Genomic DNA, 115,343 nt, shown 5'->3' with positions numbered 1-115,343 from the left:
GGATATACAATTAGTTATTTATCACAGCAGCCAGAGTTTGATGAGCAATTAACAGTATTAGAACAAGTCTTCCATGGTGATACACCTTTAATTCGTCTTCTTCGTGACTATGAAAAGGCGCTATTACATATCGAAAAAGATCCAAGCAATGAAAAAGTACAGGAACAATTATTTGCAGTGCAACAACGTATGGATGCGATGAGTGCGTGGGAAGCAAATGCGAATGCAAAATCGTTATTAACGAAATTAGGAATTACTGATTTCACAGCAACTGTTGGAAATTTATCAGGTGGGCAGAAAAAACGTATTGCGATGGCGCAGTGTTTTATTGAAACACCGGATCTATTAATTTTAGATGAGCCTACGAACCATCTTGACCATGAAACAGTTGAGTGGTTAGAGGAATATTTAGCAAGGTACACAGGTGCAGTATTACTTGTAACCCATGATCGTTATTTCTTAGATCGTGTGACGAATCGTATTTTCGAATTAGATAATGGAAAACTGTATAGTTATGAAGGGAATTACAGTACGTTTTTAGAAGCGAAAGCACTTCGTGAAGAACAAGAACTTGCGCAAGAATCAAAACGTCAAAACTTATATCGCCGCGAATTAGCATGGATTCGCCGTGGTGCAAAAGCTCGTTCGACTAAGCAAAAGGCACGTATTCAACGTTTTGATGAGCTAAAAGGTCAAGAAGGCCCAGCTGCCAAACAGTCTGTTGATATTGCACTTAGCGGTAGCCGCCTAGGGAAAAAAGTACTTGAGTTAAAAGATGTAACGAAAAAATTTGGTAATAAAACGGTGTTAAACAACTTTAATCATATCGTGAAACCAGGCGATCGTATCGGAATTATTGGAGCGAATGGAAGCGGGAAATCTTCGCTATTAAATATGCTTGCAGGTAAAATATCTCCTGATAGTGGTGAAATTGAAGTTGGGCAAACAGTAAAAATCGCTTACTATACGCAAGAAAATGAAGAAATGAATTTAAATCAACGTATGATTGAATACATTAAAGAAATCGCGGAAGTTATTCATACGACAGATGGAAAAGTAATTGGTGCGTCTCAAATGTTAGAACGTTTCTTATTCCCGCCGCATTCACATGGTACACCGCTTGGCAAATTATCTGGCGGTGAAAGAAGACGTTTATACTTATTACGTATACTAATGGGAGAACCGAACGTACTATTACTGGATGAGCCTACGAATGATCTAGATACACAAACATTAACTGTATTAGAAGATTATTTAGAAGATTTTCCAGGTGTCGTTTTAACTGTATCGCATGACCGTTACTTCTTAGATAAAGTAGTAGATGAATTGTTCATCTTTACGGGAGAAGGAGAAGTACGTGAATTTTTAGGTAGCTATACTGATTACTTAGAAATGGAAAAAACGAGAGAACTTATTGAGAAAGCGGAAGTGCAGAAAGAGAAAAAAGTAGTAGAAGAAGCACCGAAACAACAACGTAAGCGTAAACTTTCATATAACGAGCAGCGCGAATGGGAAACTATTGAAGATACAATTGCGGAACTTGAAGAAAAGCTAGAATCAATTGGAGAAGAGCTTGCGAATGTTGGTTCTGATTTCACAAAAGCACAAGAATTATCTGAAGCACAGCAAAAAACAGAAGAAGAGCTAGAAAAAACGATGGAAAGATGGAGTGAACTATCCGACATTGTTGAAGGATTAAAATAAAAACAAGCTGCATATATTGAAAAGTAAAGAGAAAAACTTTACACTATTGGTAGAACCTATTTTAGGAGGGAAAAAATGAGAACATCTAATCCAATGTTGAAAAAAGAGGCATTCCGTAAAGAGGGAGCAAGCGCTTCTGCAATGACTATTGGCGGAACAGTAGGCAAAACGTTTATTATGCTTATCTTGCTACTTGCAACGTCTGTCTATTCATACATACAGATGATGGAGGGTACGATGAAGATGCCAGTATTAATTGGTGCTTTAATCGTTGCGGCAATCATCGCATTTGCGTCTATGTTCTTCCCACGTATTTCACCTTTTGGTGCACCAATCTATGCGGCAGTAGAAGGGGTTGTGTTAGGTAGTATTTCAGCGGTTTATACAATGAAATTTGGCGATTCAATCGTTTTAAATGCTGTTTTACTAACAATCTCAATTCTATTTGCAATGTTAGTGTTATATGCAACACGTGTAGTAAAAGTAACGGATAAATTCCGTACAGGCGTGATGGCAGCAACACTTGGAATTATGGTTATGTATTTAGTAGTATTTCTACTAAACATGTTTGGTGTAACGGTTCCGTACATTCACCAAGGCGGTACGATTGGTATTATTATTAGTGCAGTTGTTATCGTAGTTGCTGCATTAAACTTATTACTAGATTTCGATTTAATCGAAAATGGTGTACGTAGTCAAGCTCCGAAATATATGGAGTGGTACACTGCAATGGGACTAATGCTTACATTAGTTTGGTTATACTTAGAAATTCTTCGTTTCGTTTCTTACTTTACGAAAAATGACTAATAAAAAATCCTGCATGAAAAATGCAGGATTTTTTGTTTTTCAAAGATAAATTGATGATGTGGTATAATATGGATGTTGGTAACCTTAAATTGAAGGGGATGGAATATGATGAAAGAGAAGAAAGGGATTATGAAAAAACTATTTTCTAAAAGTTTTTTCATAGAACTAGATGATGCTTTAACGTATCCATCGGGAGAAGTTATTACTTCAGCTATTGAAAGTTATGCAGCTGAATGTAATGAACAACTGAAATTTGAGAGTAAAGTAAAACCGATAACTTTTTACTTAGAAGAAGTATTGTATCGTGCGGAAATAAAGATGGCCCGTGGAGGATATTACATTTCATGCAGTGAAGTATAAATTTTGAAACCTTACATGTTTAAAATATGTAAGGTTTCTTTTTTTCTTTTATAGCATAAAAAATAATCTTTTTTACTTTAAAATATATTATTTTACGCTTTTTACCCTTCATACATTTTTATTTACAATGAAGAAAAATATGTGAGGTGGTATAACTTATGATGAATCGAGTTGTATTAATCGGTAGATTGACAAAGGAGCCAGAATTATACTACACAAAGCAAGGCGTCGCGTATGCACGAGTATGTGTTGCGGTGAATAGAGGATTTCGAAATAGTTTAGGTGAACAACAAGTAGATTTTATTAATTGTGTGATATGGCGAAAATCGGCTGAGAATGTAACTGAATATTGTAAGAAAGGGTCTCTTGTTGGAATTACCGGACGTATTCATACGAGGAATTACGAGGATGATCAAGGAAAGAGAATATATATAACGGAAGTCGTGATTGAGAGCATTACATTTTTGGAGAGAAGGCGCGAAGGTGCATCGCAATAAGAGGGTCTAGTAACATAGCCCTCTATCACTTTTGATTAATACCTTCCCAAACAACATCTAATTGTTGATTGAGAATATTTTTCGCATTGATTTCATTTCCATGTAGTAGCGAATACGACATTAGTGTATAAAAATAAGTGCTCATAACAGTAGAAGTGATAATATTTATATCCCATTGACTGTTTAATTTTCCTGCCTCTTTCGCTTCTGTAATAATTGAAGACAAACCTTCTTGTAGCTGTTGTATACTTTTTAATTCATTTTCTACTAAGTAGTTTGACTTTATAATCTCAAAGACGGCATGCTTCATTAAATCACCATGTCCAGTAAATCGATCCAGTAAATCGCCTAAAACAAGTTTGATTCTTTCTTTTGGATGTTCCACATTTTCGTAAGTTTTTAAACTTTCATTCCATAGCTCAATTTGAGAATCACCTAAAAATAATAATATGTTCTCCTTTTTCGGAAAGTAGTTGAAGAAAGTGCCCTTCGCTATCCCACATGCAGTAGTAATATCTTGAACCGTTACATTTTCGTACCCGCGTTCTTGGAAGAGTTGTACTGCTTTTAGGAATATAAGTTCTTTTAATTCTTTTTTTCTCGTTTCTCTCAGCATATAATCTACTCCTAACACAAACAATTATATCTGTTTAATAGATAATCTCAAATAAAATCTTACTTCATGATTAAGTTTAATGTAATTGAAAGAAGGATAGAGAATGCTGTTTCTTATTTTTATTATAAATGAAAGTTGTATAGTTCATGTGCTTGCCTTTCAGAAATCCATTTTGGAATACGTTTCATTACTTTATTTCTTACTATAGTTAAAGGTTTACTTTCTATTTGCGCCATTTTTCCAACTTTCCATGCAGTGTTTGAGATTTTTTCAATTCTATCTCGTCGTTTTTGTTCAAATTCTGTAAATGCTTGACGATAATAAGCATTATTTTTGATACATTCAGCCAGAATAATCGCATCTTCAATTGCTTGACAAGCACCTTGACCTAAATTTGGAGTAAGTGCATGGGCAGCATCCCCAATAAATACGATGCGTTTGTCAAAAAACTGTTTCATTGGCGTAATGTCTATAATATCACGATGAATCATATCAACATCCGATGCGTTTTGTAAAATAGATGGGATTGGATTATGGTAAGTTTTGAAATGATTATATAAATCTGTTGTTGTGTAAGCTTTGTATTTTGGATCTCTAGCTTTAGCATTTATGAGCGCATACCAGTATACTTCGTTGTTAGGAAGAGGGACGATACCAAATCTACCGTTTGTTCCCCAAGTTTCAATAAAATCATTTGTTAAAGAAAGATTCTTAGTAGGAGTTACGCCGCGCCAACACGTATATCCTGCATAACGATAATTATCGCCTTGTGTTACTTGTTTTCGAACGACAGAATGAATACCATCAGCCGCAATGAGTATATTACCGAGTGCTTCACTGCCATCTTGAAATACTATCTTTAAGGCGTTTTCTTCATTCTGTTCTATTTTTACGCATTCTTTTCCCCACTTGACAGTATCTTCTTTTAGTTCAGAAAGTAGTAATTGGTGTAAATCTTTTCTATGAATGGAGTACATTTTTGGATAGCAAGTTGGAATAATTAACTTATTGAAAGTAGTACCTTTTTCGGATACAAGGTTAAAACCGTCACTTTCGTTGCCGAATTTTTTGATTTTCTCAGAAATGCCGTATAGTTCCAGTGCTTGCATCGCGTTTGGGGCAATGATAATACCTGCACCAGCAACAGTAGGTTCAGTATTTTTGTCATATACTTTTACATCTAATCCTATTTTTTGTAAGGAAATTGCTGCACATAGACCAGCAATACCGCCACCAATAATTATGACATTGTTCATTTGTTATCACTCCACCTTTGAATGACTTTGTTCATAAAATGACCAAGGTCATTTTATGAGTTAAGGTTAATCCCTTTTTATGTAATTGTCAATTATACTTTTAACTATAGTTATGGAACGATTAGGTGAAAATAAAATGAATGAAACTGCTAAGAAATGTAGAAAAGTAAAGAGTAAAATTAAGCATTCGAGTAGGAGTATAGCGTGATAACATGTTACAATACAGCTAAGAACATGCAATAAAGGAGAGTTTTTTACGTGAAGATTAAAGCAATTGAACCGACGCCAAGTCCAAATACAATGAAAGTTATTTTAAATGAAGTATTACCATCAGGAGCACGTAATAATTATACAAATGAAAATAAAGAACAAGCACCAATGCAAGTGCAAGAAATTTTGAAAATTGAAGGCATTAAAGGTGTATATCATGTAGCTGACTTTTTAGCAGTGGAGCGAAATGCGAAGTATGACTGGAAAGTTTTATTACAACAAGTTCGTGCTGTTTTCGGTGAAGAAGTAGTAGAAGAAAGTGAAGAACAACAACTTGCTCATTTTGGGGAAGTGAAAGTGTTTGTTCAAATGTTCTTTACAATTCCAATGCAAGTAAAGTTAACAGATGGAACGACTGAAGAGCGTGTTGGCTTACCTGATCGTTTTAAAGAATCAATTATGAAAGTTCAAATGTCTGCACCAAACGTTGTAAAAGAGCGTAAATGGGTGGAACAAAGTACACGTTACGGTAACTTTGAAGAAATCGGGAAAGAAGTAGTAGAAGAGATTGTTGCTGCTTATTCAGAAGAACGTGTAAATGAAACGGTCAAAGAATTATTAAATCAGGCAGGTGCTGTTGAAGTAACGATTCAAAAGCGTGAGCCATATAAAGTAACAGAAGAGATGATGAAGGATGCTGACTGGAAAAAACGTTTCGCAGCATTAGAACAAATGGATCCTACTGAAGAAGATATGCCAGTGTTGAAGATGGCGTTAGATGATGAAAAAGTTTCGATTCGCCGTTTAGCAACAGCGTATTTAGGTATGGTAAAAGGTGATGAAGTATTGCCGTTATTATATAAAGCGCTATTAGATCGTTCAGTAAGTGTTCGCCGTACAGCGGGCGATTGTTTATCAGATGTAGGTGATCCGGCAGCGATGTTTGTTATGATTAAATCTCTGAAAGATTCAAGTAAATTAGTACGCTGGCGTGCAGCAATGTTCTTATTTGAACTTGGAGATGAAAGTGCGATTCCAGCATTAAAAGCAGCGCAAGATGATCCAGAGTTTGAAGTAGCGATGCAAGCTCGTCTAGCATTAGAGCGTATTGAAGGCGGCGAAGAAGCAAAAGGTTCTGTATGGAAACAAATGACGGAGTCTCGTAAAGGGGAATAATGTATGATTGTTTTCTATGATAGTTGGTGTCCGATGTGTACGGCGGTTGCAGATCGTACGAAAAAATTAGATAAAAAAGGTAAGGTGAAATTTGTTTCATTTCGAGATAAAGAGGTAGTTGAGAAGTATGAACTTTCTCAAGAACTACAAAGTAAGATGGAACAAAGATTGTATATTTTTAAAAATAATAAGTGGTATGACGGCATTCGTAGCATACATGTATTAGCAAAGTCCATTCCATCTTATTGGTTTGCGGTGCCTTTTATAAAGCTATCTATCGTACTTGGATTTGGAAGTAAAGTATATGATTATATCGCTAACAATAGAAAACTTGTCCCAGTTGGACATTGCCGCGAAGGGATTTGTGAAATCCTTACAAAAAAATAAAATCATCGTTATCTTTCTTTTGCACCTATTAATAGAGCGTGATATGATGAATTTGGAATGAAAGTTGAAGGAGAGATTACAAGATGTCAAATGCTTATGAAGAATACATGCGCCAAATGGTAATCCCAATGCGTCAAGAATTAGTGCGCTCTGGGTTTGAAGAGTTAACTACAGAAGAAGCTGTAACAAAATTTATGGAAAACACAACGGGTACAACTTTAGTAGTTGTAAACTCTGTTTGTGGTTGCGCAGCTGGTTTAGCACGTCCATCAGCAGGTCAAGCAGTTGTTCGTGCTGAAAAACAACCTGATCATCTTGTAACTGTATTTGCAGGTCAAGATAAAGATGCTACTGCAAAAATGCGTGAATACTTCGGAGAAATTCCTCCATCTTCACCATCTATGGCATTATTAAAAGGAAAAGAAGTTGTTCACTTCATTCACCGTCATGAAATTGAAGGTGCAACTATGGACGAAATTATTACGAACTTAGAACAAGCTTTCGAAAAGAATTGCTAAAGAAGGGGGAGAGTAAATCTCCCTCTTTTCTTTATATAGAGGTGAAACAATGATCGTAACAACAGCAGGAAGAACGAACAAAGAAATGACAGATTATGCAAACAAGGTAGCAGCAGAATTAAATACTTCTTTCGTTAAACGTAATGACATATCAGTACATAAACTGCATGAGCAGTATGAACAAGATGTACTTGTTGTAGGAAAAAATCGATTAGCTATTTATCCGAAAGGTACGGAAGAGTCATTTTTCTTTCATCCAAACTCAGCGATGTTTCGTGTGAAAAGATTAATGCGCGGAGAACACGACCCGTTTGTACAAGCCACGCAATTAGAGAGTGGAATGACAGTGTTAGATTGTACGCTCGGTATGGCATCAGATAGTATTGTAGCGAGTTATGTTGTTGGTGAAAGCGGGAAAATAACCGGACTTGAAGGCAATGAGTATATGGCTTATATTATGGAAAATGGTTTGAAAACATGGTCTTCATCCGTTTCTGAAATTGATAAAGCAATGCAACGAATCGATGTGAAGCAAACAGAGCATTACGCATTTTTAAAACAATGTGGAGACAATAGCTATGATGTTGTGTATCTTGATCCAATGTTTGAAGAAACTGTTATAGAATCAGATGGAATTAAAGGATTAAAACACTTCGCTTTGTATCATGATATTACTGACGAAACAATTGCGGAGGCAAAACGAGTGGCGAGAAAACGTGTCGTTTTAAAAGATCATTTTCGTAGTTCTAGATTTGAAAAACACAATTTTCACGTATACAAAAGAAAAAGTGCTAAGTTTCACTTTGGTGTAATTGACTCTTGCTAATTGTTTGAAAAGATGTATAATAAGCAATAATTAATTAAATATACTGTCTGTGATGAAGAGAGTAGTCTTTTTTAGAAGGAAAGCGAGCTAGGGATGGTGTGAGCCTAGTGCGGAAGAAAAAGATGAAGCGCACTTCGGAGATGCTTCTTGAACGAATAGTAGAGTAAGCCGAGGCCCCCTGTCCTCGTTATAAACGGGAAAGTGGTTCGTAATGAACAACAAGGGTGGTACCACGGGTTCAAACTCGTCTCTTTTTTAGAGACGAGTTTTTTGTGTTTTAAAAAATAAGGAGGTTGTAGTATGGATTATAAAACGCAGTTTGCAGAAAGTTTATATAATATTTTTACGAATGAATTAACGCAAAAGCAAATTTTAGATTTAATTGAAACACCGAAACAAGATGAATTCGGAGATGCTGCATTTCCATGTTTTTCACTTGCGAAGCAATATAAAAAATCACCAGCTATTATCGCAAAGGAAGTTGCAGAGAAATTAAGTGATCCGTTTTTTGCGAAAGTAGAGGCTGTTGGTCCTTACGTAAATGTATTTTTTAATCGTGATACAGTAAGTGATGCAGTATTAAAAACGATTTTAGCGGAGAAAGAAGAGTACGGTAAAAATCATTTTGGATGTGAAAAAACGGTCGTTATCGATTATTCCTCTCCTAATATCGCGAAACCTTTTTCAATGGGGCATTTACGTTCTACAATGATTGGAAATTCATTGAAACATATCGCTGAAAAATGTGGCTATGAAGTTGTAGGGATTAATTATATTGGAGACTGGGGAACACAGTTTGGAAAGTTAATTACCGCTTATAAAAAATGGGGCAATGAAGCAGTAGTGAAAGAGGATCCAATACGTGAACTATTTAAATTATATGTTCAATTTCATGAAGAGGTAAAAGACGACGGAGAACTAGAAGAAGATGGACGTGCTTGGTTTAAGAAATTAGAAGAAGGTGATGAAGAAGCAGTTGAACTTTGGAATTGGTTCCGTCACGAATCCTTAAAAGAATTTTCTCGTATTTATGAACTTCTCGGTGTTGAATTTACTAATTTTCAAGGAGAAGCTTTTTATAATAATTTAATGGAAGACTTTATTGGGATTTTAGAGGAACATGATTTACTTGAAGAGTCAGAAGGTGCATTAATCGTTAATTTAGAAGAAGAGGGCATGCCGCCTTGCTTAATTAGAAAATCAGATGGTGCGACGATTTACGCAACGCGTGACTTAACGGCAGCTCTATATCGTCAAAACACATTTGGTTTTGATAAAGCGTTATACGTAGTTGGCCCAGAACAAAGTTTACACTTCAATCAATTCTTCACTGTATTAAAAAAGCTCGGCTACAATTGGGTTGATGGCATGGAACATGTACCGTTTGGTTTCATTTTAAAAGATGGTAAGAAAATGTCGACACGTAAAGGAAGAGTTATTTTACTAGAAGAAGTACTTGAGGAAGCAATCGAACTTGCAAAACAAAATATTGAAGAGAAAAATCCAAACTTAAAACAAAAAGAAGAAGTAGCAAAGCAAGTCGGTGTAGGCGCAGTTATCTTCCACGATTTAAAAAATGAGCGTATGCATAATATTGAATTCTCATTAGAAAATATGCTGAAATTTGAAGGGGAAACAGGCCCGTACGTACAATACACACATGCACGTGCTTGCTCTATTTTAAGAAAAGAAAGTGTAGAATTTGAAACGTGTACGTTTACCTTAAAAGATGATTATAGTTGGAATATCGTAAAATTACTAAACAAATTCCCAGAAGTAATTGAAGCAGCATGTAACAAAAATGAGCCATCGGTTATTTCGAAATACGTATTAGATGTGGCACAATTGTTTAATAAATATTATGGAAATGTGCGTATATTAGATGAAAACGCCGAAAAAGACAGTAGACTGGCATTAGTGTATGCTGTGACGGTTGTATTAAAAGAGGGGTTACGTTTACTTGGGGTGGAGGCACCTGAGGAGATGTAACATAAAAAGGTGTATGTATCATTACAGATATGTATGCCTTTTTTATTTTGTATAGGAACGGTGTAAGCAGTATTTTCCCATTATCAAAACTATATTTGGAGGATTGTTTAAAGCGTAGGAATGTTTTTGTTAAATGGAGAATTGTAATAGGTGTATATTAAAGGAGGCGTTAAACTTGGAAACGTACGATTGGAACAGTAAACTAGCGCATTTAAAGAATACGAGAGATCTATATTACAATGACGATTATGTAAGCTTTTTAGTAAATACAGTTTGGAGAATCACTAAGCCAGTACATATCGTTGATTACGGTTGTGGATATGGTTATTTAGGCTTAATATTAATGCCCTTACTTCCAAAGGGATCAAAGTATACAGGCATTGATAGCGGGGGAACATTATTAGCTGAAGCGAGAGAATTGTTTCGTTTACTTCCGTATGACTCACAATTTCTTGAAGGAGATGCTACAGAAATTCAATTGAACAATACATACGATATAGCAATTTGTCATGCTTTCTTGTTACATATGAGTTCACCAAAAACGACGCTACAAAAAATGATTCATTCAGTTAAAAAGGGTGGGAAAATAATCTGTTTTGAACCACATTGGATATCAAATATGTCTTCATACTTTTTAGATGGGGAGAATCAATCGGAAATTATTAGGTTAGGCACTTTGCAGAAGTTATTTGAAAGTGACACACAGAGAAGCGGAAAAGAAGGAAATATTGGTATGAAAATACCGATATATTTAAGTGAATTAGGCGTGGAAAATATTGAATGTAGAGTAAGTGATAAAGTGAACTTTTTAGATTCTAATATGCACCATAATGGTAAAGCGAAGTTGTATCATTCATTAAAGGAAGAGGGGATTGCGGGGAATCCAGGTGATAAACAGCAATTTATAGGACGTTTAATAGACAGAGGATTAACATATGATGATGCGCTAGCTCAATATGAAGCTGAACTACGATTTTTTAAAGCATTTCATATACATTCTTCATTAGTGTACGCTCCGAATATGAGAATTACATTTGGTGAAATAGTATGTTAAAAGGTAGTAATACGATGAAAAATGTCGCTGAATGTCGATAAGTCGATATTCGATATATAATCGCTGATATATTTTAAGAATCGGTCGATATATTTGAATTATCGCCGATATAATTTCATGTACTGATTACAGCTATATAAAAATAAGATCCACATGTTACGTTATTCCATATAATCAAACAAAATACAGAGAAAAACAATCATTTCTACTATATTTTGTTATAAATTTGAATAATATTAATTAATACCATCCATTATAGGAGATTTTAGTTGAATACATACAATATGATGTGTAAAATCTAAGCAAGTAGCAGTATAAATAAATATTCGAGGTGAATACATGCTAGATTTTAAGCAGTTAGATGCTTGTTTGAAAGAAAAGATATTTATAGATGGATTACAGGAAATAAATAATGAAATTTCATATATAAAAGAAAAGAATACTTTATCTTATGTGAAGAATTGGCTTGTTAATATTCCTTCACATAAGGAGTTTGATATATTAATTCGCCTTACTGATGAAGGGCTTATGCACCAATACAGTTCATTCCTCATTCGCTACGCCTATAAAAAATTCCCAAATATGAGAACACTCTCTTTATATTGTGATGAGTTAATTGATGAGCGGAAAATTCTTGAAGCAGAACAGCTGTTAAAAGATTCATTAGAAGAGGTAAATAAAGAAGAAATTGAAGTTGATCTTTTGGCGAAAACATATTTTACGTTAGTACGATGTTTGTTGGAAATGAAACGAAATGAAGAAGCTCTTTATTATATGAAAAAGGCAGAGGAGTACAGTGAACGTGCCGTATTTGATAAATGGGGCTACGTCTATATGCATACAGGTGAATGGGAGAGAGCAGAAGAACAATTTATAGCTGGTATGCAGCATAAAGATTGCGAAGAGTTATCTACCTATTTATTATCACAGTTATATGCGAATAAAGGAGAACAAAAACGTGCATTGCAGCTAATTGATGATGCGATTGTAAAGTTCCCGCAAGTACCATATTTTCATTTTGAAAAGGTAAAATATTTATTAGATTTAGGAAAGTATGAAGAAATGTTAGCGGTAATAGATAACATAAATAATCAGCTTCCTTATCATGCGTATAAAGCTTATTTTGTACATTTACGTGCAGAAGCGCTTTACAAAATGAATAAACTTGTAGATTTACAACAGTTATTACAAGAAGAAAAAAGTTTAAAAGGGTCTTTATATCATAATTTAGCAAAAAATCCAGATGGAAAAAAGGTTCACTTACCAATAGTTCCAATTGTACAAAAGGATAATTATTGCGTACCAACAAGTTTAGAAATGATGTTGCAAATTTGGGGAGAAAAACGGACACAAGATGAAATAGCAGAGTTTATTTTTGATATGACAGGCTCGAAGTTTTCAGATACTGTTTCTTATTTAGAAGAATTAGGTTATGAATATCGTTATTTTAAAGGGAATGTAGAAAATTATAAGAGACTGTTAAATCAGGGGATCCCCGTATTATTAAGTATAGATATTGAGCATGCTTCACATGTACAAGTACTAGCTGGATATGATGATACGTTACAAGCCTTTTATGTTCAAGATCCGAACTTTATAGAGCCAGTTATTGTGGAATATAGTAAGTTACAAGAAAAATATCGTTATACAGGTTGTTTAGCAATTACGTTTGTTCCGCAAGAAAAGAAGGAACAATTATCATTTTTAAATGAAGAAGAAAATGATTATTTCAAATCTATTTTTTCTTTAACGGATCATTTAGATGAACAAGATAAAGCTGGGATTCATGACTTAGTACAGTTTTTAAAAGAGACGAGTGATAATCCGAATACATGGTTATATACGATTAAGCATTTAGATGTTGAAGTAGATAAAGAATTTATTATATCTTGTATTGAAAAGTTAATGGAGAAGTTTCCTAACTCAGATTTTGTTAAATTACATGCTGCACAGTGCTTTATTCGCCTTGAAGAGTTAGAAAAAGCTGGGTACATGCTTGCGAGTGTTGAGAAGAAAAATAATCGTGCATTATATCATTTAATAAACGGAAGGTATGCTTTTGAGCAGGAAAGTTATATAGAAGCAATTTCAAGTTTTCGTTCCTCGTTACAATTAGACGCGGATCAGCCGATTGCTTGGAGTTTTCTCGCTTTATCGTATATGTATATCGATCAGTCTGAAAAGGCGTTGCAGTTTTCTCAAGTAGCTTTAGAGCGTAGCCCGGAACGATTCACTTTAACGAATCACGGATTAATATTAATAGATTTAGAAAGATATGAAGAAGCGTATGAAATCTTTAATGATTTGTTAAAAGAATACAAAAATGAAGCACATGTATGGTATGAGCGAGCGAGATGTGCGCATCATTTAGGGAAATTATATTTAGCAATAAAAGGGCTTAAAATAGCAATTCATTTGGATAGTAATGCACCTTATATTTATACAAAACTTGCGGAAATATACGAATCTGATTTGAAGGATGAAGAAAGTACGAAAGAAGTTTTATTAAAAGGTATTGAGAAGTGTGATGATAAGTCACCTCTATACGTAAAACTTGGTGATTACCATTTCCAAAATGATAGTCTGGAAGAAGCAGAAACATTGTATACTCGTGCTTTGGAAGAAAATCATGATGATGTTTATTCTCATTTCGGACTTACACAAGTTTATATGGCAAGAGAACAATACAAGGAAGCAAAAGAATATATTCTCGGTATTGAAAAACAAATTGAAAAGAGCCAAGATTTTCTTATGAATGCGGGAATGGTTTTATGGGATGCTGAGGTTGAACTTGGTGGAAGTGAAGAAGGATTTAAAGTAGCATTGTCTAAGTTAGAGAGTGGTATAAAGCAGAGCGAATATAATGTAGCAAGTGCGTTAGATGAATATGTGAATCGAATTAAAGGAACCGTATTTGTACAACGAGGAATAGCATTCTTAAGAACGATACACAAAGAAAGAAATGAAGTAAGTGAGTACGGTTGTTATACAGGTATTTTATATGAATCTATTGGACAGTACGGCCAAGCGATGAAAAGATATAATAAGGCGATAGAACAAAAAGAAACGGCATTACCGTATTACCGAATTGGTGAAACACTTATGGCATTAGGACAATTGACGGAAGCAAAACAAGCGTATGAAACATGTTTAGAGCTTGATGGGAATTTCGTTGGTGTACATTTACAGCTTGCGGAAATATACGAAAAAGAAGAAAACCGTTTTAAAGAACAAAGTCATATGGTTCAGGCGATGAAAGAAGAACCATTGCACATTAATATGGAATATTTGGCACAACTTTCAGTAGAAATGAATCTTCAGGAAGAATTGCTGACTGAGCTAGAAAAATTAGCGAACGAAGTACCTGAAATATGGCGATTAGATGCGATTGCATACGTGTATGGAGCGATGGATGAAATAGATAAAGAACAAGCGCAGATTGAAGAGGCACTAAGATTAGATGGCGAGCATACAGAAGTTTTATATCATTATGCAAAAGTATTAGTGAAAAATAGAAATGCAAAAGCAATTGAAATTGCAATGAAGGTTATACAAAAAGATATAAATAATGAACGTATATTTGATGTATATGTAAAAGCGATAGAACAACATAAGAAATGGTCTAACATACGAGATTTTCTTCATACACTAAAAGTGAAAAAAGCTGAAAGAAGTATGGCATTTATGTATGCAGCATCTGCGGTGACGGAAAGATGGATTGAACGTCAACAAAATGAACAGCCGAAGAAATCCATAATTACAAGAGCTTTTTATCGCATGAAAAACCGTGCGAAAGAAATTTCGATTATTACTACAATCATTGATTTATATGAAATCTCATTAAAGTTAAATCAAAAAAATAGTATGGCAGCGCAGCGATTTGCACTATTTTACGAGAATGTGGCGATGTATAAAGAGGCGATAGATGTACTGCAAACATCATTAGAAAGTAAATGGGATTACGATGTAGCGAAGCAACTTGTAAATCTTTTCATAGAGTGTGATGAAGAGGATATGATAAGGGATGCGTCGGAATTAACGAAGCAAATGGTTCGAGAGTTACCAGATGATTACGATACTCTTCTTCTGCATGCGCAAGTATTGTTTAAAGCAGGGGAAGAAAGAAAAGCAGAAAAGATTACCTTACAATTAACGGAGCAAACACCATTTGTAAGTAGAGCGTTTCTTGCTTTAGGAGAAATATATCAAAGTCAAGAGAGGTTTGAAGAGGCAATTCATGTATTAGAAAATGCCTCGATACATCATCCGAATGAAACAGCAATTCTTCTTTCTTTAGCATCTTCTTATCATGGTGCCGGCCAAACAATAAAGGCAGAGAAAATAGCAAATGAAATATTAACAATGGATGAGAGTGATTTGTTAGCAAGATATGATCGTGTTTGCTATTTAGCACAGTTAAACAGAATGGAAGAGGCGAAGGTAGAACTTGAAATTGTACTTCGTGAGGATGAGTCAGGATTTTTCGCTGAACTTATCGAGGATGATGAAAATTTAGCAGTATTGCGAGAATTTGAAAACTAATTGTATAAGAATAGCGAAAAAGGATATAAATAAAATATATTTTGAATTAGTTGACAATTTATCGATTAGTGGCATAAAATAACTTTTAACAAAGTATACAAATCTGAAGACGAGAAAGAGTAAAATAGTGTACTGTTCCCCAGAGAGCCGGTATGTTGCTGAAAGCCGGTGTACAGATGTTATTTGAAAATCATTTCCGAGGAGCCGAGGCTGAAAGAGAGTAAGCTCGGACGGGTGTCTACCGTTACAAGGAACACGTATGATCGTACGTTGCTAAGTGCTATTAGTGAAGAACTAATAGAATTAGGGTGGTATCGCGGGTAAACCCGTCCCTACTTTATAGGGACGGGTTTTTTGTGTGCTTTAAAACATTCAAAAGGAGTGATTGTAGATGAAGAAAGTAGATGTAAAAGAGTCAGCTGTAGGGAGAGAAACACGTATTCGCAAACAGTGGAACGAGCAAAGCATTTTCGAGCAATCAATTCAGAATCGAGAAGGCGCACAATCTTTTGTGTTTTATGAAGGACCACCGACGGCGAATGGATTACCGCATGTAGGTCATGCACTTGGACGAACAATTAAAGATGTAGTAGCAAGATATAAAACGATGGCTGGTTATAAAGTATTAAGAAAAGCGGGATGGGATACGCACGGCTTACCTGTAGAATTAGGTGTTGAGAAGCAACTCGGTATTTCTGGTAAACATGAAATCGAGGAGTACGGAATTGAACCATTTATTAAAAAGTGTAAAGAGAGTGTATTCACATATGAGAAGCAGTGGCGTGAATTCACTGAAAGCATCGGTTACTGGGTAGATATGGATGATCCATACGTTACGTTAGAGAATCCATATATCGAAAGTGTATGGCATATTTTAGGGACGATTCATGAAAAAGGATTATTGTATAAAGGGCATAGAGTTTCACCATATTGCCCAAGCTGTCAAACTTCACTAAGTTCACATGAGGTTGCCCAAGGGTATAAAACAGTAAAAGATTTAAGTGCAACCGTTAAGTTTAAAGTGAAAGATAGTGAAAATGAATATTTCCTAGGTTGGACGACAACACCTTGGACACTTCCAGCAAATGTTGCACTCGCTGTACATCCAAATATGGAATACGTGAAAGCAAAACAAGAAGGTCATGTATACATTGTTGCGAAAGAACGTGTACAAGATGTATTAAAAGAAAACTATGAAGTATTATCTGTTCATAAAGGAGAAGAATTATTAAATATTTCTTATACAGCACCGTTTCCAATGAAAGAAGTTACAAATGGTTACCGCGTAATCGGAGCAGATTTCGTAACGGCAGATAGTGGTACAGGACTCGTTCATATCGCTCCAGCATACGGAGAGGACGATTATAGAGTCGTGCAAAGTGAAGGATTGTCATTTTTGCATGTTGTAGATGAGAAAGGCGAGTATACAGAAGCAGTACCATTTTTGAAAGGGAAGTTTGTAAAAGATTGTGACGTAGATATCGTTCGTTATTTAGCGAAGGAAGGTTTACTATACCATAAAGAAAAGTATGAACATAGTTACCCGCATTGCTGGCGCTGTGATTCACCACTTCTTTATTATGCAGGAGAGAGTTGGTTAATCCGAACGACTGCAATTAAAGATACATTTTTACAAAATAATGATTCTGTTACTTGGTATCCAGATCATATGAAACATGGACGCTTTGGTAAGTTTTTAGAAAATATGGTGGACTGGAATATTAGCCGAAATAGATATTGGGGAACACCATTAAACGTATGGGAATGTGAAAGTTGCGATCATCAATTTGCACCGAAAAGCATTGCTGATTTAAGAAAGCATAGTACGAAAGAAACACCTGAAGATTTAGAATTGCATAAGCCCTATGTAGATGAAGTGCAAGTTAGCTGCGAAAAATGCGGAAGTGCGATGAATCGTACACCAGAAGTAATTGATGTTTGGTTTGATAGTGGCTCGATGTGTTAATTTGAAATAAAGTCACGATGTTTATAAAAAAGACGCGAAGTTTTGACTAAAGTCGCGACGTTTATAAAAAAGATACGACGCTTTATCACTTCAAGTAAAAAACAACCAACATTAAAACCGAATATATTTAAAATATAAACACTGGTTATTCGTTACAAGATATACAATTTTACGAATATTGAGTTGAATTAGTGTGTATATAGAGTTATTATAAAAAAGTGGTATTTTACAATTTACTCCATAACATGTAAGAAAGGAGAGACTAAGTATGGGGAAAACCTAATTTTTATTATATTAACAAAATGTGTAACTGATAGATAAAGAGTATGCTACTAATTATTTAATTCAGATTTATAAGTATATAAAGGGAGAATTCTCCCCCTTTCAATTAAAGATTACGAATATTTTTGAATCTTAAATTCCTTATAAGTTGATATCAAAGAACTAATAGAGAAAAACAGGAATAAACAAGGAAAAGTCCAAGTTTTATAACCTACGATACTAATAACGAAAGCGGTTACTGAAGCTAAAAAGAGTGCCAAATATGCGCTGAAAGAAAACCATTTACTAATTTTTTTATTTATTTTCATTAATCTGCTCCATTCTTCGAAATTTTCAATACATAAACATATTATACTATTATAAATTATTTTCTAACAAGGGGATGCTTATATGAATAAAAAAATAGCTAAAAAAATAATGTTAATTTGTATGACCATGACTTTAATGATGTCCTGTACATTACTTACTTTCCCAGGAGAAAAGGCTGAGGCTTCGATGGTAAATCATACATTATATAAAACAGAAGAAGAAATTGTCTACGCAGATCCGAATGATGAAAGTGCTGCATACTCATTTTATCTTTCAATAATAGCCTTTATACCTCAACTATCAGCAATAAAAACATTAGATTATGTATTGAAAGCTGCTAGTTTTGGAATTTCATATAAATCTTTTGTTGACTATGGTAAAAACCCGAATAGATTTAAAATAGTAAAAAGAACATACAAAGCTGATACAACTACTATGAATTATTGGGGATATTTTTATGTTGATCTGTACAATTTGGATACTGGTCAATTTGTTTCTTCTAGAATGTACACTATTGCAAAAATGCAATAAATAATTTTAATTTTATTGCATTTTTGCAATTTATCTTCCGGCTCAAGAAATGTAAAGCGCATAGTCCGATGAGTATGTAGAAGGTGATTGCCTTCAAATAAATTTTACAATCAAAAGATACTATAGTATATCGGTTATAAATTAAGTATCCGATATACTGTAGTTTTGAGCGAATTCTAGTGTGGCGCCAGAAACAGAACTTTTTATGTAGCTTTCGGACTTGTACCATTGAAAAGCCACAAAAAGAGGGAAGTTGTAAATTCGTAGTACGAAAATTAAGATTCAAAAACTTAAAACAAGATTGTAATACCATACGAATTCCTTATTTATTGGAGAATAATACAATTCAAAAACAAAAGAAACAAGAGTTGAAACTAATTCTAGCATTATATAGTCTATACGGACTTATTCGTTGCAATCAATAAAACACAATTAATAGGTCTATTATAAATTAATAGCTATTTTTCTTAATAAAAATACCACTGAATGAACTATATTTTGACTTTCAGTGGCATTTTTGAATTATTAATTATGTGTGGAGTAACAAGTCTTTCTTTATCTAGTCTAAACATTTACAACATTATATATAATTATAATTGTCGTTTTTAGAAAGGAAATGCGAAATGAACAAGAAACTAATTTTATTTATAAGCTGTTTACTTTCTTTAGGTATATTTCTTTCATTCACACGAATTTCAAAAGCAGAAGAAATATTAAAGGAACACATTATTACAAAAGATGAAGCGAAGCAGAAGGCTAATACTTATATAAAAAGTATTAGTAAACGAACTTATCCGAATTGGAATGATGCTCAAATAGGGGCGAGTAATACCCTCTATGACTTGGATGGAAATATAACTGGATACGTATTTTAAATAGAAAAAAAGAATGAAGAACTTGGGTATATTATTGCAGATGGAAAGAGTGGTGGCCCTTCTATTATAGAATCTGCGAGAACAGGGTCTAGTCCTTATAAGAATGTAGAAGAGGGAAAAGCGATTTATACTGGTCCCCTTCAACATTTTAAAAAGGAAAATGATAAAATAATTGACCTTCATTCCAAGCAAGTTATAGATGCTATAAAAAGAACAACGGAAGAGGGGAAAAAGCAAAGGGAGATTCAGCCATATTCAAACAATGTTCCTAAGGTAGCAAAAGCTTTTGGAGAGCCTCAATTTAAAGATAAATATATCAAGGATGTTCCAGATTATCAGTGGTATCATGGTTGTTCACCTACGGCTATTGCCAACTTAGTATCTTATTGGTCGCAATATTATAATAATTTATTCCGAGATAATGAAACATCTGATCAATTAATTGACAATTTAGCAGACGCGATTGGAACTGACAAGGGGACAGGAGCAGACACAAACGGGGTAAAATATGCTACATGGCCACAAAAAATGGCACCAGGTATCAAACAATACTGGAAAACACGCGGGTACGATGTAGAAACCCAGTATGATACTAATCCAACTTATGAAAAATTCCAAAAAGAAATAGACGAAGATAGACCTATTATAGTCAACTTTACTAATAACCTGTATTTCAATGACCATACCGTAACTGGAGTAGGTTATATGCAAGCTTACATTCCAGAATTGAACGAAACTTATAAAGATATAACAGTACATGATACATGGGATAGTACACCGATAGATGTAACCCTAAGTTTTGATGAAGTTGCGAAATCTATATCAGATTATATAATTGTTAACCCAAGTAAAATAGATAGAAAATTGTTTAATTTTAAAAAGAAAATGGAACAAGTTCATTATAATTGGGAGAATGATGGTCCTTTAAAAAATTATACTGATAATTTTACAGCCTCTTTTGATCAAACACCAAATTTTCTATATAGTAATCCCTATTTTATTCAGACTCTTGCAGATGATGGTGTTCGAGTAGATGTCAATGGAAAGCGTGTTATTGATCGATGGTCTGGTTCTACTGGTCAAATCGACCGAGCAATTATAAGAAATGGGGAAGAAATAAAGTCAATAAAGACAGAATATCATGAAAATACCGGGAGAGCAGCTGTTTTTTCTAATGTTGTTCAGTTTGGGGAATGGATAGCTTACTATTATCCTAATAAAAATCTAGAAGGTTTTCCTATTGATTCCAAAACAAAAATGGGGACTCCATTGAGTAATATGGCAACTTTAGAGGAAAACTTTGGGATAGGAGCACCAACCCAGAAAGTGCCTTCAGATAATTTTACAGCCAGGTACACGACAATTCAACGTATGCAAGCAGGAGAATATATTATTAGAGGGCTTGCAAATGATGGATTACGAGTATTAATTGATGGTAAAGTTGTTATAGATCGATGGACACCAACTTCATATAAAGAAGAAACACGAAAAATAACTATTAATGATGGAACTGGAAATTCAGTATTGGGAAATTCTACTGAGAAAGATATACATCTTATAGAGATACAGTATCTTGATGTGAGTAAAGAAAGCAAACTTAAATTAGATATAAAACAGGTTAAAGACATAGATCGATTTGCGGACGTACCATGGATGGCAGAATACTATAATGGTGCTGATTTCAAAGGTGATGCCGTTATTGTTGGAGGAAAAGATTCATTATTAGAAAAAATTGATAAAGTTGATTTCAATTGGGGAAATGTCTCACCTCAACCGGGTATACAAGCTAACAATTTTTCAGCTAGATTCAAATTATACAAAACAGACTTAGACCGATGGGGTACTTATTTATTTGAAGTAAAAGCAAAAGGTAAAGTACGTGTATATAACAATGATCAGCTAATAATGGATTTATGGAATTCTAATGATGGTAAGTTACACTCAGTAGAAGTGCCCATAAATATCTCTATGAATGTAACCATTGAATATCAAAAGAATGAGAAAAATGCTGATTTGCATTTCAATATAAAAAACGTGGGTAACAATAGTTGGGTACAACAAAATGGAAAATGGTATTTTTATAATAAAGAGGGCCATATTGTTAAAGGTCTACAAACTATTAATGAATACAAATACTACTTTAATGAGAACGGGATTATGCTAACCGGTTTACAATCTATTAATGGAAAAACATATTACTTTAACGAAAATGGTACTATGGTTACAGGTTGGAAAGAAGTAGATAACAAATGGTATTATTTTAATGAAAATGGTATTAAAGTTCCTAATGTATTTTTAGATGTCCCAGAAAGTCATTGGGCGTATGAACAAATATCATATATGGCAGGAAATAAAATTATAAATGGATATGGGAATGGCTATTTTGGTGCAAATGATAATCTTACACGTGAACAATTAGCAGCCGTCCTATATAAGTCTTTATTACTGCCGGATACAAGTGATAATCCTTATACAGATATTAATGATAGTCCATTCAAAAAAGAAATTTTATCTTTGACGAAGAGCGGTATTTTTTCAGTAAATGGGGAAAAGACATTTAATCCAAAAAGGACTGCGACAAGGGCTGAAATTGCTGTCGTGTTAACAAAAGCATTTAATTTAAAAATCAAAGCTAATTATGAATTCAATGATATGAAAGGTCATTGGGCAAATGAATCTGTAAAAGCTTTATATAGTAATGGGATTGCAAGTGGTACAGGAAATAAAAATTTCAGTCCAGCAGCAAATGTTTCAAGAGCAGAAATGGCTGTATTTTTATATAGAGCAATCAACTTAAATCCAAATTTTATACCAAATCCTATTTAAACTTAAATAAGATGTCTTTAATACGAAGTTATACAGGTTTCATAGCAGTTTGTTTTGAAATTGATTTATAATTTTGTGTGTGAAAAAATTATATCAACATCATTTATATTTTCTCTAATCAAAGTTATAGGTTTTGAAAAACTAACTAATTTAATCAAAAAATGCACCCTAATTGATAGTTACATAATTGACAATTAGAGGTGCATTTTTTATAGTCTATTTTTAAAATACAAGAACTAAGCATGCTGGAGCAGAAGCTTTTTTAGGAGCTCCACAAGTAGCAGGGGCCAATCCCGGGGAGACAAGTATCTTTTCAGGATATTTTAAGAAGCTTCCAAGAGGAAATGACTACAGTTTAATAATTAAAGATTTTGCTAAGAATACTTCAGATCAAGCAATATTATCCATTAAAATAGAGGAGTAGCATAATCATTTAGAGTTAAATTCTATATTACATTGTTTTACTCTTCATTGATTATAGAATTATAAATAATTTTCAATCGAACTTTTTTATAAAAATTGCATACTACTTCACAAAGAAGGACTCCGTTTTGAACAATCTTTTTTCAAAATGGAGTCCTAATGTCTCTTATTAAATAAGGATTTGTGAAACATCTTTGATTAAAATTTAATCCAAACCAACATAATGATTGTATAATCGTTAATTTAGCATTGCATAAAACACTAACAATTTTTAATTTGATAATATTATCTCTTCTCAAATTTAGCCAATTTCTTAGTTTTAATAAGAAAATTTATATACTTAAAGTAAAGGGCTTAATTTCAATTAAGGGGGAGGATAATTTGGAGGTGTATAACTCAGCTGCTCCTGCACAAACAAATAATGAAGAGTTACCATTCGATATTTCTTGGATGACCGATTGGATTGTAGATTGGTTTGGTTCTTTATTTAATGGCGGCAGTGATGTAATTAAAGATGGGGGAGATAAAATAGATGGTGCAGTCCATGCGAGTGTGCCTGCATTCTTTGATGTTATTTTCCTTATACTTTCTGTAGTAATTTTAATATCATTATTAGTTTTTGGGGCTTCTTTATGGTTTAAACATATAAAGTGGAAAAAAAGATCTATATATTTTGGAGTAGGTTCATTTATCCTCATACTTTTAATAAGGATTCTACCAGTGTTAATGTTGACAACACGCTCTTTTGATTTTCAAACCTTTATGAGTAATATGGTGGGTTTAATTACTTCTATAATTTTAGGAACAGCTGTATTAATGTTTTTGATATCTTTAGCATTAGGTATGCTTTATAAGAAATTTGAACATCCCAAATATGGAAAATGGAGTTCAAGTTTGAGATATAGTTCCATTTTTATATTTGTAATGACATTGCTAGTACCGGCCTTACTGCGTCATTTATAATTTCGGTTTATAAAAGGAGAAGGAGGAGTGCAAGTAAGTTCTATAATATTTTTGTGTAATGTGCTAGTGCTCATTCTCCTGTCGATTTCAAGGTCAAATCTAATAGATTAAAAAATATATGGTACGAAGTTTTGGCGAAGGGGGAGAGGGACTAGTGACTACTTTTGTTGTAATGGTAAGTATATTCTTAATTCTGTTCGTAATTGGTCCAAAAGCAACTAAGAAAAAAGAAGAAAGAGACAGAATTAAAAAGGAACATGAAGAGAAAATGGAGGTTTTAGAGGAAGAAAAAATTGATTTGGATATTAATGGAACTAAAGTACGGTTACACAAGAAGCCTAAGTTAAAAAGTAGTATATATAAAATAAAGGGTGACAGATAAATTCATAATAGGATAATCAGTTTCAAATTTATTTACAAAGCTTTAGTACAATCAGAAAGGATGATTTGATGGGAGCTGAAGTTAAATACCGATGGACAACTAGCATTTTTAATTACAAAGGTAAAGGAGAAGAATGGACAACAGGTTATTTAGAAACTAAGGAAGCAGCAAGAAGTGACCTTATAGCTGAGGGCACATCAGGGTTTATATTATTGGATAACCCTGATAGTGAAGGAGATATTCAAGAAGTAGAATTCATAAAAATCATTAAAGACGAAAAAGGGAATGCTATTGTTTCAGAAGTAATAAGTGATGAAACAGCTGGAAAACTATATTTCGATAAGGCTTTTGAAGTATGGAAAGAGGATTTTTAGATAATATCATTTATTGATTAAATTTTGTCCAAAAATCATTTTATGTGTAATAAAGTCATTTTAAATAAAAGCAATAAGTTCCTATCATATTTTCGTAACAGGAATTTATTGCTTTTTTATGTTGATTTATACATTACGTATTGCTTCTGTTAGTAAGTAATTGTATCTTTATAAAATATTTAATCGCATTATATTAATATTAAACTAAATTAAATATTGGTATCTGTTCTCATTGAATATATCAGAAAATATTGGTAAAAAACAGTCTTTTTTTTACATTCAATTGACTTTAATATTTAAAGGGTCATATGAACTTTAAGTTTATGTTGATTAATCCTCTTCATTACAAGGGGACGTTGTTTGAAGGAATCGTTAAAAAGGAGTGGTGTTTATAAAGAAAATATTATTATTTGTATGCGCTTTAGTGTTATTTATCATGTTTGGATGTACTAAAAAAGTATCTAATAATTATGTTATCTCAGAGGGAAGTTGCCAGAAAAATTGGGCGGTTTGTACGTTATTTCCTGAACATGTAATCAAAATTGCAGGTTCTAAAACTGTGAAAGTAGCTGTTTTAGATAGTGGGATTAATCAGGACATAAAGGGACTTAAAGGCCAGGTAAAGAAAAGTTATAATGCGCTTAATAATACTTTTGAGACAGAGGCTATATTAGATCATGGAACTATGATTGCAAGTATCATTGCTTCTACAAAAAGTAGAAATAATGTGGTGGGAATTAATCCTGCTGTTGAATTGTATGATGTTCAAGTTTTAAATGAAAAGGGTAGTGGAAAAATAGCGGATATAATATCAGGGATAAACTGGAGTGTTGAACAAGGTGTTGATATTATCAATTTAAGTTTTGGCTTTTCTAAAGATGACCCTAAGCTAAGGGAAGCGATAAGAAATGCATCAAATAAAGGGATAATAATTATTGCTGCTACAGGAAATACCATTGGCTTATCTACTGATTACCCTGCTAAATACCCTGAAGTATTATCTATTTCTGCTATTGATAAGGATATGAAATTATATGCTTATGCCGGCCAAGGCAAGGTTGATTTTGTGGCACCAGGCGTAGATGTACCTGTATTAAACATACATGGAGAGGTTGAAATGCAAAGCGGGACTTCTTATGCAACAGCTTATACAACAGGGATTGTTTCTATATTGCTTCAAAATGGGAGTAAAGACATAGAAAAGGATCTACGCTTTGGAGCAATAAAATTAGGTGCGAAAGAAAAATTTGGGATGGGATTAGTACAAATAAAAGAATAAGGTGGAGAATTTAATGAAAAAATATTTTATCTTCAGTATAATTACAGCGCTTTTCATTACATATGTTCCTACAGGGTTTGTATATGCAGCGCAAGAAAATGATTCTGCATTAAAAGAAATTGTAAATGTTACCGAAAACACTGAAACTAGTAAAATAGATACCGAAGTTAAAGTTGATGTAAAGGAAGATTTAGGGATAGAATCATCCGAACAAATTGAAATAACTGAAAATGTTGTTGATAATGTAGACACTTTTGAATCAATATTAGATACTGATCAAGTACAAATGGAAAGTACATTGGAATATAATATTGAAACAAGTGAAATGAGTGCTAAAGCAATACTAAATGATGAGAATGGAAATGAAATAGAGAAGAATTTTTCAATTCTTGTGACTGATGTAGAAGGTGAAGATTTAAAAGCTATTTTTGTGGATCAAGAAACTGGTGAGCAATATTCTATTGATACACAAGAAATAACTGCATCTGCTCTTCCTTTGGTTCCCGTTCTTGTTGCATTCATAGTTAAAAGCGGTCTAAAAGCAGCTATAAAAAAATATGGCCCAACTGCTATTAGAACTCTAATGAAAAACTCTGAACCTCTTGCTAAAGTAGTTGCAAGCAGATTAGGATACGCAGAAACAAAATTTTTCTCTCATGGTGCAAGAGTATATTTTAACAAAAAAGGAAAACCTAAATATATAACTAGAGACAAAGATGGTCACAATGGTGGAGCTTTTAAAGGTGCTGATACAGTAAAAGCTCTTGCAAATAAGAAAACTAGATCTGGAACTTATGATTTAGAATTAAGAAGAATCGGAGCTTAATAACTAATTATGGATAAATTTAAAAAATTCGAAGTGGATTTTACAAATACTGAAGAAACTCCCTTTTTTCAAGTAACTTCGAATCATAGAATTAGATTCGATATGGATTTATTTGTAAATAATAACACTCGATTATTAAAAAATATCTTGGATAATTTATTCAATCAAAACGAAAAAATAAATTCTTCTTTTATCTGTGGATATATTATAAATGGTAAAAGAATTCATGAAAAAACAGGTTTAGGTAAATTTACTAAAATTAGAAATTGGAAAGAAACATTAATAAAAAACGATAATTTTACAAGTTCAACAATTTTTGCATCTATAAAAAATTTAAATTATCAGGATGTATATAAATACTGTCAAAATGTATCACAAGGGTATCCATCAGCATATATCTCATTTTATAATGACAATTATTTATTATATATAAATCAGGATGTACTTGATATAATTTCATTTAATGAGAAGTTAATAGAACAATTAAAAACTAAATATGCAATGGAATATGATAAATACTATGAGTAATTGATATATTTTAAAGGAATATATCTATGAGATTATAGAGAATTCCAAAAAAGACCAACTCCTTATTATTAAGGGATGGTCTTTTTCAATTTTTTCTCCCATACTGAAGTATTTAATTACTTTGAGTGTTATTATTTATCCGTACATATGCAATGTTCTCAACTAATTGAAAGTCATTTTCTATTAGTTGGGTAATAAATTCATTTGAATTATTTTGCTTATCAATTTCCTTTAATAATACAAAATCACCTGATTTTTTTCTTTCCTTAATTGGTAGGTTCCTATTTTCAAGTATAACGTTTAGGATACCTAATTCGATGTTAGAAAATGTTTGCTGCTTTGTTAATTTATTTGCTAGATGAAATGCAATTAATTGTTGAAACTTTCTAATTTCATAAGAGCGATTATAATACGTATATCTATTTGCATGTTCGTTAAGTACATGCAATAGATAATCAAATTCCATAGAAGATAAGGCGGAAATATCTTCAACTGGGAGTTTAGGTTTCTTTTTTCTTCCGAATGGTACTTTGATACGATTCATTTTTACACTTCCTTATTAGTATTTATCTCTTCCCACTCACTTTTTTCTAAGTAAATCATTTTAATTTGACGTCTAAGTAATTGTGAAATGGTTTTAGTAACTATGGAATCATTTAATGGATTATATAAAGTCTCAACTTGTTGGGGATTTTCCATTACGAATATAATATGGTGCTTTGATCCAGTGGCATGAACTATTTCTCCTAAACTATTTGCAATAAGGGGATTATCTTTCTTTATATGAGCGATACAGTTGGGTAGGAATGTTTCTAATAATTTGCTTGTTTCCCAAGTGATTTCTGGTAAAACAATATCTTTTGCAGTTTCCTTAGCTTTAGGGTCGCGATAAATTTGAATGTTTCTGCGTCTTTGATTAGCAGTTGGTTCTTCTTTTTGTTTTTCTAATTCGTCTAAACGCTGATTGAATGCTGCGATGGTATCAAGTAAACTTTGTAACAATGTTTGATTAAGCTCACTGGAATCTTCATTTTCATTATTTTTGATATTCGGTTGGATCGTTGATATTTCCTGCTCCAGCTGAAGTATCTTAACTAATGCAATTTCAATTAGTGTCGCTGCATATACAGAGCTTTTTATTTTATACTGTACCGTTGTAAGCTCTTCAAGAATACTTGGAATCTTGGATAATGGTATTCGCTCAGCAAGATTTATAAAGGCATTATTATAAATGGCCACTTTAAACATGTCAGTTTTTTGAGATAGATTGAATATCATGAGGTCTCTGTAGTAACCAATTAAATCGCTTAAAAAGAAATCTGCTTGTTTTCTCTCTAGGATAGTTTGCAAGGAATCCAAAGTGCTGGTTAAATCTTTCTCAGTTATATAATGTATTAGTTTTTCAATATCCTGAATTGCTACCTTACCAACGACTGTTGCAACATGCTCTATTGTTACATTATTTGTTGCGTATGCGATTACTTGGTCCATTATGCTAAGAGCATTTCTTAAACCGCCTTCAGCTAATTGGGATATTAAATGTAATGCTTCGTCTGTAATACGAATCCCTTGATCATGGGAGATGAATTTTAACCTGTCAATCATTGCTTGAAGAGGTATATTTCGAAATTCGAATTGTTGGCATCTAGAAATGATAGTTTTAGGAACTTTTTGTGGATCTGTTGTAGCCAGTATGAAAATAACGTGTGCTGGTGGCTCTTCTAATGTCTTTAATAGAGCATTAAATGCTGAATTTGAAAGCATATGCACTTCATCGATAATATACACTTTATATTTCCCTGTAACCGGTGCTAAATGTACCTGATCTCGTATCTGCCGTATTTCTTCTACTCCATTATTGCTTGCAGCATCAAATTCTAGAATGTCCGCGAATTTATTATTATTGATATCACTACAGTTGGCGCACTTTTGACAAGGCTCACCATTACTTAATGGAGCTAAGCAGTTAACACCTTTTCCTATTATTTTGGCAACAGTTGTTTTACCAGTACCTCGTGGTCCAGAGAGTAGGTAGGCATGAGCTACTTTTTCTAGTTTAATCGCATTCATGATGGTCGTTTTAATATGATCTTGCCCCACTAAATCATTAAAGCTATTTGGTCTATACGCACGGTATAGTGCAACATAATTACTCATTAATATTCCTCCCATAAATATCAAATTTTATTAAATGGCAATCCTTTTAAATGCAAAAAAGCAGCCAAATGAGTAGAGTTACTGTTCACATTTTCATGTGTTAACTCAACCCAAAGGGCTGCTTTTAATTTAAAGAAGAAAAAACAAAAAGTAAAAAATTATAAGAATATTATAACTCTTGATCTAACAAAAAGGAAGATTAAAAACTTTATGAATCGATTTGACACTCATAATTCCACATATTACTATTTAGAGGAGTTATCAGAAAATTCTATTGTGAGAGGGGATTAAAAATGGGTGAATTAGTTTCGATTACAAAAAAGGACGGAAAAGAATCAATAGATTTATTTAAACATTATAGTGAGTGTTTTGAGGAAGGAGATTCTATAGGTCAAGATAAGATATCTGATGAATTATTTACAAAAGTGAAAGATGCTGTTACTCAGTATTGGTTAGAATCTATGGACTCATTACCTGATGTTGTTGATTTGTACATTATTATTTCTTTAATAGAAAGTGATTCACCGAAACACAAGAAAATAGTTACACGTTTTTTCAATGACTGTAAAATTTTCTTAACAGCGAAGGAAAAGAAACAGGGTAAACGAGGGAAAATCGATCGCTTGTTAAAAGAATATAGTAAACCACAGATGAAAGAAAGGCTTCAAAAGAATTTAAAAGTCGCTGGTGAAATTGAGATAGCTCAATTACAAGCAGCGTATGATCAAACAGATAATCAACAGAAGAAAATTAAAGATGTACAAGAAGTAATTGAGAAGTACGGAATGCATTTCACAATTTTTATCACTGCTTATATAAAAACTCAAGGAACAGATGATATGCATGAATTGTACTTAGAAGCTGCTCCATTCAGATACATTAACATTCTTGCAGAATTAGCAATATTTCATCAGGAGAGATATCCTAGTCAAGAAAAGGCTGAAGAGATTTCATTTAAAGAGGAGTGGAATAAACTTCAAAGTAAGTTAAACGAGTATGAAAAAAAGCTTAATAAACAAGAAAAAATGTTAAATAAATACAAAATGGAAAATGAATATTTGAAAAAACAAAAAATCTCATCAGATGCTAAGGCATCAAGAGTTGTTAAACAAACAGAGAGGTCAGTAAATGAATTGATGACTGAGTTGGCAACTGAGGAGGAAATCAAGTCCGAACAACATAAAAAAGAAATAGAGTATTTAAATAAAACGATTGAACAAATGGCTCAAGAAATTATTCAATTGCAGAAAGAAGAAGAGCCGGAAGGAGATGTGCATAAGAATGATTTGTCAGGAAAGAAAGTGGCTGTAATTGGTGGGAATAAAGAAAGATACTATAGAGAGTGCGTTGAAAAGTACAATGCAGAAATTATATTTGTAGCAGAAGATCAGCATAGAAAAATAGATAGTGCGGTCAAAAAAGCCGATGTAGTCTTTTACTTAACAGAATTATTAAGTCACATTTATCATGAATTAATTATTCCGGCCGCATCTCGTTATAATACCCCAATTCGTTTTGTAAATAGTAAGGGTATTTCAGCATTTGAAAGTGCGTTAAAAAGATATGCAAATGAGTAAAATGTAAAGTGAACCGTATATTTAAGTATGATATAATACTTGTAATATATTTTTGAATTTTCTTTCGTTTATTAAAGATTATGTCCTTCGGGTAAAAGAACGCTGTACATCGTACATGCAATTCTTTTCCGGAGGGCTATTTTTATTTGTACAAAAGTATGAAAGAGAGGGAAAACTTTTGAAGATGTCAGAAAAACAAAGTGTATTTCTACCAGAAGGCTACTTTGAAATGAAGACAATACCTCAAGCGGAAATAGCTGATATTTACACTTCTAAGGAATTAATAACTGATAATGAACTTGATTCATTTTATTTTAGAGCGTTAGAAGAGAAGGGCATTTATCTAAACGAGAAACAAATTGAGGCTGTTCGAACAATTGGTAAAGAATAAGCGATTGAAGGATGAAAACGGAAGACTATAAGAAAAACAGTATGAACATGAACAAATATAATAAAATAAGGCTCTTACTTTGTAGTCTTATCTACGAAGTAAAAGCCTTGTCTTTTTTACTCATTTTTTATTTTAGTTTTGATGAAAAGGCACAGAAATTCTACTACAGATTATAGGATTAACAAATTCTTTAAATTTCTGTGTACTACGTACAAGCCCTCTACTTTTGGTATGTGCCTCTAATTCAGCACAAATTTTATTGTATCCGGAGTCATTCTTTCTAAAGCATGCGCAGAATATTAACGATCATTGATTTTGAGTTTTTAAAACTTATTTATTATAACTGTAAAATGTGGTTTGAATTTTACTTCGATTTTTTTCTTTTCTTCTGCACCTAGAATGTATAGTGTATCATTACGAGTATATATTTCTTTCACCAATTCCATCTTGGTTTCTATGATACGTTTGTCTTCGTATAGCATTATTAATTCAACTGTTGCATCATAATAGAACATATTCATAACCAGTTCAAATCCAAGTTTATCAATTTTACTATATCGATACGCACCCGCACCTGGAATATAGTAATCTTCTGGTTCACTTTCGAAAATTTCTAATAACTCATACTTATCATGTTTAATATCCAATATTCCTCAACCTTTTTGTCATAGATTACTTACTATGCTATTCATTCTATTCTTTTTTCTTAGCGGGAACAACTGTGATAACATCACCTTTATCATTTATAACAACGTAGCCTTCGTCTCTAACGTATTTCCAAGTACCAGGATTGTCTCCTGGTTTGCGAGTGCCCGTTTTTATAATATCTTCAACTACATTTGGAGTCATTCCCCGAGGATCAACTTTTTTTAATTCTTCCATGTATTTATCTGATCCGAATGTATACCCTTTTCTTTCAGCTCGCTCACGTGCTCGTTTTGTAAGCTCCGCTCGAACTTGAACTGTATCAGGTGCCATTCTTTCAAGTGCATGTTCAGAGTACTTGCGCCCATCAATGACGCCGCCACCTCTTGGCATACTCCATCCAATCTCTTCCGTTACATTTGATACTTTTCCTAAATCCTTTGCTTTTTGTTCTAATTCTCCATATTTACCAAACACACGGCCAACAACTTTAGGAGAGCCACCTACTAGTGTAGAAACTGTTCCCCAAACATAATCATCTGGACCATATTCTCTCTCTGTGAAAAATTCTCTTCCGTTATAAAGTTGCAGCCCTTGTTTAATTTGCCCAACAACTGGCATAAAATCAAGTGACATGGACCCAAGTTCATTCGTACGCTTCTGTTCTTCCAGATATTCTTTCATTTTTTCAGGCGGTACACCAAAATCCTTAAGACGATTTGTTAAACCGTCCATGTTTCCGACATTTTTAGCTATGTTAGATGTATCAATTTTATATCCCGTAATTTTATTAGCAGAATCTAAAAGGTGGTTTGTAGCATCGATACCTGACATGATATCCGTGTGAAGAGTTGGAAATGCTTGTTGCGCTTCTTTAATGTGTGTAGAAACACTTCTTGTTAAGTCTTCGACCATCAAAGCTTGCTTATGTAAAGATTTAGCTGCTGTATCTACTGATTTAGCAAATTTATCTACACTTTTATTAAAAGTGTGTAAATCTTTAGCCATTGATTTGTATGCAGGTATTCTCCCCTTAAAATCTTCATGCCAATCCTTTATCTCTGTAGCAGTATCTTTTAAACCGTTAGCTTGTTTTTTAATCTCTTCTTGTGGTAAGGAATTCAAGAATTTTTCTATCGGTTCAATATATGCTTCTTCTACTTCTACTGGAAAACCATTATACATATTAAGTGACGCTGCAATTACATCCATGTATTCTGCACTGTATTCTGCTAATTGTTTTTTAGTTTCTGGTAACAGATTCTTGGCAGCCTGTACATTGTTAATAATATCCCCAGAGTCCTTATTGGCTTTATCTAAAACCATAATACTATCTTTTAATAGCATAAACTTATGGATTTTACTAAAATCATCCTCCATCATTTGTAAGTTCGTGAGGATAGATTGATATTTTACTTGGACATTTGGATCAGCTTCTTTTGCATTTATGTTATCAACTAAGCTTTTTATATGAGATCCTTTTAAAGTCGTTAGGAACAGATTCAAACTTTGTGTCAATTCGCTAGATTCTAGTATAGCCGTATCGATATTATTTGCTTGATTAGCATCAGCTAAGCGTTTTGAGTGTTTTTGTATTAATTCTAGTCCGAATTTTAAATCGTTTACATCTTGACGAATCGCATCCATTTTATTGGATAAAGATTGATCAAACACAACTACAAATAGTTTTTTTACAACGTATGTCTTCCCGTTATAATTTACTCTAAACCATAAGGGATCATCTTCTCCCACTACTTCAAGAACTTCATCGTCCCCAACTTGAATAGGATTATGTCCTCTTAAAACCGTTCTAGAACTGTAAATGTTATGATCAAAAGAATTAATTTTTACCCAGCCTTTGACCATCTTTCCTGTTCTGTCGAATTGAAACTGTTTACCTTTATAAGTTACATCACCTTTTTGAATTGCCCCTTCATCGTTTGCGAAGTACCAATGTGTAGCCTGCGAGAACCAGCCTTTTTGGGCTGCACCAGTTGTTCTATTAAAATAATAGTCCTTCCCGTCAACGGTATTCCATCCCACTGATAGATTACCATTTTCATCGAAAAGATATGTATCATCTCCTGAACGCAACAATCCAGTATGTTTCACGCCTGGTTTGTCATAATAGTATTTCTTTTCTCCATCTACAACCCAGCCAACCGCGTCATTATTTTTTATACCTGTTGTTGCCATAATAGTCCTATATAGGAACATAGAAAATTGCTCTCTTGTAACAATTCCATTTGGATTAAAATTTCCGTCACCTGTACCACTCGTTATTTTGTTACCAGCTAATATTTTGACATATTCGTTGGCCCAGTGACCTTTCATATCCGTAAATTCAACATTTCCTTGTGGTTTTAAGTCAAATGTTTTGACAAGCACAGTTGCCATTTCAGCACGTGTCATATTATTTTTCGGATTAAATTTTTTCTCAGCATTTACACTGAAAATACCACGTGCTGTTAGTGCCAAAATTTCCTTTTTGAAATTGCTGTCACCAATATCACCAAATGGATTATTTGTACTATCTTGTGGTTTTAAATATCGATACAAGAAAGCAGCGAGATGTTCGCGAGTAATAGGATCCGCTGCACCGAAATAGCCATTTCCGTATCCTGTTATAATCTTATTCTCCACCATATACATCATTTCTTTATACGCCCAGTGGGTTTTAGGAACGTCAATAAAAGATGATGAATTCGCTTGACCATTTTGTTCTGCATATGCTGTTCCTGCTGTACTGAATAATAAAACACATACTATAGAACTTAGAAAAAATTGCTTAATTTTGTTCACAATAGACCTCCTATTTAATTATTAAAGATATAATTTCAAAAACAGCACTCATTTTACCATTGATTTCATTTTATATCAATATATTGATATAATAATGTTTTATCTAATGTAGAGGGAACTACACCACTATCAAGAAAAAAGGGGGCATTTATTTTGATTAGAAAAAATTGCTCAATTTAAATCTGTTGAAAAGTACATTCATTCTATTCAACAATCGGGTCAGATAATTGTGGGAAATGGGGAAAACGAGTTAGCGACAGTGATTACCCTTGAAAAATATCTGAATATTCATTATTATTTAATTGATAATATTTTTATGTTGCTGAAACTAATACACAAGACCTTTCGGGTTATAAGAATTATTGTAAGCCTCTTACAATAGCACTTATTTCTTCGGAAGGTCTTTTTGTGTTAACAAAATTTAAGGAGTGGTGATGATGACAAGGGTCATATCTTGGAGCGAAGTTATGCAAAAGCAACATATCGTAGGGACAATACTGAAAAATGGATTGGTAAATAAAAAGGTTAGTCATGCGTATCTATTTAATGGGGAAGCAGGAACTTTAAAAAAAGAGACAGCTTTATTATTTATTAAAAGCCTATTTTGTTTAGAAAATTCAGAGAGAATACCATGTAATGATTGCCGAAATTGTGATCGCATAAATAACAACATTCATCCTGACGTAGTTATTATTTCACCAGAAGAGGGTGGGAGTATTAAAAAGGAGCAAATTCAGCAGTTACACAAGGAGATCTCATACACATCTACTGAACTCTCAAGAAAGATTTATCTTATTGATCGAGTTGAAATGCTAACAACTAGTGCTGCAAATAGTTTATTAAAATTTTTAGAAGAACCAGATGGAAATACAACGGCCATTCTTGTTACAGAAAATATACAAAAGGTTCTTGGTACGATTCAATCTAGATGCCAAATTTTAAACTTTCTAGATACATCTAGGGGAGAATACGAAGAAGAATTATCTGCAGCAAACCTTTCTCAGGATATAGTAAAGCTTTTAACTCGTATGACAAATAATATAGATAAAGCTATGTCACTAGCAAAAGAGCAGTGGTTTATAGATCTACATTCGCAAGTAGCCTGCTTGATGAAGAATTTGATGGAACCTGCAGTCTATATAGAAATAATAAAGTTATTAAAATTAATAGATTCAAAAGAAAAAGAGCCAATTCTATTTAAATTTATAAACATATGGTTTAAGGATGTACTTTATGCTTTAACGAAAAAGAAGGATTTTATATCTTTTCAAAGTCAAATCAATATATTAGAGCTACATGCTGAAAAACTAGGTGTAAAAGGAATTGCTGATGCAATAGAACTTTTAGAAAAAGGTTATATAAGAAGACAAGCGAATGTTTCGTTAAATCTTGTTCTGCAAGAAATGTTCATTAAGTTGCAAAAAAATGTATATATGGTTGCTTTGTAAGGGGGAAAATCTATGTGGATAGAACAGTTAAAAAGGATAATGAAAAGAAACCCACATATGAAATCAGACGCTTCATACACGGCTCTAGGCTATTCTAAGAAAGGATTTGGGGCATGTGGACACTGGAAAACTTGTTCTTTAGGCAAAGGAGATTGCTATTTAGAACAGGTGGATCCTGAAGTACCATTGTATTGCGCTTGTTATCAGCGGAATCATGCAGATTGTAATACACAAAATGTCTTATCTAAATCATGTACCGAAGAATTATTAGAACAGGAAGAAAAAATTAGCAAAGAGATGAATTTGAATAATGACGAATCAGGACAGTTAACTTTATTTTAATCAGCTGCTTCATTAAAGATTATTCATGCAATAAATAACATAAATTGAAAGGGGGCTAACCCTTTGTTGCAATATGCACAAGGGGGAGATCCCTTTGTGTTTTTTATTGTAATTTTGGGTAAGAAAAAATGAACAGAAACTCTTTAGATGAAATTAAAATAATAAAGCAAAGAATGAAAGAAGTTTATTTAAACTATAAGACTCACATGGTTGCAATGAGTGGAGGAAAAGATTCATCGCTTGTAATGCAATTGTTATGCGAAACATTAGAAGATATGGAACCAGAGGAACGTATTCACACCGTTCATATAATTTGTGCTGATACGGGTGTTGAGACACCAGAAATGACTGCTTATCAATATAGATGTTTAGAACAAATTAAGAGATATGCGGCAGGTGAATTTCATAATAAGGGGAAAATGCCATTTGTGGTTCATATGGTGAAACCACAAATGAAAAGTAGATTTTTTTATAAATTACTAGGTCGCGGTACTTCTATTCCGTTAGGAAATGTAAGAAATAGATGGTGCACGAGCCATTTGAAACTTCTGCCGATGCAGAATAAATTGAAAGAAATTTTAAATGAAATTCCTATGGATATAGCAAACGACGAATTTGATGTTTTGCTTTATACTGGTGTAAGGAATGAAGAGAGTGCGCGTCGCAGAAGAAGTATTGCTGCAATTGAAGATGATGCAACATCATACTTTGCTGAACATCCGGATATGCCTAGAATAAAGTATTTCCATCCAATAAAGTTTTTAACATCTGATGAAGTATTTTTTGAGTTAATGGATAGAGGAACATTAAGTTATGGTATTGATGTAGAAGAGATGACAATTCAATATGGTGAAGAAATGCTTGAGTGTGGTATTAAAACGAGTGCAAATGATATTGGTTCTGCCTGTTCAATGAATGGTGCGAGAAGTGGTTGTTGGTTATGCGGAGTTGTATCTGAAGATAAGATGCTAAAACGGTTGATTGCGGAAGGAAAAAACAGTTATCAATTCTTGTTAGACTGGAAAACACTTGTTGTTAAAATGCGTAATGATTGTAGATATCGTAGCATAAAACCTAGACCTGTATACAATAAAATTTTAAAAAGTGATAACCTTAATAATAGTGAATTAGACATTTTTCAACTTTGTGATGAAGAATATCAAGATATGCATTACTACGAGATTTTTAATCGTGCTAGTGATGAAGGATATATACCTGGTGGAATATCTTTTGAAGGGCGTTATATATTACTGGAATATTTACTTTATGCACAAGAGAAATCACAATATACATTGATTGAGGAAGAAGAGATAGAAGCCATTCTAGATGCCTGGTACGAAACAGAAGGTATTCGCGTATCAAGAAATGAAATTGTCCCCAAAGACTTTAATTATGATGGGGAGTTAGTGCTCTTACCTGATATGAAAGTGAATAAGCAAAAAACAAGAAATACAAACCCTATTTTTTATGTGGATGTAGATTCTCCTTTTGAAGAAGGAAAATTATTTTCCTTTTTAAAAGAAAGGCAGCGTATAACAAGAAAAAGTTACTTTTGTTTCCCGTCTTGCTATGACAATAGTGATTTTAAAATAGTTTGGAATAAATTGAAATTTATAATATGTTCTTCGGATATAAGAACAATGGAAGAGGCACAGAAAGTTATATTTAATTGGTTAGGCTGGACTGAAGAACCTGGTACTATGAATAAAAAGTATTATAATCTAGGCATAAATCAGTTGTTGCTTAGTGCAATTCGTGAAGGAATTAGTACAAATCAAAGAAATAAACAAATCGTTAATTGTCCCGCTGCAGATGTACAGATACAAGAAGAGGAATGCGGTCAAATATCTCTGTTCATTTAGAAAACAACAATACTTTTTTATCATCGATAAACCAAATGTGTTTATCGATTTTTTTATTTTCTTAGATTTCTGGATAGAAAATCTCATAATCCATATGAGGGAGACTATTTCTATAAGCTGATATCAGTTGGGGTATTTATAGAAATAGTAACTGGATAGTAAAAGCCTATTATGCTTATAAGGAGGGTTAAGAGTGTATTTATGTTTGGCAGAAAAACCGGATGTAGCAAAGAAAATTGTAGCTGCTTTTCCAAAATATAAAAAGCATGATTTGTATTACGAGATAATGCCCTGCAATGAATTTCCTAATGGTGCATATGTAGCCTATTGTATGGGTCACCTTTTGACTTTTGATGAAGAAAAAATGGGGACTAACACTCCATGGAGTTTGTCAGGATTACCTATAATGCCTAAAAATTATATTTATAAACCAATTAAAGGAAGAGAAAAACATGTTAGAACAATAAAAAACTGGCTAATGATCCTAAAGTTACAATGTTTATTAATTGTTGTGATTCAGCTAGAGAAGGTATGAGAATATTTACTGAAATAATAAAATACGTAACAAATAGAAACCTTCCAACAAAATGCTTGTGGATTTCTTCTTTAACGCCAGCATCAATTAAAAAAGGAATGCAAGAATTAGTTCCTTATAAATCCAAAGAGAATTTATATCATAGTGCTTATGCGCGAGCAATAGCTGATTTCTTAGTAGGTATAAATTTATCAAGGTCTGTATCTCTAAGAATGCAATCAGAATTTGCAAGTAGAAATTCTGAAAATGGGGATTTAAGTGGTTTGAAAAGGGATGTATTTTCGATTGGAGGTGTCAATCTCCAACGCTACGTCTTGTTTACGATCGTATTAAACAAATAGAAGCACATGTACCAGAACCTTTTTGGACTTTATCTGGGACTTTTGAAATGGACGGTAAAGAATATACAGGAAGATGGTTTAAAAAAGACAAGAATCGTTTTGATAGTGAAGAAGAAATAGAGGAACTTTCAATTCGATTAGTTGAAGAACCAGCTGTTATAAAGGAAGTGAAAAAGGAACGTAAGGCATTTAAGCCACCACAGTTTTTTGATTTAACCAGACTTCAATCTACTGCTAATAAATTATTTAAAATGGATCCTAAGGAAACTCTTCATCATGCAGAAAACTTGTATTTAGCTGGTTTGTTGTCTTATCCCCGCGCAGATAACCCGTATATTACGGCAGCTGAAGCACCAATCCTTTCAGCAGTTTTAGAAAAATTAAAATATACCGAGTCAGATTCTAAATATTTACCTGCTCCAATACGTAGTATTGATTTGTCCTCACGGTATATAAATGAGAAAAAGGTCTCAGATCATCACGGAATTATAGTATTAGACGTTCCTAAGGATTTTTCTAAATTAAATCCTGGTGAAAAAGCAATATATGATTTGGTGGTGAAACGAGTAATTGCCGCGCATCACGAAGATGCATTGTATGATTTTACTTCAATTATCACAGTTGTAGATGAAACTGAAACATTTTTAACCAAAGGGAAATAAGAAGTGAGTTTAGGTTGGAAGATGTTATACCAGAAAGAACAAGTATCTGATGAGAAAGATGATCAAGAAGAGGAAAATGAAGAAGTAGCTCATTTACCGGATGTAAAAGAAGGAGATATAGGGACGATTGTTGATACGGAAATCAACAAAGGAATGACAAAAGCACCACCATATTTGACATCTGGAACACTAGTTGAATTAATGGAAAATTGCGGTTCACTTATGGAAGAGAAAGAAATGCAAAAAATCCTTAAAAAAACAAGTGGAATAGGTACAGTTGCTACGCGTGATGGTATTATCCATACACTATATGATCGTGGATATTTAGTTAATAAGAATAATAAGGTACTTTTATTAGAGAAGGACCGGATGTTAATGGATGCACTTGGTGACAAGATGATTGTTTGTTCACCTGAATTAACTGCAAAATGGGAAAATGTTTTAGAGGCAATCTCAGATGGCCGAATTGATTATAAGCAATTTATAGCTAAGGCTGAAAAATTAGTTGTGAAGCTATTAAATGATATTGAACAAATCTCTAAATCGTGGAATTTAGATTCCTCAATTAAAAAAATTGAAGAGGCTAAAAGGAAAGAGGAGGAGAAGAAGTTACTGGGTTCATATTTAAAGTGCGGTAGTCAAGTGGTTCTAAAAAAAGATTTTTATGGCTGCACAGCATATAGTACGACAGGCTGTGATTTTCAAATTAAGGAGAAGATATTAGGAAAGAAAATATCTAGTGCACAAGTGAAAAAACTATTAAAAGATGGAAAAACAAACACGATTAAGGGATTCAAGAAAGGGGAGGATCTTTTCGATGCTGTGTTGTCATATAACGTAGCAGCTAATAAGTTAGAGTTTAAAAAGCCTGAAATTAAAGAAAAGGTGGAAAAGAAGGAAAGAACCATTCAAATTTCAATTTTTAATCAACAGTAAAACGTTGAATCTGTTTTCATTGCAGGAAGAAATGAGGATTTAAAGTGGGGAAAGCATTATTTAATGTAATTGGAATAACACTGGGGTTCTGTGTATTTATTACTGCGTGTTCAAAATCAGATACTACGTCTTCTAAATCTAATGAACCAAAAAGTGCAGTAGTTGAAAAGGAAATCAGCAAAAAAGTACTTCAAAAGTCTGTTTTTTGACCTTTCAAAGTATTGAAACGAGTGATTTTTGAAGGGGGATTGGTACTTAAATGGATAAAAAATTTATGCTACTTGAAAGGAAGGTGGTTGTTTTTAATAGATGGGGAATTTTATGTATTCAAACATATAATTTCAAATAAATTTTAATTGTTATTGCATCAGAACCAATAGTATATTGTAAATGAAATTTATTAATTTATGTCTAAAATGTGTCTGAATATTCTTTTCTTATGATGTTTTGTAACATAATATATTATATTTCACAAAAATATTTTCTTTTCGGAAAATACTTTGAAATGTTATTCGAAGTTTACTGCTAAATAGAAACTAAACAGCTAGCAATAGATTTTTGGAAGGACTTTTACATCTTTAACATTAAAATATTTATATGTTTTTATTTTCATGTAGATATATATATTATTTTTAAATATTTAATCAAATATTTTTGAAATTATCCTTGGAAAATATTAAATAATTTAGGGGATTTTATTATTAAAACCAACTAAAAACAGAATATTTAAATAATTTGTTTTTTGTTAACTTTTGCAAAGTGATATGCTAAAGTTTATTTTATGTGATAGGTATTTGTTTGAAATTGGAAAAAACATTTTTTACTTTACTCAAAATCAAAACCGCTACTACTCTTTTTTGATAATTTTCTTACTTTTCACATCGGAGAAGTTTGGCATGAATGTTGTGAAGTTTACACATCGCAATTGTAAAGTGATAAAAAAATATACATGAAGAAACTTATTTTGTATATTCAATTCTTTCTATAGGATTGTTAATAGAATGAACACTTCTATATAAGTATATAGTAATTAAATTGAATGAGGAGTGATCGAAATGAAATTTATTAAACTAATAATTGTGGTCTCAATGATATTTGTTATTTTTTCTCCAGCAAAGCTGATTAATGCGGAAGAGGAAGAAAACTATTATACAGTTCTATTAGAGGAACATGAGGAATGGGAGAAAGCAAGGAAGATAATACAAGAGAATAATATTGAAATTGTATACTCAGTAGAAGAAATTAATGTGTTTCAAGTGAAAGCAACACAGGAAAAGATGAATAGAATTGGTTATAAGTCTTTTATTAATACCTATAATGAATCATTAAGGTTTTCTAATGTTAGTAATAAAGCAAATAAAATTGAAACTTTAGAGAATCCAATGCTGTGGGAAAATCAATGGGACATGAAAAAGGTTACAAATGATGGAAAAAGTTATGATGTATTTTCTGGAAGTAAAAATGTAACGGTAGGTATCATTGACTCTGGAGTAGATAGTAATCATCCAGATTTAAAAGGAAATATAGTTCCAGGTTCAAAAAATCTAGTTCCTAATGGGGGATTTAGAGGGAAGGAGAAATCTGAAACAGGAGATATTAATTATTTTGAGGATAAGACAGGACACGGAACATTTACAGCTGGACAAATTGCTGCAAATGGGAATATTAAAGGTATAGCACCAAATATAGGTATAAAATCGTATAGAGTATTTGGTGAAGGGCTAGGAGAAAGCATTTGGATTATAAAAGGAATAATACAGGCTGCAAAAGATGATGTAGATGTTATAAATCTGAGTTTAGGACAATACTTGGTAGATGGAAAAGTCTTTTTAAATAGTAGTGAATCCAAAAAAGATCTTGCGGAGATAAAAGCATATAAAAGAGCTATAAAATTTGCTCGTAATGAAGGTAGCGTGGTTGTCGCAGCAGCTGGTAACGACTCTCTAAATGTCAATGATAGCAGACAAATGAATGAGATATATAAGAAGAAAAATACTCTACATGAAGTGTCTTATACTGGGAAAGTTCTTGATGTTCCAGCTGCTTTACCTAATGTTGTGACTGTTTCATCGGTTGGATTAGAAAATGAACTTTCAGTATTTTCAAACTACGGAGAGGGTTTTATTGATATTGCTGCACCTGGAGGGGATTTGAAATTATTTAATGAGCTAGGTATTGAACAATATTATAGTAGTGGAGCTTTTAAGAAGGAACAAGTTGTAGGTACAGCTCCTGGTGGGGGTTATTCATTCAGTGTAGGTAACTCTGTAGCTGCTCCGAAAGTATCAGGTGCGTTAGCACTCATTATTGATAAAAAGAATTATAAAAACCAACCTAATAAATCAACTAACTTTCTTTATCAACATGGTGTGAATGGTTATGAAGAAAAATATTCCTTTTTCGGGCATGGCACTCTGGATGTATATAAGGCAGTAACCCACTAACAGGGTCGTTGTTAAAAAATATTGCTTGGTGATTTTAATGATAGAAAAAATTTGTTTTCTTATGAAGATTTATTAATTGAAAATAGAGATAATTCGTTCGCAACTAAAAAACCAGCATGATTCCGCATGAGAATTTTGAAACATAAATTATACTAGGGGTTTATAGATGAAAAAAATAAGATATGTTGAACAAATGGAGCATAGTGAATGCGGATTATCGTGTATTGCTATGATATTAGATTTCTATAATCATTATGTTTCCTTGAGTGATTTAAGGAATGAATTTGGTTCGGTTAGTGTAGGGCATTCTTTTCAAGATTTACTTTATATAGCGCAAAAAAAGAAAATGAATGGAAAAGCCTATCAGGTAGATACATTAAGTTTAAAAGAGCTAAAGTTGCCATTGATCTTGCATTGGGAAGGGAAGCATTATGTTGTTTTAGAAAAAATAACTAAAAATAAATGGCATATTATTGACCCTTCAGGTGGTAGAAAAATTTTAAACTATAAAGAATTCAATAGTAGTTATTCTGGATATGCTTTACATATTTCTCCGAGTAATACATTTCTCGAGAAGAAGAAAGAGAAAAACAATATTTTTCTCAAGCATTTATTAAGTCAAAAGAAGTTACTAGCTGTTGTAATAATGGTGACTGTATTCATTCAAGTTATCGCCATAACAATCCCGTTACTAACTAAGTGGTATACAGATCAGGTCATAATGAAATCAGATTTAAAATTTTATTTTGCTACAGGTATAGGTATATTGACAATTTTTATCATGTATATGTTGATTTCTATCTTAAGAGGATGGACGATTTCAAAGCTCAATACGCGATTAGATTCTTCAATTATGAATAAATTTATGGAAGTTCTTTTCAGGTTGCCGTATCCACTTTTTGAGAATAAGTCTAATGGAGATCTATTATTTAGAGCAAATTCTAACACATTAATTAGGCAAATTCTTTCTACAACTATAGTTTCAGTTTTTATAGATTTGTTACTAGTAGTAACATTTACAGTAATTATGATGCAATATTCTCCATCTTTAACAATGTATATGCTCTTCATTTCTTTCTTATTAATTACTGTTTTAGTAATTAATGCGAGAGTTGTAAGAAAGTTATCTGATGATAATGTATCGAATCAAGTTAAAGTCCAATCAATTTTATTTGAAAATCTTAATGGAATTTCTGATATAAAAATGTTAGGACTAGAGAAGCAAATACATAAGGAATGGCAGAATAAGTTTAATAACCAGTTGAAGACAACAGAAAAATTAAATATTTGGACAAGTATTATCCAATCATTATCTAATTCAGTTCAATTTATTATACCGTTATTTATTTTGTGGTTAGGTAGTACTTTCATCTTTGAAGGGGAAATCACGATGGGGACGTTGCTAGCATTCAATTCTATTTCAGCATCTTTTATTACTCCAATCGTATCTTTGAGTCAAACATTTACAGAAATTGTTAAAGTTCGCTCGTATTTTCTGAGAATAATAGATGTGATGAAAACAAAAACAGAGTTTGAAGGATCTGAAAAAAATAAATTATCAGGTAAGATAAAAATGGAAAATGTTTCATTTAAATACAGTGTATTTGGTAAGGAAGTTCTCAAGAAAATCTCACTGTCAATTAATCCTGGTGAAACAGTTGCAATTGTTGGGGAGTCAGGTTCAGGAAAGAGTACACTTGCAAAATTGTTATTGGGATTTTATGTTCCGACTAATGGGGATATTTTATATGATGATACCTCTATCACAGATTATAACTTACCTTTTTTAAGGAAACAAATAGGAGCAATATTACAAGATTCTAAATTATTTAATCGCTCTATATATGAAAATTTAGCTATGATGCAGAAAGATGTAGATATAAATGACGTAGTTCAGGCTGCAGAGAAAGCAAATATTTTACGATATATAATGGAACTGCCAATGGGTTTTGAGACAATTGTCTCAGAAGCAGGGGGCAATTTATCTGGAGGACAACGTCAACGAATTCTTATAGCAAGGGCTTTAGTGAAATCTCCGCCAGTATTAATATTAGATGAGGCAACGAGTTCGCTAGATAATATTTCAGAAAAAATTATCGATCAAAATTTAGCGGAACTATCTTGTACACGGATAATCATTGCTCATAGATTAAGTACAATCGTGAATGCCGATAAGATAGTTGTACTGAATGATGGGGAAATTGTAGAACAAGGGACTCATCATGAATTACTTCAAAAAAGAGGGTACTACAATAAATTGTATAGCCTTCAAAATGAAGAAGTAAATAATTAAAGATATCATGAACACAAAGAAAAATTCTTAAAGGAGGTGATGCAAAATTCTTTAATCAGTTAGGGGGGAAGCTAAATATTATCTTAAAATCTGATTATACATTTTTCAGATTTAACAATTGAAAGATGCTTCATAAGTAAGAAAATCACCCGAAAATAAAGCTGATTTATACTAATCAATTAATCTAAGGAGGAGTAAGAACTTGACAAATGAAGAAATTATTGTAGCATGGAAAAATCCAAAAGTAAGAGGTAAGAACATGCCATCTCACCCATCAGGAGTAGGATTCCAAGAATTATCAATTAATGAAATGGCGCAAGTAACAGGTGGAGCAGTTGAACAAAGAGCAACACCAGCAACACCAGCAACGCCTTGGCTTATTAAAGCATCATATGTTGTATCAGGCGCAGGTGTTTCGTTTGTTGCAAGTTATATCACAGTTAATTAATTCGTTGTAAAAAAATGTTGGTTTGATCGTCTCATTTAGTGGGTAGTTCAATCGAAGAATACCCGATAAGTGGATGATATTATCCGAAAATAAAAGTTGATTTTATACTAAGGAGGAGTAAGAACATGACAAATGAAGAAATCATTGTAGCATGGAAAAATCCAAAAGTAAGAGGTAAGAACATGCCATCTCACCCATCAGGAGTAGGATTCCAAGAATTATCAATTAATGAAATGGCGCAAGTAACAGGTGGAGCAGTTGAACAAAGAGCAACACCAACATTAGCAACACCATTAACTCCACATACACCGTATGCAACATATGTTGTATCAGGTGGCGTAGTATCGGCAATTAGCGGTATTTTTTCAAACAATAAAACATGCCTAGGTTAATTAATACTGAAAATAAAAAAATGGAGGAATAAAAACATGACAAACGAAGAAATCATTGTAGCGTGGAAAAATCCAAAAGTAAGAGGTAAGAACATGCCATCTCACCCATCAGGAGTAGGATTCCAAGAATTATCAATTAATGAAATGGCGCAAGTAACAGGTGGAGCAGTTGAACAAAGAGCAACACCAACATTAGCAACACCATTAACTCCACATACACCGTATGCAACATATGTTGTATCAGGTGGCGTAGTATCGGCAATTAGCGGTATCTTTTCAAACAATAAAACATGCCTAGGTTAATTAATACTGAAAATAAAAAAATGGAGGAATAAAAACATGACAAACGAAGAAATCATTGTAGCATGGAAAAACCCGAAAGTAAGAGGTAAGAACATGCCATCTCACCCATCAGGAGTAGGATTCCAAGAATTATCAATTAATGAAATGGCGCAAGTAACAGGTGGAGCAGTTGAACAAAGAGCAACACCAGCAACACCAGCAACGCCTTGGCTTATTAAAGCATCATATGTTGTATCAGGCGCAGGTGTTTCATTTGTTGCAAGTTATATCACAGTTAACTAATTCGCTGTAAAAAATGTTAGTTAGGTCGTCTCATTTAGTGGGCAGGTCAGTCGAAGGACTGCCCACTTAGGTGAGGTGATATAAATTATAGGTGCTGCTGGAAGTTGCTTATAATTTATCATATCAAACTTTTCAAAAATTGCACTTAAATTATATATATTTTTTAAAATCATTTAATTTATCATAGTACATTGATGTCAGGAGAGATAAGTAATGATTAAGAATGTGAACTTGAAAGAAGCAATTAAAGGGTTAACTGTAAGTGAGAGGTATGATACATTAAAAAACTCTGGGGTGAATTTAAATCTAAATATAAGCGCGTTAGAGGAATGGCGAAATAGAAAAAATTTATTAGCAGATGAAGACTTTACTGAAATGCTTACTGTTTTAGAGTATGATCCTGTATATTTTTCACACGCAATAAATGAGAATATTGAGGAGCATATAGATATTTACAAATCTAAAATTCTTGGAGAGAATTGGTTTATAGTCTTAAATGATATTTTGGATGAATTAGATAATCAAATTGAATATAAGAAAGAAATGAATCATAGTTACTTACTTAGACCATTCTTACTTTATGCAGAAAAAGAAATGAATAAATATATTGTGAATCGAAAAGACCCGTTACCAGTTGAGCCGCAAGTTATTCAACAAATAATGGAAAATTTAGCGAGTAAATTGTTTGCTGTATCAGTTAAAAGCTTTGTTTTGGAGTTAAATATTTCAAAGTTAAAGGATGAGCTTGCTGGAGAAACACCAGATGAAAGATTCCATTCATTTATCCGACTAATGGGTGAAAAAACTAGACTGGTTGATTTTTATAACGAGTATATTGTGCTTTCAAGGATTTTAGTAAATATAACAATACTGTTTGTTAATAATATTATTGAATTATTTGATAGATTACAAGAAAGCAAGTTAGACATTGTAAAAAATTTAGGTGTTCAAGAAGAGTTTAAAATTAGCAATATTTCTATTGGAGAAGGAGATACTCACCAACAAGGAAGATCTGTTATTGTATTAACTTTTGTTTCGGGAAAAAAGGTTGTGTATAAACCTAAGAATTTAAAGGTTGTTAGTGCATATAATTCTTTAATAGATTGGATTAATGATAAAAATAATATTTTAAAAATGCCTAGTTACAATACATTGATTTATGATGATTTTGTAATTGAAGAGTTTGTTGAAAAAAGAGATTGTAAATCTATAGAAGAAGTTAAAAAATATTATATTCGATATGGTCAAATATTAGGGATAATGTATATATTAAATGGTAATGATTTTCATATGGAAAATTTAATTGCGTCTGGTGAATACCCAATTATTGTGGATTTAGAAACGCTGTTACAAAATATAATTAACTTTAAAAATAAACCTTCGGCAGATTTAATCACTACGAAAAAAATGCTGAACTTAGTGAATAGTACTTTATTGTTACCTGAGAAACTTCTCAAAGGAGATATAACAGATGAAGGTATTGATATGAGTGCTTTAGCGGGGAAAGAGCAACATTTAGAAAGAAGGGAGTACCAACTTAAAAATCTGTTTACTGACAATATGGTCTTTGATCTTGAAAAAGTAAAAATTGAGGGAGCTAATAATATTCCTAAACTTAATGGGGAAAATGTTGATTATAGTACATATATAGATGAGATTGTAGTAGGTTTTGAGAACATATGTAATATATTTATTCAATATAGAGATGAATTATTACATAGTGGTATATTGGAAGAGTTTAAGGATGTAAAAGTTAGGCATGTACTGAGAAATACAGTTGTGTATGCGAAAATGTTAGCAAATACGTATCATCCAGACTATTTAAGAGATTCATTAAATCGTGAACAAGTGCTAGAAAATATTTGGGTACATCCTTTTGAAAGAAAAGAATTTATAAAAAGTGAAATGGAAGATATTCTAAATAATGATATACCAATATTCTTTAGTTACGCTTCTTCAAAAGACATCATTGACAGTAATGGTAAGCTACATAAAAATGTTATGGAGATAAGTGGTTATGAGAGATTCATTACTAAATTGAAAGAGTTGAATCCTTTTTTAATTGAGCAACAGGTTTCTGTAATAAATATAAAAACAGGTAGATATGGAGATAAGAAGTTTGAGAGAAATTATAGTGTGTGGGATGTAGCTACAGAAAAAAAAGATAATCAGATAGATTTTCTTCAAGAAGCAATGAACATTGGGGATAAAATATTAAAGCATGCAATAATTTGTGATGAGACCAAAACGATTTCATGGCTAACAATAAATAATCATCATGACAAAAATTGGGGGATAGGTCCGATATCAGGAGAGTTTTATGATGGTTTAGCTGGTATATCACTGTTTTATCACTATCTATATAAAAAAAGTCACAACATAGAATATAAAAAAATTAGGGATTACGCATTTAATATGGCAAAAGTTAAAGCATTAAGTTTAAAATATGACTCTGGTTTAACGGGATATGCTTCTCTTTTATATACTGCGCATAAAATTGTTCAAGATGAACCGAGAAAACAATATAAAGATGTTATAAATGAAGTGTTTAAATATATAGATGAATCTAAAGTTGTCACAGCAAAATATAACTGGTTACATGGGACGGCTAGTATTATACATGTATTATTAAATTTATATGAGGATTCTAGAGACATGGCTTACTTAACAAAATGCATTCAATATGGTAAGTATTTAGTAAAGCAAATTAAAGAAAATAAGGATACGTTAGCTCCTGGATTTTCTCAAGGGATAAGCTCTTTAATTATGGTGTTAGTACGTTTGAGTAAAAAATGTGAAGTCGAAGAATTCTTAGAATTAGCATTGGAATTGATGGAAATGGAACGAAATAAAGTTGGAAATTTAAGTGAAAGTAATTGGCAAAATGGATTAGTAGGTATCGGGTTAAGTCGTATTAAATTAAAAGGGTTAGATAGTAATCTTCAAGTAGATCATGATATAGAATTAGTTCTTGATGGGGTGATGAATAGTCTCTATTCAAAAGATGATACATTAAGTTGTGGGAATTCAGGGACAGGAGAATTATTTTTAAGTCTGTTTGAGCAGACAAAGAAAAAAGAATATTTAGATATGGCAAAAGCTATTTGCGGAAAAATGATAGAAGAAAGTAGAATTTCTTTTGAGTATCAAACAAAATCTCTTCCAGGATTAGAATTAATAGGATTATATTCAGGATTAGCGGGTATTGGTTATCAATTTTTAAGGATTTTAGATGTTGAAGATATTGCTTCGATAGCAACGTTAGATTAATTTATTAGTAGTAGTGGGTAATATAAAAAGGATTGACTAATATTCAATAAGATACACATTTAAATACTAGCTTATCTATAAAGTTGTTAAAAATCAGTAGAAATTAATATGAGGTGTTTAAAAATGAAACATGTCCTCGCATACGTTGGATCAAGGAACCCAGATTCAAAAACAAGGAAACATATAGAAAGGCTTCTTCAATCTTTATCTAAGAAATATAAAGAAGAAATTTCTCACGAGTTACTTACACCTAATGATATTCAATTATCACCATCGACGGGATGTAAAAATTGTTTTAAAACGGGAAAGTGTTCACTTGATAAAGTTCCAAAAGATGAAGGAGAACTTTTAAAACGGAAGTTGTTGGAGGCAGACTTTATTATTTTAGCTAGCCCCGTTTATTCACATAACGTTTCATCAGACATGAAAATGGTAATAGATAGACTATCATATTGGGCACACCTTTTTAAATTGGTAGGAAAGTCAGGCATTGTATTAGCAGCAGCTGAGAGTAATGGTGTAAATTTTGTAGCAGATTATTTAGAAAAAGTAGCATATGTATTAGGACTGCATGTAGTCGATAAAATTGGTTTAATGGGACATCAGGAATTAACGGATAATCAATTGGATTTTCTTACAGAAAGCATATATAACCATGTAATGGGAATTGAAAACCCATATGCTGATGAAAAGATAGAAGCAACGTTCCAAGCTTTAAAGCGATCATTTTTGGGGTATCCTCAAGACCATGCTGAATATGTATATTGGAAGGAAAGTGGAATGTTTGCTGCTTCTAGCTACCAAGAATATTTGGATAATGTATTAAGTCTTAGACAGGAACAAATAGCTAAAAAGATTAACGAATATTCTCATTGTTAAATGAGGGTATCCCATATTAGCACATCCTAATTTCCTATTAATTAGGATGTGCTTTTTAGTAAGGAGAATTTGTATGAGTACATACTTGAAAAGACCACTAAATAGTACAATTCTAGTTTTATTTTTCTTTCTATTGTTTGCAAAAGTATCACCAATTTTACAAGGATACATACTACCTATATTTTTAACTGGTTCAGTCTTTTTATCTAGTATTATTATTCACGAACTTGGTCATGTTGTTTTTGGGCTATTAGCAGGATTACGATTTGAATTTTTTGTTGTAGGACCAATTAAAGTGATAAGAAGAGAAAAAAGGGTGCGAGTTGTTGAGAATAAGAGTTGGTCACTTTATGGCGGTGTAGCATGTATGGTACATACTGAGTATAGAAATATTAATGATTTAAAAAAATCTCATTTTTGGTTTGTTTTAGGTGGGATGTTGAATAACTTAATATTTTCTATTCTGGCGTTACTATTTTATTTTTATACAGACTATAATTGGTTGATAGTATTTGCCATAGTGAATTTCATGTCGGCTGCTCTATCAGTAATTCCTACTAAGGGTAGTGAATTAATTTCTGATGGATTAAGATTAAAAAAACTAAATCAAGGTGAAGATGAGTTTCGAGGGTATTTGATTTCTGTACAAATTGGTACAGAGCTTTTTATAAAAGAGTCAGCTAGTGAATGGGATATAGAGTTAATTAAACAAGCCGAAATGACTTTAGAGTGTAGCCCAGAGTTAGACACAAATATTCACATAATACAGGCTTTAATTTATTATTATTTAATTGAAAAGCATTGGGAGAGAGGAAAGAAATACGCAAGTCCTTATTTATCAAAAAACACAAGTCAAAATAAACTTATAAGTCAAGATATGTTTGATGCTAACTATTTAATTCTTCTTATGTTAGGGAAAGATTTAGATAATCATACTCATATTAAAAATATAATATCTCGAGTTTCAGATAAAAATCAACTCTCATATTATAAAGCCCAGATTGTATTATATTATATTTTAGGTGAAAAGGAAGAAGCGTTTTTAATTCTTGAAAAAGCATTAATACATGTAAAGGAAAATGAAGAATATGCCCTAGGGAGGGGGTATGAACAAAGTGTTTTGGGTCTAGTAAGAGAATTTATTTTAAAAAATTCTGGTTCTGGTGCAAATACTTAGGAAAGATATAAAGAGGCGAAAAGGTTCCTAGTGGAATCTTTTCGCCTCTTTATATCTTTTATTCTATTTTTGCACCAGAACATATTATACTTTCTGTTTAATATCTCTTTTATTTTTAATGGATTTACCAAAGGATTTGTCCCTTGTCAAATATGTGAAGGACGATAGCTAAACGGTAGGTGGAGGGTAACTTTCGGCTTGGCAAGTAGTTCATATCTGTATTAATCGTTCTTTGTATTTACAATTTCAACGCTCATTGAACTAAACCATATATGACCAGTACCTTTTAAAACCACCCCTACTGATAATGCTTCTATACTTTTAGGTACATCTACTATCACACTACACTCTTTCCACTGATTTGTTACATTTAAAGGATCAGAATGTATATGATAAAATTCCCAAAGATCCTCTCCTGCCTGCTCGGCCCTAATCCATAAACCTGTATATTCTTTAACTAATTTTGTCATTACCATCCCTGCAAATTTAACTTTCTTACCTAGATAAAGATTTTTATCCAAAAAATGAAATGCTGTTCCATATCCATCATGGTTTTCTAGAGAATATAAGTTTTTAGAAGCTTCGTTTGAGTATTTTACATCAAAATCATTATATAAAATATAATTAGCTGGATTTCGTCCACCTAATATCCATTCTTTCACTTTTTTCACCTTCATTAATATACCACCTTATAATTCATTTAATTTTACTAATTAGTTAATTTAAATTATATTAATAAATACTATGTTTTTTTTGATAATTTTTGCTAAATTTTATATTTAAATATAAGTGGTATAATCGCATTTCCATTAACTTAAGGGATTCTGGTGCAAAAATTTCAAAATAACTGTAAGTAATCTCTAAATATTGGATATACGGATATTACTAATCTAACGAAGGTACGTGATTGGTATGGAAAAGGAAGCATTATCAACCTGATATTCTTTTGTTAACGGAAAGATGGTACCTGCGGGGTTCTGTTGCAAAGTTTTTAAAACTAAGCTAAACTTTTGCAAAACAGAGTAAGGGGAATCATAATTGAGATGTTTTAAAGGAAAACAATTCAAAAAAGATATTATTTTAGTAGCCGTTGATTGTCGTTTTTCTTTAAGTTATCGTGATGTTTCTGAAATTTTGAAAGAACGCGGTATTTCAGTTCATCCGACAACTATTATGCGCTGATTTCATGAATATGGGCACTAGATCTATCAAATTTGGAAGAAGAAAAATAAAAGAATGCCACTATCTTGGAAATTGGATGAGACGTATATAAAGGTCAAAGGAGAATGGTGTTACCTGTATCGTGAAATTGATGAGGAAGGGAACACATTAGATATTCAACTTCGTAAAAAACGAGATCATCGGGCTGCATATGCATTTATGAAAAGATTAGTGAAAATTTCTCTTGCAATAAGGAAAATAGCTTTATAACTTTTTTCTGGAGTATCAATTGCTGTTGTTAGGTTTCGTATAGCTGCTTCTGAAAGATCTTGCTCAGCATATAGAAAATCTAAATTATGTCTAATTTTAAGCCCTAACATAGTGTTGTGTTGTTTGTAACGATATATAAGCCCTTAATAAAATATTGTTCCACATATTCATATTGTTTAAGTGATGTACAGGTTAATCCAAGGATATTATTACAAGCTGCTATATTAAATTCATATCCTGTTTCAGGTTCGAAGAATTATAAAGCGCGGTTTGCATACTTCACTGCTTCTAAAGGTTGCCTTACCTGATAGTAAAAGGCTGCTACTTTATAATAGAATTCAGCTTTCTCCATCTCATCAGAGATATTTGTGGTTAATTGTTTTGCTTTATCGAAATACTCACCAGCTTTTTTATATTCTCAATTTCTGTGTTATAAATTTCCTTAAAGAAGTTGTAATAGTAATTCAAAGGTTCTTCACTTGGTTTATTAAAATCTTCAATTTTATCAATCTTATTTTTTATTTCTCCGAATAAATTAGTTGATTTTTCATGATCAAGTTCACGAATAGAGTCATGCCAGTTATTTAAAAGCTCTGTAATTTCACTTAATGTTACCGTTGCTGCTCCCATATAAAACCCTCCTATTATATATTGTTCGATTTCTCATTATTGTATCAGAATTGTAAAAATTCGGGTGACTAAAAATGTTTCTCAACAAAATTCTATTGACTTCTTCAGAACAAATTATTGTTTTCGAGTTTTTCAGACTGTAACACCCATAAATAAATTTGAAAAAATTTCTCATAAAGATAATTAAGCTCCTAAGGAAAAGGAAGAGCAGAATAGTTAAATGCGACCTAATTTTGAAATTGTTTTACGAGGCTTATTGTTGATTAAGCCTGTGTTTTTTAGAATTGAGAATAGATTGAAATTGTTTTACGGTTGCTTAGTTTCGTAGGATTATTTGTATATATTTAAAGTGAAGGACAAGTTACCGATAGTAGCCTGTTATGTAAAGAGTTATTTTTATCCAGATAATTATAGGGGGGACCTGTAGAAAAGTGGATTTAGTTTTGTTTGCAATTCTCATGATAGTATAGCAATAATTTTTAATCTAGGAATTCTGTTTTGGGGAAGAGTAAGGAGAAATTACAAAAAGCAACATTTGCATAATACTAATCTTAAGAAAAGGGAGAAATGACTTTTGTCTATTTTTGATAGATTATTATTTTTTTATGTTTTAAGCATGGTTGCTTTATTATTCTGTGATGTTTTGGGAATTAATGTGTTTTTTAGTTTTTCTACAATGATAATAAATATGGTTTGTTCATGTTATCTATATATTCATTATGTGAAAAGAAGGAATAGAGAAGTCCATTATGTTATTTAAAAGTAACTGGTAGAAATTTGTGAACATGCTTAGTAGTCAATTCTGAGAATAATAATTGTGGGGGAAAAAGATGAAATGGGGAATAGAAGCAATAAAAAGTTATGAATTAAATTGTAATGGTTTAGAACGTTTTACTTTTTTAGGGGAAGAATACCAAAGTACCAATTGGAGTTACTTATCCCTCTCTCATCTTCAAAATTTCCTGGAAACATCAGGTTTGGATAGAGATATGATTTTAGAACTGCTGCCAATTAATTTTAAAGGCATTGTATGGAATTCTCTCGAAAGCGAGGACTTGGAATTTCTAAATACTTTAACAAACCCTAATAGATGTTTGGAAATTTTAGATAGGTATAACTTAATGGATTCTGCAGCAGCTTATACACCAAGCATGGAATATAAACTGAGATGGTTAAAAGAGCGCTGGGTGAAAGGATATTATGTTTTCGCCAACTGTTAAGATAAGACTTGAATAATAGAAAGGAGGATACAATTGAGAGGACCAACTCATGTAGCAGCAGGAGCAGCCTTCGCTTTAATTGCACATAATTATGCGGGAATTGGGGATGACCCATATTTATTAACGGCCACATCAATAATTGGAGCATTAATACCAGATATTTGTCATCAAGGATCTACTTTAGGAAGAAAAATACCTTTATTATCTTGGGGTATCAATAAAACTTTTGGTCACCGAACAATAACACATAGTCTATTCTTTTTGTTTGGTATAACGGCACTTCTTAAGTACCTAGTTCCCCAGTACCCCATAATATATATAGGAATGTTTATTGGAGTATTAAGTCATTTAGTGTTAGATGCCCTTACTCCAAGTGGGATTCAATTGCTTTATCCTTTGAAAATGAAAATAAGATTTCCGATATATACAAGAACAGGAAGTATGATTGAATATATATTTTTCTTTTCACTAATTGTAATTGACATAACTTTAATTGGAGGTTCTTTTAAAATTACATGAAACATAGGGAAGAAAAAAAGCACTCGAACAGCTATTTAATGTTCAAGTGCTTTTTTTATGTAGAGTCTAGATTTTAATTAATGATGAGATAACTTTATATCTTATTTATACAAATTATGATATGGTACAATATGTTAATTAAATACAATTTTTTTCTAAGGGGATGGGGCATAGTGAAAGCAAAGAAACTAGTAACGTTTGCGATACCGTTCATGCTATTGGCAGGTTGTGGTACCGATAAAACAGACGCAAAGCCAAAAGAAAAAGTAGAATCTAAATCAGAAACGAAAGAAAAGCTGTCAAAAGAGAAGTATCCAACTCGAATGACTGGTTTATCTTCTGAGTTAGTGCAGAAAATTACAGTAATAACTGAGATAGCTATGGATAAAACTAAAAAGGAAACTGACTTAAAGAAAGAAATTCTAAAAGAAGAGTCTGAGTTGCAAAAGATTATCGCTAAGTTTAAGAAGATAGACCCACCAAAAGAGTTTGAAGACGCTCATAAAGAGATTTTAAAAGCAGTAGACTGTTATAGTGAAGCCTATGCACTTCAAGTAGAAATTATGAAGGGTAAAGGAAAAGTAACAGACGAAGATAGAGAAAAGTCTAAAAAGTCAATGGACTTGATTAATGAGGGTAACAAGTACTGGCATAAAGGATTCGACCCTATTGAATCCCATAATGAGAAGGAAGCAAAAGCCTTAGGTTTCGATGTAGATACGAAGACCGACTCTAAGTCGTCAACTACTTCTGATAATGGTAACGTACAAATATCCGCAGACGGTAACGAGTTAATCGGTTCTTGGGGTAGTTACAAAGGTTCTGAGTTTCGTAAGGGTTTAGACTTTAGACAAGATAAGTCATTCACGGCTTATGATGACACTGGTAACTCTTCTTATGAAGATAACCATATGACAGGAACATGGTTATACAATAAAGACAGTAATAAAGTAACTTTGATTCCTACTGAATTTGTTAAAGACGGTAAGAAGATAGATGCTAGACAAATGAATGCGGTAGTAGATTATACTGTTGAGTTCTTGAGAGCAGGTTCTTTAAGAATGGTAGATAGTAAAGGTAACAAATTAGAAGTAGAGAGACAGAAGTAAAATTGAAATAAAGTCGAACTGTTTATAAAAAAGCTGAACCACTAGATTCCTTTGTATAAAAGGAATCTTTTTTGTGCTTATTTTTAATTTCGATATTCTTATAAATTAATACTTTTGTTACAGGTAATGAGGAAAAAGATGAAAGAGGTGTTGATTTAAAATAAAGTTTATTTCCAATCAACAATATAACTAATATGTATCGGAGAGAAAATCAATAGATTTAAAAAATTAGTGGTTAAATTACAAAATCAAAATGTGTGAATATGAAAATGATTTGTAATAAATGTAAAAAAATAAAAAATTCGGAAAAATGATTTAATGTTTGTAATTTTTTGTCTTATAATAGTTCTTAGGTTTATTGTGATTATTTTTAATATTTAAATAATCATGCAAAACAAATATTGTTTGGGAGGTTTTTAGATTGGGGAAAAGAGTTGTTGTAAGAGTTCTAGCAGTACTTTCTGTACTTGCGCTATTCCTAAATGTTTTTTTACCAAGGGTTAGTGCAGAGGTAATGACGCACGAGAAATATTCAATGAACTGGAGTTATAGTAATAGTTTAGGCAAGTACATTCGAACTGAAATGATTAAAAATTCAAGCGGTCAAATTGCTTATTGCTTAACTCTTGGACTAAAATCACCAAATGGTGAAGATCTTCCTGAAATGGGGAAAACAGATAATGTAGTATATAGGGTCCTATTAAACGGTTTCCCGCAAAAAAGTGTTCAGCAGTTAGGAGTAGCTAATCAGAATGAAGCGCATTACGCAACTCAGCTTGCAGTTTGGAATGCATTAGGTCAACTTGATGTAAATGAACTGAAACATGAAAATAAAAATGTTGAAAAAGCAGCTAAGGCAATTATCAATGCTGCTAACAATAGCGGCGATACACAAGATATCTATATGAATGTTATCCCAGCTGAAAAGCAAAAAGCAGAATTAAAAGGTGAGTTCTTCGAAACGAATCTATATACAGTACAAACAAATGCTAAGAGTGGTTCTTATAAAGTAGTAGCGAAAAATGCACCTAATGGAGTAAAAATTGTTAGTGAAAATGGTGAAGTGAAAGATCAACTTTCAGTTGGAGAGAAATTCCGTATCCAAATTCCTAAAAATACAAAAACAGGTGAATTTAATTTAAGTGTTGCTGCAAACTTAACAAAAGTTCAAGCAATTGCTTATCGCGGTACGGATACTGTTCAGAATGCTACAGTATTACTAGAAAGAAATGAAGAAAAGCTTAGTAGTGACCTTGCAGTAAATTGGGAAGCAGCTGGTTCCTTAAAAATTAAAAAAGTCGGAGAAAGTGGAGAAGTATTAGCTGGTGCGGTATTCGAGGTTTTTAATGCGAATAATGAATCAGTTGGAAAAATTACGACTGGTGCTGATGGTACTGCAGAATTAAATAACCTACCAATTGGTACGTATACTGTAAAAGAAATAAAAGCGCCAACAGGCTATGTTTTAGGTGATAAACCACAAACTATTGAGGTTAAGACAGGAGAAACTGGGGCTGTTCAAATAGTAAACAACAAGGCAAAGGGAAACATTGAAATAAAAAAATTTAGTGATTCAGGTAAAGTGCTACCTAATGTTGAATTCACTGTTTTTACTGAAGATGGAAAAGAAGTGAAAAAGGCAGTAACAAATGAAAACGGAATTGCAAAGGTTGAAGGCCTTACATTTGGTAAGTATTATTTCTTGGAGACAAAAACACCAAATGGATATATCGGAAATAAAACAAAGTATCCTTTTGAAATTAAAGAGCACAATAAAATACTTACTTTTACAGTAGAAAACACCGAAGTAAAAGGTAGTGTAAAACTACTAAAAGTAGATAATGAAGATATTAGTAAAAAATTAGAAGGTGCAGTGTTCGAGTTAAAAGATGCAAGTGGAAAAGTAATTGGCGAATATAAGACAGATAAAAATGGTGAGATTAACGTTAAAGATCTAGCGTATGGTAAGTATTCATTTGTAGAAAAGACTTCTCCAAACGGTTACGTTCTTGTTACAGAACCAATTGTGTTCGAAATAAAGGAACATGGAAAAATTATTGAGCTATTAGCAGTCAATCATCTAATCAAAGGTGATCTGGAAATTACAAAGGTAGATGTTGCGGATGGAAACAATAAGCTTCCAAATGCAGAATTTACGATTTATAACGAAGCAGGAAAAGAAGTAGTAAAAGGTAAAACAGATGATAAAGGTATCGCTAAATTTGAAAAGCTACCATTTGGAAAATACACATATAAAGAAACTATTGCACCAAACGGTTACTTTTTAAATGAAGAGACGTTTTCTTTTGAAATCAAAGAGAATGGTCAAATAATTAAACATATCGTCAAAGATGAGAAGATTCCTTCAATTAAAACAACAGCATCTGATAAAAAAGATGGTACAAAAGAAATGCACACGTCTAAGTCTGTAACAATCCAAGATAAAGTGGAATACAAAGACCTACAAGTGGGTAAAGAGTACACTTTAAAAGGTAAATTAATGGATAAAAAGACTAATAAACCATTAGTTGTAAATGGTAAAGAAATAACTGCTGAAACTAAGTTTACACCAAAAGAAGCAAACGGATCTATCACACTAGATTTCACTTTTGATGCAACTGGTTTAGAAGAAAAGGAAGTAGTAGTATTCGAAGAGTTACTGAAAGACGGAAAAGTTGTTACTACACATGCTGATATCAATGATAAAGGTCAAACAGTTAAGTTCGTTAAGCCGTCAGTAAAAACAACTGCTACAAACAAAGCTGATGGTGGAAAAGAGATTCATTCAAAGGATTCTATCACAATCCAGGATAAAGTGGAGTACACTAACTTAGTTGTTGGTAAAGAGTACACTGTAAAAGGAAAATTAATGAACAAAGCTATTAACGAACCATTATTAATTGATGGTAAAGAAGTAACAGCTGAGACTAAGTTTATTGCAAAAGAAAAGAACGGTTTTGTAACTTTAGACTTTACTTTTGTTGGTGCTGAACAGCAAGGAAGAGAAGTAGTTGTGTTTGAAGACTTATTACATGAAGGTCAAGTAATTGCAACTCACGCTGATATTAACGATGTAGGTCAAACAGTTCGATTTGTAGAGCCTTCAATTAAAACGACAGCTACAAATAAAGCTGATGGTTCTAAAGAGTTAGACGCTTCTAAAACAGTAACTATCCAAGATAAAGTGGAATACAAAGACTTAATCGTGGGTAAAGAATACGTAGTAAAAGGCAAACTAATGGATAAAGCAACAAAAAAACCATTATTAGTTGATGGTAAAGAAGTAACAGTAGAATCTAAGTTTACTGCAAAAGAAAAAAATGGTTCTATCACACTCGATTTCACATTCGATGCTTCTGCATTACAAGGTAAAGAAGTGGTAGTGTTTGAAGAATTGTATCAAGATAATGTCTTGGTAGCTATTCACGTTGACATCGAAGATAAGGGACAAACGGTGAAATTTAAAGAAGTGAAACCGGAGCAACCAAAACCAGAACAGCCGCATCAAGATAAAAATACTCCAACTTCAGAACAACCAAAAGAGCAAGTAAAAGAACAACCACAACCTAAGAAAGAAGCTCAGTCTAAAATTGGATGGTTACCGCAAACAGGTGCGGACCTTACAAGTTGGATCTCTATGGCTGCGGGTGCATTACTGTTAATTGTTGGTGGAGTTATTTTCTTAAAACGTAAAAACGCATAAAAATTAAAAAATAAGCACATCTGTTTTATAGGATGTGCTTATTTTTAAGTTAGTATTTTTGTAGATTTGAAATACAGTCGCGATGCTTTTCCTCTTCAGGTAATCATATCTAAAGGGGTATTTTTATTGCAGGAGTAAAATTATGTTGTTTGGATGTATATCCTCCTGTAATCCATCGATTTATTTAATTTGCCCTGAAAATGAAGGTTGTAAGTGACGTTACGTCACCTATTATAGTTAGGTTATATTATACAAAGAAAGAGGAGTGATGAATGAAGAAAAAAGACATGAATTGGAAGGGTCAACACCCTTGGGAATTAAAAGAATTTCTATTAATGATGATACACGAATTTGTATTTGTTATAGGATGCATAAAAACCTTAGTAAAGCCTATTTATTCTCAGTGGTTTGATAATGAATTATATTCAGGAACTTTAATAGGATTAACAATAGAGATTGTTATAGTTTCATGTCTGTATTTCATGATCCTTCGTCCAAAGAAACATGGTTCTGCTAAAAATTATGGGATAATAGAAGTTTGTTGTAGGTAGGTGAAGTATCCAATGCCACTTAATACATACTTTTAAATCGTTCTTTTTTTACTTTAGATAGTGAACTATATTCAAAATTAACTATTGGGGAGCAGGGGTGCTGGGGTGAATGTAATTGCGTGGTTAATCGTTGCATGTGAAATAGGGTTTTGGATTGTTATCACTTTAGGTTTATTCACAAGATATATCCTTAAAAGAAGTAAATTAGGATTGTTTTTCCTAGCTTTGACACCTGTCATTGATTTAATTTTATTGGTTGCTACGGGTGTAGACTTGTATCGTGGTGCGACAGCTACAAAAGTGCATGCAATTGCAGCTGTGTATATTGGAATCTCTATCGCATACGGTAGAAGTATGATTGAATGGGCTGATATACGCTTTCAATATTATGTGATGAAACAAGGATCGAAACCGGTTAAAAGATTTGGCATCGATTATGCGAAACACTACTTTAAAAGTTGGGGACAACATGTACTTGCTTTTCTAATAGGTGCTGGAATTTTATTGATCCTAATCTATTTAATTAACGATTTTTCCCGAACAGAAGTGTTGGCTGGGTTTCTAAAATTATGGACACTTGTGTTAGGTATTGATTTTGTAATTGCCATAAGCAATTTTATTTGGCCCAAAAGGGCAAAAGGGTAATAATATAAAATACCGCAAACAGGCGCGATTGTTTAAGAGCATCGGTAGTAAATGATCAAACTTTATTATAAACACTGCATAGTATTTCACAAAGGCTTAACCCGTTTTGATCAATCTTTTTTTCAAAACGGGTTCTTATCGTTTAACTTAAAATACGGTTTTGGGGGATATTTCTGATCAAACTTTATTCCAAACCAACACGATGCCATTTGCGCAATATCATTATCCGTTTGAAAATAAAGAGTTATTTGAAGAACAGTTTCCAGCAGATGTAATTGCAGAAGGAATTGATCAAACACGCGGTTGGTTTTATAGTTTATTAGCTGTATCAGCACTATATACAGGAAAAGTACCGTATAAACGAGTGTTATCACTAGGGCATGTTCTAGACGAAGAAGGACAGAAAATGTCTAAAAGTAAAGGGAATGCACTAGATCCAGTTGATTTAGTAGGGAAGTTTGGTGCAGATGCTTTAAGATGGGCTCTACTTGTTGATAGTGCTCCGTGGAATGCGAAACGTTTTTCTGAAAGAACAGTACTGGAAGCGAAATCTAAATTTGTAGATACGTTAGTCAATGTGTATAGCTTCTACGTTTTATATGCAAATTTAGATGAGTATAATCCGAATGAAACATATGACGTAAAGCGGACGAAATTGGATGAATGGGTATTATCAAGATTGCATAGCACAACGAAAAAAGTGAGAACAGCACTTGATGATTATCAATTTACGAATGCAGCTCGTGAAATTGCGGCACTTGTAGATGAAGTAAGTAACTGGTACGTAAGACGATCACGTAATCGTTTCTGGGAATCTGGTATGAATGCGGAAAAAGCAGCTGCGTATGAAACACTTCATGACGTGCTTGTGACAATTAGTAAATTAATCGCACCGTTTACACCGTTTGTCGCTGAAGATATTCATTTGAATTTAACTGGAAGTAGCGTTCATTTAGAGGATTATCCAGTTGTAAATGAATCATTACTTCAGCCGAAATTAGAAGCGGAAATGGATGCTGTTTTACAAGTTGTTGAACTTGGAAGAAGTAACCGTAATCAGCATTCTTTAAAAGTAAAACAGCCGTTAGCGGAACTTGTGCTACTTGAGCATAATGAAAATGATATGGACTGGGAATCTTATCGTGATATCGTCATGGATGAGTTAAATGTGAAGGCGTTCCATGTTGAACTCGATGAAACGAAATATACATCCTATCAATTAAAACTGAATTTTAAAAAGGCTGGGCCGAAGTTCGGTAAAAATGTGAATGCAGTAAATGGCTGGTTAAAACAATTATCACAAGACGAGGTACAAAACTTTGTCTCTACAGAAAGAGCGGTTTACGAAGCAGCCTCAGGAGAAGAAGTAGCTGTAACGACTGAAGATGTATTAGTAGAGAAAGTTGCAAAATCAGGATTCTCTAATACGACTAACGGACAATATACAGTTATGTTAGATACGAATGTAACGGAAGAATTGTTACAAGAAGGAGTAGCACGTGAGTTTATTCGCGCCGTTCAAGAATATCGTAAGCAGTTGAATTTACCAGTAAATTTACGAGTGGATGTTATTCTTGATACAGAGGAAGAGCTACAGCAAACGTTAACGAATCATAAAGAGTTGTTGGAAGAAAACTTACTCGTTAAACAATTTACATTTGGTCACTTAACGAATGAAGACGATGAACTTTCTTTAGGTGAGACAAAAGTCCGTATTAAATTAAGTGCTGCTCAGTAAAGAAAAAAGGAAGTTGGAATGATTCCAACTTCCTTTTTGTATGCTGGAAATGTATCCGGTTATTTTCCGCATAATCCATTCGATAGGACCTCTAGCACATATTTTACCAAAAACAATACTGTAGAAATATATTTCTACAGTATTGTTTTCACTTTACACATAAATATTGAGAAACTTTCACTCGCCTTAAATGGAAAGGTAATAGAATTGTTTATAGAGAATTAAACGTAGATTCAATTTTTATCCATCCATTTTGTAAAGAATGATTGCCTAGTGGGAATGGGGAAAGGTTGAGCTACTTTATTAGGGGGAGTGGTTCTATGTTTAATAAAAAAATGGTCGCAATGGCGATGACTGTGCCATTAGTAATGGGGACGCTTTCTACTGTTTCTGCAGTAGAGACAAAGAAACAAGTAAAGGTGGAAGCTTATTCGCCACAGAAAAAAGCTATTGAATATTTAAAAGGGAATGCCAATCAGTACGGATTAAAGCCAGACCTTTCAGACTTGCAATATATTTCTACAACAGAAACGCCTGTAGCTTCATATGTTAGGTTCCAACAAGTTGTGAATGGTGCACCTGTATTTTTAAATCAAATTACAGTAACTCTAAACGGAGAGGGAAAGGGTGTACTTGCTGTTTCTGATTATCAACCTATTAAAGCTGTGAAGCAAGTAACGGAAAAAATTAGTGAAAAAGATGCAATACAAAAATCAATGGCGTATGTTGGAGAAGCAAGTGAGCAAAACTTATGGGCTCCTACAGAGAAAGAATTTGGATACATTATTGAAGAGGGAATTGCTCGTCCAGTATATAAAGTGGTTGTCCATTCTAATAATCCATTTGGTGCATGGGAAACATTTATTGATGCGGAAAATGGAAAGTTAATTAAAAAAGTTGATATAAACCGAAAAGTAGAAGGAACAGGAAAAGTATTTTTACCTAACCCTGTCGTATCAAGTGGGAGTTTAGCAGGATTAAAAGATAATAACGATGCAGATTCAACAGCGCTAACGAATCAATTAAAAACTGTTACGTTAAAAGGTTTAGATGGGACAGGATTTTTAATTGGAGAGTATGTAACGATATCTTCAAAAGCAAGAACAAAATCTACAAACTTACAATTTAACTATACACGCGCAAATGATAGCTTTGAAGATGTGATGTCGTATTATCATATCGATACTTTACAACGTTACATTCAAAGTCTAGGTTTTCAAAATATTAATAATCGCTCCATTAAAGTGAATGTGAATGGAACGACGGCGGACAACTCATTTTATTCTCCGACAACGAAAGCTTTAACTTTTGGTACTGGCGGAGTAGATGATGCAGAAGATGCGGGTATTATCGCACATGAATATGGGCATTCAATTCAAGATAATCAAGTCCCTGGCTTCGGTAGTTCTGCAGAAGGCGGAGCGATGGGAGAAGGATTTGGTGACTTCTTAGGTGCTACTTATGAAGATGCTGTATCGACTACAGGTTACGGAAAAGCGTGTGTTGGAGAGTGGGATGCAGCGGCTTATTCTAGTTCAGATCCAACGTGCCTACGCCGATTAGATACGAATAAAGTGTATCCGAAAGATATGAAAAATCAAGTACATGCTGACGGTGAAATTTGGTCACAAGGACAATATGAGATGGCACAAGCTTTTGGCCGTGATGTTGCAACAAAAATTATTTTACAATCACATTGGTCATTAACACCAAACTCTAAATTTAGCGATGGAGCAAAAGCAATTAAGCAAGCAGATGCTCTTTTATACGGCGGACAACACGCTGCTGATATTGATCGTATTTGGGCAGCGAGAGGAATTAGTACGAATTAATATAAAAAGTCGTGGCATTAATAAGCCACGACTTTTTAATTTGCTTTAGAACTGGTACTAGTAAAGTAAGCTATATGAATGTTAGTGTGAATTTATTCGCATTTCATTTATTTTTTTGTCTTTAAAAACAAAATGCTCTTTAAATTTTCTAGACTCCACTTTTTGACCATTTCTCATAGAGCGGAAAGGGTGTTCTTGCCATGTAATAATTACATCAACCTCATCTGCTTTTGTAGCAACTGGAAAATTAGCATGTTCAAACCCAGTTTTTCCACTTGCTAAACGACTTTCCTTTAGAGAGAAGAGTTCATATTTTGTTTTTGTTTTTGGCTCGTTGCGGAACACTTCGACATGTACGTTATATACTTCACTGTTTCCAACATTTTTTACTGAAAATTGATATGTTTGAAATTCATCTTTTTTAGCTTGAAGCTTTTTTTTGTTTGCTTTTTTCGGTTCAGCAATATTCACTTGCCATTGATCAGAGTTTTGGGAGATTGGTAAAGATTTTGGTGAATAAGCATACGTTTCATTTACTACAATTAGGCATAACAAAAGGAGAAAGAAACTAATTGCTTTTTTCATATAAACACCTCACTATAAAATTTTTATTAATATGCGTAAATAAAACCGAAAATATGTAATAAAATGGAAATAGGTGATAATTTGATTCAAATGAATTTGAAAAAACTTGAAGAGGTAATAAATGGAGAAGGATTACACGAATCGTTTCATCATTTAGAAATACATGGTGTCTGCATAGACTCCAAAAACATTAAAGAAGGAAATCTATTCGTTCCAATCATTAGGGTCAAAGATGGACATGATTATGTGAAAGAGGCAATGGATAATGGAGCTGTCGCTTCCTTATGGAAAAAGTCTTACGGTACTCCGCCAAAAGGGGTTCCAATTATATTTGTAGATGAAACTTTGTTTGCTTTGCAACAATTGGCACAATTTTATCGAAGAGAGATAAATGTAAAAGTAATTGGAATTACCGGTAGTAATGGCAAAACTACGGTAAAAGATATAATAGAAGGTATTTTAAGTTCAACTTATAGAGTGCATAAAACAAAAGGTAATTTTAATAGTCAAATCGGGTTACCGTTAACAATTTTAGAAATGAAACGAAATACTGAGTTTTTAATACTTGAAATGGGAATGAGTGAAAAAGGATGTCGTATTATTGAAAGGTTCACGTGGAATGGCTTTAGAGGAAATGGTCCAAAAGTGGATGTGAAAAATCAAAATTTATTTAAAAATGCTTGCATTTTACAAGGTGAAGAGATAGAATACTCTGTAAATATAAAAAGTGATGATCAGGAAAAGTACATGATGCAAAGATCTACAGAGAGCAATCGGTTGCTGAGAAGATTGCGATACCGCATGATAGAAAGACACCTGTGAGTGTTGCTTTGAACGTGATAATTAGTAAAAGCAAACGGTACCTACCGTTATCAGGACTAAGATGGTCATTATGACAATTTGGGTGGTACCGCGGAAAAATCCGTCCCTATTTATAGGGGCGGATTTTTGTATTCTTTGAAAGGGGGTGAGTGACCGTGGATGATGACGATGACAACAACAATAACGTAAATAAATATAAAATTACTGGAGGGAAATGTAATGGGGCAAATCATGAAACGTTCACTCACAAAAGAATGTACGGAGAAAAGCGGAAAGGTTGTATCACTTCAAGGCTGGGTAAAAAAGATTCGTCATCTAGGTAATGTTAGTTTTTTATTATTACGGGACAGAACAGGAGTCATTCAATGTGTATTAGAAAACGAATTCGCTGGATTCAAAGTCGATGTAGAAAGTGTTGTTCACGTAATTGGTGAAATAGTTGAAACGTCAAAAACAGAATTAGGCGTAGAAGTACTTGCTCACGAAGTGAAAATTTTAAATGGAGCAGAACCTCTTCCGTTTGAAATAAATAAAAAGAAGTTACAAGTTGGTTTAGATCAACTACTTAATGAGCGGGTATTATCATTAAGACATGAGCGAACCACGGCGATATTTAAAGTGAAATCTACACTCGTTCAGAGCTTTAGTGAATTACTTATAGAGAACGATTTCACACGTATATTTACTCCGAAAATTGTTTCACAAGGGGCAGAAGGAGGAGCGAATGTTTTTAAGCTTCCATACTTCCAAAAAGAAGCTTATTTAGCACAATCACCACAGTTTTATAAACAAATGATGGTAGCTGGGGGACTCGAACGTGTTTTTGAAATTGCACCTGTTTATAGGGCGGAACATCACAATTCTTCCCGTCATTTAAATGAATATATATCGTTAGACGTAGAGCTTGGCTTTATTCATGATTTTCATGAAGTGATGCAATTAGAAACAGATGTTTTACGATATATGTTTCAACAAGTAGCAAAAAACTGTGAGAAAGAACTACAACTATTACAAATAGAAGTACCTGTTATTACTGAAATACCGAAAATCACATTGTTAGAAGCACAAGAGATCTTGAAAAGTAAGTATTGTAAAGAATCTCCTGTAGGGGATTTAGATACAGAAGGTGAAAAGTTACTAGGGAAATATGTGAAGGAAACATATAAGAGTGAATTTGTTTTTATTACACATTATCCGAAAGAAGCGAGACCGATGTATACGATGCCGAATAACGAGAATTCTTCTATTACTGACTCGTTTGACTTATTATATAAAGGATTAGAAATAACATCAGGAGCACAGCGAATTCATAATTATGAAATGTTACTAGATTCTTTTAAAGAAAAAGGATTACATCCCGATAAATTTCAATCGTATTTAAATACATTCCGATACGGTTGTCCCCCGCACGGTGGTTTTGGAATTGGCTTAGAGAGAATTGTATATAAACTTTTAGAATTATCGAATGTGAGAGAAGCGAGTGCTTTTCCGAGAGATTGTACGCGTCTTATACCGTAACATTAGCACCCTTCTATAGTATAGAAGGGTGCTTTGCATTTCAATAAAAGTGAAAGAGAATAATAATATTTTTTGTGTGAAAATATGTAAATTATATTAAGAACATTTTATAATGAATTGAGAAAAAGAAAATTCATAAGTTATAATGAAATATGAATATAAAAAAAGTTCATATAATAATGTATGGAAGGGTATGAAACATGTTATATCAAACTCAAGCAACACAACAAACACCAGCTTATATAATTTATCTTCTAGATGTAAGCGCATCAATGAACCAAATGATGGATGCAGGCGGAGAAGAAAAAAGAAGAATTGATATTGTAACGGATGCTCTTTCTTTAGCGATTCGCCAAATGGTATTTCGTTCAACAAAAGGTAGTCGCTTGCTTCCAAGATATAAGTTATCTATTTTAGCATATAGCGATCATGTTTTTGATTTATTGGGTGGTGTGAAAACAATAGACGAGGTAGCAAGACTGCGCCCACTAGAAAAAATCCAAACGCATCGTTTAACTGATACAGCAAAAGCTTTCTCTGTAGTAGAGAAGTTATTGCAAAAGGAATTGCCAAATTTACAAGACGGACCAGCTCCTGTTGTTTGTCATATGACAGATGGTGCTTCAACTGGTGAAGATCCAGAATTAATTGTGCGAAGAATTATGAATATGTCTGTACCTGATGGAAATGTACTAATTGAAAATATTTTTATCTCAGATGAAATCATGCAAGAACAAATTACTAATATAAAGAAGTGGGAAGGCATTATGCCAAATACAGAGATTACAGATGAATATGGTGCAAAGTTGCAAAGACTTTCATCGCTTATCCCTCAAAGCTATCGTGAGATGATGACGGAACATGGATTTCATATTGCAGATGGTGCGGTGATGATGTTTCCTGGGACAAATGCGGATTTAGTATCACTTGGATTTCAAATGTCTGCTGCAACGCCGGTTCGATAGAAGGGGGAAGTATGGTGAAATATATCCTATCGCAAAAGAAAGAAACGGTATTGCAAGAAAAGAAAACTAAGCATTTTACTTATCAATATAGCTATGTTAGAGCAAAGGAAACGCAGGATTTAAATGAGAGTGGACAGGACTTCCTAGTATTTCAAGATAATGGAACTAGTTTCATATTTGTGTTATGTGATGGTGTAGGGCTGTCTTTTCATGGTGAAATTGCTGCAGAATTTCTAGGTATGAAGTTATTAAACTTGTTTGAAACGTATCAAGAAAGCGGACGGGATATTGCTGCATTATTAAATGATCAGTTGGAAAATTGGGTAGAAGAAGCTTCAGAAGAAGTGAGTGCATTTCGATTGCCAGAAAAAACACCATGGTTACTTCGCGATGTATTGGAGGAAAAGCGAAAACAAGGTAGTGAAGCGATGTTTATTGGCGGGAAAATAGAACTTATTCCAAATCAAGATAAAGCACACATAGCGATAGTTACACATGGTGATTCATTTGTACAATTGTTTCAAGATAAGGAGAATTGTTCGAATGTAATGAAGTTTGAGAGAAATATAGAGAAAAGATGGTCTACACAGCGTGGCATTATTGGCGGGGAATTGGCGGTTTTTTCAAAGACATTATCTAGACAAGAAGCTAATCGGATAGTTATTCACTCAGACGGACTTGCACCACTTAAGCAGTATAATTTTGAGGAAGTGTTAAAAGAAATCGAGAGGGCACAAAACTCTCCGACAAGTGATGATATTTCATTTTTAGATGTTTCTTGGTAACAAACACGATGGAAAAAGGTGAATAAACGTGGAAGAGATTATTGTGACATACATAAAACAGTCAAATGAAGAAATTGATATTGCAATTCCAAATGACGTAAAAGCGGTACAAATTATTGAAGCAATTTTACATCATGAAAAAATAGATGAAGCATTGAGCAGTACCTATGAAATTAGAGTGGCAAAAGATAAAGAAGAATGGCATTCTATTCGAAATGATGAAACGTTGCGCGATAATGATGTGTGGGATGGACAATATGTAATGCTATATAAAAAAGGATCGATTATCCCTTCCTTTGAAATGCTACCGGCAGAAGAAGTTTATAATGAACCGATTAAACAAGATATATCTACTAGTGAAGAAGATTATGTATGGAAAATTATTGAGTAATAGTTTTTGAATGGGGAAGGAGAAATGTTTTGTGCAAAAATCACCGTATTTTCAACGCTCTCCGCGTGTGAAAGTAGATATACCAACAGGAGATGTTATTATTCATGATCCGCCGAATATACCGGAGGAGCCGAAGTTTTCAATTGAAACAATGTTACTGCCAGCAATGATGACGGTTTTAACATTGGTATTATATTTTGTAATGATGAAATTTATGAAGATGAATTCAAGTTATATGCCATTAATGATGGTTTCAAGTATTCCAATGTTGGGATCATATGTAATTACAACGATGGGGCATTTCCGTAAAAAGAAAGAACATCGTCAAATGGTTGAACAATTACAAACAAGGTACTTAGAGCAAATTCAAAAGCATCGAGTGGAATTAGATACGTTAAAGGTTGAACAAGCAAAATATTTAATTACACAAAATCCAAGCCCGTTAAAAAGTGTACAAAGAATTGAAAATCGGGAAAGTAATTTATGGGAGCGTACACCTGAAAGCCCAGACTTTTTAGATATTCGTATTGGTACAGGAGAAAGACCATTTCTTGTAGAATTAAAGGTTCCTGAACAGAAAGGTTATGAAGAAAATCCATTAGTTACAGAAGCGCAAAATGTGAAAAGGGATTTCAATACGATACCAAATGGACACATTTCAATTTCTTTGAAAAAAAACGATGTAATTGGTGTAGTCGGAAATAAAGAAGATAGACTAAACTTTATTCGAATTGTAACGACACAAATTATGACGCATCATGCACCAAATGAAGTGAAAATAGCAGCATTTTATCATGAGAAGGAGAAAAAGCAGTGGGATTGGATGAGGTGGCTTCCTCACGTATGGGATGAACAGAGAAGTATGCGCTTTTTATCTGAAAATCAACAAGATGCACAGAAACTAGCTGAAGTACTATTTACCCCACTTAACATGCGTAGAATCTATAATTCTTCTGCGCAAGCGGATGCAAAAGTTCCTTTAATTCCGATGTATGTCTTTTTCTTATCAGCGAGAGAATTTTTAGAAGATGACCCTTTAACTCCAATGTTACTTAGAGAAGGTGAAAGTGTAGGAGCTTCTACATTTATTTTTGCGGAACAAAAGGAACGGCTACCGATGGAATGTGATCTTGTTATAAGTTTAAATGGAGAAAATGGTGAGTTAGTCGAAACGTTTTCAAGTTCAGCTGAGAATAGTGGGACAACGCGTGCTAGTTTTAAAGTAGATCGACTTTCATTCGAACGATGTGAACTAGGAGCGCGAAGCATTGCTCCAATTCGGATGAAAAGCTCTACAGCAGCCAACATTCCGAAAGTATTAACATTTTTAGACTTGTTTCAAGCTAAAAACATGGAAGAGTTACAAGTGCTAGAGCGCTGGAAAGAAAATCGATATCCGACTTCATTACCAGTTCCAATTGGTGTAAGAGAAGGAAGTAAACCTGTTTTTCTAAATATTCACGATAAAATAGAGAAAAAAGGGCATGGGCCGCACGGTCTAATGGCTGGTACAACTGGATCAGGAAAAAGTGAAGTGATTCAGTCTATAATAGCAGCGTTAGCAGCAACCTATCACCCTCATGAGATGGCATTTATGCTTATCGATTATAAAGGTGGTGGAATGTCAAACACCTTTGCGGGATTACCGCATATTATTGCATCTATTACGAACTTAGAGGATCCAAACTTAATTGAGCGTGCCAGAATTTCATTAAAAGCAGAATTAGAACGAAGACAAAAATTATTTATTCAGGCTGGAAATGTTCAGCATCTAGATGAATATTACGAAACAAGCTGGCGTGAAAAAGAACCTTTACCACATTTATTTATTGTTATTGATGAGTTTGCTCAAATGAAAAAGGAACAACCTGAATTTATGGACGAGCTAATTAGTGTTGCTGCCATAGGAAGAACTTTAGGGGTTCACTTATTATTAGCAACTCAAAAACCTTCAGGGGTTGTAAATGACAAGATTTGGAGTAACTCACGTTTTCGAATTTGTTTGCGTGTACAAGATGACGCGGATAGTCGTGAAATGTTAAAAATTCCAGATGCATCAAAAATCAATGTACCAGGACGAGGGTATCTCCAAGTTGGTAGCAATGAAGTATTGGAATTATTCCAATCTGCATGGAGCGGAGCACCTTATAATCCAGATGAAGAGAAAGTGCTTGATATTGTTGATTTTACAGAAGTGAAGCTTTCCGGTGAAAGAATAAAAGTGAAAAAGCGCCCCAAACCAATGACAAATAGTCCAAAACAATTACAAGCTTTTATTCAATATGTACAAAGCGTATCAGAAAAAGAAAATATTAAAGCATTACCAGGACCATGGCTGGATCCATTACCAGAAAAATTATTGTTAAAAGAATTTTATGCTATGGAAAATTGGACAATTGCTGATTGGAATAAACCGAAAGAATATTTACAAGTAACAGTAGGATTAATTGATGATGTTGCAAATCAAGCGCAATATCCCCTGAAGTTAGATTTACAAGAAGGGCATTTAAATATTTATGGTATGCCAGGTACAGGGAAAACGACGATGTTACAAACGATTATTATGTCCTTAGCTGTATCTCACACACCAGAAGAAGTGAATTTCTATGTTATTGATTTTGGTCGAATGTTCTTAGATTTTAGAGATTTACCTCATATAGGCGGGATTATACAAGAGGGCGAAAATGAGAAAATGAAACGTCTATTCGGATTTTTAAAGCAGGAAATCACGAATAGAAAAGAGAGTTTTTCTAATATTGGTGCAAAGTCATTCTCTATGTATAACCGAATGGTAGAAAAGAAAATACCAGCTATAGTAGTAATGGTAGATGGTTATATAAGATTCAAAAATGAATTCGAGAAAGAAAATGAAGTATTAGAATTATTATTGCGTGAATCAAGTACATACGGAGTTTATTTCTATTTCTCTCTGAATCAAACAATTGATATGTTCGATCGTGTTCGTAATAATATACCGATGGCACTTACATTTGAATTGCAAGATGGAACAGAATACCATAACTTAGTAGGCAGACCTAAATTCCCGTTAATTGAAGTTCCTGTTGGCCGTGGATTAATGAAAGGGCAACCGCCGGAATTATTCCAAGCAGCATTGCCATTTATCGGGGAAAGTGAACTTGAGTATTCTCAACAATTAAAAACAATTATTCAAAAAATGAATGGAGAATGGAATGGTGAAAAAGCAAAAGCTATTCCAATGGTGCCTAAAGAAATATTTGTAGAGCATATGCTTGGGAAATTAGAAACAGCCCAAATTTCAGCAGGTATAGAAACAGAGGATATTCGTTTACAAAGCTTTTCTTTAGATGAAATGAGTCATATATTTATTGGAGGAAGAATAGAAGGTGGAAAAACATCGCTATTACAAACACTTCTGTTCACTACTACATACCAATACTCGCCAGAAAAAGTTGATCTATACTTAGTGGATCTTGGTGAAAGACCTACAGGTATATTAGCTCTTGGAGATTTACCTCATGTGAAGAAGAAAGTTACAGATGCTATACAATTAAAAGAAATGTTAGATGAACTGTTAGAGTTAATAAATAATCGAGAAGCAGTAATGCCTTCTTTAGATCCAAACGTAACAGCGGAGTTTCCATATAAGAGAATAATGATTGCAATTGATGATATTGATCAAATGTTAACTGTATTATCTACTGATTATGAGGCGAAAAATAAAATGGAACTAATAGTCCAAAACTGTAAAAATAAAGGGATTCACTTTATGACTGCAGCTACTACATCTAGCCTAAATAGTTATTCTCATGAAAAATGGTTCGCAGAAATTAGAAAGAGAAGTATTGGATATTTACTGGGAACGACACAAAATAACGATGTGTATTTCTTTAATATGAAGCTACCACATACTGAAATGGATCAAGAATTATTAAGCGGGGATGGATATTGCATACGTAGAAAGCCAATAAAAATAAAATGTGCATATACACCATTACATTTACTTCGCACGATGATAGATAAAATTAGTGTGAAATGGGCTGAATTAAAAGTGAAATAATATTAAAATAGGGTTAAATTACTAGAAAATAGAATTTTTTTGTAATTTAGCTCTTTAAAAATTGTATGAATATAGTTTATAATCTAATTGTTGTATCATTTATGATTTGAAAGGGGAAATTATTACAATGGCAGAAATTAAAATCACACCAGAAGAACTTGAAAGAATCGCAGGAAACTTTAAAAACGCAGCAGGAGAAGCACAAAGTCAAATTAATAGACTTGAAGGCGATATTAATAGTTTAGAAGGACAATGGGCTGGGGCAACACAAGCGAAATTCCGTGGAGAATTTATCCAATCTAAACAAGCAATGCAACAATACATTCCAATTTTAGAAGGTATTTCAACAGATTTAAAACGTATCGCTGATAAATTCCGTAACACAGATAACGCATACTAAGAATAGAACAATTGCAAAAGACCAGGAGCTATTGTTCCTGGTCTTTTTTTGAAAAATTGTTATACGAGAGTAAGGGGATAAAATGGGATTCCGACCAGAAGTAGGAGAAAAAATTAATCTTAATAAAGATGTTTATCGTTTTGAGAAACACCCAGCTGTAATTGGTATTGAGATGCCCTATGGTCAAGAGGGAAGACAAGGAACAGTTTATCAATTACAACAGGAAAATGGTGTAGAACGAATTGCATTAAAAGTTTTTAAGGAACGCTATCGTGAGGAAAAACATCAACTAGCATTTTTAAAACCACTTTCTTCCCTAGTGGGTCTGAAAGTATGTTCACGTTATATCGTTACTAAAGAAGAACATACATCTGCTATCAAAAAATCAGAAGATCTTGCAAATAGTATTGTAATGCCTTGGATTGAAGGGCCAACTTGGGCTGATATTTTACAAGAACAACGAATGTTATCAAAAGAACAATGTTTCTTTATTGCAGAAGCATTTCTTACAACGCTTAAAATGATGGAGGAAAATGAAGTTGCTCATAATGATTTATCGTCTAGCAACGTACTTGTACCTTTTTTAAGTGAAAATGCAATTGAAGGCCAACACAATATCGAACTTGTTGATGTTGAGCAAATGTATGGCCCAAAAACGAAAAGACCTTCATTATTGCCAGCAGGTTCAGCAGGTTACGCACCAAAGTATTTGACAAGTGGAGTATGGCAAAAAGAAGCCGATCGGTTTGCTGGTGCTATTTTATTAGGAGAAATATTAAGTTGGTGTAGTGAAGAAGTTCGAAATAAAAAATGGACTGATGCAAGTTACTTTAAAACGGAAGAAATGCAGACAGAATGTGAAAGATATACGTTACTTCAGCAAGTATTACATAATCAATGGAACGGGGAAATTGCAAAATTATTTAAGCAGGCATGGAGTAGTAATTCTTTCGCAGAATGCCCAAGCTTTGCACAGTGGTACGATGTATTTAATAGCGCGAGAGAAAGAATAAAAATTGATGCGGAAAGGCAGTCAGCAGAAGAACACTCTCTTTTTGTATCAAAATGTTTGGAAATTGCAAGATTATTAGAAGAGAGAGGATTTAAACAAGCGGCATTATATGAATATAAAATAATTTTCAATTCACTCAATTCATCAACAGCTCTGCAAAAAGAACTCGCATATATCATTCAAACTATGGAGAGTCAAGAGCCTGAAATAAATAATAAAATGGTCCTACAACATTATTTGGAATTAGCTACTGAATTGGAACGAGAAAACAATGCAGCATTTGCTTGTTTCGTCTATTCACGAATCGTACAATTTCCAAACATTGATCAGGCGCTAAAACAGGAAATCGAAAGCATTATTGAAGAGATAAAAGAAGGACAAGGAACAGAGTCGCAGCAAGAAGTAGCAGCTACAATTACAGTTCCAAATAGTATTCTACAGAGCCGGAAACAAACGAAAAAACAAGTGGAATATGATATAGATGATGAGATTTTAAATGCAAAAGCATCGAATCAACCACTTACAATAGCTCATGAACAAAGTGAACCATCTGCTTTTTCTATATGGTGGAAAAAGAATAAAAAGCGAATTTTGATTATTGGCTCAGCTGCAGTTGTTGTAATAGGTGGTTCAACGTTATTTTATTTCTATACAACAAACGCGAAATATCAAAAGTTTATGGAACAAGCACGACAAGCTTATGATGACAAAAAATATACAAAAGCAGAAGAAGCTGTTGGACATGCAATTGCTGTGAAGGGGAAAGACGAGGCATATCTCCAATTAGCAACGATTTACGTTGCTGAAGGAAAAAATAAAATTGCAATCGACTATATTACAAAACTAATAAAAGATCGAGAAATAGATAAAGAAAATAATGAAGCTGCTTATTTATTAGCTTCAGCAAATTTCCGCATTGGAAAATATCAAGAAGCAGTGCAAAACTTTGAACAAGCGTTAGCAAATAATGCAAAAGGAATTGAACCATATAAAAAAGATGCAATGCGAGATTTAGCTGTAAGTCATATGAAAATGAAAGAATTTGAAAAGGCAGAAGATGTTATTGTCAAAATGAGCACGAAAACAAATGAGGATAAGGCAATTGTTTCGTATTTAAAAGGTCAACTTTCAACAGCAACTGTACAGTTAGACAAAGCAGAATCTTTCTTTAAAGAAGCTATTATGCAAGATTCAAAGAACCCGATATATACAATTGAACTTTCAAATTTATATGTGCTTTGGAATAAAACAAACTTAATTGATAGTGCGAAGAAAGAAATGAATTATCAACAAGCATCTCACATTTTACAAGTAGCGATTCAAAAAGATATGAAAAATATTGAGTTGTTAAATCAACTAGGAATTGTGTATTACGAAGCGGGCCAATTTTATGAAACGCGAGATGGCGCAAAAAGTACTGCTGCATATCAGCAAGCGTTAGAAGCTTACAATAGAGTTGTTAGCAGTGGAACACGCGACATAAATACGCTTGTAAATATAGGGATTTTATACGATAAAGTGGGACAAGGAAATGAAGCAGAGAAGCTTTTCACAGAAGCATACTCACAAAACGATGAAAATCCGCATGTGAATTTTGCATTTGGGATGTTTAAAATTAAACAGAAAAAATATGAGGAAGCAAGTCGCTTCTTAAGAAAAACAGTGCAGGCAAATGAAAATGACTCTGAAGTAAGAGCCGCCCAAGAAAAACTAACAGAAATGAAAACAAACGGTTGGATTCAATAAAGATAGGAAAAGGGGAAAAGGACATGGAGGAAAACAATAATAACTTAGGGAAAAAAGTCGCTATATCAGTAATGTCAGTAGCTTTACTTGGAACGTCAGGATATCTTGTGTATGACAAAGGCTTTAGGACAGCAGGAAAAGAACCGGTAAAACTAGCAAGTAATACAGAAGAGAAAAAAGATGATCGTATTACAGGGGGCGATTTACAGTCTATGTTCCCAAATTTAGTCGCTGATCCTGCAAAAAAAGATGAAAAACCCGGCGAAAAACCAACTATTAATTTAGCAGACTTAATTGGAAATAATAAATCACCAATTACGCCAGTAACGTATAAACCTGATGAAGTATCGGTGGAAAAGAAAGATCCACAAATCAAATTATCAGATGCACCAACTCCACAAAAACTAGATTTACCAACTAATATGGTTGGACCTGTGGCGGAACCAAGTAAAAATAATGATAATGCTCAATTACCTACATCTACTGTAGAACCGCCAAAAACTAACACCGGAACAGAAGGGACTGAAACAGGAGGAACTGAAACAGGAGGAACTGGAACAGAAGGGACTGAAACAGGAGGAACTGGAACAGGAGGAACTGAAACAGAAAAACCAAAACCAGAACCAAAACCAAAACCAGAACCAGAACCAGAACCAGAACCAGAACCAAAACCAAAACCAGAACCAGAACAAAAACCGGATCCAACACCAACACACCCAACAATTACAGTATCACCAAAAACGGGAGATATTTTAGTTGAGTGGTACGCTGGAAATGGAAAATACTATTCATCTGTTTTCTTTAATGATTTTTATACAAGTCAAAAAGAACTGGATGAAAATGCATTAAATAATTTAACGAGCTACTATAGCAAAAAAGAAGACTGGACGCTCGTTAGCCAATTGAATACACCATCAAAATCAAAATCGATAGCTGAACATAAGTTAGCATTAGATAATGTAGAACAAATTCTTACAAGTGGTGAATATTCAAATGAGAGAGCACTATTCTATTTACGTAATCAAATGAATGTACTAAATGAATCGGTTACTACACAAGAAGAGTTACAAAGATATTTAAGTGAAAATAAGAAAGATTATATTAAATCTGTAGCAGAAAAAGTTTATCAAACAGCAACAGAAGAAAAAAGAGCGTGGTCAAATACAGGGGATGTAGCATCTTTAGAACAAGCGTTAAGTAAATTTTATTTAGTTACATCAGTATTTGAAAGCGTAGATCCTGCATTAGTAGAAAAAGCGAATCAAGATGTAGAAGATATTTTCAACAAGCTATTACAAGAAGAATTACAGAACCTTAATATCCAAACATCAGTAGTGATGTCTGCAACTGAGACAAAAGAAAAAGCAAGCCCGGTAAAAGAAAATACAAGTAGTAATGAAGAAAAAGCAGTTACAGGAGGAAATGAGGCAACAAGTACAGAAACAGAGAAAAACCTAAAAGATTCAAAGACTGAGGATGTCAAAAATAACGATAAAACGAATACTATAGATTCTAATACTCAAAAAGCGCAAGTGAAATCTGAACCATTTAGTCAAGAGATTGATCAAATAGAAACGTATTTAAATCCAGCAAATCCACAATATGAAAATGCTTTACTATTAGCAAATCAGTATATTGATAGGGGAACAGGCGAACAAAAAGAAAAATTAGAACAGCAATTTAGTGCGGCTGTAGAGGGACTTCGAGGACAAATAAAAGATCCTAAATTTACAGTGGAAGACGCTATAAATAAAGCGAATTTATTAGCAAATACGGCAAGAGTAGAAAAATCTGTTCAAGATGAATCTCATAAATTATTAATGCCGCTAATGTTTGAAAGAAAAGCAAACGATGCTGCAAATAATGGAGAATATTATACAGCGGTATTAAATATTGCAAATGCAATTCGTACAAAGCACCCATTGGAACGTTCAAGAGAAGAAATGGTGAATTATGCGAATAAATTATGGACAGATACAGAAAATGAATGGAATAAAATGAATGGAACGACAGGATGGCAAAGTGAAGTAGGTAAAACATTATTACCATCATACACATTACTTGCACAGTTAAAAGATATTGATAAAACGATTGGCCAAATTAGTGGTATGAATATGATTGAGAATGCATCAAAAAAAATGGAGGGAATTCAACTTGTGCAATTAGCAGGTGATGAAGCGAATAAAGAAGGACAAACGAGCCTTTATAATGCTTTACATTATTATGGTCAAGCAGCTTCACGCGGTGTTGTTGACAAAACAGGATTTTCTAATGTTGCTGGTCTTGTAATTAAAGAAGCAAAACAGTTAGAAAAAACGCAATATAAATCAGCGCTAAACAACTATCAAATTTTATATAAAACACCAGGTATTGAAGCGTTAGGAATTAAAGATGGGGTAAAAGCGGCAATTGAGTATTTGAGTACATTTGAAGCTGCAAAGGTAAGCGGGAATAAAGATACAATTGAAGATTTAGCTTCAGCAATTGAATTAACTTATCATTCTATGGAACTAGGATATCCGGAAGCAGATGCAAAAGAATGGATGAATACGGTAGCTCTAAAAATGTTTAATAAAGGTGCAGGATATATGTCCGCAACTGATACGAATAATGCATATAAATGTTTTGAATTTTTAAGTCGTGATAAATATGCAAATGCTATTAATGGAGAAATAACGAAACAAGCAAAAGAGAATGTAGAAAAAATTAAATCTATGAACGTTAAAAAATAATTAGATTTAACATTCGCCATCTTACCTTGAGTAAGATGGCGAAATTATTTCGCATAAGGAGTGAAGTTCAATGAATTTACTAGAAATTTGTCCATTAGATGAGGCGTTAGTGGAAGCTTTACAGAATGAAGAAAAAAGAGTTCGTTTTTATGAGATATTACAGAAATCAAATTTGTATGTTGTTGCTTCGGTAGAGGGAGATACAACTGTAGATGAAGAAGGGAATTTGATTTCAACTGAAAATACACAATTGCAAATTCATTATTTTGAAATGGACGAAGGATTAATGTTACCACTGTATTCTGATTTGAAACATTTAGAAATGGTTATTCCAGAAGAATGTCCGTATGTCTCTATGAATGCAGTTGAATTATTAAAGACAATAGATTTAGAGGCAAATGTAATATTAAATCCAGGAACAAAATTTCAAAAATTATTTGTAAAGGAAGAAATTGAAGCGATTTGTGATAATAGTATTTTTGATGTTTTTTCTAAAGGGGATAAGTAAAAATTGATGCAGTTCTATTCCTTTTTGGTATAAAATAGAGGAAGGTGGGAGAAGGTTTGGAAATTAAGGTCAAACCTGAACAACTCGAACAAATTGCCAAAAACATATCAGAGATGCAAACACACAGCCAGAACATACAACAAAATCTCAATCAATCTATGTTTAGTATTCAAATGCAATGGCAAGGAGCAACGAGTCAGCATTTTTATGGGGAATATATGAGATCAATGAGACTCATGGAATCTTACATACGTAATTTACAAGTTACAGAAAAAGAATTACGGCGTATCGCTCAAAAGTTTCGTCAAGCTGATGAAGAATATCAAAAGAAACAAAATGAAAAATTGAAAGAAGCCCATAAAAAAGAAAAGAAAAATGAAAAATCATGGTGGGAAAAGGGAATAGAAGGAGCAGCTGAATTCATTGGAGTAAATGATGCAATTCGTGCAGTTACCGGTAAAGACCCTATTACAGGAAAAGAATTATCAACAAAAGAAAGACTCATCGCCGCAGGTTGGACACTCCTAAACTTTGTTCCTGTTGGAAAAGTGGCAAGTCTTGCTGGAAAAGGAATAAAGTATGTCGCTTCTAGCTTTGGGAAGACGATTGTAAAAGCAGGAAAAAAACTAGGCGAAGGCGTAACAATGGTGGCTGGAAAAGCAGCTGTCGATGGCATAAAAACAGCCAGCCACAAAGTAAAAGAGGGTGTAAACTTTGTAGCCTCCACAGCAAAAGGATTTGCCGACAAAATCGGAAGCCTATGGAACAAAGGTGCCACAACCGTAAAAACAACCGTCTTACAGGGGAATGAAAAGATCCAGCACGCAGTAAAAACATTACTGGAGTACAAATGGATCCCAGGTGAGGGAAAAGGCTTCGCCATGGCTGGAGTAGGAAATGTCTCAGGAGGAGGACAGTATTCTCTGAAAGAGGCTTATCAGTATATGGAGAGTAAGGTTGTTAAGGGTACGGGTGAAGGTAGTAGGATTATTCCTGGTACTCCGGGTATTGTAACAGGAGGAAATTCTACTAAATTAGGAAAAAATATGATGACAGAAATGGGGCTTAGACGTTCAACTAAATGGAGTGGATATCAAGCACAGCATATTATTCCTTCTGAAATGGCAGATAATCCCGTAATTAAAAAGATAGGTATGAACTTTGATGACTCATCAAACGGTATTTTTTTAAGAGTACCAGATGATAATATAAGTACAATGGCTAGACACAGAGGATATCATTCTGTTTACAATGAAGTAGTTGCAAGAGCATTAAATAAAATGGATATTAACCAAAGTATTGATAGTTTACAAAAGCAGGTATATGATCTGCAAAAAAATTTAAGAAAATTACAGGGGAATGGTTTACCATTGTACCCAAGCCAAGGTGCAACAGTAGAACTTTGGGAAAGAAAGCTAAAACAATTGGAAATACAAAATAAGTAAATATTAGTAAGGTGGTAAGGTGTAATGGAAAATAAAGATATTAGTTTGCTTGAAGAATTACTTTATAATACAAATAAAGAGGATACAATTAGCCGAATAAAGAATATAGATAATCCAATACTCCTTCATTGTTTTGCAGCAAATTATAATTGGAATAGTGGATTTGATATACCAAATGCAATTCTTGAAAACAAAGATTGTGACTTAGGAACGGGATTACTAATGTTTCATTATGCAGACGGATATCGATTATTAGAAAGTCCGGAGGAAGTTTCGAATTCTCCATTACAAGAATGGAAGGTTTTTATATTAAAACTTCAAAATAAAATTATGAATTTGGAGTTTAAAACACAAAATATATCATTTAGCCCTGAATTAACAAAAATTCAAATATTCAAGTTGAAAAAAAGGAACCCAAGTATTTCAGATATTCTTATTAATGAGTCACCAGGAAATATAATTGATATTCCTAAAATATAAATAAACATTAAAAACTCATTACAGTAAATAAATGAGTTTAGTTATAGTGATTTTATAAAGCTTACTATACTAAATTATATTTTATGTACGAATATGATAAAGTTCGCGGTGCTAAATTTAAATACGCATAAGTATATATGAATAAAAAATAAAGTATATGTGAAGTAGATAGAAAAAATAAAAGGGTTTTTGAAAGTATGTACTCCATGATGGTTGTACCATCATGGAGTACTGTGTGCAATGATAGAATAGAAAATAAAGTACGAGCTTAGGCGAGATGACATTTTACCGGGCGATAAATATAAACACATGGAATGTATATTAAACTAACGAACTCGTACAAACTCGTAAGTTTTAATATAGTATTTGTCATGATGTACAAAAGGTGTCATACTGTTACTACAAAACTTACAAATTTACGCTACTTAAAAACATATGAACTTAAAGCACTTGATTGTCAATTAAAGGCAACAAGTGCTTTTTGCGTTTTAGCGTAGAAATTTAAAAGAGCATTATAATTTTATAAGTGCATTAAGTGTTAAATTTTTATTGTTGTTTTATAGATTGTAATGGCTATCTACAGTGTACGACGATAGTAGAGGGAAAAATAAAGGGTTGTGTTATTTTTTGAAGTCATCGTAAAGTACGTTTTAACGGATGGACGTTATGCATACGTTATCCGCAAAAAACGGGTAAACGTTACAGGGACTTTAATTGCTGTAACGGGAGAGGACTCAATATGGAAGAGAAAGTAGTTGGTTATGTACGAGTTTCAACAGAAGGGCAAGTACGTGAAGGGTACAGTTTAACATATCAAGTAGAAGAAATTGAACGGTACTGCATTGAAAATGAACTACAACTGCTTCACATATACGAAGATAAAGGAATCAGCGGAGCGAAAGTAGATGAAGATGGATTAACAGTTGAACGTGAAGGTCTACAAGAGCTATTGTCGGATATTGCATATCATCAAGTGAGCAAAGTTATTGTACTCAATACATCTCGGTTATGGCGCTCTGATATGGCAAAAGTGTTAATACAACGAGAGCTAAAGAAATACAAGGTAGATGTGAAAGCAATTGAACAACCAAATTATAGTATATACACGCATGACCCAAATGACTTTTTAGTAACTGGCATGTTAGAACTACTAGATCAATATCAACGTCTTGAGATTGCATTAAAGCTAAGTCGAGGTAGAAAAAAGAAAGCGGAACAAGGTGGATATGCAGGTGGCGGTGTGATGTTTGGTTATAGAGTAAAGAAAGGACAAAAAGTGTTAGAAGTAGATGTGGAGAAAGCAGTAGTTGTACGGAGACTATTTGAATTAAGACACTTTTTTAAACATTGGTCGCTAACTCAATTGGCAGAAAGACTGAATAGGGATGGTTATCGTACAGAGAAAGGAAAGCTGTTTACGAAAGTACAAGTGAAACGTATGTTAGACCGAGAGAACTTTTATCGAGGGGTGTATACATACGGACAAATACAAACAAATGGGAAACATCCAGCAATTATTTTATAAATTCACTTAAAAAATTAGCTCATTTTACTATATGTACTTATGAAATTATGAAAATGGATAGGCTTGCGTACCTATGCGCATCGGAAGATGAACGCTCGAACTAAGGTTGCCGACGTTTTTATATATGACTAAATCATTGAATAGAGGGATGAGTTATGCATAATAGACAGAACTATTTGTATGTAGGAGTAGATTTACATAAGGAGCATCATACGGCTGTTATTATTAATTGTTGGCAAGAGAAACTAGGAGAAATACAATTTGAGAATAAACCATCTGCATTTTCGAAGTTCTTATTAGAAGTAGAGACATATGTGTGTGATGGGATAACTGTTGTATTTGGTTTAGAAGATGTTGGTGGTTATGGAAGAGCGTTAGCGAAATATTTAGTAGACCATGAACGAGTTGTGAAAGAAGTAAATCCAGCTTTATCATTTTTAGAACGAAAAAGCCAAGTGATGATACAAAAAAATGATAGTTGGGATGCAGAATGTGTAGCACGCATACTGGTAAACAAATTTAATCAACTGCCAGATGCAAAGCCAAACGATTTATTTTGGTCGATACAACAACTAGTATCAAGAAGGAATGCATTAGTAAAAGCACAAAGTGCGTTAAAGAATCAACTACATATTCAATTAAATCATCATTATCCAAGCTATAAAAAGTTTTTCTCAGAGTTAGATGGGAAAACAGCATTAGCATTTTGGCAGCAATATCCGTCACCCTCTTGTTTAGAGGGGGCGAATATAAAGCAATTAACAGCTTTTTTATTAGATGTTAGCAACAATACATGTTCAGTAAAGAAAGCAAGCGACATATTAAAACTTGTAAAAGAAGATGGACATACAATGAAGGAATATCAAGAAATACGAGACTTTTTAGTAAGAAGTATTGTACGGGACATTGAGTTTAAAAAGCAGGAAATGAAATACATCGAAAAAGAATTAAAACAGTTAGTAAATTTACTAGATTATCAATTAGAGACGATGCCGGGAATAGAACTTGTGACGGCATCAGCATTAATTGCAGAAATTGGAGATGTAAGAAGATTTTCAAATGCAAACAAATTAGCAAGATTTGCGGGGATTGCGCCTGTTTACTTTGGTTCTGGTGGGAAAGGTAAGACACACAAAAGCAAACAAGGAAACAGGGCGCTACACGCTTTATTTTATAATTTAGCAGTACAGCAAGTGCAAGTAGCAAAAGGCAGTAAGATGCCACGAAATCCAGTGTTTCATGCGTACTATCAAAAGAAGCTTAAAGAAGGAAAAACAAAAGGACAAGCATTGGTATGTATTATGAGAAGGCTTGTAAACATTGTATATGGCATGATGAAATATAAAACAGCTTATGAGTTGCCGGAAGTACAAGAGAAGGAAGTAGTTTAATAAGGTTTTACAGGGTTTGTTTTTTTATTGTGAGGGTTTAAGATTACAACATAGGGTACGGGTAATAATTCTTCGAGTAAGGATGTTTATGGACCTTATTATGATGAGGCAAAAAAATTACACGAAACTAACCCTGATTGGTATCCTAATCCTGATGAATCTACAATAGTAAAGGGGAAAGAACTAAAGGAAGCAAGAGCAGACTATCAAGCGTTGGTTAGAAGAGGGGAACTTGAAAAAGGTCACCATGTACAAGGTTTATCTTTTGGGGGAGAGAATGTAAGTTCAAATATAAAGAATACAGGAGAATCGACTATTCGTCGAGAGCAAATTGATGATTTGAATTTGGATTTTTATCATGAAATGGGTTATGGTAAAGAAAATGCTAAGGTACTAAAAATACATGAGAATGAAAATGGGATTATTGTATTTGGTAATAATCCACAACATACTGAGGTTACTGTTTTTCAAAATAAAGTTCTGAAATGGCAACGAGAAAATGGAAAGAGATAATTTAATGAAAGTAGGTGCATTTATGGGAGAAACGAGAAATCTTATGAATAGTATATGGTTTGGAGAAAAAACAATTTTAGCTAAATCGGAAATAAAAGAAAAAATTTTAAAATCTTTAACAGAAACGGAAGTTTTATTTAACTTAATAGAATTATTTAAAACGGGGGATTTTACTCAAAAACCACTATTAGTTCAATTAATGAATCAGACTAAAGATGAAGCGGTTCTGAATTTATGTATTAGAGTATTTTTATCTGTCGCAACACATGAAGACTTAAGGGATTCAAATAATCTCCGTTTTCTTAGTGAGGTAACTGAAGAAACAGTAGACACTTTTGCATCAGCAGCCACAACCTCACTTTCTCTTGAGGTAATTCCATATTTATTGGCTTTACTTGAAGAGTGGGAGGAATTCAGTGATACAGCTACTATTATAAGAGACTCTATTGATTCCTTTATTAATTTTGAAGATCAAATTGGTGAAGATGCAACTATAGATGAAATTGGAAATTTTTATTTTAAGTATTGTCAGGAGAAGGATACAAATAGTTATTATTTTCAACAGAATTTAGCTTTTCCTGGAGACTTAGCTAAAAAATTGATTCAGCGGGTTATGATTGCTGCTAATAATGAGGAGCAATTAAAAATGGAATTAATACCATCTTTATTATCAATTTGGACTGGTAAAAGAGTACCTGCGGATTACAACACTATTATTAGTGCAAGTAATTATAAAGATTTTATTGACTATATAAACGAACTTTCAAGTGAAAACTGGGAAAAGGGACAAAAATATTTTTACGGATATAAGCTTTAACTATAATCTATGAAAAACAAAATATATGTGAAGTGGATAGGAAAAAATAATAGTGTGTTTGAAAATACATACTTCATGATGGTTGTACCATCATAGAGTACTATGTGCAATGATAGAATAAGAAAACGAGGTACGAGCTTAGGCGAGATGACATTTTACTAGGTGATGAATATAAACACACGGAATGTATACGAAACTAACGAACTCGTACAAACTCGTAAGTTTTAACGTAGTAGTTGTCATGACATCTAAAAGGTGTCATACTGTTACTACAAAACTTACAAATTTATGCTACTTAACAACATATGAACTTAAAGCACTTGATTGTCTATGATAGGCAACAAGTGCTTTTTTCGTCTTAGTATAGAAATAAGTTATAATAAAAAAGTTAATATTTTGTTAGATTGAGAAAATAAAGAGTATCTACTAAAAAGCAGCTGTCGATGGTATAAAAACAACCAGCCACAAAGTAAAAGAAGGTGTAAACTTTGTAGCCTCCACAGCAAAAGGATTTGCCGACAAAATCGGAAGCCTATGGAACAAAGGTGTCACAACCGTAAAAACAACCGTCTTACAGGGGAATGAAAAGATCCAGCACGCAGTAAAAACATTACTGGAGTACAAATGGATCCCAGGTGAGGGAAAAGGCTTCGCCATGGCCGGAGTAGGAAATGTCTCAGGAGGAGGACAGTATTCTCTGAAAGAGGCTTATCAGTATATGGAGAGTAAGGTTGTTAAGGGTACGGGTGATATTGGAACACCGCCTCGATACGGGGAAAGAAGAATCTCAAAGGAATTATATGATGAATTAAGAGATGGAACGCCTACTGCAAAGCTACGGGAAAAAGTTAATGAAGAATTAGAAAAATCTTGGGATAAGATTCCTTCAACAATACGAAATTTTTATCGAACTGTTCATAATGGTTTCTATTTTTATGCGAGTCAATCTATGGGTTTAGTTCCTTTAGAAAATGTAACTTTTTTTGATGATGATGAATGGGGTATTATTGAGGAGTTAGAAGAACCTTTACAAATTGATTTACAAACTACTTTTGGTTTCTTTAAAAGTGGTATGGGTGGTTATGTTGCAGTAGATTTTAAGAATTCTAATAATGATAATGCGACTTTATGGTGGACGAATAAAGAGCCTAGATATAATATGAATTTTTGGGACATTGTTGATGAATGGATAGTAATTGGATTTGAAGTTTAGTTTAAAGGTTCTGTTGCAAAGTTTTTATATAAACAAAAAAATCCTAATTTAGTAGGTAGAGTTTATACAACTTTGAATAGATTCTCTAATTCATTGTACGTCGAAAAAACGAAGTACGAGCTTAGGCGAGATGACATTTTACCGGGCGATAAATATAAACACATGGAATGTATATAAAACTAACGAACTCGTAAGTTTTAATATAGTATTTGTCATGATGTACAAAAGGTGTCATACTGTTACTACAAAACTTACAAAATATAAATTTAAAGCAATTGCTTGTTGAGTACAGGAAGCGCGAAATCGTACAAGTATGGTCCCGTAATAGAGAAATAAAATTGAATAAAGAGTAAAGGAGTGTATCCGTTGCGCTATTTCATAGTGCAACGGATTTTTTAGTTCGCAAAATTCAGCACTTTCTCATCAAATTTTAATGTAAGCTTAATTGTGCTCTCTTTTTTCATCTTTAATATAAGCCGTAGATACGAAAGATATATAAGGTGAAGGGAGACATAATACATGCGTATTTTAGTTGTACCATCAGGATTTAAAGAAAGTTTAGGGGCGAAGGAAGCTGCCGATGTAATGAAAGAGGGGATTTTAAAAGTTATGCCACTTGCTACTGTAGAGACTTTACCGATGGTTGATGGCGGGGAAGGGTTTACAGAGGCAATTATAAATATTACTGGTGGGAAAATGTATGAAGTACAAGTAACGGGACCTGTTGGAGATGAGATACAATCTTATTTTGGTGTTTTTGAAACGAGAAACGGTGAGCGTACAGCTGTTATTGAAATGGCTGCGGCAGCTGGGTTACGCCTTGTACCGAGAGATTTACGTGATCCAAGGAAAACGACTACTCACGGTGTTGGACAGTTAATAGAATTAGCTTTAAACAAAGGAGTAGATCGTATATTAATAGGATGTGGTGATTCAGGTACGTCTGATGGAGGTGCTGGTATGGCTGAAGCGTTAGGTGTAAAGTTTTTAAATGAAGATGAAAAGGAAATACAAATTCAAGGTGGCACCTCTTTATTACAAGTTTCAAAAATAGATACGTCACAAGTAGATCCTAGATTAAGACATGTCCAAATCGATGTTGCTTGTAATTGGTTTAATCAATTATGCGGTGAGCATGGAGTAGCTAGAGTGTTTGGTCCGCAAAAGGGTGCTAACGAAGCACAAGTAATAGAACTAGAAAAAGCATTGGAACGCTATGCTTCTATTATAAAAAAAGATATAGGGATAGATGTACATCATACACCAGGAAGTGGTGCATCTGGCGGTCTTGGTGCTGGACTGCAAGCTTTAATTGGGGCAACGCTTCACCCGAGATACGACATTATTATGAAGTATATGGATCTAAATAAATTATTGTTAAAGTGTGATCTTGTATTTACCGCGGAAGGAAGTATAGATTTTCAAACACCACGTGGGAAAATTCCAGCTGAGGTGGCTAAATGTGCAAAAAGATATGGATTACCAGTAATAGCGTTAGTAGGGACAGTTGGTAAAGGGGCACGTATTAATTACGATTACGGAATTGATGCATATACAAGCATATTACCAATGCCATCTTCATTAGAAAATGCATTTTCTAATGCGGAGAAATGGCTTCGTGATTGTACAGAGAGTACGATGCGTACAGTTTTAGTTGGCTATCAAATCGCTTCTCGTTTAAATAAAAGTGGGTACGTATCATGATTGAAAAAAATGTAGTGGAATTACATGTGGATAATAATGATACTCCGAAAGTTAAGTCATCCTGGGTTCTGCCCGTAGCGCTTATATTAATTGTAGAAATAGTTCTTTTGCTTCCATCATCATTAACGATGGAAGCAAAATGGAGTTTGTTTGGATTTTGCTCTGCAATTATATTATGGACAACAACAACGATAAATTCGGCCTATATTGCACTCGGTTCTGTATTATTTCTAATTATTTCAGGAACAGCAAAGCAAGATCTTTTATTTGATTCGCTAGCTTCGGATGTCATTTGGCTTATGATTGGTTCGTTTATTTTAGGAAGAGCACTTCAAATTACCGGTCTAGCTGAAAAAATGACGTACTTTGTTGTGAATCGTGCTCGTAATATATCAGGATTATGCTGGATTTTAACAATGATTATTCAAATACTTGCCTTTTTTATTCCATCTACATCGGGACGCGCAGCAGTTGTATTACCTGTTTTTCAAGCTATATGTAAAGAAATTGGAAGTAGAAGAATTGCGAAAGCATTAGCAATTTTAATGCCTACTGTGATTTTAGTTTCAACAAGTTCTACAATTATTGGGGCAGGCTCACATTTAATCGCTCTAGATATGTTAAAGGAATTTAATAATAAAAACATTACATTTGTAGAGTGGTTAATATGGGGATTACCATTTGGAATTATAATGAGCTTTATAAGTTGTCGCGTAATATTAGTACTATTTTTAGACAAAGAGGAAGTAAAAACGAAACTGCAACAGAAAAAAGTTAAGTTTGAATTATCACGAAATGAAAAGTATACAATAAGCATTTTAATAGCGATGGTAGCATTTTGGCTAACGGAATGGTTACACGGTTTGGAAATTGCAACTGTAACTATAATAGGAGTATTTTTATTAACTTTACCAAAACTCGGTGTGATGCAGTGGAAAGAAAGTTTAAAAGGTGTCTCTTGGAATTTAATTTTATTTGTTGGAGCGGCAATTGCATTAGGGAAATCATTAATGGAAAGCGGTGCAGCGCAATGGATTATGCAGAATTTATTTTTAGTAACAGAATTAATTAATAAGCAATCCATTTTCATCGTGTTACTCGTAATTGTTATCCTTTCAGTTACATCACATTTATATATTACATCTCACACTACGAGAGCAGTAATTTTTATTCCACCACTACTATACTTTGCAAGTAGTCTGCAATTAAATGAAGTAGCTGTCTTATTTTTAGGTATTGTTGGAATGAATTATTGTTTAACCTTTCCGGTCAGCTCTAAAGCACTACTATTATTTCAAGAAAGTGATAGAGAAACTTTTCAACCGCAAGATTTATTAAAATTAAGTAGTTATTTAAGTGTTATTTATATATTTGTAATGGTCATATTTTACTATGCATATTGGCAATGGGTTGGATTATCTCTTTAAAAATCAGGAATATATTTCATTCCTGATTTTTTTCATTAAGGATAAAACATATTGGGTATTTTTTCTTTTGAAGGAAAGTATTACTTGTTATACTAAAATGGTGCAAATATATATTATAGGAGGCTTTTATGGGAGAAAGAATTTTAATCGTTGAGGATGAAGAAAAAATTGCTCGTGTCGTGCAGTTAGAATTAGAATTTGAAGGATATGAAAGTGAAATTGCAAAAACAGGTACAGAGGCAATGGAAAAGTTCGGAAATGGTAATTGGGATTTAATATTACTTGATGTAATGCTTCCAAATATAAGTGGGTTAGAAGTTCTTCGAAGAATACGTTTGAAAAATGCTGTAATACCTATTATTTTATTAACTGCTCGTGATTCAGTTGTTGACAAGGTTAGTGGTTTAGATCAAGGAGCAAGTGACTATATCACAAAGCCATTTCAAATAGAAGAATTATTAGCGAGAATTCGTGCTTGTTTAAGAATTTCAAATGTAGTAAAAGAAGAGGAAAATAGTAGTTATCAAATTGCAGATTTATATTTAGATGAGAAAACGAGAGAAGTGAAAAGAGGGAATAGTCTAATCGACTTAACACCACGTGAGTTTGATTTATTACTATTTTTAATGAAGCATGAAAATCAAGTGTTAAACCGTGAGCAAATTGTAACGAATGTTTGGGGATTTGATTATTATGGCGATACAAATGTTGTTGACGTATATATTCGATATTTGCGCAAAAAAGTAGATTGTAATGTGGACGTACCACTTATTCACACTGTTAGAGGTGTTGGGTATGTCTTAAAGGTGTAACATATGAAAATTAAAAATAAAATATATTTATTCTCTACAGTATGGTTACTACTTATTTTATTAATTATTAATAGTTCAATATATTTTTTGTTTTATAAAGTGACTACGAACGGAGAGTTAGAACGATTGAAACGTGAGGCAATACATATCATTGATGGAATGAACGCGGATTCAGCAAAGAAAGTAGATGCAATAAGTCTATTGCAACCATACTTACCTTCAAATGGTATGATTAGAATTATTAATGAAAATTCAAAGGTAATGATTAGGCAAGAAGTGGATAGTACAAAACCAATTCCAGCATTAAATACGAAATTTAAAAGAAAAGAGTCAGCTGGAATTTATGAGAAGAACGAGGGTAAATTTGCCTATATAAAAATACCAATCATTTGGAATGATGGGAAAATCGTTTTGTTAGAAATGACAGAACGTTTAGATAGTTTGCAAGAGAATTTAAATATGTTAAAAAATGTATTAGTTATTGCATCACTTCTCGTTTTAATTCCGTCTTTTTTTGCAGGAAGAATGTTAAGTAAGCTTATTTTAAAACCTGTAAATTCTTTAATACAAACTATGGAGCATATACAAGTTAGAGGGATATTCAAAAAAATACCGCTTGAGAACAAGTCAAAAGATGAACTTCACAAAATGGGATCGACATTTAATAAAATGATTGATTTATTACATCAGAACTTTGAAAAGCAGCAACAGTTCGTTTCGGATGCTTCGCATGAATTAAGAACACCGTTAACAGTTATTGAAAGTTATGCGAAATTATTAAAAAGATGGGGAATGAAAAAACAAGATGTTTTGGAAGAATCTGTAGAAGCGATTTATTCAGAGGCAGTAAGAATGAAAGGCATGACGAATCAAATGTTGCTTCTTGCAAACAGTAGTGCTGAGTGGAGTTTGGAGACTAACGAATCAGATTTAGTCCGATTATGTCAGGTGACTGCTGAGCAGTTAGAAAAAACATATGCTCGGAATTTTCGTGTTATAACAGATGAAGAAAAAATTGTTGTAAATATTGACGAACAAAAAATAAAACAAGTATTAGTAGTTTTATTAGATAATGCAATGAAATACAGTAAAGATTCTATAGATATTATAGTAGGAATACAAAAAGAAAAAGTCTTTTTTTCTATTCAAGATTACGGTATGGGAATTCCTAAAGAAGATATACAGAAAGTATTTGACCGTTTCTTTCGAGTTGATAAAGCGAGGAGTAGGGAAACAGGGGGGACTGGTTTAGGTTTATCGATTGCCAAACAAATTATTGATGCTCATGAAGGAGATATACAACTTGAAAGTGAAGAAGGAAAATGGACGAAAGTTACAGTAAATTTACCTCATTTTTCATAAAGAGATAGGAGCTTTAAACATGAAAAAGAAATGGAAAATTGCATTGTTAGTTTGCTTCACGGTTGTAAGTGTAGCGTTTGTATCACAACGTATTGTTTCTAAGCAAGGAGAAACAATATTATCTGAGAAGCAAATTCAAAGTATTGTTTCTGAACAGTATCCTGGAAAAATTAAAAGTATGAAATTAATAAATAAAGAGGAACAAGATTTTTATAAGGTAAATCTTCTAAATGAACAAGGCTCATATGAAATAATAGTAGATGCCAAAAATGGAGAGATAAAACGCGCAAAAGAAAAATCATTAAAAAGTAATACAATAACGAAAGAGAAAGCGGAAGAAATGGCGCTACAGAAAGTACAAGGTGAAATTAAACATACTATATTAGAAAAGAGAAATGAGATAGAAGTGTTCGTAATTACGGTAGAAACAAATGATAAGCAAAGTAAGGTAGTTGAGATTGAAAAAACAACTGGTCAAATTCAATTGTTAGAGAAACCGATGACAAAAGTTACAGAAGAGCAGGCAAAAGAAATTGCAGTGCAGCAAGTGCCAGGGAATGTAAAGGGAATTAGGCTTGAGCAAAAAAATGAAAAAAATATATATGTAATAGAAATAGAGAAAAATGCAAATGAGAATGTAATAGTAGAAATTGAAGAAACTACAGGCGCTTTTATTGGTACTTCACAAATACAAAAAGTTATAACAGAAGAGCAGGCGAAAGAAGTTGCGTTACAAAAAGTACAAGGTGGATTTATTGAGAAGGTAAGTATAGTTGATATAAATGGTACGGCTACCTATCAAATTATAATAAAAAAACAAACAGAAACGGTTGATGTAAGGGTACATACAATAACAGGAGAAATTATATCAACTACATCAGTAAATAACACTATTCAGCAAAAGGAGTCATCGCAACAACAAGATGACGATCATCAAGAAGAAAGCGACGATGATCAAGATGATGATGATGACGAAGGATAATGACAACAATAAACGGATTCTCATCAAATTTTAATGTTCCTCACAGATTTCTTTCATTTTAACATTTTAGTATGTAAGTAAGAAAGAAATGAAGAGGAGGAATATGAAATGAAATTATGGATTGGAATCGTAATGGTGCTTTTCATTGCTGGAGGGACAGCATATGGTGTGAATGCAATGGAACATGAAGAAACGCGATATGAAGAGAGAGAAGAAAAAAGTTACGAAAGTAAAGAGCTTAGTCCAGAAACAGCTAAACAAATTGCAATTGAAAAGGTAAATGGAGTTGTAGAGGAAATTGATGTAGAACGTATGGACGATAAGGGTGTATATGAAATAGAGGTAGAAACAAACAAAGGTGAGGAAGAAATATATATTAACAAGAAAAACGGGAATATTATAGTGGAAAAGGAATTTGAATTTATTAAAAATGAAGATGAAGATGATGACCAAGGTGAAGACGATATGGAGTATGATGATCTAGATGATTAATAACATCGCCCTATTGTACAAAATTACAACGGAACATTCTTTTCGAAAAAAATAATATATACCTTGACAGTTACCAATATAACCGATATACTTCATATTAATTTCAAAAGAAAATATATTCTAAATATTAAAATGCGTTGAATAGGAGTAGTAAGGTCGTATATTTGTACAGAGAGCTATGGGTTGGTGTGACATAGTCAAATGACATCCTGAACTCGCCTAGGAGCAGTAAGGTGGAACGGAATTACATTCTTAGTAAATCTTAACGGTTAACCTTCGATATTAGGTTTGTAATCGAACGATTACTACTAAGGTGGATTCATAATGGAATCAATAAGGGTGGTACCGCGTTAAGTAAATGGCTTAGCGTCTCTTTATATAAAGAGATGCTGAGCCATTTTTTATTTTATAGAAAAAGAAATGGAGGGTTTATTTGGATAGGTTCATAAAATTTGTTTATTTATATAAAAAGATTTAATTAGGAGGAAAATAAGATGAAACAAACGGAGCAATGGACTTCGAAATTAGGTTTTATAATGGCTGCAGCAGGATCAGCAATTGGACTAGGTGCAATATGGAAGTTTCCTTATATCGCCGGGAAGAGCGGGGGAGGGGCATTCTTTTTAATCTTTATATTATTTACTGTATTAATTGGATTACCACTACTTATAGCTGAATTTATGATTGGACGTAGCACGCAGAAACAAGCAGTTGGCGCATTTAAAAGTATTGCACCAAATACAGGGTGGCACTGGATCGGACGCCTTGGCGTAGGAACGTGTTTTATATTACTTTCGTTTTATAGTGTTGTAGGTGGATGGGTATTCATTTATTTATTCAGAGGAGTAACTGGACAACTTATTACTCCAGGACAAAATTACGGTTCATTATTTACTGAAACAATTGGAAATCCCGCTTGGGCTATTTTGGGACATTTCGCTTTTATGTTCATTACGATTTGGGTTGTATCAAAAGGTGTACAAAACGGAATTGAAAAAGCAAGTAAATATATGTTACCAGCGTTGTTCGTTTTATTTGTGGCTCTTATTGTTCGTTCATTAACACTTGATAATGCGATGCAGGGTGTGAAGTTTTTCTTGCAACCAGATTTTTCAAAGATTACTTCAGAAAGTATTTTGTTCGCAATGGGCCAATCATTCTTTGCGATTAGTATCGGGATTTCTATTATGGTTACGTATAGTTCCTATTTAAATAAAAAAGAAAGTTTACCAAAATCAGCAATAACAATTGTTGGATTGAATTTATTTGTTTCATTATTTGCGGGTCTTGCTATTTTTCCGGCCGTATTTTCATTAGGAATGGAGCCGACAGAAGGGCCTGGATTACTATTTATCGTATTACCATCAGTATTTAGTCAAATTCCATTTGGTGGTTTTTTCTTAACAGTATTTCTTGCACTATTTACATTTGCGACATTAACATCGGCATTTTCTTTACTAGAGACAGTTGTTTCGGCATTAGCAAATGGAGAACAAGAAAGAAGAACAAAGTTATCATGGATGATCGGTTTCTGCATTTTCTTAGTAGGTATACCATCAGCTTTATCATTTGGAGTATGGAGTGATATTACGATTTTCGGAAAGAATATTTTTGATGCTGTAGACTTCTTATCTAGTAATATATTAATGCCACTTGGTGCACTATTCATTAGTATTTTTGTTTCATTCAAAATGGAAAAGAAGGTGCTAGAAGCAGAGTTTTTTGTAGGTGGTAATTATGGAAAGAAAGTATTTACTTGTTGGGCGTTTTTACTTCGATTTGTAGCGCCGCTCGCAATAATTATCGTCTTTTTAAATGTAATAGGGGTTATTTAACAATAAATGTTATAATATTCAGTAAAAAAGGTGATGTTTATGGCCGATTTGATAGAAACAGGGAAATACATGAATATTAGAGGGAAAAAGCTATACGTTGAAACGCATGGAGATCCTAAAAATAAACCAGTTCTATACTTGCATGGTGGACCGGGAGAAAGTTGCTATGATTTTTCATTTCATCAAGCGGAACGTTTAAAAGATTCTTTATATGTAATTATGATAGATCAAAGAGGTGTTTGTCGCTCAGAAGAAATTACTGAAGACGAAGCTTTTGGATTAAATGATTTGATTGAAGACTGTGAGGAATTAAAAAAAGTATTACAAATTAAGAAGTGGTCTATAATTGGACACTCTTTCGGTGGATATTTAGCATTGCTATATGCGTCGATATATCCAGGTTCAATAAAGAAAATAATATTTGAAGGACCAACTTTTGATTTTGCATTAACAAGCAGGGCTTTGTTGCAAAAGACAGGGCATTTATTAAAAAAGTATGGAAAAGAAGAAGTAGCAGAAGAATCTCTTGCTTATTCATCTAGCAATGCGAGTTCAGAAGAGTTGCTAGAAGCTTATATAAGACTAAGTGATGAACTAGAAGAAAAAAGAATGGAGATTTACAATTATAAGGAAGATGGGACAGATGAGAGTTTATATAGTGATGAAGAGTGGGAAGTATTTTCAAATCGCTCCAAGATCCATTTTGATAAATTAAAATTAGAGGGAGCATGTCATACGTCATTATTATCTAAAATAAAAGATGTACAAAATCCAATGTTATTAATAGTAGGAAAACATGATGTAGTAACGTGTGAAAAACAAATTGAAATATTTAATAAAGATGCTCGAAACGGCAAGTATATCGTATTTGAAGAGAGCGGTCATTCACCTCATTATGAGGAAGCAGATAGATTCGCAGAAACAGTCATACATTTTTTAAAATGAAGAAAAGGGTGCTTCTCTTAATAAGAAGCATCCTTTCTAAATTTCTGGATATGTGATTGTAATGCTAGGCCACTTACTTTGCCAATTCTTTTTAATAACTCTATTTTTGTACATATGTAATCGTTCTTTCGATTCAAGAAAATGAGCTGTTGGTCTCACTTGTAAGGAAAGTACATCTTCTATCCCGCACGGAGCTGTTAATATAACATTGTTTTTTTCGTCTAATGTAACTCCTAAAGACGTTGCTGTTTCAGGGAATTTAGAAATAGCATCAACAGAAGAAGAATACGGTGGCATATTATTTACTACATGCATACGGGCTTGATTCTTTACAGACCAAGGGATAGCAGCATCCATATTCATTAATTTCGTTTCTAATGATTGTTCGTATATCTCATCTTTATGTAGACTATCATAATAAATCACATCAACATCAGGCATAGTCGTTTTAGCTTCATAGTTATGTAAAGTATCCCAAATTTTAGAACGAATAAATCCGGCACAAATCCACCAATCAGGTAATTCTAGTGATTTTGCTATTTGTAATACATTCATCATCCATTCGTCGTTTTCTATTAAGCGAACTATATCTTGCTCTGTTTGTATTTTCATTTGTTATCTCACCTTCTTTTTTAGAGAGTGCATTAATTCATAAGCTTTATAATCCATTTAATCCAGTAAGCACCTGGTATGAATAACAGTTGAGCTAGTAATGTACCAAAAAGTCTAGAAATCATTAGCCAAGCATACATTTTACTCATTGCTTCAGCACCTTCTTCTGATTGAAGAGCGCGCTCTGTTAAAAGAGCAATACGTGGATCTAATAGCACTGTTAATAAAATAGTAGCAAAACCATTAATAAGACCAGAAGCTGTAGTGGCTTTTGTTGCGAAAGCTGGAATTAAAAAAGAAGCATATAATGCGGAAAGAACCCCCGCTGTATAAATAGCAGTAGAAAACATGTTAATAACCATAATACGTTTTGGAATACCACCGATACGCAGCCTATGAATCATTTCGAACTTTGGAAACCGTACATATTTTTTTGTGTACTTTAATTTTTGAATGTTATTCGTCTTCATCATTCGAATGAATGAACCATCTGTTTCAAAATTTTGAATGACGTATCCAAATAGTTTTGTCAAAGTTGGATATAGTATAATCGCAAGCAACGTACCAACAGAAGCCGATAATAGAACGAGTCGCATAATATTCTCTAAATCAATAGAAGAATCTAGTTTTGCTTCATCGACAATCCCGCCAAGTAAAAAGGCTTGTAGTAAGTTTGACGTTCTTGAAATGAGTAACACGATTCCTACGACAGATAATGCAACAGCAATCTTCTTTAAACGAACGCCTGCTAAGCGAATACTATAAGAGCTTGTTTCAACTGCGTGGATTACAATTGTGAAAGCCATTATAAAAATTAACGTAATTGCCATTTGTTTCACCAGTTTCTATTAAAATAATTGTAACTTTTTTACTTTATCATATCTATTACATTTTGTAACTGAAAGTATGTGACATAGGAAAAGTAATTTTTCAGAAAAAAAGATAATGATAGTATTATAATAGAAGGGAAAGAGGGGAAATCTGTTATAGGTTACTTATAAAGTAAAACGAGTGGGGGGGATTGAAACGTGTATACAACATATTTATTCGATTTAGATGGAACATTGACGGATCCGAAAGAAGGGATTGTCAATTCAGTATTGTATGCATTAAAAAAGGTTGGCATTGAAGAATTACATATAAGTGAGTTAGATTCATTTATTGGTCCACCCATCCAGCAATCATTCGTAGAGAGATATAATATGAATGAAGGAGAAGTTGAACGAGCTGTTTTTTATTTCAGAGAGTATTTAAAGCAACGTGGATTGTTAGAGAATAATATATACGAGGGTATTCCAATTCTTTTAAAACAATTAAAAGATACAGGCAATCGTTTATTTATAGCAACTTCAAAGCCTACTATTTTTGCTGAACAAGTTATAGAGCATTTTCAACTAACGAATTATTTTGAAGATATCATTGGAAGTAATTTAGATGGTACGAGAATAAAAAAAGAAGAAATCATTGCTCATATTTTACAAACAAATGAAGAACTTAATAAAGAAGAAATTGTTATGATTGGAGATAGAAAGCACGATATAATTGGTGCGAATCAGAATGGAATTGCATCAATCGGCGTTTTATATGGCTATGGTAGTGAAACAGAATTGACTGAAGTGGGTGCAACTCATATCGCAATTGATGTAAAAGAACTACACCATCTTTGTTTAGAAAATAGTTTGATTAAAAAGTAAATATAGAGACTAAAAATCCCTTTATAACGTACGATGATGAAATCGTTTTTTGTTTAAAGGGATTTTTCATATGTAATCGAATACTTATAATTAGACATTTTTAGCATGAAAAATTTGTATGAATAAGAGGAGTGATGTCAGAATCAAAAGATTAGTAGTAAAAGTTTATCAATAATAATTTGAATTTTCTGTTTAAAGGAGGGTTATAATTGGAGCTAGTTATTATATTATTAGCACTTAGTTTACTTATGTTTGTAGCATATAGAGGTTTTTCTGTAATTTTATTTGCACCAATATTTGCATTATTTGCGGTATTTTTGACAGAACCTAGTTTTGTATTACCTTTCTTTTCGAATATTTTTATGGAGAAAATGGTAGGTTTTATTAAACTATATTTTCCTGTATTTTTACTTGGGGCAATATTTGGGAAGGTAGTAGAAATGTCAGGGATTGCGGACTCGATTGCAAAGACAATTATAGAGTTAGTTGGTGAAAAACGTACAATATTAGCGATTGTATTAATGGGTGCTATTTTAACGTATAGTGGTGTTAGTGTGTATGTAGTAGTGTTTGCTGTATATCCGTTCGCAGCTAAATTGTTTCGACAAGCGAATATTCCAAAACGTTTAATCCCTGGAACAATCGTGCTTGGAGCGGTCACGTTTACGATGGATGCGCTACCTGGATCACCACAAATTCAAAACGTAATACCTACAACGTTTTTTAAAACAGACATTTATGCTGCACCAATACTTGGTATTGTAGGGGCAATTTTTGTTCTTACATTAGGTTTACTATATTTAGAGAGTAGACGTAAGAAGGCGAAAGCAGCTGGAGAAGGATATTATGGTTTTAACGATGGAAATACTGAAATGGCAGCTTCTTTACAAGCAGAACAAAAAGATATACCGTTACTGAAAAGCCTTGAAATTACAAGAGCACAGCAAGCAATTGCTTTTATACCACTTATTTTAGTAGGTGTAATGAATAAAGTGTTTACTATTATGATACCGAAGTGGTATCCGAATGGTTTTGATTTTTCTGCAATTGGTATGAAAGCATTTGGAAAAGTAGAATTAAGTGCAGTAGTTGGAATCTGGTCAGTAGAATTGGCACTTATTATAGGTATAGTAACAACATTATTATTATATTGGAAACGAGTCGTAACAGGATTTCAAGCTGGATTAAATACAAGTATTGGTGGGGCGCTACTGGCAACGATGAATACAGGAGCTGAGTTTGGATTCGGTGGTGTCATCGCAGCACTTCCAGGATTCGCAATTATGAGAGATGGCATTTCTGCCACATTCACAAATCCTCTTGTGAATGGAGCAGTAACGACGAATATTTTAGCTGGTATTACAGGCTCTGCATCAGGAGGAATGGGAATTGTTTTAAGTGCAATGGGTGATAAGTTTATTGCAGCGGCCAATCAATTCGATATTCCATTAGAAGTAATGCATCGTATTGTGTCAATGGCATCAGGAGGAATGGATACATTACCACATAACGGGGCTATTATTACTATTCTTACAGTAACAGGTTTAACACATAAACAGTCATATAAAGATATTTTTGCAATTACTGTTTTGAAAACGGTTGCTGTGTTTTTAGTTATTGCATTCTATACAGTAACAGGAATTTATTAAGTCGATATATTATGAACTAAAATATTAATTAGGGTAAGAAGGGGTGGAGTACTTGCAAGAAGTTGCTGAGTTTCGTATGCCGAAGTCTGTATTATATGGAAGAAATTCTCTTGAAAAGCTGTGGGAACAATCTAAGAAATTCGGGAAAAGAGCGTTTATAGTTACGGATACAATTATGGAGGATTTAGGATATGTTGAGAGGTGTATACAACAATTAAATACGAAAGGTATAACTGTTATTACATATAATAAAGTAAATGCTGAGCCTACAAATATACACGTGTTAGAGGCGTTAACTATTTGTAAAGAAGGAAAGTGTGATTTTATAATCGGTCTTGGTGGTGGAAGTTGTATTGATGCAGCAAAAGCAGTTGCGGTGTTATATACAAATGGCGGAGAAGTGGAAGATTATGTCCAAAAGGATAGGGAAATAGACAATGATCCGCTACCACTTATTGCAATCCCAACAACCTCTGGAACTGGATCGGAAGTAACAAGTGTAGCAGTAATTACGAATAAACGAACAGATGTAAAAATGATGATGAAGCATCCGAGTTTTACCCCGCAAGTAGCAATTATTGACCCAATTTTAACACGTTCGGTACCACCTCACATTACAGCAGCAACAGGGATCGATGCTTTATGTCATGCAGTCGAAGCATATATTTCTAAAGTTTCACAATCACTTACAGATGTATTAGCTCTTTCCGCTATTGAAAGTATTATGAAATATTTACGTATTGCATATGAAGATGGAGAGAATATGGAGGCAAGAGAAGCGATGATGATAGCGTCCTTACAAGCTGGAATTGCATTTTCTAATGCATCTGTTACATTAGTTCATGGAATGTCGAGACCAGTAGGAGCATTATTTCATGTACCACATGGTATATCGAATGCAATACTATTACCTACAGTTTTAGAATATACAAAAGGTAGTGCGGTAAAAAAACTAGCGGAAATTGGCCGCTGTTTAAATAAAGATTTGTATTCCTATTGTGATGAAGAAGTAGCCGACTACACGCTGAGGGAAATAAAAAAACTTTGTTTTGATCTTCATATTCCAAATTTAAAAGAATACGGAATTGGTGAGCTTGAATTTGAAAAAGCTATTTCTAAAATGGCGTCAGATGCAATTGAAAGTGGAAGTCCAGCGAATAACCCACGTGTGCCATCATATGATGAAATTAAACAGTTGTATCGAGAATGTTTTCATTATAAATATGAAGATTCAATAAAAACATTAGGGAATTAATTTCAGAATATTCTTATAAAATTTCCTTGGAAATAGTTAAAACAAGGCTTTATATTTCAAACGTAAAGTCTTGCTTTATTATGTATAATATACATAATAAAATGTTGTAATTAACTTTAAAAAATAGTGTAAGGTAGGTGTAAGTTAATGAAAACGATAGGTTTAATTGGTGGTATGAGTTGGGAATCAACTGCTGAATATTATCGAATCATAAATGAAGAAATAAAAAGTAGATTAGGTGGGTTACATTCAGCTAAATGTTTAATTAATAGTGTAGACTTTGAAGAGATTGAACGATATCAGTCTAGCGGTGATTGGGATAGTGCAGGAGAAATTCTAGGGAATGCAGCATATTCGTTACAAAAGGGAGGAGCAGATTTTATAATTATTTGTACAAATACAATGCATAAAGTAGTTGAGAAAATAAAGGAGAATATTCATATTCCAATCTTACATATTGCTGATGCAACTGCAAAAGAAATTAAAAGAAAAGATATTCAAACAGTTGGTTTGCTTGGAACTAAATATACAATGGAGCAAGATTTCTATAAGTCACGTATTGAAGAGAATCATATAAAAGTAGTGGTACCATCAGAAAAGGATAGAGATAAGGTAAATGAAGTAATATATACAGAATTGTGCTTAGGAAAGATAACATCTCAATCTAGAGAGTATTATAAAAGGGTTATAGAAAATCTAATACAAGAAGGGGCCCAAGGAATTATTTTAGGATGTACAGAAATAGGATTATTAATTAAACAGGAAGACGTATCAGTTCCGATATTCGATACAACTTACATACATGCAGTTGAAGCAGTTCATTTCGCTTTACGAAATAGAGTATAATTATATTATGTAACCTAGTTCGTGTATGTGGAAAACATTCAGAAAATATTTTATAATGTAAGTGGTTACATTTAAGGGGGAATGCGTATGTTCTCGGTTCAACCAATCGCATTTGTACATAATGAAAGAAAGGAAATAAAAGATGATGAGTGGGGAGAAGTAAGATCCTGTATTACTTTAACTGAAATGTATACAGAGGAAAGTATACAAGGGATTGAAGATTTTTCTCATATTGAAATTGTTTTTTATTTTCATAAAGTAACTGATGAACAAATTCAATATGTTGCTAGACATCCTAGAAATAATCATGATTATCCTAAAGTAGGTATTTTTGCACAGCGCGGGAAAAATCGTCCGAATCGCATAGGGGCAACAATTGTAAAGGTGATCAAAAGAGAAGGTAAATCAATTATTGTTGAGGGGTTAGATGCTATTGATGGCACCCCTATATTGGATATAAAGCCAATAATGAAAGAGTTTATGCCGAGAGAAGAAATTGTACAGCCTAAATGGGCAACGGATATAATGAGACAGTATTGGAAGGGGAATGGAGTAAAATGAGAATATATGAGGCAACAATTGCAGATTTAGATGGACTAGCATCAGTTTTTAATAACTATCGTATGTTTTATAGACAAGATTCCGATATAGAAGGAGCAAAAGTATTTTTACGAAATCGAATGGAGAGAAAAGAATCCGTTATTTTCGTGGCAGTTGAAGACGGTGAATATATTGGGTTCACACAATTATACCCATCATTTTCTTCTATTTCGATGAAAGAATTATGGATTTTAAATGATTTATTTGTGCAAGCCGCTAAGCGCGGAGCAGGAACAGGAAAAAAATTATTAGAAGCTGCGAAAGAATTTGCCTTAGAAAATGGTGCAAAAGGTGTAAAATTACAAACAGAGATTGATAATTTATCAGCGCAGCGATTATATGCTGAAAATGGATATTTGAGAGATAATCGTTATTTCCATTATGAATTAACGTTTTAAATAATAATAGATTAAAAGAGGCGCTTTCATTTTGAAGGCGTCTCTTTTAATTAGCATTATAGTTGATTTAAAACCCAATTTGTCGCATCTTCAAAGTTTTCTGCAATGTAGTTTGGTTCAATATGTGCCCACTTGTCTCGGTACGTATGTAAAGCGTCGTATCCAGCGCCTGTTCGTACTAAAATTGTTGTCGCATTCACTTTTGCTCCCGCAACGATATCAGTCCAGCGATCACCAATTACAGCGCATTGTGTTAAATCAAGCCCATGTTTTTCCGCTGCTTGCAGAAGCATACCTGTACTTGGTTTCCGGCATTCACAACCACCACCATGTTTATGAGGACATACGTAAATATCATCAAAACCGAAGCTTTTTAATTCTTGTGAAAAATCGGCTATAGTCGCTATCCCATCCGCGATACCTGGTTGATTTGTGAAAGAGAAAATTTTTATATGATTAGCTTTTAATTTTTGCAGTGATGCTTTTGTAAAAGGAAATAATGTAAATGATCCTGGATAATGTATTGTAGTGTCGCCGCCAATTGTACCGTCACGATCAATGAAAATTGCTTGAATGTTTGTCATAGTTATAGTCCTTTCCATTAAAAAGTAGTTTGAAAATGTTTTACAAATCGATAGCCATTTACTTCATATCCTAATTTTTTGTAAAAAGGATGAGCTTCTACTCTTTTTGTTCCACTAACTAGCCATGTGCCAATGCAATTATGCTTCTTTGCTAATTGCTCTGCATAATCCATTAATATGTGCCCAATGCCTTTTCGTCGTATTGTAGAATCAACGCTAATAATTGAAATTTCTCCATACCGAGTTATATCTTCTAAATTTTCACGTATACGAAACCCGAGTAATCCAAATATAGTTTTTTCTTCCTCATAAACATATAAAAAATCAAAAGGACTCATTTGTACGAATTGCAATCGGTTGTTCATATCCTCATACGAAATAGAGGAACCTTTTAGTTCTGTTGTTAAAGAGCAAAGTGCATCTATATCGTCTATCGTAGCTTCACGAATTTGAAAAGACATATTATCCACTCCAATAAAATGTAATCAAATATTTATTATTCTGTTTAAAAATATTTTTTTCTGCTAGGAAAGTAAATATTTTATAATGATATATAGATAGTTATATGTTATTCTTTTCCTTGTTTGTCTTGGAAATGGAAAGAAGGGGAATGTATGTTAGAAGTAAATATCCGCTCTGCTGGATATGAAATAGGTGAAAAAACAATTCATGATATCGCTTTTTCTATTGAAAAAGGTGAATTAGTTGCTCTTATTGGCGCAAATGGTGCTGGAAAAAGTACGACGATTAAAACAATGCTAGGGTTGCTTGTAAATGTGAATGGTGAAATATCATTTGGTGAAAAGAAAAATCCATATGCATACGTACCAGAACATCCAACTTATTATGATTATTTGACGCTCTGGGAACATATTGAATTATTAATGGCTGCTCTAGGGAACGAAGTAGGAAGCTGGGAAAGGAGAGCAGAAGAGTTATTACATCTGTTTCGAATGGATAAGCATAAACATGAGTATTTATCAAAGTTTTCTAAAGGTATGAAACAAAAATCGATGCTTATATTAGCGTTTTTAACAGAACCAGATTTTTATATTATTGACGAACCTTTTATCGGACTAGATCCAGTGGCTACGAAAGAGTTTTTAAGTTATTTATACAAAGAAAAAGAACGCGGGGCAGGAATTTTACTTTGTACGCACGTATTAGATACAGCTGAAAGAATTTGCGAAAGATTTTTACTCATCTCACAAGGTACATTAGTCGCAGATGGCCATTTAGAGGCAATTCAAACGTTAGCAGAAATGCCAGGAAGTTCATTATTAGATTGTTTTGATGTAATCGTAAGGCGTGAACAGCATGATTAAAAAACAATTTTATAAAAGATTACGCCATGAACTAGGGCGGAAATGGAAGTCTATCCGGTCGGTAACAGATTGGACAGTCGCATTATATATTATTATTCCAGCATTTATATTTATGGGAATCTATTATCGATCACTCTGGATAAACGAATTATCAATGGAAGAGATAATTTATTTTGGATTAGGTTTACTAGCATTTTATCTAGTAACATATACGAGAGGAGTTCGTTCATTTTTTGAACAAGCGGATAGTTTATTTTTAATTTCGTATCCCGCTCACATGCAAAAATTAATCCAGTATGGCATGACATATACGTTTATTCGAATAGCGATAACGAATGTAGTAGTTGTTGTTGCTATGTTACCAGTGTTGATGAAAAGTATTGGAGTGACGAAGATACAAGTCGTATTATTTTGGTTATTCTTTACTCTATTTCGATGTATGTTGTCGTTATTAACGAGATATATTCATGTACGTGTGGGGAAAGGCTGGCTACTATGGATTATAAAAAATGTAATATTTTCTATAAGTCTATCCTTTTTGGGAATGAGCCTGTTTCTTATTTATAAAAATCCATTTTATTCTATACTATGTATCGGTCTAGTAGTTTTTCTAATTATCGCATTGATAAAAGAAAAACTAAATTATAGAAATTCCTTTTTTAAAGAAGTTGAAAAAGAAAAAGAAGAAAGTATGCGCTGGATGAGTGGGATTATGCAAGTTGGTGGTCATGCAGCTAAACCGAGTAGTTCGAATAAAAAGCCGTGGATGTTTCCACGTTCTAAAAAGTTTTTAGGGAAGAAAACTGATGATCGTATTGTTGAATCCTTTTTGAAAGAATTTTTCCGTACAAGTAGTGCACGAATATTTTATATTCAAATTGTATGTATAAGCGCGATAAGTATTGTTATGAGTCCTAGGTGGATTGCAGCTATTATTCTTGCATTTGCTTTATTTGCAATTTCCCGCTATGCACGCGATTATTGGGCTGAATTTGCGAAAAAAATGTTTCTTCATTTATATTGTGATGAAGGCAAATTACTATTGTTAAGATGGAAGGCAGATCGCTATTTATTACTTCCAGTAATCCTTTTTTATGGAATAATTATCCTTTCTTATTTTTATTTATTAGCAGCTGTAATTGCCGGATTATTTTTATAGTATGGATTGGTTGGATTGTATTTTTACCATAGAAAAAGAGCCGAAAAATGGCTCTTTTTCTAATCTGTCACACATTGATAAATAAAATATACTAAAACGAGTATGCTTGCGGCGGAATACATGACATCTAAAGTCATCGGATCTCCTCCTCATTATTGTTGTATTTTTATTGTATGAAATCTTACAATTTCATATTCAAGTGAAAAATATGTGAACGTTAACAAAATTGTAAAGTGCAAAAATTACAATCATTTTGTATAATAGAGGAAACGACCGTTATATAAAATATAATGAGTGAAAGGGGAGGAAACATACATGCCAAATTGGTTTAGAAAAACCTTAGTCGCATTAATTACCGTATTTACATTTGGTTTAGTGACGCCTCCTTCCATATTGCTTGATAATGCCAAAGCTGCGGACAAGCCTACAAGCACAGCTGGGCAACAAAATTTGGAGAGTACGTCCTATACATATGAAGAAACGAATGACAGGTTAACCACCGATACTTTTATTACTTACGCAATGCAAGAAGCAGAGAAGCAGTCGATGCAAAAGTTTGGCACTAAAATTGGTCCAGTAATTGAAGATGAGTTTAAGGATGTAATATTACCGAAAATTGAAGAGGCAATTGCTGAACTAGCAAATGATGTGCCAGAAGAATCGCTACAATCATTAGCAATTTCTCAAAAACCAGCGGGTGGAAATAATGAAAAGATTTTTCACGTTTACGATACGAAAACAGGAAATGACTTATTGCGTTTCCACGTAAGAAGAGATCATCCACCGCAAGATGGTTATTATTTTAATTTCCACTATCACCGTTTTGATGATGGGTACTCAGGACATCATGAGTTAGGAAATATTTATTGGAATACGAATGTGCCGCCAAAATGGCTTTCTTAAAAAGAACGAGAGAAATCTTGTTCTTTTTTATGTTTATAGAAGGGTAAGACAACTATGTTGTTGAATAAGATAGGTTTAGAAAAAAGAAGTAAAAGGAGTATGGGAATGCAAAAATATATTGTTTTTGACTTTGATGGCACATTAGTAGATTCACAAAATATATTTGTACCAATTTATAATCAAATTGCTGAAAAGCACGGATATAAAACGGTAAGGGAAGAAGAAATCGAGTATTTACGCAAGTTAACGATGCCAGAGAGATGTAAACAACTCGATGTACCGCTGTATAAACTACCAATATTAGCGCTGGAGTTTTATAAATTGTATCAACCTGCTATAAAAGATCTTATTTTGTTCCATGGGATGAAAGATGTATTAGACGAACTACATAAAGAAGGCTACGGAATTGCAGTCATATCATCGAACTCAGAGGAGCATATTCGGGCGTTTTTACACAATAATGATATAGAAAATATACAAGAAGTGTATTGTTCTAAAAATTTGTTCGGTAAAGATAAAATGATTAAAAGGTTTTTAAAATTGAAAAAGATAACGGAGAAAGATATGTTATACGTTGGTGATGAACAGAGAGATGTAGCGGCTTGTAAAAAGGCAGGGGTGAATGTAATTTGGGTATCTTGGGGATATGATGTCATTGAAACAGTGAAAAAAGATGCACCAGATTATATGGTCAATACACCTATGGAAATTGTACAAGTAGTACAAGGGGAGTATTCTTAATATGAAGACACTTCGAGCAGGTATTCATCATATTGAATTTTGGGTAGCGAATTTAGAGGAGTCCGTTTCTTTTTATGATATGTTATTTTCTATAATTGGATGGAGAAAGTTAAATGATATATCATATAGTACAGGTGAAAGTGAAATATATTTTAAAGAAGTAGATGGGGAGATTGTAAAGACTTTAGGACCAAGACATATTTGTTACCAAGCTATTAATAGAGAAGTAGTTGATGAGGTAGCAGAGTTTCTTTCTAGCACGAAAATAAAGATAATACGTGGTCCGATGGAAATGAACCATTATTCAGATGGGTACTATACAATTGATTTTTACGACCCGAATGGGTTTGTTATAGAAGTAGCTTATACACCAAATGCAGAAATGTAAGGGGAATGAAAATGAAAACAATGACAGCATGGCAAAATAATATACAAATAGTAAAAGATGCAGCGAATATTGAAGAAATTTCTAAAGGTTTTTCACCTGATAAAAAATATATAGTTACAACAATTGATGATGAAAAATATTTGTTACGGATTGGCGATATACAAGAGTATGAAAGAAGAAAAATAGAGTTTCAAATTTTAAATGAAATGGCAAAACGTAACGTACAGGCACAAAGGCCGATTGAAATAGGTATATTGGAAGATGAAAGTGTATGCTATAGTATTTTTTCATATTTAGAAGGGGAAGATGCAAAGAAGCTATTGCCTACGTATTCACCAAAAGAACAATATGAAATTGGTATAGAGGCAGGAAAAGATTTAGCAAAAATGCATATATATGAAGCTCCTAAGGATTTACTTCCATGGTATGAAAGAGCAATGAAAAAACATCAAAAATATGTAGAGGCATATAAAACGTGCGGAATAAAAATAAAAAATGATGATAAGATCATTAAGTTTATCGATGAAAATGAAATGTATTTACAAAACCGCCCCAATCGATTTCAACACGATGATTTTCATTTAGAAAATATAATTGTACGGGATGGGAAATATGTAGGTGTTGTTGATTTTAATGGTTATGATTGGGGCGATCCACTCCATGATTTTGTAAAAATTGCACTATTTGCAAGGGACATTAGTATCCCATACTCAATCGGACAAATAGAAGGATACTTTAATGGTATAATACCAGTGGAGTTCTGGAAGTTATATGCTGTGTACGTTGGCATGACAGTTTTCTCTTCAGTTGTCTGGACATTACGAGCAGCACCGCATATGTTAGATGATACGTTAGAGCGTCTTACTATCATTTTAGAGGATCATAAAGACTTTGAGCTATTAAAGCCAATTTGGTTTCAACCAGAAAAAATTAATATGAAAAATAATAGGTAGGTGTGATTCACACCTACCTATTATTTTTTACCATTCTTCGTTTTGAAGTGGATGTAATATATAGGCGGTCTTCGTATCTTTTTACTTGAAAGCCAACACTGTTAAGCGTTTGATTGTTAGAGAGCATTTTGAAAAACATATGATTATCTTTAAAGTCTAATAAGTAATCACGTACAATCTCAGTAAATTGTACTGGTGTTAGTTCTCCTTGCTTCTCTAGTTTCTCGATTGTCTGTAAATAAGTAGAAGGATCGTCCCATCCTTTCTTATCTATACAACCTGAATAATCGTGATGAGTAATCGAAATAATTTCTTTAAAAATTTCTATGTACACAGCTTTTCCTCCTGATAATTCAAATAGTTAAATAAAGGGATTCTTTATTCAATGCTTAAAATCCTTTATTTGGATGGGGATTGTAATGAAAAATAGAGGGACGTGTTATCATCCCTCTATTAAAACTTTATTTAATTTTCTTAAATGCAAGCGGCTGAGTACTTAACATTGCTGGTACATGTAACTGAAGGGATGGGAATTCACCGTTCACATTCATTTCATATGCAAATAATAGATTCATCTTCATTTGGAATAAGTCAACTTTTGCAGAGAAGATGTCGTAATGATGATGCCCCAATTGAATGTCCATCTCCATAAATTGTACAACTAACGAATCATCTTGCTTGTATACTTGTAATGTTCCGTATGCCGGATGTTCGAAAGTACCAGTATAATCTTCTAATTTATGAGAAGGTGTAGTTCCTTTTATTTGTTCTGGAACGGATTCAGTCGCTTCTTTCATCATCTCCTTCATTTTTTCCGTATCTTCTACAGCACGTTTATGCCAATCAATGGATTCTAATTCAAGCAGTTCGTCATAAATTTGATTAGCGAGATAAGTAGGCAGTAATGTGCCTCCAGCATTCGTTAAAATGACAAGGCCGATGTTTTCTGTTGGCATGAAAGAAACAAGCGCTGAAAACCCATCAATATTACCACCATGATGAATCACCTTATTACCACAATAAGCGCTAATAAACCAACCAAGGCCGTAACTATTTAATGGAGATTCAGGAAGTGATAAAACTGGTTGATCTGGAATTGAATTGTGCGGTGTATACATTTGTTGTAATAATTCAGGAGAAATTAATTCATGCTCTCCAAATTTTCCATTGTTTAAGTGAAGAAGTACCCAATTGGCCATATCTTCAATTGTAGAATTAATACACCCAGCAGCGCCAACGGTATCGATGTTGCGGAATGGAACTTCTTTTATTTCACCATCATTTTCAATGTAAGGTAAAGCATAGTCTTCTGTCGTTTGTGAATCGGTAACAGAGAAGTTTGTATGTCTCATATTTAAAGGCTCTAAAATATGTTCTGTAGCGTATTGCTCCCACGTTTGATTCGTGATGTTTTCTACAATATAGCTAATTGTCGCATACATTAAGTTGTTATATAGAAATGATGTGCGGAACGGTGCATCAAGTGGTAAATGTTTTATTTTTTCAACGAGATCTTTTCGAGATAAGGAAGAGCTATACCAAAGAGCGTCATGGCGGCTTACGCCAGTTCGATGAGAAGCTAAATCTCGTCCGGTAACTTGTGAGCTAGCAAGTAGTTCAGATAAAGAGAAGTTTTGTATATAAGACTGGACAGGAGCATCCCAATTAAACTTTTTTTGCTGCGCTAATAAGCTTAATGAAAGTGTGCCAAAAGCTTTCGTTGAGGAACCGATTGCAAACAAAGTACGCGGTGTAACAGGGGCTTTTGTCTCTAAATTACGATAGCCGAAACCTTCTGAAATAATCATTTCACCGTCTTTTATAACAGCTACAGCAGCACCAGGAACATTTAAATCCTGCATCATTTTTTCAACCGTTGTTTGTAAAGAAGTCATAACAGGAGTTTCAATTTTAGACATACTTTTAACCTCCAAATATAATTTTTGTTCTACCGCACTATACTTTCGGTAATAGAAAATGAAAACCTTTTTAATTATGGAAAGTTAATAATTTTGTAAGAATTACCGTGAGAAATTTTATTAATTAAGATTATTAAATTTACCATTTTTCATGTTATGATAAATTTTATATAAGATTGAAAGAAGGTTTTTCTACATATGAAACATGCTGAAAATGAATACTTAAATTTATGCCGCCATGTAATGGAACATGGTACGAAGAAAGAAGATCGTACAGGGACAGGCACTGTATCTGTATTTGGATATCAAATGCGTTTTGATTTAAGTAAAGGTTTTCCTTTATTAACGACAAAGAGAGTACCGTTTCGCCTTGTAGCAAGTGAATTGCTTTGGTTTATGAAAGGTGATACAAATATTCGTTATTTATTGCAGCATAATAATAACATTTGGAATGAATGGGCATTTAAGAGCTGGATAGAAAGTGACGAGTATACTGGTCCTGACATGACTGATTTCGGTCTTCGCTCACAACAAGATGAGGAATTTAAAGTGCAGTACGATGAGCAAATGGAATTGTTTAAAAAGAACGTTTTAGAAGATGATGATTTCTCAAATAAATATGGTTATTTAGGAGACGTATACGGTAAGCAGTGGCGTGCTTGGAAAACAACAGCCGGTGAGACACTCGATCAATTAAAAGATGTAATTGAAATGATTAAGAAAACGCCAGATTCGCGTCGCCTAATTGTTTCTGCTTGGAATCCTGAAGATGTACCAAGTATGGCATTACCACCTTGTCATACACTATTCCAATTTTATGTAGCAGATGGCAAACTTTCTTGTCAGCTATATCAAAGAAGTGGTGACATATTCCTTGGAATTCCATTTAACATTGCAAGTTACTCACTACTGACACATTTAATTGCACATGAATGCGGACTTGAAGTGGGAGAATTTGTTCATACAATTGGAGATGCACACATTTATACAAACCATTTTGAGCAAGTAGAAAAGCAATTGGCACGTGAACCACGTCCATTCCCGAAACTTACACTAAATCCAGATGTGAAATCTGTGTTTGATTTTGAAATGGAAGATTTAACAATTGAAGGATATGATCCACATCCAGCAATTAAAGCACCAGTTGCAGTGTAATTGTAGAGGAGATGAAAAGATGATAGTTTCATTTATGGTCGCAATGGACGAGAATCGAGTAATTGGTAAAGATAATAATTTACCTTGGCGCTTACCAAGTGAATTGCAGTATGTAAAGAAAACAACGATGGGTCATCCGCTTATTATGGGGAGAAAGAACTATGAAGCGATTGGTAGACCACTGCCTGGAAGACGTAATATTATTGTAACTCGCAATGAAGGGTATCATGTTGAAGGTTGTGAAGTAGCACATTCTGTAGAAGAAGTGTTTGAGCTATGCAAAAATGAAGAAGAAATCTTTATTTTTGGAGGGGCGCAAATTTATGATCTCTTTTTACCTTACGTAGATAAGTTATATATAACAAAAATTCATTATGCATTTGAAGGAGATACGTTCTTCCCAGAAATGGATATGACAAATTGGAAAGAAGTTTTTGTTGAAAAAGGTTTAACGGATGAAAAAAATCCGTATACGTACTATTATCATGTATACGAAAAGCAACAATAATAATAAAGATTGATGTGAATATTTGCATCAATCTTTTTATTTAGCGTGCCCAGCTAAGCTGGGCACTGCTTGCTGGTGAAAGTCCAGCCTAGGTAAGAGCCAAGTCGCCTAGTAGCTGACAGGCAACTGGTGGAGAAA

Annotated in this window: 95 protein-coding genes, 9 pseudogenes and 4 other annotated features (1 of these 108 running past the window's edge); of the genes and pseudogenes, 89 read left to right on the top strand and 15 right to left on the bottom strand. The window is 33.3% G+C overall.

The annotated features are described in order from the left end of the window. The 4 genes from ACVWY7_RS06935 to ACVWY7_RS06920 all read left to right on the top strand — a co-directional run. Positions 1–1,704: the 3' portion of an ABC-F family ATP-binding cassette domain-containing protein gene (locus ACVWY7_RS06935; protein ID WP_000783200.1), read on the top strand. The gene continues 192 nt to the left of window position 1, outside the view; the window shows 1,704 of its 1,896 coding nt (coding positions 193–1,896); its start codon lies beyond the left edge, outside the window; its stop codon occupies positions 1,702–1,704. A 75-nt stretch (positions 1,705–1,779) separates the two neighbouring features. After that, on the top strand, positions 1,780–2,511 hold the full coding sequence (locus tag ACVWY7_RS06930) for a Bax inhibitor-1/YccA family protein (RefSeq protein WP_001260645.1): 732 nt from the start codon (positions 1,780–1,782) through the stop codon (positions 2,509–2,511). 105 nt (positions 2,512–2,616) lie between these two features. Then, entirely contained in the window at positions 2,617–2,871 is a 255-nt protein-coding gene (locus tag ACVWY7_RS06925) for a DUF4318 domain-containing protein (protein ID WP_000975123.1), read from the top strand. 158 nt (positions 2,872–3,029) lie between these two features. Then, positions 3,030–3,368 (top strand): single-stranded DNA-binding protein, encoded by a 339-nt coding sequence (locus ACVWY7_RS06920; RefSeq protein WP_000982026.1) that lies wholly within the window; start codon positions 3,030–3,032, stop codon positions 3,366–3,368. A 25-nt stretch (positions 3,369–3,393) separates the two neighbouring features. Here ACVWY7_RS06920 and ACVWY7_RS06915 read toward each other — a convergent pair whose 3' ends face one another. Both ACVWY7_RS06915 and ACVWY7_RS06910 read right to left on the bottom strand, forming a co-directional pair. Beyond that, positions 3,394–3,984 carry a TetR/AcrR family transcriptional regulator gene (locus ACVWY7_RS06915; protein WP_000943175.1) on the bottom strand — a complete coding sequence of 197 codons (591 nt, stop codon included), beginning with the start codon at positions 3,982–3,984 and terminating at the stop codon, positions 3,394–3,396. 122 nt (positions 3,985–4,106) lie between these two features. Continuing rightward, positions 4,107–5,240 carry an FAD-dependent oxidoreductase gene (locus tag ACVWY7_RS06910; RefSeq protein ID WP_001066848.1) on the bottom strand — a complete coding sequence of 378 codons (1,134 nt, stop codon included), beginning with the start codon at positions 5,238–5,240 and terminating at the stop codon, positions 4,107–4,109. A 258-nt stretch (positions 5,241–5,498) separates the two neighbouring features. Between ACVWY7_RS06910 and ACVWY7_RS06905 the strand changes: the two genes are divergently transcribed. From ACVWY7_RS06905 to ACVWY7_RS06825, 17 genes and pseudogenes are all read left to right on the top strand, one after another. After that, positions 5,499–6,626: a conserved virulence factor C family protein gene (locus ACVWY7_RS06905; RefSeq protein WP_000692579.1), complete on the top strand. Its 1,128-nt coding sequence runs from the start codon at positions 5,499–5,501 to the stop codon at positions 6,624–6,626. Positions 6,627–6,629: 3 nt separating this feature from the next. Next, the gene (locus ACVWY7_RS06900) at positions 6,630–7,013 is read left to right on the top strand and encodes a thiol-disulfide oxidoreductase DCC family protein (RefSeq protein WP_105989492.1); all 384 of its coding nucleotides are present in this window, start codon (positions 6,630–6,632) and stop codon (positions 7,011–7,013) included. A gap of 83 nt (positions 7,014–7,096) precedes the next feature. Beyond that, positions 7,097–7,531: a BrxA/BrxB family bacilliredoxin gene (locus ACVWY7_RS06895; RefSeq protein ID WP_000063714.1), complete on the top strand. Its 435-nt coding sequence runs from the start codon at positions 7,097–7,099 to the stop codon at positions 7,529–7,531. A gap of 49 nt (positions 7,532–7,580) precedes the next feature. Beyond that, positions 7,581–8,357, top strand: coding sequence for a class I SAM-dependent methyltransferase (locus ACVWY7_RS06890; RefSeq protein WP_456523718.1), 777 nt, complete (start codon positions 7,581–7,583; stop codon positions 8,355–8,357). 40 nt (positions 8,358–8,397) lie between these two features. Next, positions 8,398–8,612 (top strand) — a binding site (T-box leader). Between the two features lie 45 nt (positions 8,613–8,657). After that, positions 8,658–10,346, top strand: coding sequence for an arginine--tRNA ligase (gene argS / locus ACVWY7_RS06885; RefSeq protein ID WP_000385018.1), 1,689 nt, complete (start codon positions 8,658–8,660; stop codon positions 10,344–10,346). A 175-nt stretch (positions 10,347–10,521) separates the two neighbouring features. Further along, positions 10,522–11,400, top strand: coding sequence for a class I SAM-dependent methyltransferase (locus tag ACVWY7_RS06880; RefSeq protein ID WP_139242238.1), 879 nt, complete (start codon positions 10,522–10,524; stop codon positions 11,398–11,400). A 339-nt stretch (positions 11,401–11,739) separates the two neighbouring features. Beyond that, positions 11,740–15,942 (top strand): tetratricopeptide repeat protein, encoded by a 4,203-nt coding sequence (locus tag ACVWY7_RS06875; RefSeq protein WP_456523717.1) that lies wholly within the window; start codon positions 11,740–11,742, stop codon positions 15,940–15,942. A gap of 97 nt (positions 15,943–16,039) precedes the next feature. Further along, positions 16,040–16,279, top strand: a binding site (T-box leader). Between the two features lie 54 nt (positions 16,280–16,333). Further along, positions 16,334–17,902: pseudogene (gene ileS / locus ACVWY7_RS06870) on the top strand (isoleucine--tRNA ligase); the annotation flags it as partial. 678 nt (positions 17,903–18,580) lie between these two features. Then, positions 18,581–19,030, top strand: coding sequence for a hypothetical protein (locus ACVWY7_RS06865; protein WP_001034815.1), 450 nt, complete (start codon positions 18,581–18,583; stop codon positions 19,028–19,030). 623 nt (positions 19,031–19,653) lie between these two features. After that, complete coding sequence (locus tag ACVWY7_RS06860; RefSeq protein WP_105989489.1) at positions 19,654–19,905, top strand: hypothetical protein; 252 nt, start codon at positions 19,654–19,656, stop codon at positions 19,903–19,905. Beyond that, on the top strand, positions 19,906–22,731 hold the full coding sequence (locus ACVWY7_RS06855) for an S-layer homology domain-containing protein (RefSeq protein WP_456523757.1): 2,826 nt from the start codon (positions 19,906–19,908) through the stop codon (positions 22,729–22,731). A 786-nt stretch (positions 22,732–23,517) separates the two neighbouring features. Continuing rightward, a complete protein-coding gene (locus tag ACVWY7_RS06850) occupies positions 23,518–24,117 on the top strand; it encodes a hypothetical protein (protein ID WP_049800275.1) in 600 nt (199 codons plus the stop codon). A gap of 154 nt (positions 24,118–24,271) precedes the next feature. Beyond that, positions 24,272–24,499: a hypothetical protein gene (locus ACVWY7_RS06845; protein ID WP_000206850.1), complete on the top strand. Its 228-nt coding sequence runs from the start codon at positions 24,272–24,274 to the stop codon at positions 24,497–24,499. Between the two features lie 68 nt (positions 24,500–24,567). Next, positions 24,568–24,873 carry a hypothetical protein gene (locus ACVWY7_RS06840; protein ID WP_000500631.1) on the top strand — a complete coding sequence of 102 codons (306 nt, stop codon included), beginning with the start codon at positions 24,568–24,570 and terminating at the stop codon, positions 24,871–24,873. A gap of 385 nt (positions 24,874–25,258) precedes the next feature. After that, positions 25,259–26,152, top strand: a complete 894-nt coding sequence (locus ACVWY7_RS06835) for a S8 family serine peptidase (RefSeq protein ID WP_002080143.1) — start codon at positions 25,259–25,261, stop codon at positions 26,150–26,152. A 13-nt stretch (positions 26,153–26,165) separates the two neighbouring features. After that, on the top strand, positions 26,166–26,978 hold the full coding sequence (locus ACVWY7_RS06830; protein ID WP_000759760.1) for an SAR2788 family putative toxin: 813 nt from the start codon (positions 26,166–26,168) through the stop codon (positions 26,976–26,978). 9 nt (positions 26,979–26,987) lie between these two features. After that, the gene (locus ACVWY7_RS06825; protein WP_000357143.1) at positions 26,988–27,506 is read left to right on the top strand and encodes a hypothetical protein; all 519 of its coding nucleotides are present in this window, start codon (positions 26,988–26,990) and stop codon (positions 27,504–27,506) included. 112 nt (positions 27,507–27,618) lie between these two features. On the opposite strand, the gene ACVWY7_RS06820 is transcribed toward ACVWY7_RS06825, so the two are convergent. Further along, the gene (locus ACVWY7_RS06820; protein WP_105989487.1) at positions 27,619–28,050 is read right to left on the bottom strand and encodes a hypothetical protein; all 432 of its coding nucleotides are present in this window, start codon (positions 28,048–28,050) and stop codon (positions 27,619–27,621) included. A 2-nt stretch (positions 28,051–28,052) separates the two neighbouring features. Continuing rightward, positions 28,053–29,663 (bottom strand): DNA polymerase III subunit gamma/tau, encoded by a 1,611-nt coding sequence (dnaX, locus tag ACVWY7_RS06815; protein WP_000074054.1) that lies wholly within the window; start codon positions 29,661–29,663, stop codon positions 28,053–28,055. Between the two features lie 293 nt (positions 29,664–29,956). Between dnaX and ACVWY7_RS06810 the strand changes: the two genes are divergently transcribed. After that, complete coding sequence (locus ACVWY7_RS06810; RefSeq protein WP_456523716.1) at positions 29,957–31,240, top strand: DUF2325 domain-containing protein; 1,284 nt, start codon at positions 29,957–29,959, stop codon at positions 31,238–31,240. Between the two features lie 184 nt (positions 31,241–31,424). Beyond that, positions 31,425–31,631: a hypothetical protein gene (locus ACVWY7_RS06805; protein ID WP_249211618.1), complete on the top strand. Its 207-nt coding sequence runs from the start codon at positions 31,425–31,427 to the stop codon at positions 31,629–31,631. A gap of 323 nt (positions 31,632–31,954) precedes the next feature. Here ACVWY7_RS06805 and ACVWY7_RS06800 read toward each other — a convergent pair whose 3' ends face one another. Together ACVWY7_RS06800 and ACVWY7_RS06795 are read right to left on the bottom strand one after the other, a co-directional pair. After that, positions 31,955–32,278, bottom strand: coding sequence for a hypothetical protein (locus ACVWY7_RS06800; RefSeq protein ID WP_000351756.1), 324 nt, complete (start codon positions 32,276–32,278; stop codon positions 31,955–31,957). Between the two features lie 46 nt (positions 32,279–32,324). Then, positions 32,325–35,078 (bottom strand): S-layer homology domain-containing protein, encoded by a 2,754-nt coding sequence (locus tag ACVWY7_RS06795; RefSeq protein WP_001033624.1) that lies wholly within the window; start codon positions 35,076–35,078, stop codon positions 32,325–32,327. A 437-nt stretch (positions 35,079–35,515) separates the two neighbouring features. On the opposite strand from ACVWY7_RS06795, the gene ACVWY7_RS06790 reads away from it, so the two are divergent. The 17 genes and pseudogenes from ACVWY7_RS06790 to ACVWY7_RS06710 all read left to right on the top strand — a co-directional run bounded on the left by ACVWY7_RS06790 (position 35,516) and on the right by ACVWY7_RS06710 (position 52,692). Beyond that, a complete protein-coding gene (locus ACVWY7_RS06790; RefSeq protein WP_456523715.1) occupies positions 35,516–36,526 on the top strand; it encodes a DNA polymerase III subunit delta' in 1,011 nt (336 codons plus the stop codon). Positions 36,527–36,538: 12 nt separating this feature from the next. Beyond that, complete coding sequence (locus ACVWY7_RS06785; protein WP_277493261.1) at positions 36,539–36,868, top strand: hypothetical protein; 330 nt, start codon at positions 36,539–36,541, stop codon at positions 36,866–36,868. A 128-nt stretch (positions 36,869–36,996) separates the two neighbouring features. Continuing rightward, positions 36,997–38,730: a phosphoadenosine phosphosulfate reductase domain-containing protein gene (locus tag ACVWY7_RS06780; RefSeq protein WP_456523714.1), complete on the top strand. Its 1,734-nt coding sequence runs from the start codon at positions 36,997–36,999 to the stop codon at positions 38,728–38,730. 205 nt (positions 38,731–38,935) lie between these two features. After that, positions 38,936–39,265, top strand: coding sequence for a hypothetical protein (locus ACVWY7_RS06775; RefSeq protein ID WP_456523713.1), 330 nt, complete (start codon positions 38,936–38,938; stop codon positions 39,263–39,265). Continuing rightward, positions 39,226–39,606 (top strand): hypothetical protein, encoded by a 381-nt coding sequence (locus ACVWY7_RS06770; RefSeq protein WP_456523712.1) that lies wholly within the window; start codon positions 39,226–39,228, stop codon positions 39,604–39,606. Before ACVWY7_RS06775 ends, ACVWY7_RS06770 begins: the two co-directional genes overlap by 40 nt. Beyond that, positions 39,543–40,694, top strand: a pseudogene (locus ACVWY7_RS06765) (DNA topoisomerase); the annotation flags it as partial. The gene ACVWY7_RS06770 and the pseudogene ACVWY7_RS06765, both read left to right, overlap by 64 nt. 81 nt (positions 40,695–40,775) lie before the next feature. Next, positions 40,776–41,204, top strand: coding sequence for a topoisomerase C-terminal repeat-containing protein (locus tag ACVWY7_RS06760; protein WP_456523756.1), 429 nt, complete (start codon positions 40,776–40,778; stop codon positions 41,202–41,204). Positions 41,205–41,248: 44 nt separating this feature from the next. After that, on the top strand, positions 41,249–41,413 hold the full coding sequence (locus ACVWY7_RS06755; protein WP_002080135.1) for a hypothetical protein: 165 nt from the start codon (positions 41,249–41,251) through the stop codon (positions 41,411–41,413). An 846-nt stretch (positions 41,414–42,259) separates the two neighbouring features. After that, positions 42,260–43,648, top strand: a complete 1,389-nt coding sequence (locus tag ACVWY7_RS06750) for a S8 family peptidase (RefSeq protein WP_000668729.1) — start codon at positions 42,260–42,262, stop codon at positions 43,646–43,648. Positions 43,649–43,814: 166 nt separating this feature from the next. After that, positions 43,815–45,941: a peptidase domain-containing ABC transporter gene (locus ACVWY7_RS06745; RefSeq protein ID WP_105989484.1), complete on the top strand. Its 2,127-nt coding sequence runs from the start codon at positions 43,815–43,817 to the stop codon at positions 45,939–45,941. 202 nt (positions 45,942–46,143) lie between these two features. Next, complete coding sequence (locus tag ACVWY7_RS06740; RefSeq protein WP_000180457.1) at positions 46,144–46,389, top strand: mersacidin/lichenicidin family type 2 lantibiotic; 246 nt, start codon at positions 46,144–46,146, stop codon at positions 46,387–46,389. 125 nt (positions 46,390–46,514) lie between these two features. Next, complete coding sequence (locus ACVWY7_RS06735; RefSeq protein ID WP_000180458.1) at positions 46,515–46,781, top strand: mersacidin/lichenicidin family type 2 lantibiotic; 267 nt, start codon at positions 46,515–46,517, stop codon at positions 46,779–46,781. Positions 46,782–46,817: 36 nt separating this feature from the next. Further along, positions 46,818–47,084, top strand: coding sequence for a mersacidin/lichenicidin family type 2 lantibiotic (locus ACVWY7_RS06730; RefSeq protein WP_000180458.1), 267 nt, complete (start codon positions 46,818–46,820; stop codon positions 47,082–47,084). A gap of 36 nt (positions 47,085–47,120) precedes the next feature. Beyond that, complete coding sequence (locus ACVWY7_RS06725) at positions 47,121–47,366, top strand: mersacidin/lichenicidin family type 2 lantibiotic (RefSeq protein ID WP_000180457.1); 246 nt, start codon at positions 47,121–47,123, stop codon at positions 47,364–47,366. A 213-nt stretch (positions 47,367–47,579) separates the two neighbouring features. After that, on the top strand, positions 47,580–50,636 hold the full coding sequence (locus ACVWY7_RS06720; protein ID WP_326969576.1) for a type 2 lanthipeptide synthetase LanM family protein: 3,057 nt from the start codon (positions 47,580–47,582) through the stop codon (positions 50,634–50,636). A 123-nt stretch (positions 50,637–50,759) separates the two neighbouring features. After that, on the top strand, positions 50,760–51,515 hold the full coding sequence (locus ACVWY7_RS06715) for a flavodoxin family protein (protein ID WP_000683464.1): 756 nt from the start codon (positions 50,760–50,762) through the stop codon (positions 51,513–51,515). Between the two features lie 73 nt (positions 51,516–51,588). Beyond that, positions 51,589–52,692, top strand: coding sequence for a M50 family metallopeptidase (locus tag ACVWY7_RS06710; RefSeq protein ID WP_105989481.1), 1,104 nt, complete (start codon positions 51,589–51,591; stop codon positions 52,690–52,692). 221 nt (positions 52,693–52,913) lie between these two features. Here ACVWY7_RS06710 and ACVWY7_RS06705 read toward each other — a convergent pair whose 3' ends face one another. Continuing rightward, positions 52,914–53,369, bottom strand: coding sequence for a hypothetical protein (locus ACVWY7_RS06705; protein ID WP_000865202.1), 456 nt, complete (start codon positions 53,367–53,369; stop codon positions 52,914–52,916). A gap of 361 nt (positions 53,370–53,730) precedes the next feature. Between ACVWY7_RS06705 and ACVWY7_RS06700 the strand changes: the two are divergent. After that, positions 53,731–54,090 (top strand): annotated as a pseudogene (locus tag ACVWY7_RS06700) (IS6 family transposase); the annotation flags it as partial. Positions 54,091–54,495: 405 nt separating this feature from the next. On the opposite strand, the gene ACVWY7_RS06695 reads toward ACVWY7_RS06700, so the two are convergent. Further along, positions 54,496–54,753 (bottom strand): response regulator aspartate phosphatase, encoded by a 258-nt coding sequence (locus tag ACVWY7_RS06695; RefSeq protein WP_249211614.1) that lies wholly within the window; start codon positions 54,751–54,753, stop codon positions 54,496–54,498. 830 nt (positions 54,754–55,583) lie between these two features. Here ACVWY7_RS06695 and ACVWY7_RS06690 point away from each other — a divergent pair. From ACVWY7_RS06690 to ACVWY7_RS06655, 8 genes and pseudogenes are all read left to right on the top strand, one after another. Next, a complete protein-coding gene (locus ACVWY7_RS06690) occupies positions 55,584–55,973 on the top strand; it encodes a hypothetical protein (protein WP_074651321.1) in 390 nt (129 codons plus the stop codon). 33 nt (positions 55,974–56,006) lie between these two features. Continuing rightward, positions 56,007–56,492: a metal-dependent hydrolase gene (locus tag ACVWY7_RS06685; protein WP_001214876.1), complete on the top strand. Its 486-nt coding sequence runs from the start codon at positions 56,007–56,009 to the stop codon at positions 56,490–56,492. Between the two features lie 173 nt (positions 56,493–56,665). Then, positions 56,666–57,601, top strand: coding sequence for a DUF7018 domain-containing (lipo)protein (locus ACVWY7_RS06680; protein ID WP_000644860.1), 936 nt, complete (start codon positions 56,666–56,668; stop codon positions 57,599–57,601). 421 nt (positions 57,602–58,022) lie between these two features. Continuing rightward, positions 58,023–61,304, top strand: coding sequence for a VaFE repeat-containing surface-anchored protein (locus ACVWY7_RS06675; RefSeq protein ID WP_105989480.1), 3,282 nt, complete (start codon positions 58,023–58,025; stop codon positions 61,302–61,304). A gap of 272 nt (positions 61,305–61,576) precedes the next feature. Further along, entirely contained in the window at positions 61,577–61,855 is a 279-nt protein-coding gene (locus ACVWY7_RS06670; protein WP_000726003.1) for a hypothetical protein, read from the top strand. A gap of 105 nt (positions 61,856–61,960) precedes the next feature. Further along, the gene (locus tag ACVWY7_RS06665; protein WP_105989479.1) at positions 61,961–62,500 is read left to right on the top strand and encodes a hypothetical protein; all 540 of its coding nucleotides are present in this window, start codon (positions 61,961–61,963) and stop codon (positions 62,498–62,500) included. A 187-nt stretch (positions 62,501–62,687) separates the two neighbouring features. Beyond that, positions 62,688–64,238 (top strand): annotated as a pseudogene (locus ACVWY7_RS06660) (DUF5915 domain-containing protein); the annotation flags it as partial. 320 nt (positions 64,239–64,558) lie between these two features. Next, the gene (locus tag ACVWY7_RS06655) at positions 64,559–66,070 is read left to right on the top strand and encodes a M36 family metallopeptidase (protein WP_000482294.1); all 1,512 of its coding nucleotides are present in this window, start codon (positions 64,559–64,561) and stop codon (positions 66,068–66,070) included. An 81-nt stretch (positions 66,071–66,151) separates the two neighbouring features. Here the strand turns inward: ACVWY7_RS06655 and ACVWY7_RS06650 are convergent, their stop codons facing one another. Further along, the gene (locus ACVWY7_RS06650; RefSeq protein WP_073523031.1) at positions 66,152–66,655 is read right to left on the bottom strand and encodes a hypothetical protein; all 504 of its coding nucleotides are present in this window, start codon (positions 66,653–66,655) and stop codon (positions 66,152–66,154) included. Positions 66,656–66,718: 63 nt separating this feature from the next. Between ACVWY7_RS06650 and ACVWY7_RS06645 the strand changes: the two are divergent. From ACVWY7_RS06645 to ACVWY7_RS06520, 26 genes and pseudogenes are all read left to right on the top strand, one after another. Continuing rightward, positions 66,719–67,246: pseudogene (locus ACVWY7_RS06645) on the top strand (Mur ligase family protein); the annotation flags it as partial. 130 nt (positions 67,247–67,376) lie between these two features. Then, positions 67,377–67,588, top strand: a binding site (T-box leader). A gap of 108 nt (positions 67,589–67,696) precedes the next feature. Beyond that, complete coding sequence (gene aspS, locus ACVWY7_RS06640) at positions 67,697–68,995, top strand: aspartate--tRNA(Asn) ligase (RefSeq protein ID WP_000529814.1); 1,299 nt, start codon at positions 67,697–67,699, stop codon at positions 68,993–68,995. A 200-nt stretch (positions 68,996–69,195) separates the two neighbouring features. Beyond that, positions 69,196–69,960, top strand: a complete 765-nt coding sequence (locus ACVWY7_RS06635) for a vWA domain-containing protein (protein ID WP_000966844.1) — start codon at positions 69,196–69,198, stop codon at positions 69,958–69,960. Positions 69,961–69,971: 11 nt separating this feature from the next. Beyond that, complete coding sequence (locus ACVWY7_RS06630) at positions 69,972–70,745, top strand: hypothetical protein (protein ID WP_002080126.1); 774 nt, start codon at positions 69,972–69,974, stop codon at positions 70,743–70,745. A gap of 28 nt (positions 70,746–70,773) precedes the next feature. Beyond that, positions 70,774–71,136 (top strand): ubiquitin family protein, encoded by a 363-nt coding sequence (locus ACVWY7_RS06625; protein WP_000391131.1) that lies wholly within the window; start codon positions 70,774–70,776, stop codon positions 71,134–71,136. 31 nt (positions 71,137–71,167) lie between these two features. After that, positions 71,168–75,175 carry a type VII secretion protein EssC gene (gene essC / locus ACVWY7_RS06620; protein ID WP_456523711.1) on the top strand — a complete coding sequence of 1,336 codons (4,008 nt, stop codon included), beginning with the start codon at positions 71,168–71,170 and terminating at the stop codon, positions 75,173–75,175. 127 nt (positions 75,176–75,302) lie between these two features. Next, entirely contained in the window at positions 75,303–75,575 is a 273-nt protein-coding gene (locus ACVWY7_RS06615) for a WXG100 family type VII secretion target (protein WP_000807831.1), read from the top strand. An 82-nt stretch (positions 75,576–75,657) separates the two neighbouring features. Next, complete coding sequence (locus ACVWY7_RS06610) at positions 75,658–78,333, top strand: tetratricopeptide repeat protein (protein WP_456523710.1); 2,676 nt, start codon at positions 75,658–75,660, stop codon at positions 78,331–78,333. Positions 78,334–78,356: 23 nt separating this feature from the next. Beyond that, positions 78,357–81,065 (top strand): hypothetical protein, encoded by a 2,709-nt coding sequence (locus ACVWY7_RS06605; protein ID WP_456523709.1) that lies wholly within the window; start codon positions 78,357–78,359, stop codon positions 81,063–81,065. A 70-nt stretch (positions 81,066–81,135) separates the two neighbouring features. Next, positions 81,136–81,573 (top strand): SseB family protein, encoded by a 438-nt coding sequence (locus ACVWY7_RS06600; protein WP_001050357.1) that lies wholly within the window; start codon positions 81,136–81,138, stop codon positions 81,571–81,573. A gap of 56 nt (positions 81,574–81,629) precedes the next feature. Beyond that, on the top strand, positions 81,630–83,018 hold the full coding sequence (locus ACVWY7_RS06595) for a WXG100 family type VII secretion target (RefSeq protein ID WP_142395550.1): 1,389 nt from the start codon (positions 81,630–81,632) through the stop codon (positions 83,016–83,018). 24 nt (positions 83,019–83,042) lie between these two features. Next, on the top strand, positions 83,043–83,498 hold the full coding sequence (locus ACVWY7_RS06590; RefSeq protein WP_000428102.1) for a DUF4274 domain-containing protein: 456 nt from the start codon (positions 83,043–83,045) through the stop codon (positions 83,496–83,498). Between the two features lie 739 nt (positions 83,499–84,237). Further along, on the top strand, positions 84,238–85,023 hold the full coding sequence (locus ACVWY7_RS06585) for a recombinase family protein (RefSeq protein ID WP_000391695.1): 786 nt from the start codon (positions 84,238–84,240) through the stop codon (positions 85,021–85,023). A gap of 155 nt (positions 85,024–85,178) precedes the next feature. After that, on the top strand, positions 85,179–86,414 hold the full coding sequence (locus ACVWY7_RS06580; RefSeq protein WP_144507756.1) for an IS110 family RNA-guided transposase: 1,236 nt from the start codon (positions 85,179–85,181) through the stop codon (positions 86,412–86,414). A gap of 213 nt (positions 86,415–86,627) precedes the next feature. After that, complete coding sequence (locus ACVWY7_RS06575; RefSeq protein WP_105989475.1) at positions 86,628–86,927, top strand: hypothetical protein; 300 nt, start codon at positions 86,628–86,630, stop codon at positions 86,925–86,927. A 4-nt stretch (positions 86,928–86,931) separates the two neighbouring features. Then, positions 86,932–87,744 (top strand): Imm47 family immunity protein, encoded by an 813-nt coding sequence (gene imm47, locus ACVWY7_RS06570; RefSeq protein WP_087952378.1) that lies wholly within the window; start codon positions 86,932–86,934, stop codon positions 87,742–87,744. Positions 87,745–88,174: 430 nt separating this feature from the next. Next, positions 88,175–88,498: pseudogene (locus ACVWY7_RS06565) on the top strand (WXG100 family type VII secretion target); the annotation flags it as partial. A 96-nt stretch (positions 88,499–88,594) separates the two neighbouring features. Continuing rightward, positions 88,595–88,957: pseudogene (locus ACVWY7_RS06560) on the top strand (SMI1/KNR4 family protein); the annotation flags it as partial. Positions 88,958–89,476: 519 nt separating this feature from the next. Continuing rightward, positions 89,477–90,661, top strand: a complete 1,185-nt coding sequence (locus ACVWY7_RS06555; protein WP_001221976.1) for a glycerate kinase family protein — start codon at positions 89,477–89,479, stop codon at positions 90,659–90,661. Further along, positions 90,658–92,088, top strand: a complete 1,431-nt coding sequence (locus ACVWY7_RS06550; protein ID WP_000570742.1) for an SLC13 family permease — start codon at positions 90,658–90,660, stop codon at positions 92,086–92,088. Before ACVWY7_RS06555 ends, ACVWY7_RS06550 begins: the two co-directional genes overlap by 4 nt. 128 nt (positions 92,089–92,216) lie before the next feature. Further along, entirely contained in the window at positions 92,217–92,900 is a 684-nt protein-coding gene (locus ACVWY7_RS06545; RefSeq protein ID WP_000504574.1) for a response regulator transcription factor, read from the top strand. Positions 92,901–92,903: 3 nt separating this feature from the next. Continuing rightward, positions 92,904–94,262 (top strand): sensor histidine kinase, encoded by a 1,359-nt coding sequence (locus ACVWY7_RS06540; protein WP_000694906.1) that lies wholly within the window; start codon positions 92,904–92,906, stop codon positions 94,260–94,262. A 19-nt stretch (positions 94,263–94,281) separates the two neighbouring features. Beyond that, complete coding sequence (locus ACVWY7_RS06535; protein ID WP_000731148.1) at positions 94,282–95,244, top strand: PepSY domain-containing protein; 963 nt, start codon at positions 94,282–94,284, stop codon at positions 95,242–95,244. A gap of 108 nt (positions 95,245–95,352) precedes the next feature. Beyond that, a complete protein-coding gene (locus tag ACVWY7_RS06530; protein ID WP_000780499.1) occupies positions 95,353–95,736 on the top strand; it encodes a PepSY domain-containing protein in 384 nt (127 codons plus the stop codon). A gap of 128 nt (positions 95,737–95,864) precedes the next feature. Further along, positions 95,865–96,113, top strand: a binding site (T-box leader). A gap of 117 nt (positions 96,114–96,230) precedes the next feature. Beyond that, the gene (locus ACVWY7_RS06525) at positions 96,231–97,571 is read left to right on the top strand and encodes a sodium-dependent transporter (RefSeq protein WP_000814527.1); all 1,341 of its coding nucleotides are present in this window, start codon (positions 96,231–96,233) and stop codon (positions 97,569–97,571) included. Positions 97,572–97,610: 39 nt separating this feature from the next. Continuing rightward, positions 97,611–98,516, top strand: a complete 906-nt coding sequence (locus ACVWY7_RS06520; RefSeq protein WP_000774251.1) for an alpha/beta fold hydrolase — start codon at positions 97,611–97,613, stop codon at positions 98,514–98,516. Between the two features lie 36 nt (positions 98,517–98,552). Here the strand turns inward: ACVWY7_RS06520 and ACVWY7_RS06515 are convergent, their stop codons facing one another. Together ACVWY7_RS06515 and ACVWY7_RS06510 are read right to left on the bottom strand one after the other, a co-directional pair. Further along, positions 98,553–99,128 carry a nucleotidyltransferase family protein gene (locus ACVWY7_RS06515; protein WP_000701714.1) on the bottom strand — a complete coding sequence of 192 codons (576 nt, stop codon included), beginning with the start codon at positions 99,126–99,128 and terminating at the stop codon, positions 98,553–98,555. Positions 99,129–99,160: 32 nt separating this feature from the next. Further along, the gene (locus tag ACVWY7_RS06510; protein ID WP_001018773.1) at positions 99,161–99,958 is read right to left on the bottom strand and encodes a lipid II flippase Amj family protein; all 798 of its coding nucleotides are present in this window, start codon (positions 99,956–99,958) and stop codon (positions 99,161–99,163) included. Between the two features lie 198 nt (positions 99,959–100,156). On the opposite strand from ACVWY7_RS06510, the gene ACVWY7_RS06505 reads away from it, so the two are divergent. From ACVWY7_RS06505 to ACVWY7_RS06480, 6 genes are all read left to right on the top strand, one after another. After that, positions 100,157–100,822 carry an HAD family hydrolase gene (locus ACVWY7_RS06505; RefSeq protein ID WP_000288826.1) on the top strand — a complete coding sequence of 222 codons (666 nt, stop codon included), beginning with the start codon at positions 100,157–100,159 and terminating at the stop codon, positions 100,820–100,822. 209 nt (positions 100,823–101,031) lie between these two features. Further along, positions 101,032–102,471, top strand: coding sequence for a GntP family permease (locus ACVWY7_RS06500; RefSeq protein WP_000424309.1), 1,440 nt, complete (start codon positions 101,032–101,034; stop codon positions 102,469–102,471). 52 nt (positions 102,472–102,523) lie between these two features. Next, a complete protein-coding gene (gene eutG / locus ACVWY7_RS06495; protein ID WP_001158514.1) occupies positions 102,524–103,726 on the top strand; it encodes an alcohol dehydrogenase EutG in 1,203 nt (400 codons plus the stop codon). 147 nt (positions 103,727–103,873) lie between these two features. Further along, the gene (locus tag ACVWY7_RS06490) at positions 103,874–104,572 is read left to right on the top strand and encodes an aspartate/glutamate racemase family protein (RefSeq protein WP_000848557.1); all 699 of its coding nucleotides are present in this window, start codon (positions 103,874–103,876) and stop codon (positions 104,570–104,572) included. 87 nt (positions 104,573–104,659) lie between these two features. Next, positions 104,660–105,133 (top strand): SAM-dependent methyltransferase, encoded by a 474-nt coding sequence (locus ACVWY7_RS06485; RefSeq protein ID WP_000493246.1) that lies wholly within the window; start codon positions 104,660–104,662, stop codon positions 105,131–105,133. Further along, the gene (locus tag ACVWY7_RS06480) at positions 105,130–105,570 is read left to right on the top strand and encodes a GNAT family N-acetyltransferase (protein WP_001223856.1); all 441 of its coding nucleotides are present in this window, start codon (positions 105,130–105,132) and stop codon (positions 105,568–105,570) included. The genes ACVWY7_RS06485 and ACVWY7_RS06480 overlap by 4 nt, the downstream gene beginning before the upstream one ends. A gap of 56 nt (positions 105,571–105,626) precedes the next feature. Here the strand turns inward: ACVWY7_RS06480 and ACVWY7_RS06475 are convergent, their stop codons facing one another. Together ACVWY7_RS06475 and ACVWY7_RS06470 are read right to left on the bottom strand one after the other, a co-directional pair. Beyond that, a complete protein-coding gene (locus ACVWY7_RS06475; RefSeq protein WP_000181889.1) occupies positions 105,627–106,154 on the bottom strand; it encodes an HAD-IIIA family hydrolase in 528 nt (175 codons plus the stop codon). Between the two features lie 17 nt (positions 106,155–106,171). Next, a complete protein-coding gene (locus ACVWY7_RS06470; RefSeq protein WP_000009789.1) occupies positions 106,172–106,615 on the bottom strand; it encodes a GNAT family N-acetyltransferase in 444 nt (147 codons plus the stop codon). Positions 106,616–106,768: 153 nt separating this feature from the next. Between ACVWY7_RS06470 and ACVWY7_RS06465 the strand changes: the two genes are divergently transcribed. The 6 genes and pseudogenes from ACVWY7_RS06465 to ACVWY7_RS06440 all read left to right on the top strand — a co-directional run bounded on the left by ACVWY7_RS06465 (position 106,769) and on the right by ACVWY7_RS06440 (position 111,623). Further along, the gene (locus ACVWY7_RS06465) at positions 106,769–107,479 is read left to right on the top strand and encodes an ABC transporter ATP-binding protein (RefSeq protein ID WP_000895237.1); all 711 of its coding nucleotides are present in this window, start codon (positions 106,769–106,771) and stop codon (positions 107,477–107,479) included. Next, positions 107,472–108,670 (top strand): annotated as a pseudogene (locus tag ACVWY7_RS06460) (ABC transporter permease). The gene ACVWY7_RS06465 and the pseudogene ACVWY7_RS06460 overlap by 8 nt, the downstream one beginning before the upstream one ends. A 283-nt stretch (positions 108,671–108,953) precedes the next feature. Further along, positions 108,954–109,541, top strand: coding sequence for a YpjP family protein (locus ACVWY7_RS06455; protein WP_001134414.1), 588 nt, complete (start codon positions 108,954–108,956; stop codon positions 109,539–109,541). A gap of 105 nt (positions 109,542–109,646) precedes the next feature. Continuing rightward, complete coding sequence (locus ACVWY7_RS06450; protein ID WP_001174986.1) at positions 109,647–110,282, top strand: HAD family hydrolase; 636 nt, start codon at positions 109,647–109,649, stop codon at positions 110,280–110,282. A 1-nt stretch (position 110,283) separates the two neighbouring features. Further along, a complete protein-coding gene (locus tag ACVWY7_RS06445; protein ID WP_000854875.1) occupies positions 110,284–110,670 on the top strand; it encodes a VOC family protein in 387 nt (128 codons plus the stop codon). 11 nt (positions 110,671–110,681) lie between these two features. Next, entirely contained in the window at positions 110,682–111,623 is a 942-nt protein-coding gene (locus ACVWY7_RS06440; RefSeq protein ID WP_000855706.1) for an aminoglycoside phosphotransferase family protein, read from the top strand. A 16-nt stretch (positions 111,624–111,639) separates the two neighbouring features. On the opposite strand, the pseudogene ACVWY7_RS06435 reads toward ACVWY7_RS06440, so the two are convergent. Next, positions 111,640–111,957: pseudogene (locus tag ACVWY7_RS06435) on the bottom strand (S41 family peptidase); the annotation flags it as partial. Positions 111,958–112,084: 127 nt separating this feature from the next. Beyond that, on the bottom strand, positions 112,085–113,542 hold the full coding sequence (locus ACVWY7_RS06430; protein WP_073523097.1) for a serine hydrolase: 1,458 nt from the start codon (positions 113,540–113,542) through the stop codon (positions 112,085–112,087). 198 nt (positions 113,543–113,740) lie between these two features. On the opposite strand from ACVWY7_RS06430, the gene ACVWY7_RS06425 reads away from it, so the two are divergent. Beyond that, positions 113,741–114,697: a thymidylate synthase gene (locus ACVWY7_RS06425; RefSeq protein WP_000679591.1), complete on the top strand. Its 957-nt coding sequence runs from the start codon at positions 113,741–113,743 to the stop codon at positions 114,695–114,697. Positions 114,698–114,716: 19 nt separating this feature from the next. Beyond that, entirely contained in the window at positions 114,717–115,205 is a 489-nt protein-coding gene (locus tag ACVWY7_RS06420; RefSeq protein WP_000637200.1) for a dihydrofolate reductase, read from the top strand. Positions 115,206–115,343 lie beyond the last annotated feature (138 nt).

This window comes from Bacillus sp. TE9106W, from assembly GCF_054062215.1.
The sequence above is the reverse complement of the archived record's forward strand: the minus strand, read 5'-3'. Positions and strand labels throughout refer to the sequence as shown.

Bases quoted from the DNA above. Each gene is read 5' to 3' on its own strand.
- ACVWY7_RS06930 (WP_001260645.1), top strand. From the start codon at position 1,780: ATGAGAACATCTAATCCAATGTTGAAAAAAGAGGCATTCCGTAAAGAG.
- ACVWY7_RS06925 (WP_000975123.1), top strand. From the start codon at position 2,617: ATGATGAAAGAGAAGAAAGGGATTATGAAAAAACTATTTTCTAAAAGT.
- ACVWY7_RS06920 (WP_000982026.1), top strand. From the start codon at position 3,030: ATGATGAATCGAGTTGTATTAATCGGTAGATTGACAAAGGAGCCAGAA.
- ACVWY7_RS06915 (WP_000943175.1), bottom strand. From the start codon at position 3,984: ATGCTGAGAGAAACGAGAAAAAAAGAATTAAAAGAACTTATATTCCTA.
- ACVWY7_RS06910 (WP_001066848.1), bottom strand. From the start codon at position 5,240: ATGAACAATGTCATAATTATTGGTGGCGGTATTGCTGGTCTATGTGCA.
- ACVWY7_RS06900 (WP_105989492.1), top strand. From the start codon at position 6,630: ATGATTGTTTTCTATGATAGTTGGTGTCCGATGTGTACGGCGGTTGCA.
- ACVWY7_RS06895 (WP_000063714.1), top strand. From the start codon at position 7,097: ATGTCAAATGCTTATGAAGAATACATGCGCCAAATGGTAATCCCAATG.
- ACVWY7_RS06890 (WP_456523718.1), top strand. From the start codon at position 7,581: ATGATCGTAACAACAGCAGGAAGAACGAACAAAGAAATGACAGATTAT.
- argS (WP_000385018.1), top strand. From the start codon at position 8,658: ATGGATTATAAAACGCAGTTTGCAGAAAGTTTATATAATATTTTTACG.
- ACVWY7_RS06875 (WP_456523717.1), top strand. From the start codon at position 11,740: ATGCTAGATTTTAAGCAGTTAGATGCTTGTTTGAAAGAAAAGATATTT.
- ACVWY7_RS06865 (WP_001034815.1), top strand. From the start codon at position 18,581: ATGAATAAAAAAATAGCTAAAAAAATAATGTTAATTTGTATGACCATG.
- ACVWY7_RS06860 (WP_105989489.1), top strand. From the start codon at position 19,654: ATGAACAAGAAACTAATTTTATTTATAAGCTGTTTACTTTCTTTAGGT.
- ACVWY7_RS06840 (WP_000500631.1), top strand. From the start codon at position 24,568: ATGGGAGCTGAAGTTAAATACCGATGGACAACTAGCATTTTTAATTAC.
- ACVWY7_RS06830 (WP_000759760.1), top strand. From the start codon at position 26,166: ATGAAAAAATATTTTATCTTCAGTATAATTACAGCGCTTTTCATTACA.
- ACVWY7_RS06825 (WP_000357143.1), top strand. From the start codon at position 26,988: ATGGATAAATTTAAAAAATTCGAAGTGGATTTTACAAATACTGAAGAA.
- ACVWY7_RS06820 (WP_105989487.1), bottom strand. From the start codon at position 28,050: ATGAATCGTATCAAAGTACCATTCGGAAGAAAAAAGAAACCTAAACTC.
- dnaX (WP_000074054.1), bottom strand. From the start codon at position 29,663: ATGAGTAATTATGTTGCACTATACCGTGCGTATAGACCAAATAGCTTT.
- ACVWY7_RS06810 (WP_456523716.1), top strand. From the start codon at position 29,957: ATGGGTGAATTAGTTTCGATTACAAAAAAGGACGGAAAAGAATCAATA.
- ACVWY7_RS06805 (WP_249211618.1), top strand. From the start codon at position 31,425: ATGTCAGAAAAACAAAGTGTATTTCTACCAGAAGGCTACTTTGAAATG.
- ACVWY7_RS06790 (WP_456523715.1), top strand. From the start codon at position 35,516: ATGACAAGGGTCATATCTTGGAGCGAAGTTATGCAAAAGCAACATATC.
- ACVWY7_RS06785 (WP_277493261.1), top strand. From the start codon at position 36,539: ATGTGGATAGAACAGTTAAAAAGGATAATGAAAAGAAACCCACATATG.
- ACVWY7_RS06780 (WP_456523714.1), top strand. From the start codon at position 36,997: ATGAACAGAAACTCTTTAGATGAAATTAAAATAATAAAGCAAAGAATG.
- ACVWY7_RS06770 (WP_456523712.1), top strand. From the start codon at position 39,226: ATGTTTATTAATTGTTGTGATTCAGCTAGAGAAGGTATGAGAATATTT.
- ACVWY7_RS06750 (WP_000668729.1), top strand. From the start codon at position 42,260: ATGAAATTTATTAAACTAATAATTGTGGTCTCAATGATATTTGTTATT.
- ACVWY7_RS06745 (WP_105989484.1), top strand. From the start codon at position 43,815: ATGAAAAAAATAAGATATGTTGAACAAATGGAGCATAGTGAATGCGGA.
- ACVWY7_RS06735 (WP_000180458.1), top strand. From the start codon at position 46,515: ATGACAAATGAAGAAATCATTGTAGCATGGAAAAATCCAAAAGTAAGA.
- ACVWY7_RS06730 (WP_000180458.1), top strand. From the start codon at position 46,818: ATGACAAACGAAGAAATCATTGTAGCGTGGAAAAATCCAAAAGTAAGA.
- ACVWY7_RS06725 (WP_000180457.1), top strand. From the start codon at position 47,121: ATGACAAACGAAGAAATCATTGTAGCATGGAAAAACCCGAAAGTAAGA.
- ACVWY7_RS06720 (WP_326969576.1), top strand. From the start codon at position 47,580: ATGATTAAGAATGTGAACTTGAAAGAAGCAATTAAAGGGTTAACTGTA.
- ACVWY7_RS06715 (WP_000683464.1), top strand. From the start codon at position 50,760: ATGAAACATGTCCTCGCATACGTTGGATCAAGGAACCCAGATTCAAAA.
- ACVWY7_RS06710 (WP_105989481.1), top strand. From the start codon at position 51,589: ATGAGTACATACTTGAAAAGACCACTAAATAGTACAATTCTAGTTTTA.
- ACVWY7_RS06705 (WP_000865202.1), bottom strand. From the start codon at position 53,369: ATGAAGGTGAAAAAAGTGAAAGAATGGATATTAGGTGGACGAAATCCA.
- ACVWY7_RS06695 (WP_249211614.1), bottom strand. From the start codon at position 54,753: ATGGGAGCAGCAACGGTAACATTAAGTGAAATTACAGAGCTTTTAAAT.
- ACVWY7_RS06690 (WP_074651321.1), top strand. From the start codon at position 55,584: ATGAAATGGGGAATAGAAGCAATAAAAAGTTATGAATTAAATTGTAAT.
- ACVWY7_RS06670 (WP_000726003.1), top strand. From the start codon at position 61,577: ATGAAGAAAAAAGACATGAATTGGAAGGGTCAACACCCTTGGGAATTA.
- ACVWY7_RS06655 (WP_000482294.1), top strand. From the start codon at position 64,559: ATGTTTAATAAAAAAATGGTCGCAATGGCGATGACTGTGCCATTAGTA.
- ACVWY7_RS06650 (WP_073523031.1), bottom strand. From the start codon at position 66,655: ATGAAAAAAGCAATTAGTTTCTTTCTCCTTTTGTTATGCCTAATTGTA.
- aspS (WP_000529814.1), top strand. From the start codon at position 67,697: ATGGGGCAAATCATGAAACGTTCACTCACAAAAGAATGTACGGAGAAA.
- ACVWY7_RS06635 (WP_000966844.1), top strand. From the start codon at position 69,196: ATGTTATATCAAACTCAAGCAACACAACAAACACCAGCTTATATAATT.
- ACVWY7_RS06630 (WP_002080126.1), top strand. From the start codon at position 69,972: ATGGTGAAATATATCCTATCGCAAAAGAAAGAAACGGTATTGCAAGAA.
- ACVWY7_RS06615 (WP_000807831.1), top strand. From the start codon at position 75,303: ATGGCAGAAATTAAAATCACACCAGAAGAACTTGAAAGAATCGCAGGA.
- ACVWY7_RS06610 (WP_456523710.1), top strand. From the start codon at position 75,658: ATGGGATTCCGACCAGAAGTAGGAGAAAAAATTAATCTTAATAAAGAT.
- ACVWY7_RS06605 (WP_456523709.1), top strand. From the start codon at position 78,357: ATGGAGGAAAACAATAATAACTTAGGGAAAAAAGTCGCTATATCAGTA.
- ACVWY7_RS06600 (WP_001050357.1), top strand. From the start codon at position 81,136: ATGAATTTACTAGAAATTTGTCCATTAGATGAGGCGTTAGTGGAAGCT.
- ACVWY7_RS06590 (WP_000428102.1), top strand. From the start codon at position 83,043: ATGGAAAATAAAGATATTAGTTTGCTTGAAGAATTACTTTATAATACA.
- ACVWY7_RS06585 (WP_000391695.1), top strand. From the start codon at position 84,238: ATGGAAGAGAAAGTAGTTGGTTATGTACGAGTTTCAACAGAAGGGCAA.
- ACVWY7_RS06580 (WP_144507756.1), top strand. From the start codon at position 85,179: ATGCATAATAGACAGAACTATTTGTATGTAGGAGTAGATTTACATAAG.
- imm47 (WP_087952378.1), top strand. From the start codon at position 86,932: ATGAAAGTAGGTGCATTTATGGGAGAAACGAGAAATCTTATGAATAGT.
- ACVWY7_RS06555 (WP_001221976.1), top strand. From the start codon at position 89,477: ATGCGTATTTTAGTTGTACCATCAGGATTTAAAGAAAGTTTAGGGGCG.
- ACVWY7_RS06550 (WP_000570742.1), top strand. From the start codon at position 90,658: ATGATTGAAAAAAATGTAGTGGAATTACATGTGGATAATAATGATACT.
- ACVWY7_RS06545 (WP_000504574.1), top strand. From the start codon at position 92,217: ATGGGAGAAAGAATTTTAATCGTTGAGGATGAAGAAAAAATTGCTCGT.
- ACVWY7_RS06540 (WP_000694906.1), top strand. From the start codon at position 92,904: ATGAAAATTAAAAATAAAATATATTTATTCTCTACAGTATGGTTACTA.
- ACVWY7_RS06535 (WP_000731148.1), top strand. From the start codon at position 94,282: ATGAAAAAGAAATGGAAAATTGCATTGTTAGTTTGCTTCACGGTTGTA.
- ACVWY7_RS06530 (WP_000780499.1), top strand. From the start codon at position 95,353: ATGAAATTATGGATTGGAATCGTAATGGTGCTTTTCATTGCTGGAGGG.
- ACVWY7_RS06525 (WP_000814527.1), top strand. From the start codon at position 96,231: ATGAAACAAACGGAGCAATGGACTTCGAAATTAGGTTTTATAATGGCT.
- ACVWY7_RS06520 (WP_000774251.1), top strand. From the start codon at position 97,611: ATGGCCGATTTGATAGAAACAGGGAAATACATGAATATTAGAGGGAAA.
- ACVWY7_RS06515 (WP_000701714.1), bottom strand. From the start codon at position 99,128: ATGAAAATACAAACAGAGCAAGATATAGTTCGCTTAATAGAAAACGAC.
- ACVWY7_RS06510 (WP_001018773.1), bottom strand. From the start codon at position 99,958: ATGGCAATTACGTTAATTTTTATAATGGCTTTCACAATTGTAATCCAC.
- ACVWY7_RS06490 (WP_000848557.1), top strand. From the start codon at position 103,874: ATGAAAACGATAGGTTTAATTGGTGGTATGAGTTGGGAATCAACTGCT.
- ACVWY7_RS06485 (WP_000493246.1), top strand. From the start codon at position 104,660: ATGTTCTCGGTTCAACCAATCGCATTTGTACATAATGAAAGAAAGGAA.
- ACVWY7_RS06480 (WP_001223856.1), top strand. From the start codon at position 105,130: ATGAGAATATATGAGGCAACAATTGCAGATTTAGATGGACTAGCATCA.
- ACVWY7_RS06475 (WP_000181889.1), bottom strand. From the start codon at position 106,154: ATGACAAACATTCAAGCAATTTTCATTGATCGTGACGGTACAATTGGC.
- ACVWY7_RS06470 (WP_000009789.1), bottom strand. From the start codon at position 106,615: ATGTCTTTTCAAATTCGTGAAGCTACGATAGACGATATAGATGCACTT.
- ACVWY7_RS06465 (WP_000895237.1), top strand. From the start codon at position 106,769: ATGTTAGAAGTAAATATCCGCTCTGCTGGATATGAAATAGGTGAAAAA.
- ACVWY7_RS06455 (WP_001134414.1), top strand. From the start codon at position 108,954: ATGCCAAATTGGTTTAGAAAAACCTTAGTCGCATTAATTACCGTATTT.
- ACVWY7_RS06450 (WP_001174986.1), top strand. From the start codon at position 109,647: ATGCAAAAATATATTGTTTTTGACTTTGATGGCACATTAGTAGATTCA.
- ACVWY7_RS06445 (WP_000854875.1), top strand. From the start codon at position 110,284: ATGAAGACACTTCGAGCAGGTATTCATCATATTGAATTTTGGGTAGCG.
- ACVWY7_RS06440 (WP_000855706.1), top strand. From the start codon at position 110,682: ATGAAAACAATGACAGCATGGCAAAATAATATACAAATAGTAAAAGAT.
- ACVWY7_RS06430 (WP_073523097.1), bottom strand. From the start codon at position 113,542: ATGTCTAAAATTGAAACTCCTGTTATGACTTCTTTACAAACAACGGTT.
- ACVWY7_RS06425 (WP_000679591.1), top strand. From the start codon at position 113,741: ATGAAACATGCTGAAAATGAATACTTAAATTTATGCCGCCATGTAATG.
- ACVWY7_RS06420 (WP_000637200.1), top strand. From the start codon at position 114,717: ATGATAGTTTCATTTATGGTCGCAATGGACGAGAATCGAGTAATTGGT.